Origin of the sequence: Amycolatopsis sp. CA-126428 (genome assembly GCF_002904335.1) — a bacterium.
Taxonomy (GTDB): domain Bacteria; phylum Actinomycetota; class Actinomycetes; order Mycobacteriales; family Pseudonocardiaceae; genus Amycolatopsis.
Genome location: NZ_PPHF01000123.1, coordinates 55,729 through 166,859 on the forward strand (window position 1 = coordinate 55,729; position 111,131 = coordinate 166,859).

Annotated in this window: 110 protein-coding genes and 1 pseudogene (2 of these 111 only partly in view); 58 read left to right on the top strand and 53 right to left on the bottom strand. The window is 70.9% G+C overall.

Annotated elements, in window-relative coordinates:
• The 8 genes from C2L58_RS29535 to C2L58_RS29570 all read left to right on the top strand — a co-directional run.
• On the top strand, window positions 1-935 hold the end of the coding sequence (locus C2L58_RS29535; protein ID WP_103340947.1) for an NPCBM/NEW2 domain-containing protein. 1,057 nt of this gene lie to the left of the window's left edge; 935 of the gene's 1,992 nt are visible here — the last part of the coding sequence; its start codon lies off the left edge, out of view; it ends in the stop codon at window positions 933-935.
• Between the two features lie 73 nt (window positions 936-1,008).
• Window positions 1,009-2,865: a glycoside hydrolase family 97 protein gene (locus C2L58_RS29540; RefSeq protein ID WP_103340948.1), complete on the top strand. Its 1,857-nt coding sequence runs from the start codon at window positions 1,009-1,011 to the stop codon at window positions 2,863-2,865.
• A 286-nt stretch (window positions 2,866-3,151) separates the two neighbouring features.
• Window positions 3,152-4,291, top strand: a complete 1,140-nt coding sequence (locus C2L58_RS29545; RefSeq protein WP_103340949.1) for a BMP family lipoprotein — start codon at window positions 3,152-3,154, stop codon at window positions 4,289-4,291.
• Window positions 4,292-4,368: 77 nt separating this feature from the next.
• Window positions 4,369-5,940, top strand: coding sequence for an ABC transporter ATP-binding protein (locus C2L58_RS29550; RefSeq protein WP_103340950.1), 1,572 nt, complete (start codon window positions 4,369-4,371; stop codon window positions 5,938-5,940).
• Window positions 5,937-7,028, top strand: coding sequence for an ABC transporter permease (locus C2L58_RS29555; RefSeq protein ID WP_103340951.1), 1,092 nt, complete (start codon window positions 5,937-5,939; stop codon window positions 7,026-7,028). Before C2L58_RS29550 ends, C2L58_RS29555 begins: the two co-directional genes overlap by 4 nt.
• Window positions 7,029-7,060: 32 nt before the next feature.
• Window positions 7,061-8,290: an ABC transporter permease gene (locus C2L58_RS29560; protein ID WP_103341089.1), complete on the top strand. Its 1,230-nt coding sequence runs from the start codon at window positions 7,061-7,063 to the stop codon at window positions 8,288-8,290.
• Window positions 8,290-8,688 carry a cytidine deaminase gene (locus C2L58_RS29565; RefSeq protein WP_369904255.1) on the top strand — a complete coding sequence of 133 codons (399 nt, stop codon included), beginning with the start codon at window positions 8,290-8,292 and terminating at the stop codon, window positions 8,686-8,688. The genes C2L58_RS29560 and C2L58_RS29565 overlap by 1 nt, the downstream gene beginning before the upstream one ends.
• The gene (locus C2L58_RS29570) at window positions 8,685-9,962 is read left to right on the top strand and encodes a thymidine phosphorylase (RefSeq protein ID WP_103340952.1); all 1,278 of its coding nucleotides are present in this window, start codon (window positions 8,685-8,687) and stop codon (window positions 9,960-9,962) included. The genes C2L58_RS29565 and C2L58_RS29570 overlap by 4 nt, the downstream gene beginning before the upstream one ends.
• Before the next feature lie 98 nt (window positions 9,963-10,060).
• On the opposite strand, the gene C2L58_RS29575 is transcribed toward C2L58_RS29570, so the two are convergent.
• The gene (locus C2L58_RS29575; RefSeq protein WP_103340953.1) at window positions 10,061-11,185 is read right to left on the bottom strand and encodes a PA containing protein; all 1,125 of its coding nucleotides are present in this window, start codon (window positions 11,183-11,185) and stop codon (window positions 10,061-10,063) included.
• A gap of 213 nt (window positions 11,186-11,398) precedes the next feature.
• Between C2L58_RS29575 and C2L58_RS29580 the strand changes: the two genes are divergently transcribed.
• Window positions 11,399-12,493 (top strand): adenosine deaminase, encoded by a 1,095-nt coding sequence (locus C2L58_RS29580; protein ID WP_103340954.1) that lies wholly within the window; start codon window positions 11,399-11,401, stop codon window positions 12,491-12,493.
• A gap of 101 nt (window positions 12,494-12,594) precedes the next feature.
• Entirely contained in the window at window positions 12,595-13,800 is a 1,206-nt protein-coding gene (locus tag C2L58_RS29585) for an MFS transporter (protein WP_103341091.1), read from the top strand.
• A gap of 609 nt (window positions 13,801-14,409) precedes the next feature.
• On the opposite strand, the gene C2L58_RS29590 is transcribed toward C2L58_RS29585, so the two are convergent.
• Window positions 14,410-15,675 carry a primosomal protein gene (locus tag C2L58_RS29590; protein ID WP_103340955.1) on the bottom strand — a complete coding sequence of 422 codons (1,266 nt, stop codon included), beginning with the start codon at window positions 15,673-15,675 and terminating at the stop codon, window positions 14,410-14,412.
• A gap of 151 nt (window positions 15,676-15,826) precedes the next feature.
• On the opposite strand from C2L58_RS29590, the gene C2L58_RS29595 reads away from it, so the two are divergent.
• A complete protein-coding gene (locus C2L58_RS29595) occupies window positions 15,827-18,331 on the top strand; it encodes a DEAD/DEAH box helicase (RefSeq protein ID WP_103340956.1) in 2,505 nt (834 codons plus the stop codon).
• Between the two features lie 78 nt (window positions 18,332-18,409).
• Window positions 18,410-18,556, top strand: coding sequence for a hypothetical protein (locus tag C2L58_RS49950; RefSeq protein WP_199191501.1), 147 nt, complete (start codon window positions 18,410-18,412; stop codon window positions 18,554-18,556).
• A 3-nt stretch (window positions 18,557-18,559) separates the two neighbouring features.
• Here C2L58_RS49950 and C2L58_RS29600 read toward each other — a convergent pair.
• Window positions 18,560-19,150: pseudogene (locus tag C2L58_RS29600) on the bottom strand (NADPH-dependent F420 reductase); the annotation flags it as partial.
• A 59-nt stretch (window positions 19,151-19,209) separates the two neighbouring features.
• Between C2L58_RS29600 and C2L58_RS29605 the strand changes: the two are divergent.
• Window positions 19,210-19,536 carry a winged helix-turn-helix transcriptional regulator gene (locus tag C2L58_RS29605; RefSeq protein WP_103340958.1) on the top strand — a complete coding sequence of 109 codons (327 nt, stop codon included), beginning with the start codon at window positions 19,210-19,212 and terminating at the stop codon, window positions 19,534-19,536.
• Here C2L58_RS29605 and C2L58_RS29610 read toward each other — a convergent pair.
• Both C2L58_RS29610 and C2L58_RS29615 read right to left on the bottom strand, forming a co-directional pair.
• A complete protein-coding gene (locus C2L58_RS29610; RefSeq protein ID WP_233226012.1) occupies window positions 19,424-20,077 on the bottom strand; it encodes a hypothetical protein in 654 nt (217 codons plus the stop codon). The genes C2L58_RS29605 and C2L58_RS29610 overlap by 113 nt on opposite strands.
• A 154-nt stretch (window positions 20,078-20,231) precedes the next feature.
• On the bottom strand, window positions 20,232-21,221 hold the full coding sequence (locus tag C2L58_RS29615; RefSeq protein WP_103340959.1) for a sugar-binding transcriptional regulator: 990 nt from the start codon (window positions 21,219-21,221) through the stop codon (window positions 20,232-20,234).
• Window positions 21,222-21,348: 127 nt separating this feature from the next.
• Between C2L58_RS29615 and C2L58_RS29620 the strand changes: the two genes are divergently transcribed.
• From C2L58_RS29620 to C2L58_RS29635, 4 genes are read left to right on the top strand one after another with little or no spacing between them, the layout of a single operon-like run.
• Window positions 21,349-22,353, top strand: coding sequence for a zinc-dependent alcohol dehydrogenase family protein (locus C2L58_RS29620; protein WP_103340960.1), 1,005 nt, complete (start codon window positions 21,349-21,351; stop codon window positions 22,351-22,353).
• On the top strand, window positions 22,340-23,680 hold the full coding sequence (locus tag C2L58_RS29625; protein ID WP_103340961.1) for an ABC transporter substrate-binding protein: 1,341 nt from the start codon (window positions 22,340-22,342) through the stop codon (window positions 23,678-23,680). Before C2L58_RS29620 ends, C2L58_RS29625 begins: the two co-directional genes overlap by 14 nt.
• Complete coding sequence (locus tag C2L58_RS29630; protein WP_103340962.1) at window positions 23,680-24,612, top strand: carbohydrate ABC transporter permease; 933 nt, start codon at window positions 23,680-23,682, stop codon at window positions 24,610-24,612. Before C2L58_RS29625 ends, C2L58_RS29630 begins: the two co-directional genes overlap by 1 nt.
• The gene (locus tag C2L58_RS29635) at window positions 24,609-25,442 is read left to right on the top strand and encodes a carbohydrate ABC transporter permease (RefSeq protein WP_013222785.1); all 834 of its coding nucleotides are present in this window, start codon (window positions 24,609-24,611) and stop codon (window positions 25,440-25,442) included. The genes C2L58_RS29630 and C2L58_RS29635 overlap by 4 nt, the downstream gene beginning before the upstream one ends.
• An 89-nt stretch (window positions 25,443-25,531) precedes the next feature.
• On the opposite strand, the gene C2L58_RS29640 is transcribed toward C2L58_RS29635, so the two are convergent.
• Genes C2L58_RS29640 through C2L58_RS29650 form a run of 3 tightly spaced genes read right to left on the bottom strand, consistent with a single transcriptional unit; the run spans window position 25,532 to window position 28,191 of the window.
• Window positions 25,532-25,726: a ferredoxin gene (locus tag C2L58_RS29640; RefSeq protein WP_013222786.1), complete on the bottom strand. Its 195-nt coding sequence runs from the start codon at window positions 25,724-25,726 to the stop codon at window positions 25,532-25,534.
• 39 nt (window positions 25,727-25,765) lie between these two features.
• On the bottom strand, window positions 25,766-26,956 hold the full coding sequence (locus C2L58_RS29645) for a cytochrome P450 (protein ID WP_103340963.1): 1,191 nt from the start codon (window positions 26,954-26,956) through the stop codon (window positions 25,766-25,768).
• A gap of 11 nt (window positions 26,957-26,967) precedes the next feature.
• Complete coding sequence (locus C2L58_RS29650) at window positions 26,968-28,191, bottom strand: cytochrome P450 (protein ID WP_103340964.1); 1,224 nt, start codon at window positions 28,189-28,191, stop codon at window positions 26,968-26,970.
• Between the two features lie 179 nt (window positions 28,192-28,370).
• Between C2L58_RS29650 and C2L58_RS29655 the strand changes: the two genes are divergently transcribed.
• Complete coding sequence (locus tag C2L58_RS29655) at window positions 28,371-29,009, top strand: TetR/AcrR family transcriptional regulator (RefSeq protein WP_103340965.1); 639 nt, start codon at window positions 28,371-28,373, stop codon at window positions 29,007-29,009.
• A gap of 64 nt (window positions 29,010-29,073) precedes the next feature.
• Complete coding sequence (locus C2L58_RS29660; RefSeq protein ID WP_103340966.1) at window positions 29,074-29,958, top strand: GH12 family glycosyl hydrolase domain-containing protein; 885 nt, start codon at window positions 29,074-29,076, stop codon at window positions 29,956-29,958.
• A gap of 2 nt (window positions 29,959-29,960) precedes the next feature.
• Here the strand turns inward: C2L58_RS29660 and C2L58_RS29665 are convergent, their stop codons facing one another.
• The 5 genes from C2L58_RS29665 to C2L58_RS29685 all read right to left on the bottom strand — a co-directional run bounded on the left by C2L58_RS29665 (window position 29,961) and on the right by C2L58_RS29685 (window position 35,124).
• Window positions 29,961-31,031, bottom strand: coding sequence for a beta family protein (locus C2L58_RS29665; RefSeq protein ID WP_103340967.1), 1,071 nt, complete (start codon window positions 31,029-31,031; stop codon window positions 29,961-29,963).
• A gap of 114 nt (window positions 31,032-31,145) precedes the next feature.
• Window positions 31,146-32,012, bottom strand: a complete 867-nt coding sequence (locus C2L58_RS29670; protein WP_103340968.1) for an aldehyde dehydrogenase family protein — start codon at window positions 32,010-32,012, stop codon at window positions 31,146-31,148.
• Window positions 32,005-33,438 carry an aldehyde dehydrogenase family protein gene (locus C2L58_RS29675; RefSeq protein ID WP_103340969.1) on the bottom strand — a complete coding sequence of 478 codons (1,434 nt, stop codon included), beginning with the start codon at window positions 33,436-33,438 and terminating at the stop codon, window positions 32,005-32,007. The genes C2L58_RS29670 and C2L58_RS29675 overlap by 8 nt, the downstream gene beginning before the upstream one ends.
• The gene (gene deoC / locus C2L58_RS29680) at window positions 33,438-34,412 is read right to left on the bottom strand and encodes a deoxyribose-phosphate aldolase (protein ID WP_103340970.1); all 975 of its coding nucleotides are present in this window, start codon (window positions 34,410-34,412) and stop codon (window positions 33,438-33,440) included. Before deoC ends, C2L58_RS29675 begins: the two co-directional genes overlap by 1 nt.
• A gap of 97 nt (window positions 34,413-34,509) precedes the next feature.
• Window positions 34,510-35,124: a DUF1707 SHOCT-like domain-containing protein gene (locus tag C2L58_RS29685; protein ID WP_199191515.1), complete on the bottom strand. Its 615-nt coding sequence runs from the start codon at window positions 35,122-35,124 to the stop codon at window positions 34,510-34,512.
• Window positions 35,125-35,209: 85 nt separating this feature from the next.
• Here C2L58_RS29685 and C2L58_RS29690 point away from each other — a divergent pair, with 85 nt between their 5' ends.
• From C2L58_RS29690 to C2L58_RS29710, 5 genes are all read left to right on the top strand, one after another.
• Complete coding sequence (locus C2L58_RS29690) at window positions 35,210-35,632, top strand: protein-tyrosine phosphatase family protein (protein WP_103340971.1); 423 nt, start codon at window positions 35,210-35,212, stop codon at window positions 35,630-35,632.
• Window positions 35,633-35,637: 5 nt separating this feature from the next.
• Window positions 35,638-36,261 carry a uracil phosphoribosyltransferase gene (gene upp, locus C2L58_RS29695; RefSeq protein WP_103340972.1) on the top strand — a complete coding sequence of 208 codons (624 nt, stop codon included), beginning with the start codon at window positions 35,638-35,640 and terminating at the stop codon, window positions 36,259-36,261.
• 34 nt (window positions 36,262-36,295) lie between these two features.
• Window positions 36,296-37,186 (top strand): hypothetical protein, encoded by an 891-nt coding sequence (locus C2L58_RS29700; protein ID WP_103341093.1) that lies wholly within the window; start codon window positions 36,296-36,298, stop codon window positions 37,184-37,186.
• Window positions 37,187-37,248: 62 nt separating this feature from the next.
• A complete protein-coding gene (locus C2L58_RS29705) occupies window positions 37,249-37,806 on the top strand; it encodes an RNA polymerase sigma factor (RefSeq protein ID WP_103340973.1) in 558 nt (185 codons plus the stop codon).
• Window positions 37,803-39,080 carry a hypothetical protein gene (locus C2L58_RS29710; RefSeq protein ID WP_103340974.1) on the top strand — a complete coding sequence of 426 codons (1,278 nt, stop codon included), beginning with the start codon at window positions 37,803-37,805 and terminating at the stop codon, window positions 39,078-39,080. Before C2L58_RS29705 ends, C2L58_RS29710 begins: the two co-directional genes overlap by 4 nt.
• On the opposite strand, the gene C2L58_RS29715 is transcribed toward C2L58_RS29710, so the two are convergent.
• Window positions 39,053-39,679 (bottom strand): TetR/AcrR family transcriptional regulator, encoded by a 627-nt coding sequence (locus C2L58_RS29715; RefSeq protein ID WP_103340975.1) that lies wholly within the window; start codon window positions 39,677-39,679, stop codon window positions 39,053-39,055. The genes C2L58_RS29710 and C2L58_RS29715 overlap by 28 nt on opposite strands.
• 83 nt (window positions 39,680-39,762) lie before the next feature.
• On the opposite strand from C2L58_RS29715, the gene C2L58_RS29720 reads away from it, so the two are divergent.
• The 8 genes from C2L58_RS29720 to C2L58_RS29755 all read left to right on the top strand — a co-directional run bounded on the left by C2L58_RS29720 (window position 39,763) and on the right by C2L58_RS29755 (window position 48,350).
• The gene (locus C2L58_RS29720; protein WP_103340976.1) at window positions 39,763-40,164 is read left to right on the top strand and encodes a MerR family transcriptional regulator; all 402 of its coding nucleotides are present in this window, start codon (window positions 39,763-39,765) and stop codon (window positions 40,162-40,164) included.
• 50 nt (window positions 40,165-40,214) lie between these two features.
• The gene (locus tag C2L58_RS29725; protein ID WP_233226024.1) at window positions 40,215-41,138 is read left to right on the top strand and encodes an aldo/keto reductase; all 924 of its coding nucleotides are present in this window, start codon (window positions 40,215-40,217) and stop codon (window positions 41,136-41,138) included.
• A gap of 160 nt (window positions 41,139-41,298) precedes the next feature.
• On the top strand, window positions 41,299-42,840 hold the full coding sequence (locus tag C2L58_RS29730; protein WP_103340978.1) for an NAD(P)-binding domain-containing protein: 1,542 nt from the start codon (window positions 41,299-41,301) through the stop codon (window positions 42,838-42,840).
• Window positions 42,840-43,910 (top strand): alpha-hydroxy acid oxidase, encoded by a 1,071-nt coding sequence (locus C2L58_RS29735; RefSeq protein WP_103340979.1) that lies wholly within the window; start codon window positions 42,840-42,842, stop codon window positions 43,908-43,910. Before C2L58_RS29730 ends, C2L58_RS29735 begins: the two co-directional genes overlap by 1 nt.
• Window positions 43,907-45,172: a cytochrome P450 gene (locus tag C2L58_RS29740; RefSeq protein WP_103340980.1), complete on the top strand. Its 1,266-nt coding sequence runs from the start codon at window positions 43,907-43,909 to the stop codon at window positions 45,170-45,172. The genes C2L58_RS29735 and C2L58_RS29740 overlap by 4 nt, the downstream gene beginning before the upstream one ends.
• Entirely contained in the window at window positions 45,169-46,449 is a 1,281-nt protein-coding gene (locus C2L58_RS29745; protein WP_103340981.1) for a cation:proton antiporter, read from the top strand. Before C2L58_RS29740 ends, C2L58_RS29745 begins: the two co-directional genes overlap by 4 nt.
• Window positions 46,450-46,512: 63 nt before the next feature.
• Window positions 46,513-47,160 (top strand): response regulator transcription factor, encoded by a 648-nt coding sequence (locus C2L58_RS29750; protein WP_103340982.1) that lies wholly within the window; start codon window positions 46,513-46,515, stop codon window positions 47,158-47,160.
• Window positions 47,157-48,350, top strand: a complete 1,194-nt coding sequence (locus tag C2L58_RS29755) for a sensor histidine kinase (RefSeq protein WP_103340983.1) — start codon at window positions 47,157-47,159, stop codon at window positions 48,348-48,350. Before C2L58_RS29750 ends, C2L58_RS29755 begins: the two co-directional genes overlap by 4 nt.
• A 111-nt stretch (window positions 48,351-48,461) precedes the next feature.
• Here the strand turns inward: C2L58_RS29755 and C2L58_RS50800 are convergent, their stop codons facing one another.
• From C2L58_RS50800 to C2L58_RS29800, 9 genes are all read right to left on the bottom strand, one after another.
• Entirely contained in the window at window positions 48,462-49,232 is a 771-nt protein-coding gene (locus tag C2L58_RS50800; RefSeq protein WP_233226013.1) for a hypothetical protein, read from the bottom strand.
• Between the two features lie 554 nt (window positions 49,233-49,786).
• Window positions 49,787-51,076, bottom strand: coding sequence for a histidine--tRNA ligase (gene hisS / locus C2L58_RS29765; RefSeq protein WP_103340984.1), 1,290 nt, complete (start codon window positions 51,074-51,076; stop codon window positions 49,787-49,789).
• Window positions 51,077-51,099: 23 nt separating this feature from the next.
• Window positions 51,100-51,489, bottom strand: a complete 390-nt coding sequence (locus tag C2L58_RS29770) for a hypothetical protein (protein ID WP_103340985.1) — start codon at window positions 51,487-51,489, stop codon at window positions 51,100-51,102.
• A gap of 87 nt (window positions 51,490-51,576) precedes the next feature.
• Window positions 51,577-52,743, bottom strand: a complete 1,167-nt coding sequence (locus C2L58_RS29775; protein WP_103340986.1) for an amidohydrolase family protein — start codon at window positions 52,741-52,743, stop codon at window positions 51,577-51,579.
• Window position 52,744: 1 nt separating this feature from the next.
• Window positions 52,745-53,869, bottom strand: coding sequence for an MAB_1171c family putative transporter (locus tag C2L58_RS29780; protein ID WP_103340987.1), 1,125 nt, complete (start codon window positions 53,867-53,869; stop codon window positions 52,745-52,747).
• Window positions 53,866-54,387 (bottom strand): hypothetical protein, encoded by a 522-nt coding sequence (locus C2L58_RS29785; protein WP_103340988.1) that lies wholly within the window; start codon window positions 54,385-54,387, stop codon window positions 53,866-53,868. Before C2L58_RS29785 ends, C2L58_RS29780 begins: the two co-directional genes overlap by 4 nt.
• Entirely contained in the window at window positions 54,384-54,806 is a 423-nt protein-coding gene (locus C2L58_RS29790; RefSeq protein ID WP_199191503.1) for a helix-turn-helix domain-containing protein, read from the bottom strand. Before C2L58_RS29790 ends, C2L58_RS29785 begins: the two co-directional genes overlap by 4 nt.
• Before the next feature lie 295 nt (window positions 54,807-55,101).
• Entirely contained in the window at window positions 55,102-55,554 is a 453-nt protein-coding gene (locus C2L58_RS29795) for a flavodoxin family protein (protein ID WP_103340990.1), read from the bottom strand.
• Complete coding sequence (locus tag C2L58_RS29800) at window positions 55,554-57,167, bottom strand: phospho-sugar mutase (RefSeq protein ID WP_103340991.1); 1,614 nt, start codon at window positions 57,165-57,167, stop codon at window positions 55,554-55,556. The genes C2L58_RS29795 and C2L58_RS29800 overlap by 1 nt, the downstream gene beginning before the upstream one ends.
• 30 nt (window positions 57,168-57,197) lie before the next feature.
• Between C2L58_RS29800 and C2L58_RS29805 the strand changes: the two genes are divergently transcribed.
• Entirely contained in the window at window positions 57,198-58,358 is a 1,161-nt protein-coding gene (locus C2L58_RS29805) for a glycosyltransferase (protein ID WP_103340992.1), read from the top strand.
• A 139-nt stretch (window positions 58,359-58,497) separates the two neighbouring features.
• Here C2L58_RS29805 and C2L58_RS29810 read toward each other — a convergent pair whose 3' ends face one another.
• Genes C2L58_RS29810 through C2L58_RS29820 form a run of 3 tightly spaced genes read right to left on the bottom strand, consistent with a single transcriptional unit; the run spans window position 58,498 to window position 60,649 of the window.
• Window positions 58,498-59,277: a purine-nucleoside phosphorylase gene (locus C2L58_RS29810; protein WP_103340993.1), complete on the bottom strand. Its 780-nt coding sequence runs from the start codon at window positions 59,275-59,277 to the stop codon at window positions 58,498-58,500.
• Window positions 59,274-59,693 (bottom strand): ABA4-like family protein, encoded by a 420-nt coding sequence (locus C2L58_RS29815; RefSeq protein ID WP_103340994.1) that lies wholly within the window; start codon window positions 59,691-59,693, stop codon window positions 59,274-59,276. Before C2L58_RS29815 ends, C2L58_RS29810 begins: the two co-directional genes overlap by 4 nt.
• Window positions 59,690-60,649, bottom strand: coding sequence for a hypothetical protein (locus C2L58_RS29820; protein ID WP_103340995.1), 960 nt, complete (start codon window positions 60,647-60,649; stop codon window positions 59,690-59,692). The genes C2L58_RS29815 and C2L58_RS29820 overlap by 4 nt, the downstream gene beginning before the upstream one ends.
• A gap of 113 nt (window positions 60,650-60,762) precedes the next feature.
• On the opposite strand from C2L58_RS29820, the gene C2L58_RS29825 reads away from it, so the two are divergent.
• The gene (locus tag C2L58_RS29825) at window positions 60,763-61,389 is read left to right on the top strand and encodes a MerR family transcriptional regulator (protein WP_103340996.1); all 627 of its coding nucleotides are present in this window, start codon (window positions 60,763-60,765) and stop codon (window positions 61,387-61,389) included.
• Here the strand turns inward: C2L58_RS29825 and C2L58_RS29830 are convergent.
• Entirely contained in the window at window positions 61,386-63,125 is a 1,740-nt protein-coding gene (locus C2L58_RS29830; protein WP_103340997.1) for a serine/threonine-protein kinase, read from the bottom strand. The two genes, C2L58_RS29825 and C2L58_RS29830, sit on opposite strands and share 4 nt — an antisense overlap.
• 123 nt (window positions 63,126-63,248) lie before the next feature.
• On the opposite strand from C2L58_RS29830, the gene C2L58_RS29835 reads away from it, so the two are divergent.
• From C2L58_RS29835 to C2L58_RS29860, 6 genes are all read left to right on the top strand, one after another.
• Window positions 63,249-65,099: a methylmalonyl-CoA mutase family protein gene (locus C2L58_RS29835; protein ID WP_199191504.1), complete on the top strand. Its 1,851-nt coding sequence runs from the start codon at window positions 63,249-63,251 to the stop codon at window positions 65,097-65,099.
• Window positions 65,096-67,264 carry a methylmalonyl-CoA mutase gene (gene scpA, locus C2L58_RS29840; RefSeq protein WP_103340999.1) on the top strand — a complete coding sequence of 723 codons (2,169 nt, stop codon included), beginning with the start codon at window positions 65,096-65,098 and terminating at the stop codon, window positions 67,262-67,264. The genes C2L58_RS29835 and scpA overlap by 4 nt, the downstream gene beginning before the upstream one ends.
• A gap of 3 nt (window positions 67,265-67,267) precedes the next feature.
• Window positions 67,268-68,251, top strand: coding sequence for a methylmalonyl Co-A mutase-associated GTPase MeaB (meaB, locus tag C2L58_RS29845; protein WP_103341000.1), 984 nt, complete (start codon window positions 67,268-67,270; stop codon window positions 68,249-68,251).
• A gap of 49 nt (window positions 68,252-68,300) precedes the next feature.
• Complete coding sequence (locus C2L58_RS29850; protein WP_103341001.1) at window positions 68,301-68,603, top strand: hypothetical protein; 303 nt, start codon at window positions 68,301-68,303, stop codon at window positions 68,601-68,603.
• 197 nt (window positions 68,604-68,800) lie between these two features.
• Window positions 68,801-70,102 (top strand): amidohydrolase, encoded by a 1,302-nt coding sequence (locus C2L58_RS29855; protein WP_103341002.1) that lies wholly within the window; start codon window positions 68,801-68,803, stop codon window positions 70,100-70,102.
• A 309-nt stretch (window positions 70,103-70,411) separates the two neighbouring features.
• Complete coding sequence (locus C2L58_RS29860; RefSeq protein ID WP_103341003.1) at window positions 70,412-71,185, top strand: DUF559 domain-containing protein; 774 nt, start codon at window positions 70,412-70,414, stop codon at window positions 71,183-71,185.
• A 60-nt stretch (window positions 71,186-71,245) separates the two neighbouring features.
• Here the strand turns inward: C2L58_RS29860 and C2L58_RS29865 are convergent, their stop codons facing one another.
• Window positions 71,246-71,698, bottom strand: coding sequence for a gamma-glutamylcyclotransferase (locus tag C2L58_RS29865; protein ID WP_199191505.1), 453 nt, complete (start codon window positions 71,696-71,698; stop codon window positions 71,246-71,248).
• A gap of 126 nt (window positions 71,699-71,824) precedes the next feature.
• On the opposite strand from C2L58_RS29865, the gene C2L58_RS29870 reads away from it, so the two are divergent.
• The 5 genes from C2L58_RS29870 (at window position 71,825) to C2L58_RS29890 (ending at window position 76,019) form a co-directional block, all read left to right on the top strand.
• Window positions 71,825-73,225 (top strand): NAD(P)H-quinone dehydrogenase, encoded by a 1,401-nt coding sequence (locus C2L58_RS29870; protein ID WP_103341005.1) that lies wholly within the window; start codon window positions 71,825-71,827, stop codon window positions 73,223-73,225.
• A gap of 72 nt (window positions 73,226-73,297) precedes the next feature.
• Window positions 73,298-73,759, top strand: coding sequence for a hypothetical protein (locus C2L58_RS29875; RefSeq protein ID WP_103341006.1), 462 nt, complete (start codon window positions 73,298-73,300; stop codon window positions 73,757-73,759).
• Between the two features lie 128 nt (window positions 73,760-73,887).
• The gene (locus C2L58_RS29880) at window positions 73,888-74,406 is read left to right on the top strand and encodes a hypothetical protein (RefSeq protein WP_103341094.1); all 519 of its coding nucleotides are present in this window, start codon (window positions 73,888-73,890) and stop codon (window positions 74,404-74,406) included.
• A 75-nt stretch (window positions 74,407-74,481) separates the two neighbouring features.
• Window positions 74,482-75,135 carry a class F sortase gene (locus tag C2L58_RS29885; RefSeq protein ID WP_103341007.1) on the top strand — a complete coding sequence of 218 codons (654 nt, stop codon included), beginning with the start codon at window positions 74,482-74,484 and terminating at the stop codon, window positions 75,133-75,135.
• 80 nt (window positions 75,136-75,215) lie between these two features.
• Window positions 75,216-76,019 (top strand): VOC family protein, encoded by an 804-nt coding sequence (locus C2L58_RS29890; protein WP_103341008.1) that lies wholly within the window; start codon window positions 75,216-75,218, stop codon window positions 76,017-76,019.
• A gap of 66 nt (window positions 76,020-76,085) precedes the next feature.
• Here the strand turns inward: C2L58_RS29890 and glpK are convergent, their stop codons facing one another.
• Window positions 76,086-77,600: a glycerol kinase GlpK gene (glpK, locus tag C2L58_RS29895; RefSeq protein ID WP_103341009.1), complete on the bottom strand. Its 1,515-nt coding sequence runs from the start codon at window positions 77,598-77,600 to the stop codon at window positions 76,086-76,088.
• Window positions 77,601-77,632: 32 nt separating this feature from the next.
• Window positions 77,633-78,382 (bottom strand): MIP/aquaporin family protein, encoded by a 750-nt coding sequence (locus tag C2L58_RS29900; protein WP_199191506.1) that lies wholly within the window; start codon window positions 78,380-78,382, stop codon window positions 77,633-77,635.
• Between the two features lie 270 nt (window positions 78,383-78,652).
• Here C2L58_RS29900 and C2L58_RS29905 point away from each other — a divergent pair, with 270 nt between their 5' ends.
• A complete protein-coding gene (locus C2L58_RS29905) occupies window positions 78,653-80,386 on the top strand; it encodes a glycerol-3-phosphate dehydrogenase/oxidase (protein WP_103341010.1) in 1,734 nt (577 codons plus the stop codon).
• 48 nt (window positions 80,387-80,434) lie between these two features.
• On the opposite strand, the gene C2L58_RS29910 is transcribed toward C2L58_RS29905, so the two are convergent.
• Entirely contained in the window at window positions 80,435-81,022 is a 588-nt protein-coding gene (locus tag C2L58_RS29910; protein ID WP_103341011.1) for a TetR family transcriptional regulator, read from the bottom strand.
• Window positions 81,023-81,128: 106 nt separating this feature from the next.
• On the opposite strand from C2L58_RS29910, the gene C2L58_RS29915 reads away from it, so the two are divergent.
• Window positions 81,129-82,022: an SDR family oxidoreductase gene (locus C2L58_RS29915; protein WP_103341012.1), complete on the top strand. Its 894-nt coding sequence runs from the start codon at window positions 81,129-81,131 to the stop codon at window positions 82,020-82,022.
• Between the two features lie 7 nt (window positions 82,023-82,029).
• Here C2L58_RS29915 and C2L58_RS29920 read toward each other — a convergent pair whose 3' ends face one another.
• The 6 genes from C2L58_RS29920 to C2L58_RS29945 all read right to left on the bottom strand — a co-directional run bounded on the left by C2L58_RS29920 (window position 82,030) and on the right by C2L58_RS29945 (window position 86,900).
• Window positions 82,030-82,560 carry a GNAT family N-acetyltransferase gene (locus tag C2L58_RS29920; protein WP_103341013.1) on the bottom strand — a complete coding sequence of 177 codons (531 nt, stop codon included), beginning with the start codon at window positions 82,558-82,560 and terminating at the stop codon, window positions 82,030-82,032.
• Between the two features lie 59 nt (window positions 82,561-82,619).
• Window positions 82,620-83,645, bottom strand: a complete 1,026-nt coding sequence (locus tag C2L58_RS29925) for a hypothetical protein (protein WP_233226014.1) — start codon at window positions 83,643-83,645, stop codon at window positions 82,620-82,622.
• A 75-nt stretch (window positions 83,646-83,720) separates the two neighbouring features.
• Window positions 83,721-84,116 carry a DUF1707 SHOCT-like domain-containing protein gene (locus C2L58_RS29930; RefSeq protein WP_103341015.1) on the bottom strand — a complete coding sequence of 132 codons (396 nt, stop codon included), beginning with the start codon at window positions 84,114-84,116 and terminating at the stop codon, window positions 83,721-83,723.
• Between the two features lie 7 nt (window positions 84,117-84,123).
• On the bottom strand, window positions 84,124-84,666 hold the full coding sequence (locus C2L58_RS29935; protein ID WP_103341016.1) for a DUF1707 SHOCT-like domain-containing protein: 543 nt from the start codon (window positions 84,664-84,666) through the stop codon (window positions 84,124-84,126).
• A gap of 58 nt (window positions 84,667-84,724) precedes the next feature.
• Entirely contained in the window at window positions 84,725-86,518 is a 1,794-nt protein-coding gene (locus C2L58_RS29940; protein ID WP_103341017.1) for an acetyl/propionyl/methylcrotonyl-CoA carboxylase subunit alpha, read from the bottom strand.
• 106 nt (window positions 86,519-86,624) lie between these two features.
• Window positions 86,625-86,900 (bottom strand): SAV_915 family protein, encoded by a 276-nt coding sequence (locus tag C2L58_RS29945; protein WP_199191507.1) that lies wholly within the window; start codon window positions 86,898-86,900, stop codon window positions 86,625-86,627.
• 114 nt (window positions 86,901-87,014) lie between these two features.
• Between C2L58_RS29945 and C2L58_RS29950 the strand changes: the two genes are divergently transcribed.
• On the top strand, window positions 87,015-87,737 hold the full coding sequence (locus tag C2L58_RS29950) for a hypothetical protein (protein ID WP_103341019.1): 723 nt from the start codon (window positions 87,015-87,017) through the stop codon (window positions 87,735-87,737).
• A gap of 53 nt (window positions 87,738-87,790) precedes the next feature.
• On the opposite strand, the gene C2L58_RS29955 is transcribed toward C2L58_RS29950, so the two are convergent.
• Window positions 87,791-89,143 (bottom strand): dicarboxylate/amino acid:cation symporter, encoded by a 1,353-nt coding sequence (locus C2L58_RS29955; protein WP_199191508.1) that lies wholly within the window; start codon window positions 89,141-89,143, stop codon window positions 87,791-87,793.
• Between the two features lie 99 nt (window positions 89,144-89,242).
• Window positions 89,243-89,872, bottom strand: a complete 630-nt coding sequence (locus C2L58_RS29960; protein ID WP_103341021.1) for a Maf family protein — start codon at window positions 89,870-89,872, stop codon at window positions 89,243-89,245.
• Between the two features lie 118 nt (window positions 89,873-89,990).
• On the opposite strand from C2L58_RS29960, the gene C2L58_RS29965 reads away from it, so the two are divergent.
• Window positions 89,991-91,841 carry a glycoside hydrolase family 3 protein gene (locus C2L58_RS29965; RefSeq protein ID WP_103341022.1) on the top strand — a complete coding sequence of 617 codons (1,851 nt, stop codon included), beginning with the start codon at window positions 89,991-89,993 and terminating at the stop codon, window positions 91,839-91,841.
• Between the two features lie 71 nt (window positions 91,842-91,912).
• On the opposite strand, the gene C2L58_RS29970 is transcribed toward C2L58_RS29965, so the two are convergent.
• The 3 genes from C2L58_RS29970 to C2L58_RS29980 form a co-directional block, all read right to left on the bottom strand.
• Window positions 91,913-93,526 (bottom strand): DHA2 family efflux MFS transporter permease subunit, encoded by a 1,614-nt coding sequence (locus tag C2L58_RS29970; protein WP_103341023.1) that lies wholly within the window; start codon window positions 93,524-93,526, stop codon window positions 91,913-91,915.
• Entirely contained in the window at window positions 93,507-94,133 is a 627-nt protein-coding gene (locus C2L58_RS29975; RefSeq protein WP_103341024.1) for a PadR family transcriptional regulator, read from the bottom strand. Before C2L58_RS29975 ends, C2L58_RS29970 begins: the two co-directional genes overlap by 20 nt.
• 139 nt (window positions 94,134-94,272) lie before the next feature.
• A complete protein-coding gene (locus C2L58_RS29980) occupies window positions 94,273-95,841 on the bottom strand; it encodes a TROVE domain-containing protein (RefSeq protein WP_103341025.1) in 1,569 nt (522 codons plus the stop codon).
• 329 nt (window positions 95,842-96,170) lie between these two features.
• Here C2L58_RS29980 and C2L58_RS29985 point away from each other — a divergent pair, with 329 nt between their 5' ends.
• Entirely contained in the window at window positions 96,171-97,064 is an 894-nt protein-coding gene (locus tag C2L58_RS29985; RefSeq protein ID WP_103341026.1) for an LLM class flavin-dependent oxidoreductase, read from the top strand.
• Window positions 97,065-97,073: 9 nt separating this feature from the next.
• Window positions 97,074-97,532 carry a MarR family winged helix-turn-helix transcriptional regulator gene (locus tag C2L58_RS29990; protein WP_103341027.1) on the top strand — a complete coding sequence of 153 codons (459 nt, stop codon included), beginning with the start codon at window positions 97,074-97,076 and terminating at the stop codon, window positions 97,530-97,532.
• Here C2L58_RS29990 and C2L58_RS29995 read toward each other — a convergent pair.
• Both C2L58_RS29995 and C2L58_RS30000 read right to left on the bottom strand, forming a co-directional pair.
• A complete protein-coding gene (locus tag C2L58_RS29995; protein ID WP_103341028.1) occupies window positions 97,523-97,744 on the bottom strand; it encodes an acyl-CoA carboxylase subunit epsilon in 222 nt (73 codons plus the stop codon). The two genes, C2L58_RS29990 and C2L58_RS29995, sit on opposite strands and share 10 nt — an antisense overlap.
• Window positions 97,741-99,378: an acyl-CoA carboxylase subunit beta gene (locus C2L58_RS30000; RefSeq protein WP_103341029.1), complete on the bottom strand. Its 1,638-nt coding sequence runs from the start codon at window positions 99,376-99,378 to the stop codon at window positions 97,741-97,743. Before C2L58_RS30000 ends, C2L58_RS29995 begins: the two co-directional genes overlap by 4 nt.
• Window positions 99,379-99,433: 55 nt before the next feature.
• On the opposite strand from C2L58_RS30000, the gene C2L58_RS30005 reads away from it, so the two are divergent.
• Window positions 99,434-100,219: a GNAT family N-acetyltransferase gene (locus C2L58_RS30005; protein WP_103341030.1), complete on the top strand. Its 786-nt coding sequence runs from the start codon at window positions 99,434-99,436 to the stop codon at window positions 100,217-100,219.
• Here the strand turns inward: C2L58_RS30005 and C2L58_RS30010 are convergent.
• The 6 genes from C2L58_RS30010 to C2L58_RS30035 are packed head-to-tail and all read right to left on the bottom strand — an operon-like array spanning window position 100,200 to window position 104,177.
• A complete protein-coding gene (locus tag C2L58_RS30010) occupies window positions 100,200-100,880 on the bottom strand; it encodes a DUF6338 family protein (protein ID WP_103341031.1) in 681 nt (226 codons plus the stop codon). The genes C2L58_RS30005 and C2L58_RS30010 overlap by 20 nt on opposite strands.
• A 6-nt stretch (window positions 100,881-100,886) precedes the next feature.
• Window positions 100,887-101,087, bottom strand: a complete 201-nt coding sequence (locus tag C2L58_RS30015) for a hypothetical protein (protein WP_103341032.1) — start codon at window positions 101,085-101,087, stop codon at window positions 100,887-100,889.
• Between the two features lie 35 nt (window positions 101,088-101,122).
• Complete coding sequence (locus C2L58_RS30020; RefSeq protein WP_103341033.1) at window positions 101,123-101,770, bottom strand: response regulator; 648 nt, start codon at window positions 101,768-101,770, stop codon at window positions 101,123-101,125.
• Window positions 101,767-102,873 carry a sensor histidine kinase gene (locus C2L58_RS30025; protein WP_103341034.1) on the bottom strand — a complete coding sequence of 369 codons (1,107 nt, stop codon included), beginning with the start codon at window positions 102,871-102,873 and terminating at the stop codon, window positions 101,767-101,769. The genes C2L58_RS30020 and C2L58_RS30025 overlap by 4 nt, the downstream gene beginning before the upstream one ends.
• Window positions 102,874-102,907: 34 nt before the next feature.
• The gene (locus C2L58_RS30030) at window positions 102,908-103,705 is read right to left on the bottom strand and encodes an SRPBCC family protein (protein ID WP_103341035.1); all 798 of its coding nucleotides are present in this window, start codon (window positions 103,703-103,705) and stop codon (window positions 102,908-102,910) included.
• Window positions 103,706-103,760: 55 nt separating this feature from the next.
• A complete protein-coding gene (locus C2L58_RS30035; RefSeq protein WP_103341036.1) occupies window positions 103,761-104,177 on the bottom strand; it encodes a MarR family winged helix-turn-helix transcriptional regulator in 417 nt (138 codons plus the stop codon).
• A 78-nt stretch (window positions 104,178-104,255) separates the two neighbouring features.
• On the opposite strand from C2L58_RS30035, the gene C2L58_RS30040 reads away from it, so the two are divergent.
• Complete coding sequence (locus C2L58_RS30040; protein WP_103341037.1) at window positions 104,256-104,819, top strand: flavodoxin family protein; 564 nt, start codon at window positions 104,256-104,258, stop codon at window positions 104,817-104,819.
• Here the strand turns inward: C2L58_RS30040 and C2L58_RS30045 are convergent.
• Window positions 104,816-105,388 (bottom strand): TetR/AcrR family transcriptional regulator, encoded by a 573-nt coding sequence (locus C2L58_RS30045; protein WP_103341038.1) that lies wholly within the window; start codon window positions 105,386-105,388, stop codon window positions 104,816-104,818. The genes C2L58_RS30040 and C2L58_RS30045 overlap by 4 nt on opposite strands.
• A 73-nt stretch (window positions 105,389-105,461) precedes the next feature.
• Between C2L58_RS30045 and C2L58_RS30050 the strand changes: the two genes are divergently transcribed.
• On the top strand, window positions 105,462-106,652 hold the full coding sequence (locus C2L58_RS30050) for an FAD-dependent monooxygenase (RefSeq protein ID WP_103341039.1): 1,191 nt from the start codon (window positions 105,462-105,464) through the stop codon (window positions 106,650-106,652).
• Here the strand turns inward: C2L58_RS30050 and C2L58_RS30055 are convergent.
• Window positions 106,618-106,983, bottom strand: coding sequence for a winged helix-turn-helix transcriptional regulator (locus C2L58_RS30055; RefSeq protein WP_199191509.1), 366 nt, complete (start codon window positions 106,981-106,983; stop codon window positions 106,618-106,620). The two genes, C2L58_RS30050 and C2L58_RS30055, sit on opposite strands and share 35 nt — an antisense overlap.
• A 73-nt stretch (window positions 106,984-107,056) precedes the next feature.
• Between C2L58_RS30055 and C2L58_RS30060 the strand changes: the two genes are divergently transcribed.
• Window positions 107,057-107,917: an NAD(P)-dependent oxidoreductase gene (locus tag C2L58_RS30060; RefSeq protein ID WP_255410590.1), complete on the top strand. Its 861-nt coding sequence runs from the start codon at window positions 107,057-107,059 to the stop codon at window positions 107,915-107,917.
• A complete protein-coding gene (locus C2L58_RS30065) occupies window positions 107,914-108,663 on the top strand; it encodes an SDR family oxidoreductase (protein WP_103341041.1) in 750 nt (249 codons plus the stop codon). The genes C2L58_RS30060 and C2L58_RS30065 overlap by 4 nt, the downstream gene beginning before the upstream one ends.
• On the opposite strand, the gene C2L58_RS30070 is transcribed toward C2L58_RS30065, so the two are convergent.
• Window positions 108,647-109,423: an NAD(P)H-dependent oxidoreductase gene (locus tag C2L58_RS30070; RefSeq protein WP_233226015.1), complete on the bottom strand. Its 777-nt coding sequence runs from the start codon at window positions 109,421-109,423 to the stop codon at window positions 108,647-108,649. The two genes, C2L58_RS30065 and C2L58_RS30070, sit on opposite strands and share 17 nt — an antisense overlap.
• 71 nt (window positions 109,424-109,494) lie before the next feature.
• On the opposite strand from C2L58_RS30070, the gene C2L58_RS30075 reads away from it, so the two are divergent.
• Window positions 109,495-110,493 (top strand): GlxA family transcriptional regulator, encoded by a 999-nt coding sequence (locus C2L58_RS30075; protein ID WP_103341043.1) that lies wholly within the window; start codon window positions 109,495-109,497, stop codon window positions 110,491-110,493.
• Window positions 110,494-110,515: 22 nt separating this feature from the next.
• A protein-coding gene (locus tag C2L58_RS30080) for a transglutaminase-like domain-containing protein (protein ID WP_103341044.1) crosses the window boundary here: on the top strand, window positions 110,516-111,131 show its 5' portion. The gene runs 269 nt beyond the window's last position; the window shows 616 of its 885 coding nt (coding positions 1-616); its start codon is at window positions 110,516-110,518; its stop codon lies beyond the right edge, outside the window.

Consider the following 111,131-nt stretch of genomic DNA (forward strand, 5'->3'; position numbering starts at 1 on the left):
GCGCGCGAGACCTCTGGGCGCACCGCGACCTCCAGACGGCGGGCCGGCTCTCCGCGGTCGTCCCGCCGCACGCGACCGTCGTCTACCGGGTCCACGCGGGCGGCTCGTGGTGGCGGAACGCGCCGCTGGTGAGCACCGGCATCGAGCTGGCTCCGCCGGTCCCGGGCGTCCCGGGCGAGATCACGCCCGCCGGGCAGCCGTTCGAGGTCACGGTGTCGGCGACCGACGAGGCCCGCGTCCCGGTGTTCGACCCGCGCGTGACGCTCACCGCACCCGCCGGGTGGCACGTCGAGCAGGTGACGCGGCCGCGGGCCGTCGTGCTCGGGACCGGCGAGACCGCGGCCGGCCGCTGGCGGGTCACCCCGCCCGCCGGGACCGAGGGCACGACGGCGGTGCTGCACGGCGGCGTCACCTACCGCGCGCTCGGGTTCGGGCCGGTCACCTGGACCGGTGACCAGCAGCTGACCGTGCCGGCGGCACCGCCCACTGCGTCCGCGTGGGCCAGCGACCTGCGCTGGGCGGCGGAGAAGAACGGCTACGGCCCGGTCGAGCGGGACATGTCCAACGGCAGCATCCCGGCCGGCGACGGGAAGCCGCTGACGATCAACGGCGTCGTCTACCCGAAGGGCCTCGGCGCGCACGCACCCAGCGAAGTCGTCTTCTACCTGGGCGGGCGCTGCACGGCGTTCACCGCGGACGTCGGCGTCGACGACGAGCGCGAGGCGACGAACAAGCAGGGCTCGGCGACGTTCGAGGTCTACGCGGACGGCATGAAGGCGGCTTCGACCGGCGTGCGCACTTGGCAGGACCCGGCGACGCCGCTGGCGGCTGACCTGCACGGGGCGCGCTACCTGCGGCTCGTCGTCACCGACGGCGGGGACGGCAACTCCTACGACCGCAGCGACTGGGCCGGCGCCCGGCTCACCTGCGCTTGACCCGTCGTGAGTGGGAAGGCGGGTTAGAACCCGCCTTCCCACTCACGACCCCACCTACGGGAAGGGGCCCTGCATGAAGAAGCGGATGGGAACGGCGGCCGCCTTGGCCGCCGGGGTGGCGCTGGTCGGGCTGCCGGCCGCCGGGCAGCCCGCGCCGGTGACGTCCTGGACGCTCACCGCGCCGGGGACGTCGCTGGCGCCCACGCCGGCCGCGCACATCGCCCTGGACCGGGGCCGGCTCACGCTGTCGGTCACCCGCGGTGCGACGACGGTGCTCGAGCCGTCCGCGCTCGGCGTCGAGACGGCGAACGGCGACCTCACCCAGGGGCTGAAGGTCACCGGGTTCAGCCAGCGTCCGATCCACGACGAGTACCCGACCACCACCGGCAAACGCTTGCGGCACACCTCCGACGCCGCCGAGACCACGCTCGACGTCAAGGGGCCCGGTGGCGCGTTCGCCGTCGTGGTCCGGGTCTCCCGCGACGGCGTCGCCTACCGGTACGTCTTCGACACCCCGAAGTGGGTGACGGTCGTGGGCGAGGCGTCGGAGTTCGCCGTCCCGCAGACCGCCGACTCCTTCCTGCTGCCGTTCGACAACGGCCGCAGCGACTACGAGAGCATCCACGTCCACAAGCCGGTCGCGCAGCAGGACCCGATCGAGTACGGCTACCCGGCGCTGTTCCACGTCGGTGACACCTGGCTTTCGGTCCTCGAATCCGACCTGAACGGCAGCTACGCGGGCTCCCGGCTGACGCTCACCCCGCAGCACCGCTTCCGGCTGACCCTCGGCGACCCGGCGGAAGTCGCGAAGGGACCCCTGGCCACGCCGTGGCGGGCGATGATCGTCGGCGATCTCGCCACCGTCACGGAGTCCGACCTGAGCACCGACCTCGCGAGCCCGGCGAAGATCGCCGACACGTCGTGGATCAAGCCCGGCGCGGGGGCGTGGTCGTGGTGGTCGGAAGGCACCGGCGACCTGGCGCTGCAGGAGAAGTACGTCGACCTCGCGGCGAAGGAGGGCTGGGCGGACAACCTCGTCGACTCGGGCTGGAACGCCGCCTGGGTGCCCGACCTGGTCGCCTACGCCAAGCAACGCGGCATCGGGATCTGGCTCTGGGCCGACGCGAAGATCACCGACACCGACAGCGAGCGGGAGAAGAACTTCAAGCAGTACGCCGACTGGGGCGTGGCCGGGCTGAAGATCGACTTCGTCGAGTCCGAACGGCAGGACCGCACCCGCTGGTACGACGCGGTGCTCGCGGCGGCCGCGAAGTACCACCTGATGGTGAACTTCCACGGCGCGCCGATCCCGCGGGGCATCCAGCGGACCTGGCCGAACGTGCTGAGCGTCGAGGCGGTGAAGGGCGCCGAGGGCACGAAGCCGAAGCCGGGGCGCGTGCCGTTCCCGATCGAGCACTACCTGACGCTGCCGTTCACGCGGAACCTGTCCGGCTCGATGGACTTCACGCCGGTGACCTTCTCCGGCGTCCGGCCGACCAGCGACGGCGGCGAGCTCGCGCTGTCGGTGCTGTTCGAATCCGGCGTCCAGCACTTCGCGGACAGCGTCGCGAGTTACGACGCCCACCCCGTCGCCGAGCGGCTGCTCAAGGGCATCCCGACGGCGTGGGACGACACGCGGCTGCTGGCCGGCGACCCCGGGAAGCTCGCGGTGATCGCCCGCCGCGGCGGCGCGCAGTGGTACGTCGGGGCGTTGGCGGCGGGGCCGGCGACCCGGCTCGACGCGCCGCTCGATTTCCTCCCTCCGGGTGATTGGCTGGCCGAGATCTACGGCGACGGCGCCGACGGGCAGCTTCAGGTGACGACACAGCGCGTGACATCCGGCGGCGTCCTCACCGTTCCGGTGGCCGCGAGCGGCGGATTCGCGGCCCGCCTCTGCGTCGCCGCCGCGGGCGCGTCGACCTGCCCCTGAGTAGCCCGAATGGCCGCTGCGGGCTGCCATCGGGCCACGGAAAGCCCTGGTGGTGGCCCGCTGGGCCGCTTTTTGCCCGGCCGCTGGTCCGTTCGGATGATCACATTCGGTGTCCGGTTCGTCGCGCGCGCGACTCGTGAGTAAACGTTTGTGTTACGTAGCGTGCCTTTCCTATGGCGCATTCCTGTCCGCCGGGTACGGTCTGGCGGTCGACCCGGCAGTAGGGCCGGGTCGTGCCCTTGACCATCCGCTGGATCAGCGGGGAGGGAGACACACGTTGCGTCGCATGCGTGGAACCGCGCTGGCCGCCGCGGCCATGGCCGGGGTGCTCGCCCTGGCCGGGTGCGCCAAGGACTCGGGCGGTGGCAGCACGAACAACACCGCGAGCTCGTCGGGTGGCTCGGACTGCGTCACCGCGCAGAAGCCGCCCGCCGCACCCGCCGCGGCGAGCAGCTCGACCGCCGCCGGGGAGAAGGTCGACGGCAGCAAGCTCAAGATCGGCCTGGCCTTCGACGTCGGCGGCCGGGGTGACGCGTCGTTCAACGACGCCGCCGCCGCGGGTACCGACAAGGCGAAGTCCGACCTCGGCGTGACGACGGTCAGCGAAAGCACCGCCTCCGCCAGCGAGGCCGAGTCGGCCAAGCAGCAGCGCCTCGACCAGATGGCTTCGCAGGGCCTGAACCCGATCGTCGCGGTCGGCTTCGCGTACGCGGACTCGGTCAAGGCCGTCGCCGCCAAGTACCCGAACACCAAGTTCGCGATCGTCGACGACGACTCGATCCAGCTGCCGAACGTGACGCCGCTGGTGTTCGCCGAGGAGCAGGGCTCGTTCCTGGCCGGCGTCGCCGCCGCGTACAAGAGCAAGAACTGCCACATCGGCTTCGTCGGCGGTGTCAACACCCCGCTGATCCAGAAGTTCGAGGCCGGCTTCCTGCAGGGCGCGAAGACCGCTTCGTCCAAGATCAAGATCGAGGACGAGTACCTCACCCCGGCCGGTGACTTCTCCGGGTTCCAGGACCCGCCGAAGGGCAACGCGAAGGCCGCCGCCGAGATCGCCAAGGGCGCGGACGTCGTCTACCACGCCGCCGGCGCCTCCGGTAAGGGCGTCTTCGACGCCGCCAAGGCGGGCAATGCGCTGGCCATCGGGGTCGACTCCGACCAGTACAACCAGAAGACCGTCGCGGCCGACAAGGACGTCATCATCACGTCCATGCTCAAGCGCGTCGACGTCGCGGTCTTCGACTACATCCAGGCCGTCGCCAAGGGTGACCTGACGGTCCTGCCGAAGCGGTTCGACCTCAAGGTCGACGGCGTCGGCTACGCCACCTCCGGCGGCAAGGTCGACGACATCAAGGACGTCCTCGACGGGTACAAGGCCCAGATCATCTCGGGCGCGATCACCGTTTCGGACAAGCCGCAGAAGTAGCTCAACGCGTGCCGGGGCTCGGAGGAATTCTCCTCCGGGCCCCTCACGCGTTCCAGAGATATGGAATTCTCCCGCCCATGAGCACAGCCGAGGCCCCGGCCGAGGCCGTCCCCGACCGGGGCGCCCCCGCCGTCCAGCTGACCGGGATCACCAAGCGCTTTCCCGGCGTGGTGGCCAACTCCGACGTCAACCTCACCGTCACCGCCGGCGAGGTGCACGCCATCTGTGGCGAGAACGGCGCCGGCAAGTCCACCCTGATGAAGATCCTGTACGGCATGCAGCCGCCGGACGAGGGCACCATCGCGATCAACGGCGAAGAGGTGAAACTGCGCAACCCGCAGGACGCCATCCGCGCCGGCATCGGCATGGTGCACCAGCACTTCATGCTCGCCGACAACCTGACCGTCGGCGAGAACGTCTTCCTCGGCGCCGAGGGCCTGCACGGCATCGGCCGCGCCGCCCGCGCGCGGCTGGCCGAGCTCGCCGAGCGCACCGGCCTGCACGCCAAGCCGGAGACGCTGCTGGAGGAGCTCGGCGTCGCCGACCGCCAGCGCGTCGAGATCGTCAAGGTGCTCTACCGCGGGGCGAAGATCATCATCCTGGACGAGCCGACCGCGGTCCTCGTGCCGCAGGAGGTCGACGCGCTCTTCGAGACCGTGCGGGAGATGAAGGCCGGCGGCTACACGTTCCTGTTCATCTCGCACAAGCTCGACGAGGTCCGGGCGATCGCCGACACCGTCACGGTGATCCGCCGCGGCACCACCGTCGGCACCGCCGACCCGAAGACCATCACCTCCCGCCAGCTCGCGGAGATGATGGTCGGCTCCGAGCTGCCCAGCCCGGAGACCCGCGAGTCCACGGTCACCGACCGGGACGTGCTGCGGCTGACCGGGCTGACGCTGGGCGCCGAGGGCTCCGGCCGCAACGCGCTCGACGACGTCTCGTTCACCGTGCACGCGGGCGAGGTGCTCGGCGTGGCCGGCGTCGAGGGCAACGGCCAGACCGAGCTCGTCGAGACGATCATGGGCATGCGCAAGCCGACCGGCGGCACGATCGAATTGGTGGACGCCGAGGGCAAGGCGCGCGACCTCACCAAGGCGGGCACGCTGGCGCGCCGCGAGGCCGGTATCGGCTACATCGCCGAAGACCGCACCCGGCACAGCCTGCTGCTCACGCAACCGTTGTGGGTCAACCGGATCCTCGGTTACCAGACCCGCGAACCGGTCTCCAAAGGACAGTTGCTCGACATCGCCGGCGCCCGCGCCGACACCGAGCGGATCGTCCGCGACTACGACGTCCGCACGCCGGGCATCGACGTCCCGGCCGCGGCGCTCTCGGGCGGCAACCAGCAGAAGCTGATCGTCGGGCGCGAGCTGTCCGGCAACCCGGTGCTGCTGGTGGCTTCGCACCCGACACGCGGTGTCGACGTCGGCGCGCAGGCGCTGATCTGGGAGCAGATCCGCCTGGCCCGCGCCGCCGGGCTCGCGGTGCTGCTGATCTCCGCCGACCTCGACGAGCTGATCGGCCTGTCCGACACGATCCGGGTCATGCTGCGCGGGCGCCTCGTGAGCGAGGCCGACCCGGCGACGGTGACCCCGCAGGAACTGGGCTCCGCGATGACCGGCGCGGGAGAGGGTGACGAAGAATGACCTCCTGGCGCACGAAACTGCTGCCGCCGCTGCTGGCGATCGTGTTCGCCGTGCTGCTGTCGGCGATCGCGCTCATCATCTCCGGGGCCGATCCGCTGCAGGCGTACGGCACGATGATCGGCCAGATGTTCAAGGGCTCGACCGCGGTCGACACGGTGAACCTGGCGACGGTGTACTACCTGTCCGGCCTCGCGGTCGCCATCGGCTTCCAGATGAACCTGTTCAACATCGGTGTCGAAGGCCAGTACCGCTTCGCCGCCGTCGTCGCGGCCATCGCGGGCGGCGCCATGAAACTGCCGCCGGTCATCCACGTCGTCGCGATCCTCGTGGTCGCGGTCGTCGCGGGCATGGCCTACGCGGCTGTCCCGGCGATCCTCAAGGTGACCCGCGGGGTCAGCGAGGTCATCTCGACGATCATGCTCAACGCGATCGTCGCCGGCATCATCGCGTTCCTCATCAACGCCGACCAGTTCGGCGTGCAGCGCGGCAACAACATCGGCACCCGCGTGATCGAGCCGTCCGGCCGGATCCCGGGCATCCCGCTCGGCTCGGGCACGCTGTTCGGCTTCGTCGTCATCGCCGCGCTCATCGGCGGGGCCTACTGGTTCATGCTCAACCGCACCCGGTTCGGCTTCGAACTGAAGGCGTCCGGCGAGTCCACCACCGCCGCGGCCGCGGGTGGCGTCAGCGCCAAGAAGATGACGCTGATTGCGATGCTGCTCTCCGGTGGCGTCGCCGGCCTGGTCGCCATGCCGGAACTGCTCGGCCGCGACTACAGCTACGGCATCACCGCGACGCAGATGTACGGCTTCACCGGCATCGCGGTCGCGCTGCTCGGCCGCAACCACCCCGGCGGCATCGCGCTCGGCGCGCTGCTGTGGGCGTTCCTGGACACCTCCGCGGTGTCGCTGGAGCAGATCAACGTGTCCAAGGAGATCGCGACGATCATGCAGGGCATCATCGTGCTGTCGGTCGTCGTGGCGTACGAGATCGTGCGGCGCGCCGACCTCGCGGCCGAACAACGCAAGGTCGGGCGCGCACTCGCCGGCCGCAAGGGTTCCACGGTCGCCGAAGGGGGTGCGGTGTGATCACCGACGTCGCTCCCGAATCCGGCTCGACCATGCCGGTGCAGCGCAAGCGGGGCCGGGTGCCCGGCTGGCTGCGCGGCGTGATCTGGGCCGTGATCGCGATCGCGGTCATCTCGACGGCGTCGTACTCCACGGGCGTCGCCGCGCTGACGTCGTCCAACACTGCGTCGACGGCGTTGCGCCTGGCGCTGCCGATCCTGCTGTGCGCGCTGGGCGGTCTCTGGGCCGAACGCGCGGGCGTGGTCAACATCGGTCTCGAGGGCATGATGATCCTCGGCACCTGGGGCGCCGCCTGGGGTTCGTACTACGGCGGCGCGTGGTCCGGCCTGCTGGCCGCGCTGCTGTTCGGTGCGCTGGGCGGGCTGCTGCACGCGGTGGCGACGGTGACGTTCAACGTCAACCACATCGTCTCCGGCGTCGCGATCAACCTGCTCGGCCTGGGTGTCACGAAGTACCTGGCGAACCTGATCTTCGCGCCGATCTCGGGCAACCCGCGGCAGTCGCCGGTGGTGCCGAAGTTCGACACCTACTCGGCGACGTTCCTCTCGGACTGGCTGGGCGACCTGGAGAAGGAGCAGCGCGTCGGGATCTCCGACGTCGCGGGCATCCTGCGCGGGCTGGTCACCGAAGTGGCGCCGCTGACGATGCTCGCGATCATCCTGGTGCCGGTGAGCTTCTGGGTGCTCTGGAAGACCCGGTTCGGCCTGCGGCTGCGCTCCTGCGGCGAGAACCCGGTCGCGGCCGAGTCCCTCGGCGTGAACGTGTACCTGCACAAGTACGTGGCCGTGATCATCTCCGGCGCGTTCGCCGGCATGGGTGGGGCCTCGCTGGTGCTGCTGCGCGGTGGCGCGGACTACCTGGAGAACCAGACGAACGGCCGCGGGTACATCGGCCTGGCGGCGATGATCTTCGGCAACTGGCGCCCGGGCGGCCTGCTCGGCGGCGCGGCGCTGTTCGGCTACGCGGACGGCCTGCAGCTCGCCGGCGGCGGCGAAGCGGTGCTGGCGCTGCTCTATGGCGCGGTGATCCTGGTCGCCGTGATCGTCGTCGTGCAGCTGTTCCGTCGCCAGTGGATCGCGGCCGGGCTCGGCGTGGTCGGCGCGGGCGTGCTGTACGCGATCTACTGGGCCAACGACACGCTGCCGTCGGACCTGATCCCGTACACCGCGCACTTCGTGACGCTGATCGTGCTGGCCGTGGCTTCGCAGCGGCTGCGGCCGCCGAAGGCCGACGGGCAGCCGTACCGACGGGGTGAAGACTGATGACCACTTTGTCCTCTGTGGATTGGGACGCGCTGCGTTCTCAGGCGATCGAAGCGGCTTCCCATGCGTACGCGCCCTATTCGGGCCTGCACGTCGGGGTGGCCGGGATCGTCGACGACGGCCGGGTCGTGACCGGGTGCAACGTCGAAAACGCTTCCTACGGGCTCGGGCTGTGCGCCGAGTGCACGATGGCCGGGCAGCTGCGGCTCTCCGGCGGCGGCCGCCTGGTCGCCGTGGCGTGCCGCAGCGGCGCGGGTGACCTGCTGATGCCGTGCGGGCGTTGTCGGCAGATCCTGTTCGAGCTGGGCGGGTCGGCCTGTTTGGTGGACACCCCCAGCGGGGTGCTGCCGATGTCCGACGTTCTGCCGGACGCCTTCGGCCCGGACGACCTGCCGTGAGCGCGTTCGCCGCGGTCGACGTCATCCGGACCAAGCGGGACGGTGGCACGCTTTCCGACGAGCAGATCGACTGGGTCGTCGACGCCTACACCCGCGGTGACGTCGCCGAAGAGCAGATGTCGGCGCTGGCCATGGCGATCTTCCTGCGGGGGATGACCTCGGCCGAGATCTCCCGGTGGACGCACGCGATGATCGCGTCCGGCGAGCGGTTGTCGCTTGCGGTGTCCCGGCCGACGGTGGACAAGCACTCGACGGGCGGGGTCGGCGACAAGATCACGCTGCCGCTGGCGCCGCTGGTGGCGGCGTGCGGCGCGGCCGTGCCGCAGCTGTCCGGGCGCGGGCTCGGCCACACCGGCGGGACGCTCGACAAGCTGGAGTCCATCCCGGGCTGGCGCGCTTCACTGTCCACTTCGGAGATCCAGGCGCAGCTGGAGGACGTCGGCGCGGTGGTCTGCGCGGCGACGTCCGGGCTGGCGCCGGCGGACAAGAAGCTGTACGCGCTGCGGGACGTCACCTCCACGGTGGAGTCGATCCCGCTGATCGCCAGCTCGATCATGAGCAAGAAGATCGCCGAAGGCGCGTCCGGGCTGGTCCTGGACGTGAAGTTCGGGTCGGGCGCGTTCATGAAGTCGTTGGACCAGGCCCGGGCGCTGGCTTCTGCTTTGACGTCGATCGGCGCGGACCACGGTGTCCCGACGACGGCGTTGCTGACCGACATGAACGTCCCGCTGGGGCGGGCGGTCGGGAACGCGGTGGAGGTCGCGGAGGCGGTCGACGTGCTCAAGGGCGGCGGTCCCGCGGACGTGGTGGCGCTGACCGTGGCCTTGGCGCGGGAGATGCTGGCCCTCGCGGGTCTCGACGTGGACCCGGGGGCGGTGCTGGCTTCGGGCGAGGCGTACGAGGTCTGGTGCCGGATGATCGCGGCCCAGGGCGGCGACCCCGCGGCGCCGCTGCCGACGCCCTCTCACGTGCACACGGTCGTCGCTCCGGCTTCGGGCGTGCTGGCATCGCTGGACGCCTACGCCGTGGGTGTCGCGGCCTGGCGGCTCGGCGCGGGGCGCGCCCGCAAGGAGGACCCGGTCCAGGCGGCGGCGGGCATCCTGTGCCTGGCCAAGCCGGGAGACCGCGTCGCCGAGGGTGACCCGCTGCTGGAACTCCACACGGACACACCCGACGCGGTCCCGGCGGCGCTGGCCGCTCTCGAGGGCGGCTTCACGATCGCTTCGTCGGCTCCGGAGCCGGGCCCGATCGTCGTGGAGACCATCCGCGGCTAGGTCGACTGTGATGATCGTCGCCAAGATGATCACCCGTCCGAGTGACATGAGAAGGCCCCCGCCGGGATCCGGCGGGGGCCTTCTTTTGTGCGTGAGCCCTACTCCGTGGCTTCTTCCGCGCCTTCGCCCGGCTTGCCCTTCACGTCGGCCGGCTTCGGGGCGCGGCCGTTGCGGGAGCTGCGACGCGGCTGGCGCGGCGCCGGCGGGGGCGGGGAGATCTGCTGGACCGCCGGGCCGCCGCCGAGCATCAGCTCCGCGAACGTCGCCATCGCCTCGTCGAGCTGGCCGCCGATGCGGCGGACGCTCTCGTCGTTGCTCTTGCGGACCAGCGAGTCCACCGAGTCGGTGTCCGGCTGCTTCGACAGCGTGCCCTCGACCTTCGACAGCCCCGCCTTGAGCGCGCCGTCGAGGTCGCCGATGCCGGACAGGAAACCGTCCTCCACCTTGTCGAGGCGGCCGGCCAGGTCGTCGAGGCGGGTGGTGACCGTTTCGAGCCGGTTGCCCAGGTTCTCCAGCCGGTCGGACGCGTCGATCATCTCGCCGGTCTCGGTCAGCGCGACCTTGAGTGCCTCGGTGTTGGCGTCGATCCGCTCGTGGGTCGTGCGGCCCAGCTCGCCGACGCGCTCCTGCGTGACGCGGCTCAGCTCGTCGACCTTGCCCCGCAGCTCGTGGTCGGCGTGGTCGACGCGCTCGCGCAGCGCCGCCTCGGTCTGCTCGATCCGCTCGCGGACCGGGCCGGTGACCGACTGCGGCAGCGACTCGATCTTCGCGTCCTGCTTGTCGAGGTGCCCGCCCAGCTCGTCGATCCGGCGGTGGATGTTCTGGAGCTTGTCCTCGAGCCCGTCCATCCGGCCCGCGACGCCCTCGAAGCGCGCGGCGACGCCGTCGAGGCGGCCGTCGAGCTGCGCGAAGGGCTTGGCGAGCTTGTCGACGATGCTCTCGACCGCGCGGGTGAGGGCGGCGATGGCCGCGTCCTGCGCTTCGAGGCGGGACATCGTCTCGTCGAGGCGCTCGGCCAGGACGCTGACCTCGGTGCGGTCGGGCATCTCGGAGAGCCGCTTGCGGACCGCGCCCAGCGAGTCCACCGGCGCGAGGCGGGCGTAGATGTCGTCGAGCGCGTCGAAGATCTGCTGCTGCTCGCTCTCACGCACTTCGGCCGCGCGCACCAGCATGTTGCGCATCCGGTCGAAGGACGGGGCGGCAATGTGGTTGTCAGTGGTCACTGCTGTGTGTCCTTCGTCGGCGGGGAAATGGAGGGACGTGCCACGAAGCTTATCGATTGCAAAAATTGCTGTCTGTATGGCCCCCGTGAAGAGGCTATTACGGAGGCTGCCCCCGGATGGCCGATTCGGGACATGATCCTCGACGCTGAGGGTTAGCCCGAGCCTGAGAGTTACGGCCATGTAGGGGAATGACAACGAGGTTACCGTTGGGGGATGCCTGACGAAAGCCCTGTTCTGCCCACCGAGACACTCCGCCGCGCACCCAAGGTGCTGCTGCACGACCACCTCGACGGCGGCCTGCGCCCGGCGACCGTCGCCGAGCTCGCCGACGCCACCGGCTATGCCGGTCTGCCCACCACCGACCCGGCCGAACTGGGCACCTGGTTCCGCCGTGCGGCCGACTCCGGCTCACTCGTTTCCTACCTCGAGACGTTCGCGCACACCTGCGGCGTGATGCAAACGGAGGAATCGCTGGTCAGGGTGGCCGCGGAGGCGGTGGAGGACCTGGCCGCCGACGGCGTCGTCTACGCCGAGGTGCGCTACGCACCGGAGTTGTTCGTCGAACGCGGTCTGTCACTCGATGCGGTGGTCGAGGCTGTCCAGGCGGGGTTCACGGAGGGCACACGGCGAGTGGCCGCGAACGGCGGCACCATCCGCGTCGCGACGTTGCTCTGCGCGATGCGCCAGCACGCCCGGGCGCTCGAGATCGCGAACCTGGCCGTCCGCTACCGGGACACCGGCGTGGCCGGGTTCGACATCGCCGGTCCCGAGGACGGATTCCCGCCCACCCGCAATCTCGACGCGTTCGAATATCTGCGTCAGAACAATGCGCACTTCACCATTCACGCGGGCGAAGCCTTCGGTTTGCCGTCCATTTGGGAAGCGATTCAGCACTGCGGCGCCGAGCGGCTCGGGCACGGCGTGCGCATCGCCGAGGACATCAAGACCGACGCGGACGGCACGGTCCACCTTGGACGGTTGGCCGCGTACGTCCGCGACCGCCGCATCCCCCTGGAGATCTGCCCGACGTCGAACGTCCAAACAGGCACCGTCCGCTCGATCGCCGAGCACCCCATCGGCCTGCTCGCCAAGCTGCGCTTCCGGGTGACCGTGAACACGGACAACCGGCTGATGAGCGGATGCACGATGACCAGCGAATTCGCCGCGCTGCACGAGACGTTCGGCTATGGTATCGACGACTTCCGCTGGTTCACCATCAACGCGATGAAATCCGCGTTCATCGATTTCGACGCCCGGCTCGCGCTGATCGACGACGTCATCAAGCCCGGGTACGCCGCGCTGACCTGACCCACCCCGCTTCGGACCGCACCGTGCTTGCGGTCCTTAGCTGTGCCAACTATCGTTCACTATGTAGGAACAACTTCCCATAGTTTGAGACGGTGGCGAAGATGGCGCAGGTCGGCAGCGATACGGGTGAGCAGCTCCAGGCGAGTTCGCGACGGTGGCTCATCCTCGCGCTCGGCCTCGCCGCGCAGACCGCGAGCTGCTCGTTCCTCTACGGCCTCCCGTTCCTGGTCCCGGCCATGCGTGCCGCCGAGGGGCTGACGCTGGCCGAGGCCGGCACGGTCGTCGCGGCGCCGAGCATCGGGTTGTTGTTCACCCTGATCGTGTGGGGCGCGGCTGCGGACCGTTACGGAGAGCGCCTCATCATGGCCCTTGGCCTGGGCATCTCGGGGTTACTCTTGGTGTACGCCGGGGTAGGAAATCACCCGGTCGGGCTCCTCTTCGGAGTGTTTTTGGCGGCGGGCGCCTGTACGGCTTCGGTGAACGCGGCGAGCGGCCGCGTGGTGATGGGCTGGTTCGCGAAGTCCGAGCGGGGCGTGGCGATGGGGATCCGCCAGACGGCCCAGCCGCTCGGCGTGGGCGTGGCGGCGCTGGGGCTGCCCCCGCTGGCCGCGCACTTCGGCTTCCGGGCGGCGGTCCTGCTGCCGGCCGGGCTGGCGATCGCCGTGGCGCTGCTGGTGGCGTGGCTGGTGACGGACCCGCCCCGGCCACCTCGCCCGGCTTCGGGGGAGAAGCCGTCTTCGCCGTACCGGCACGCGACGCTCTGGCGGGTGCACGGGGCGAGCGCGCTGCTGGTGGTGCCGCAGTTCGCGGTGTCGGCGTTCGCGCCGGTGTACCTGGTGTCGGTGCAGCACTGGAGCCCGCTGTCGGCGGGCTGGTACCTGGCGGCGGTCCAGGCGCTGGGCGCTCTTGGCCGGCTCGGGTCGGGTTGGTGGTCCGACCGGGTCGGCAGCCGCCTGCGCCCGATGCGTCAGCTCGCCGTCTTGAGCTGCCTGGTCATGCTCTTGGTCGCCTTGGGCGACGCCACTTGGCCTTGGCTGGTGCTGCTCGCCCTGGCGCTGGCGGCGGTGATCACGGTGGCGGACAACGGCCTGGGCTTCACGGCCTCGGCCGAGCTGGCGGGCCTGGCCTGGTCGGGCCGCGCGATGGGCACGCAGAACACGGGCCAGAACATCGCGGCGTCGCTGACACCGCCGTTGCTGGGCCTGGTGATCGGCGACAGCCGCTACGCACTGGCGTTCTGCGTGGCGGCGGTCTTCCCGGCCCTGGCGGTGCTGGTGGTCCCGGTCCGCGCAGAACCCACCGACTGACGTGTCGTCCCCCCAATCACACGAGACGACCCTCCAATCACACGTGATGCCCGCCCAGTCACACGAGATGCCCGGCGGAGCACGAGCCGACCGCCTGGGTACGCGATCCGACCGCCTGGGTACGCGATCCGACCGTGTGGGTACGCGATCCGACCGTCTGGAGACGCCAGCCGACCGTGCGGGGAAGCGAGCTGACCCTCTCGGTATGGGCGGAAAGGGGCATCACCCGTGCTGGGAAAGGCATCTCGCGTGATCAGAGGGGCATCACGCGGGCTGTGAGCCCGGGCGCGGAGGCCGAATCATCCCCGTGGCCCGCGGGGGCGCCCCCCGTCTCCAGCGTATCGGCCGCCCACGACGAAAACTGGGGGCGAGGGGCGCGCTCGGCCGAGTTGTCCACATCTCGCCTTGGCTGTGGAGTGGTCGATTCGCGTGCCCGGTCGGTCGGCTGGCGTACTCAGACAGTCGGCCGGCGTACCCAGGCGGTCGGCTGGCGTGAGCCGATCAAGGGTCGACACGCGTGATTGAGCAGTCGACTCGCGTGATTGGGGGGTCGACACGGCGAAGGCCGCCTCCCCGAGTACGGGAGGCGGCCTTCGAAAGCCTGAAAACTCAAGCCACCGTCAGGCGGTTCTCGAAAGTTTCGACGAGCTTGCGCCAAGCGCCCTGCTCCGCGTCGAACGGGGCCGACGGCTCCAGGCGCGTCGGGTCCGGGCGGAGGACGAACGACACCAGCCAGCCCAGGCTTTCGTTGCTCGCCAGCTCCGTCTCGGCCGTGTCGTCGCCCGCCCAGTCCGCCGCGTCCGTGATCAGCTCGACCGCCAGCTCCAGCTGGGTCGGGTCGATCGCCTCCGGGCCCTCCGCGATGTCCGCGTCCAGGCCCGTCAGGACGTACGTGTTCTCCGGGTCGACCTCGATCTCGAGCTCGCCCGCCGTCGCCTTCGCCAGGACCTCGTCCCACGTGGACACGTCGGCGAGGTCGGTGTCGGCCAGGTCCTTGCCGTCGGCGAGGGCGCGGGCGAGCGCGCCCGGGGAGGTGAACACGTCGATCTCGCCCTCGGTGCCCAGGAACACCGGCGCGTCGTCGAGGTAGCAGCGCAGCGTGTAGTACTCCGCGCCGGACGTGATGATCTTGATCGGGTCGATGCCGACCTCGGCCCAGAAGCCGACCGGGCCCTCGTCCTCTTCCTCGTCTTCGTCGTCCGAAGAATCGAGGGTGTCGATGGCCTCGAGGTCCTCTTCGCCCTCGGCGCCGGCTTCGGCCTCGGCGGACTCCTCGTGGAACGCCGCCAGCTCCTCGGCCGTCTGCTCCAGCACCTTCTCGTCGACCTCCGGCTGGGTCACCAGGCCGTCGATCGCGTCGAGCACGGTGTCCCACTTCTGCGACACCGTCTCGGACAGGTCGTTCCACACCTGGCCGCCGACGCTGCCGGTGAACGGCAGGGTGCCCTGGTCGAGCAGCGAGAAGCCCTCGGTCGAGTCGAGGATCTCGTGGACCTCTTCGAGGTCGCAGACGTCGGCGAGCGACCGCACGATGCCGACGATCTCCGCCAGCTCGGCGATGTGCCAGACGTCCGGCTCCTCGGCGACGAGCTCCGGGACGCCCACGAGGTCGTACGTGTGGTCCTCGTCCGGGATCAGCTCCGGCACGTTCAGCGACGGCACGGCGTCCCAGGCCGGGTGGTCGAGCAGGTCGTGCCGCTCGGACGTGCGGACGAAGGCGGCCAGGTGAGCTGCGTCGGCGAAGGCGTACAGGTCGTCCTCGTCGCCGAGGAACGCTTCCCACTCCTCGCCGTCTTCCCGCCAGCGCGGCGCCCACAGGGTGACGACGTCGCCCTGCGGCAGGCCGAGTTCGATCGGGATGATGTCCTGTGCCATTCCTAAGCCCTCCGGAGTACCGCCCGTGTGCGCGCGGGACCGGAAGTAGCACCCAGTCGCCGCGCGGTACCGCGAAGCCTACGGGTTTCGCACTCGCGATGCGATCGCCCCTGCCGACTTTGCGACGAGCGGATGGCACGATGGACGCCTGATGACTCTCACAGACCTCCTGCCTGCGGATCCCGACCCCGACGCCCTCTTCGAAGCCTTCACCACCTGGACGGCCGAGCGGGGCATCGAGCTGTACCCGGCGCAGGAGGAGGCGGTGATGGAGGTCGTCTCCGGATCGAACGTCATCCTTTCGACGCCGACCGGCTCCGGGAAGAGCCTCGTCGCCGTCGGCGCGCACTTCACCGCGCTCGCCCAGGGCCGCCGCAGCTACTACACCGCGCCGATCAAGGCCCTCGTTTCGGAGAAGTTCTTCCAGCTCATCGACATCTTCGGCGCCGAGAGCGTCGGGATGATGACCGGCGACTCCAGCGTCAACCCGGACGCCCCGATCATCTGCTGCACGGCCGAAATCCTGGCGAACATCGCGTTGCGGTTCGGTGCGGACGCCCCGGTCGGGCAGGTCGTGGCCGACGAGTTCCACTTCTACTCCGAGCCCGACCGCGGCTGGGCGTGGCAGGTGCCGATCCTGGAGCTGCCGAAGGCCCAGTTCGTCCAGATGTCGGCGACCCTGGGGGACGTCTCCTTCTTCGAAAAGGACCTCACCCGCCGCACCGGCAGGCCGACGGCCGTCGTCACGTCGGTGCAGCGCCCGGTGCCGCTGACCTTCCGGTACGCGCTGACGCCGCTGCACGAGACGATGTCCGAGCTGCTCAACGGCGGCCAGGCGCCGGTCTACGTCGTGCACTTCTCGCAGGCCGCGGCCATCGAGCGGGCGCAGACGCTGATGAGCATCAACGTGACGTCGAAGGCCGAAAAGGACGCCATCGCCGAGCTGATCGGCGACTTCCGGTTCGCCGCCGGCTTCGGCAAGACGCTCTCGCGGCTGGTCCGCCACGGCATCGGCGTCCACCACGCCGGCATGCTGCCGAAGTACCGCCGATTGGTCGAGACCCTGGCCCAGTCGGGGCTGCTCAAGGTGATCTGCGGGACCGACACGCTCGGCGTCGGCATCAACGTGCCGATCCGGACGGTCGTCTTCTCGGCGCTGACGAAGTACGACGGCGTCCGCCAGCGGCACCTCAAGGCCCGCGAGTTCCACCAGATCGCCGGCCGGGCCGGGCGCGCGGGCTACGACACCGACGGCTACGTCGTCGTGCAGGCCCCCGACCACGTCGTCGAGAACGCGAAGGCCCTCGAGAAGGCGGGCGACGACCCGAAGAAGAAAAAGAAGATCGTCCGGAAGAAGGCGCCGGAGGGGTTCGTCAACTGGACCGAGAGCACGTTCGACCGGCTCATCGCGGCCGACCCGGAGCCGCTGACGTCCAGCTTCAAGGTCACGCACTCGATGCTGCTGAACGTGATTTCGCGGCCGGGCAACGCCTTCGACTCGATGCGGCACCTGCTCGAGGACAACCACGAGGACCGCGCGTCGCAGCGCAAGCTCATCCTGCGCGCCATCGCGATCTACCGCGCGCTGCTCGCCGCCGGCGTCGTCGAACGGCTGTCCGAACCGGACGAACAGGGCCGGATCATCCGGCTCACCGTCGACCTGCAGTTCGACTTCGCGCTCAACCAGCCGCTTTCGCCGTTCGCGCTGGCCGCGATCGAGCTGTTCGACCTCGAGTCGCCGAGCTACGCGCTCGACGTCGTGTCCACTGTGGAATCCACAGTGGACAACCCGCGGCCGGTGCTCTCGCAGCAGCAGTTCAAGGCGCGCGGCGAGGCCGTGCAGGCGATGAAGGCCGAGGGCATCGAGTACGACGAGCGGATGGAGCTGCTCGAGAACGTCAGCTACCCGAAGCCGCTCGAAGAGCTGCTGCAGGGTGCGTTCCACAGTTACCGGCAGGGCCACCCGTGGGTCGACGACTACGAGCTGTCGCCGAAGTCGGTCGTGCGGGACATGTACGAGCGCGCGATGAACTTCGTCGAGTACATCGGCTTCTACCAGCTGGCCCGGTCCGAGGGCTTGGTGCTGCGCTACCTCACGGACGTCTACGACTCCTTGCGGCACACGGTCCCGGACGAGGCGAAGACCGAGTCGCTGCAGGACCTCATCGAGTGGCTCGGCGAGCTCGTCCGCCAGGTCGACTCGAGCCTCCTCGACGAGTGGGAAGCCCTGCGTCACCCGGACGAGGAGGGCCCGGTCTCGACGCGGCCGCCGTCCGAGCCGCCGGCCGTCACGCGCAACGAGCGCGCGTTCCGCGTCCTGGTGCGCAACGAGCTGTTCCGCCGGGTCGAGCTGTTCGCGCGGCGGGCGTGGTTCCCGCTCGGCGAACTGGACGCGGACTCGGGCTGGGACGCCGACGCTTGGCAGGAAGCGATCGAGGGCTACTTCGAGGAGTACGAGACGCTCGGCACCGGCCCGGACGCGCGCGGCCCGCAGCTGCTGATGATCGAACAGCAGCCGGACGTCTGGAAGGTGCGCCAGATCTTCGACGACCCGGCGGGCGACCACGACTGGGGCATCAGCGCGGAGGTCGACCTGGCCGCGTCGGACGAGGCCGGGATGGCGGTCGTCCGGGTGACCGAGGTGGGCGCGCACTGACGCCGGGTTGCGCTCAACGGCCCAGTCCGGCGGCGTGGTTTCGGGTTAGCGTGGAGGCTTCGCGAACCGGGAGGGACCATGGGGAAAGTCAAGCGCGTGCTGGCCGGGATCTTCGTCGCCGCGGCGGTGGTCGTCGCGCTCGCCCCGGCCGCGTCGGCCGCATCGATGGTGGAGTACGCGCTGTCGGCGACCCCCAACGCCACCGCCATCGAATACGGCCTCTGAGGCTCAGCCCACCGGGGTCAGGATCGCCTGGGCGTCTTCGCCCGCGAACCACAGCCCGATGACGAACGCCGCCGTGGCCTCCAGCAGGGCCGCGCGGTCCAGGCCGCCCGCGGGCACCGGCTTGGCGCCGACGTCGCGGACCAGCGTGCTCACCGCGTCGAGCGCGCCCCGGTCGTCGCCGCACAACGGCACCGACAGGGGGCGGCCGCCGAACACCGGTGGCGTCATCCGCCAGACGTCGACGTGCGCCAGGTTGAACGCCTTGACCACGTGGGCGTCCGTGGCGATCCGCGACGCCACGGGGGTGCCCGTCAGGCCCGGGTCGTTGGTGCAGTCCACCAGCACCTTCCCGGTCAGCGGCCCCGCCTCGGCGAGCACCTCGCCGATCGCCGCGGCGGGCACGGCCAGGAGCAGCACGTCGGCGAAGGCGGCCGTCTCGCGCCAGGTTCCGGTGGACGCGCCGAGCCGCGCGGCCAGCTCGCCTGGGTCGGACCGGCCGCTCACCCTCAGCTCGTGTCCCGCCCGCGCCCACTGCGTGCCGAGCGCGTCCGCCATCGCGCCCGTGCCGAAGATCCCGATCCGCATGCGTCCTCCTTGTGCTTGGCTGGTACCGAACCGACGGTAGGAGCCCGGGAAGGAACCGAACGGTAACCATGGACTTCCTCGCGGATTGCCGGACGCGGCTCGCGTTCGACCTGGTCGCCAACACGTGGAACCCGGTGGTGGTGTGGGCGTTGCGCGACGGGCCGCGGCGGCACGTCGACCTGCGGCGCGCCATCGGCGGCATCAGCGCGAAGGTGCTGACGGAAGCCCTGCGGCGCCTCGAATTCGACGGTCTCGTCGAGCGGTGCGAAGGCGCGTACGCGCTCACGCCGTTGGGGAAGACGCTGCTGGGGCCGATCGAGGGCTTCGGACGCTGGGCTGCCGAGCACGGCGACGACGTCGTCGCCGCTCAAACCCGAGCAGCACGATCAGCATGACCAGTTCCGCGGCGGGCAGCGGGTAGCCGACGGCGATCCCGGCGGCGACGTCCACGGCGGGTGCGGCGAGCCCCGCCACGAACACCCACGTCGGCGCGGCCGGCGGCTTCGCGGCCGGCGACCACGGCGTCTTCTTGCCCGGCTTCGCGATCGAGAGCCAGGCCTGGAAGGCCAGCGCGCTCACCATCAGCGACGCCCCGGCGATCTGCGGCCAGGCGACGACCGCGGTGTGCGCGGACTCCCGCAGCGCCCCCGAGAGCAGGAAGATCCCGGCGTAGAGCTGGGCGAACGTCAGGACGAACTTGGTCAGCACCCACCAGTGCCGGAAGTAGCCCCACGCCGTCGCGCCGGCGAGGAGCAGGCCGGTGAACGCGGAAACGTTGGCCATCGGCGCGAGCAGGACGGAGTCGAGCCGGTCGGCCATCGCGGGCGCACCTGCCGACATGAGCACGACGAGGGCGAGGGCCTGGCTCATCCAGGCCACCGACGAAACGACGTGTAGCCAGACGACGGCTTGGCGCCAGCGGGGAGAAGTCTTCATGGCTTCCAGGCTCGCGAAGACGGTCCGCGGGCACATCGGGCCGGACCCGGGTTTCGCCCCGGACCCGCCGAGGCTGCGCCTACACCCACTGCAGTACGCGGCCGCAAGTGCCGTACGCCCCGGGTTGTCGTGAGTGGTAAGGCGGGTTAGAACCCTACTTACCACTCACGACGGGGTTTTTGGCGGCCAAGGCGAGGAGGGGGACTGCGGCGGCGGCGTCGGTGATGAGGGTCGAGACCATGCCGGACCGGAGAACCGCGTCCACCGCCGCGGCTTTCGGGCGGCTGTAGCCCAGGGCGATCACCTCCGGGACCGCCATCAGCTCCTCGTGGCTGATCGCCAGGACGTGGTGGGCCAAGCCGGTGGAGAGAGCGTTGCCGGACGCGTCGAACAGCCGGGCCGCGACCTCCGCCGTCGCCCCTCGGGCCGCGATCGCCGCGCGCTCGGCCTCGTCCAGCGCGTCGTACACCGTCGACTCGCCCGGCTGCCACGCGCCGATGCTGACCACAGCTTTGGTCAAAAGACGGAACTGCCCGAACGTCTCCGCGATCCCCGGCTGACGCCGCAACGTCTCGGTCGTCCGGCGGTCGGGCAGCACCAGCGGGCCGAAGATCGGGTACGCGTCGCCGCCGGACACCGAGGTCACGCGGCTGACCGTCTCCACCGAGCGGCCGCGCATGTCCATCCCGGCCTGCACCCCGCAGAGCTGGACGATCGGGCAGCGCGGCAGCGTGCGGATCGCCTCGGTCATCGCGTTCACCGAGCGTGCCCACGACAGGCCGATGACGTCGGAGGGAACCGCGATTTCCTCGAGCAACAGCGCCGCCAGCGAGCCGATCTTGGCCCGGACGACCTCCTTCGGCTCGCGCTCGGTTGAGCGTTCGAGCACCAGGGCCCGCTTCAAGCCGTACGCGGAACACACCTCGTCCGACAGCGCCAGGTCCACCGGGGCCGGCAGGGAGAACTCCACCCTGACCAGGCCGGACTCCATGGCGGTGTCGAGCATCCGCGCCACCTTGAACCGGCTGACGCCGAACTCGTCGGCGATCTCCAGCTTGGAGCGTCCCTGCACGTAGAAGCGCCGGGCGACGGTGGCGAGCAGCAGTGCCTCCGCAAGCGAAGGCGGCTTCTTGGCGGCGCTCATATGAGCATAATAGCGCGAAATCCAGCCGAAAGGTTGACGTAATACCGACGTCAGACCTGTAATGCCTTCACGTGTTCTCGACTCGATAGGTCAACGTTGCTCAATTGAGCGCGAGGAAGGGGCAGGCATGCGTGCCGCCATCGTCGACCGGCCCGGTGAGATCAGGGTCGGCGAGGTGCCCGATCCGAAACCCGGGGAACGTCAGGTCGTCGTCAAGGTCGGAGCGTGCGGCATCTGCGGCACCGACCTGCACATCGCGGACGGGCACTTCCCGCCCACCCCGTACCCCATCGTCCCCGGGCACGAGTTCGCCGGGGAGATCGTCGAGCTCGGCGCGGACGTGCCGGGCGAGTGGAAGGTCGGCGACCGCGTGGCCGTCGACCCGTCGCTGTTCTGCGGCTACTGCGGCCCGTGCCGCGCCGGCCACGGCAACCTCTGCGCGAACTGGGGCGCCACCGGCGACACCGTCAACGGCGCCTTCGCCGAGTACGTCGCCGTCCCGTCGTCCACCTGCTACCGCATGCCCGACACGATGAGCTGGGAACAGGGCGCGCTGGTCGAGCCGGTTTCCTGTGCCGTGCACGGGGTTCGCCGCGTCGGTGTCGAAGCCGGCGAACGCTTCCTCGTCGTCGGCGCCGGCACCATGGGCCTGATCATGCAGCAGCTGCTGCAGCGTTCCGGCGCGCAGGTCACGGTGGTCGACCGCAACGAAGCCCGCTTGCCACGGGCAAAAAGCCTCGGTGCCGTCGCCACCGCGAAGGACGTCGGTGACCTGAACGGCGAGAAGTTCGACGTCGCCGTCGACTGCACCGGCGCCGCGCCCGCCATCGAAGCCGCCTTCGACTCGATCCGGCGCGGGGGCCGGCTGCTCGTCTTCGGCGTCGCCCCGGCCGAAGCGCGCGTCGCGCTTTCGCCGTTCCGCATCTACAACGACGAAATCACCGTCGTCGGCTCGATGGCCGTGCTGCACAGCTTCGGCGCCGCCCTCGACCTCGTCGCGAGCGGCGCGATCGACACCGGCGCGCTGCTCACCGACACCCTGCCGCTGGAGCAGTACCCCGAGGCGCTGGCCAAGATGCGCAGCGGCTCGGGCCTCAAGGTGCAGGTCCTCCCCGGAGGTGGCCGTGCGTAAGCTCCTCACCCTCCTCGCGACGACGTCGTTGCTCGCCACCGGCTGCGCGGGCGCCGGCTCGATCGGCACCGGCAGCAGCACGCTCGTCATCGCCATCGTGTCCAACCCGCAGATGAAGGACGCGATCGCGCTCGCGCCGGAGTTCGAGAAGGCCACCGGCATCGGCCTCAAGTTCGTGTCCCTGCCGGAAAACCAGGCCCGCGCCAAGATCACCGCGTCGACCGCCACCGAGGGGGGCGAGTTCGACGTCGTCATGATCAGCAACTACGAGGCCCCGCAGTGGGCGGCCAACGGCTGGCTCGAGAACCTCGAGCCGCACATGGCGGCCACCCCCGGCTACGACGAAGGCGACTTCATCCCCAGCATCAAGCAGTCGCTGTCCTACCGGAACCAGATGTACGCGGTGCCGTTCTACGGCGAGTCGTCGTTCCTGGCCTACCGCAAGGACCTCTTCGCCAAGGCCGGGATCACCATGCCGGCCAAGCCGACCTGGCCGCAGATCGCGGATTTCGCCGCGAAGCTCGACGACAAGGCGAACGGCGTGGCGGGCATCTGCCTGCGCGGCAAGCCCGGCTGGGGCGAGAGCCTCGCGCCGTTCACGACCGTGGCCAACACCTTCGGCGCGCAGTGGTTCGACAAGGACTGGAACGCCAAGCTGACGTCGCCGGAGTTCAAGGAAGCCGCGAACTTCTACGTCAACCTGATCCGCGAGCACGGCGAAGTCGGGGCCTCCAGCGCCGGGTTCTCCGAATGCGGCACGCGCTACACGCAAGGCAACGCGGCGATGTGGTACGACGCCACGGTCATGGCGGGCACCAACGAGGACCCGTCGAGCAGCAAGATCGTCGGCAAGTCCGGGTACGCGCCGGCGCCGGTCGTCAAGACGCAGGCCAGCGGCTGGCTCTACACCTGGGCCCTCGGCATCCCGAAGGTCGCCAAGGACAAGGACGCCGCTTGGAAGTTCATGGCCTGGATGACCGACAAGGCGTACGTGCAGAAGGTCGGCCACACCTACGGCTGGAACCGCGTCCCGCCGGGCGTCCGCCAGTCGACGTACGCCATCCCCGAGTACGCCGACGCGGCGAAGGCCTACGCGAAGCCCACGCTCGACGGCATCGCGGACGCGAACCAGCAGAAGGCGATGGCGAGCCCGGTGCCCTACCCCGGCATCCAGTTCGTCGGCATCCCCGAGTTCCAGGACCTGGGCACCCGGGTGAGCCAGCAGCTGTCGGCCGCGATCGCCGGCCGCGAGTCGGTCGAAGACGCCCTGAAGCAGTCCCAGGACTACGCCCAGACGGTGGGCGATTCCTACAAGGCGGTGCAGTGATGTCCACGCTCTCCGTATCCACCCCCACGTCCACCTCGCAGGCGAAGGTCGAAGAGAAACGCGGCCTGAGCACCGCGGCCAAGCGGCGGCTGCCCCTGCTGCCCGCGCTGATCTTCGTCATCGCGGTGACGCAGCTGCCGTTCCTGCTCACCGTGTTCTACTCGTTCCAGTCGTGGAACCTGGTCCGGCCCGGCTCGCGGCACTTCGTCGGCCTGGACAACTACATCGACGTCTTCAGCGACACGACGTTCCTGGTCGCCCTGCTCAACACCGTGCTGCTGACCGTCGTGTGCGTGTTCGTCGCGCTCCTGCTCGGCCTGGGCCTGGCGATCCTGCTGGACCGCAAGTTCCTCGGCCGCGGCGTGGTCCGGACGCTGCTCATCACGCCGTTCCTGATCCTGCCGGCGGCCGGCGCGCTGCTGTGGAAGACGACGATGTTCGACCCGACCTACGGGCTCCTGCACTTCGTCTTCGGCACCGACACCGACTGGCTTTCGGAGTTCCCGCTGGCGTCGGTGATGGCCCAGATCGTGTGGCAATGGACGCCGTTCATGATGCTGCTCATCCTGGCCGGCCTGCAGAGCCAGCCCAAGGACGTGCTCGAGGCGGCCAATGTGGACGGTGCGAGCCGCTGGCGGACGTTCGTCTCCATCACGCTGCCGCACCTGTCCCGGTTCCTGCAGCTGGCCACCCTGCTGGGCGCGATCTACATCGTGAACAGCTTCGACGCGATCTTCCTGATGACCCAGGGCGGCCCGGGCACGGCGAGCACCAACCTGCCGTACTACATCTACCAGCGCGCGTTCGAGGGCTTCGACGTCGGCCAGTCCTCGGCGATGGGCGTGATCGTGGTGATCCTGACGATGATCGTCGCGACCTTCGCCCTGCGCCTGATGTTCCGGACCTTCTCGGTGAGCGGAGGCATCAAATGACGACCGTCGCCCCGCGCAAGCGCGAGTACGGCAAGGGCTCGCTGACCGTCGCGACCTGGATCATCGCGATCCTGTTCGTGTTCCCGCTGCTGTGGATGATCCTCACCGCGTTCAAGCAGGAGGCGGACGCCTACACCGACCCGCCGAAGCTCTTCTTCACCCCGACGTTCGAGCAGCTCGGCAACGTCCTGAGCGGCGGGTTCCTGCCGTACCTGTCGAATTCGGCGTTCGTGACGATCCTGTCGACGGCCTTGGTGCTGCTCTTCGGCGTCCCGGCGGCGTACGCGCTTTCGCTGGCGCCGGTCAAGGGCACGTCGAACGCGCTCGGCTTCTTCCTCTCGACGAAGATGCTGCCGATCGTGGCGGCGATCATCCCGCTGTACGTCATTTCGCAGAACACCGAGCTGCTCGACACGGTGTGGGCGCTGGTCATCCTGTACACGTCGATGAACCTGCCGCTGGCCATCTGGATGATGCGGTCGTTCTTCCTCGAAGTGCCGCACGAGATGATCGAGGCGGGCCGGATCGACGGCGCCAACCTGCCGACGCTGCTGCGCAAGATCATCATGCCGGTGGTCGCGCCCGGGATCGCGGCGACCGCGCTGATCTGCGTGATCTTCTCCTGGACGGAGTTCTTCTACGCGGTCAACCTGACCGCGGCCCGGGCCGGCACGGTCCCGGTGTTCCTGGTCGGGTTCATCACCAGCGAAGGCCTGTACTGGGCGCAGCTGTCCGCGGCCGCGCTGCTGGCTTCGCTGCCGGTGATGATCGTCGGCTGGATCGCGCAGAACCACCTGGTCCGCGGCCTCTCGATGGGCGCGGTCAAGTAGCAAGCAGCGCAGCTGGGTAGGTGGCTGGGTTGTCGTGAGTGGTAAAGCGGGTTAGAACCCGCCTTACCACTCACGACAACTGGAGCGGGTCACTCCTGGAGGGAGAGGGCCTGGCTCGGGCAGACGTGCACCGCTTCACGGGCCTTCTCGACCAGCTCCCCCTGGGGCTGGTCGTCGAGCACGATGACCGTGCCGTCCTCCTCGCTCTGGTCGAACAGCGAGGGCTCGGTGAGCACGCACTGCCCGGCGCCGACGCACTTGCCGGTGTCCGCGATGATCTTCATGGTCCTCTTCTTCCCCTGTGGTGGTTCGGCAGTTCGCTTCTACCAGGTCACCGGCAACCGGTACAGGCCGTAGATGTTCGCGTCGTCCTTGAACGGCAGGTCGTCGACCGGCGCGGCCAGCTCGAGCTCGGGGATCCGGCGGAAGAGGGTGTCGAAGACGATCTGCAGTTCCATCCGGGCCAGGTTCTGGCCGAGGCATTGGTGCGGGCCGAACCCGAACGCGACGTGGTGGCGGGCGCCGCGCTCGATGTCCAGTTCGTCGGGGTTCTCGAACGCCGTTTCGTCGCGGTTGGCCGCGTAGCCCAGCGCTAGCACGCCTTCGCCGGCCCGGATCAGCTGCCCGCCGACCTCGGCGTCCTCGACGCACAGCCGCGCGGTGGCGGCGTCGACGATGGTGAAGTACCGCAGCAGCTCCTCGACGGCGTCGAGCGTCTTGCCGGGGTCGTTCTTGATCAGCGCCAGCTGGTCCGGGTTCTCCAGCAGTCCGACCGTGCCGAGGGAGATCATGTTCGCCGTGGTCTCGTGGCCGGCGACGAGCAGCAGGAACCCGGTCGCGGCCAGCGATGCCCGCCGGTAGGTGCCCTCTTCGCGCAGCTTGACGATCTGCCGCCCGAGCAGGTCGTCCGGCGGGTTGTCCTCCTTCCCGGCGATGAGGTCGCCCATGTACCCGCGCACGGCCTCGACCGCAGCCCGCCGCTCCTCCGGGGGCGTGCCGCGCTTGATCAGCTTCGTCGTGTGGGTCTGGAAGAAGTCGTGGTCGGCGTACGGCACGCCGAGCATCTCGCAGATGACCAGCGACGGCACCGGCAGCGACAGCGTCTCGACCAGGTCACCCGGCTTCGGCCCGGCCAGCAGCGCGTCGATCCGCTCGTCGACGATCTCCTGGATCCGCGGCCGCAGCGCCTCCATCCGGCGCACGGTGAACTCGCCGAGCACGGCCTTGCGGGCCGGCCCGTGCTCGGGCGCGTCCATGGTGATCATGGTGCGCTCGTCGTCCGGCCGCCGGAACCCGGGCACCAGCTGCGGGAAGTCCGGGTGCTGCCGGTCGGCGCTGAACCGCCGGTCGTTCAGCACGGCCCGGACGTCCTCGTGCCTGCTGACCACCCAGGCCTTCCGGCCGTCGGGCAGCCCCACCCGGGTGACCGGGTCCTCCTCGCGGATCTCGGCGTACGCCGGCGGCGGCGCGAACGGGCACGTGCGCGTCATCGGGAATTCGTGAACGGCGGTCATGGCGTTCCCCCTCACCAGGTCACGGGCAGGCAGTAGAGGCCGAAGATCGACGAGTCGTGCTTGAACGGCAGCTGGTCCACCGGGGCGGCCAGCTTGAGCTCCGGGATGCGGCGTAAGAGGGTGTCGAAGACGATCTGCAGTTCCATCCGGGCCAGGTTCTGGCCGAGGCACTGGTGCGGGCCGAAGCCGAACGCGACGTGGTGGCGCGCGCCCCGCTCGAGGTCGAGCTCGTCGGCGTTCTCGAACGCGGCTTCGTCGCGGTTGCCGGAGTAGCTCAGGCCCAGGACGCCCTCGCCTTCGCGGATCAGCTGCCCGCCGATCTCGACGTCCTCCGTGGCGACCCGCGCGGTCGCGAACTCGGCGATGGTGAAGTAGCGCAGCAGTTCCTCGACGGCGTCGAGCGTCTTGCCGGGGTCGTTCTTGATGATCTCGAGCTGGTCCGGGTTCTCCAGGAGCGCCACGGTGCCGAGCGAGATCATGTTCGCCGTCGTCTCGTGCCCGGCGAGGAGCAGCAGGAAGGCGAGCGAGACGAGCTCGTCGTGGGCGACGTCGCCGTGCTCTTCGCGCTGCTTGAGGATCTGGCGGCCGAGCAGGTCGTCGGTCGGGTTCGCCTCCTTCGCGGCGACCAGCTCGTCGAGGTAGGTCTGCAGCTCGTCGACGGCCTTGACCCGGGTCTCCTGGTCGACCTCCCGGTTGAGCAGCGTCGAGCTGCGCACCTGGAAGAAGTCGTGGTCGGCGTACGGGACGCCGAGCTGTTCGCAGATCACCAGTGACGGCACCGGCAGGGCCAGCGCCGAGACCAGGTCGGCGGGCTTCGGGCCGGCCAGGATCGCGTCGATGTGCTCGTCGACGATCTGCTGGATCCGCGGCTGCAGGGCCTTCATGCGCTTGACGGTGAACTCGCCGACGACCTCGCGCCGGGCCGCGCCGTGCTTCGGCGGGTCCATGTTGATCAGCGACGCGGTGAAGCGGCGGCGCTGCTGCGGACGGCCGTCCTTCGCGAGGATCGGGAAGCCCGGGTTGAAGCGGTTGGAGCTGAAGCGCGGGTCCGTCAGCACCTGCCGGACTTCCTCCAGGCGGGTGACGGCCCAGGCCTCCGAACCGTCGGGCAGCCCGACGCGCTGGACCGGACCCGCTTCGCGGAGTTTCTCGTACGCGGGCGGCGGCGCGAACGGGCAGGTACGGGCCAGCGGAAAAGTCTCGATGCGCGCCGCGGTTTCGGCCAATTCAGTCATTTCGGAACCCCCTAGATCGGACGGAAAGTATGCGGAGGATTACATTCCGGTTCCCTGTCCAAGGTACTCAAGCGGAGGGAATTCGTCCACTAGATGCCGACTACCCACTCGCGCGGGGAGTGTGTGGCCTGCTGACCGTGCGAGAATCACCCCGCGCGATTCAGCGGAAGGCGAACGGCATGACGGCAGACCCCGAGACCACCCTGCGGGCGGACGCGCGGCGCAACCGCGACCAGATCCTGGCCGCCGCGAAGGCCATCTTCGCCGCCTCCGGTCCCGACTCGCCCATGGAGGAGATCGCGCGCGCGGCCGGCGTCGGTGTCGGCACGCTCTACCGGCGGTTCCCGGACCGTGATGCGCTGATCCGGGCGGTCGCGATGGACAACTTCGAACGGGTGCTGATCGACGCGCGCGTGATCGCCGCCGAGGAGACGTCGGCGTGGCGGGCGCTCGAGCGGCTGCTGCGGCAGTCGGTCGAGCTGCAGCTGAGCGTGCAGCTCGCGATGGTCTCGCACCGGGCGCTGGTGATCCTCAAGAACGACCCGGAGGTCCGCCGGCTGCGCGACGAGATCCTGGCCGTCCTCGACGGCTTCGTCGACGGCGCGAAGGCCGAGGGGAAGCTGCGCGACGACGTCGGCGCCGGTGACATCGCGATCCTGTTCGCGATGCTGCTGCGCCAGATGCGCGCGAAGTCGCCGGAGGTCGCCGCGATGGCGGCCCGCCGGTGTGTCGGCATCATGATCGACGGCCTCAGCGCGCGGCCGGGTTCGGCGCTCCCCGGCCGTCCGATCACGTCGCAGGACCTCGACCCCGACTGATTCCGTCGATTTCCGTGTTAGGGTCCGCCTCGTTCTGCCGGCAATTGCAGCTATGGGCGGGAAAATGCGACGAAGAACGCTGGCCGTGTTGTTGGCGATTTCCTTCCCGGTGCTCGCCGGGTGCGGCGGCGCGCCCGTCGACGGCGCGGCGGCCGCGCCGGCCTCGCTGCCGGCCCCGACGCCCACGCCTACTTCGGTGACGGCCCCTGCTTCGCCTTCTTCATCGTCGTCGCCGGCGCCTTCGACGTCTCAACCTGCGCCTCCGTCGACTCCGACGCCGCCGTCGACCACGCCGGTCCGGAGCTGCCGCAGCCCGGAGTTCACCACGAGCGACCCCGACGGCGGCTGGTCCGACGGCGGCTATTACGTCCACAACAACATGTGGAACGTCGGGGAAGCGGGCCCGGAAACGCTGCGGGCATGCGCGTACGACAACTGGTACGTCGAATCCACCCAACCCGATTCGACGTCGGTGAAAACCTATCCGAACGTGCACAAGGACATCAACAATCAGAACGGAAAGCCGTTCAACGACTATTCGGTGATCAAATCGACCTTCGCCGGCCGCGGCCCGGGCACCGGCATCTACGACGTGGCCTACGACCTCTGGCTGAACGGCGTGGGCGACGGCAAGGGCGTCACCGAGGTGATGGTCTGGACGGAGAACCGCAAGCAGCAACCCTCGGGCGACAAGCTGACGACGTACGTGGCGGGCGGCTTCACCTACGACGTCTGGGCGGACGACGACGGGTACGTGGCGTTCGTGTCCCGCTCGACGCAGTACGCGGGCAGCGTGGACCTGAAGGCGATGATCGCCTGGGCGATCGGCAAGGGCCTGATCCCCTCGAACCCGACGGTCAACCAGATCGGCTACGGCATCGAGTTCTGCTCGACCGGCGGCGGCAAGGCCCGCTTCACGCTGTCGGACTTCTCGGTGACGATGAGCTAGCGTCAAGCCGCGGCGCGGGTGGCCAGGTAGGCCAGGTGGTGCGAGGTCGCGAACGCGATCGGCTTGCTGGTGTCGCCCAGAGCCCGCCCGCCGCCCGTCGCCACCTCGTGGATTTCGTGATCTCCCCAGGAGAAGCCCGGGCCGGCGTAGCCCGCCGATTCGACCACGCGGCGGCACACGACCCGGAACGCGCGGCCGCGGGCCGGCTCCTCGCCCGGCTCGTCCGGCATCCGCTCTCGCGAGTAGAGCCAGCGGTGCGGGCACGTGTACTTCAGCGCGACGTGCTTGCTGCGGAAGCCCGGCCCGGGCATCGGGTGCACGGCGCCGTAGTCGCCGAACCGCAGGTGCGCGGCGCCGGCCCGCACCAGCTGTTCCCACAGCACTTCTTCGGCTCGTGCCTGTTCCCAGGTCGCCGTCTGGCCGAGCATCTTCGGGATCGAGCCGGTCAGCAAGCTCGTCGAGCCGAAGGGGCCCAGGCCGGTGAGCACGGCCAGGGTGGCCGCGGCCCGCTCGGCCCGGGTGGTCGTCGCCTCGGCGACGTACTGGAGGTCCAGGACCACGTGGATGTCGCCCGGTTCGAGCGCCAGCCGCTCGACGAGCCGGCCGAGGGTGTCCCGGTCGGCCGTACCCGGCCGGACCCGGAGGGCGACTCCGGCTCCCAGTTCGGCGCCGAGGCGCCCCAGCGTCGCGGCCTCCTGTTCGGTGGCGTCGCTGCGGACCACCGGGACGAACGGGACCGGCCCAGCCGTGTCGAGGAGGTCGGCCGGGCCGGCCAGGTGGTCGGCCAGCCGGCCGAGCGCGCCACCGGCGCCGAACCCGGGCCGGTCCGCCACGTCGGAGGCGTCGATCCAGCAGCTCCGGCCCAGGAGGTGCAGGTGGCGTGCGACGTCCTCGACGTCGTCGAGCTGGTCGGCGGGCCGCTTCCGGTCCGGGTCGAACTGCAGCAGTGGCTGCACCCGCCGGACCTGGGCGGGCCGGGTCAGGGCGCGGAGCGCGGCCAGTTCGCCGGCCTTCGCGCGCAGAGCCACCAGCGTCGTGAAGCCGGCGTGCGCATCCACGGAGCTTCCGATCACGTCAGGTGAGTACCCGGTTACATCGAGCGTAGATCGGTGGGGCTCGGCGGAGAATCCACCACACGAATGAAGGCCACCACCCGGCGGACCAGGTGGTGGCCTTCATCGACGAGGTCAGACGCCCAGCGGGTGCCAGACCGTCTTGGCCTCCAGGTACCGCCGCAGCCGGGTGAGGTCCGGCGCCGTCGTCCAGTCCGGTTCCGTCTCCGGGACCGTCAGCACCCGCTTCACCGTGTTCGCCGCTTCGCGCTCCAGGGCCGGGCGGTCCGCCGGGGCGGCTCCCGTCGGGTCCAGCGCGTTGACGTCGCCGTGCGAGGCCAGCCAGGGGCCCAGCTCGGCCGCGTGGCCCGTGAGGATGTTCGCCACGCCGCCCGGGACGTCGGACGTCGCCAGGACCTCCGACAGCGTGATCGCCGGCAACGGCCGCTCCGCGCTCGAGACCACCACCGCCGTCGAGCCCGTCGCCAGGACCGGGGCCAGGACCTCGACCAGGCCCAGCAGCGACGACTGCTGCGGCGCCAGGACACCCACGACCCCCGTCGGCTCCGGGAGCGTGAACGAGAAGTACGGGCCCGCCACCGGGTTGGCCGAACCCAGCACGGAGGCGATCTTGTCCGTCCAGCCCGCGTACCAGACCCAGCGGTCGATCGCCGCGTCCACAATGGACTCGGCCTTCTTCGCGGCCAGGCCTTCCGACGCCGACACCTCGGCGATGAACTGGTCGCGGCGGCCCTCCAGGACCTCCGCCACCCGGTAGAGCACCTGGCCGCGGTTGTACGCCGTGGCCGCCGACCAGCCGGGGAACGCCTTGCGCGCGGCCACCACCGCGTCGCGGACGTCCTTGCGCGAAGCGTGCGCCGCGTTCGCCAGGAACTTGCCCTTGCCGTCCGTCACCGGGTACACCCGGCCCGACTCGGAACGCGGGAACTTGCCGCCGATGTACAGCTTGTACGTCTTCGCGACGGAAATTCGGTCAGACATTCAGGTACGCCTCCAGCCCGGTGCGGCCGCCTTCGCGCCCGAAGCCGGATTCCTGGTAGCCGCCGAAGGGGGCGGTGGGGTCGAAGCGGTTGAAGGTGTTGGCCCAGACCACGCCGGCGCGCAGCTGGTTCGCCATCCACAGGATCCGGGAGCCCTTTTCGGTCCAGATGCCGGCCGAAAGCCCGTACGGCGTGTTGTTCGCCTTCGCCACGGCCTCGTCCGGCGTGCGGAACGTCAGCACCGACAGCACCGGCCCGAAGATCTCCTCGCGGGCGATCCGCATCGACTGGTGGACGTTCGCGAACACCGTCGGGGCGAAGAAGAACCCGCGGTCCGGGACCGGGCACGGGCTGGTCCAGCGCTGCGCCCCCTCGGCGTCCCCGGCCTCGACGAGCCCCTGGATCTTCGCCAGCTGCTCGGCCGAGTTGATCGCGCCGACGTCGGTGTTCTTGTCCAGCGGATCGCCGACGCGCAGCGTCGAGACTCGGTAGCGCAGCTTCTCCAGCACCTCTTCGGCGATGGACTCCTGCACCAGCAGGCGCGAGCCCGCGCAGCAGACGTGGCCCTGGTTGAAGAAGATGCCGTTGACGATGCCCTCGATCGCCTGGTCGAGCGGGGCGTCCTCGAAGACGATGTTCGCCGCCTTGCCGCCCAGCTCCAGCGTCAGCTTCTTCGCCGTGCCCGCCACCTGGCGCTGGATCGCCTTGCCGACCTCGGTCGAGCCGGTGAAGGCGATCTTGTCGATGTCGCCGTGCTCCACGATGGACGCACCGATGTCGCCCGCGCCCGGCAGGATGTTCACCACGCCCGGCGGCAGCTCGGCCTGCTGGCAGATCTCGGCGAAGACCAGCGCGGTCAGCGGGGTCGTCTCGGCCGGCTTGAGGACCACGGTGTTGCCGGTGGCCAGCGCCGGGGCGATCTTCCAGGCCAGCATCAGCAGCGGGAAGTTCCACGGGATGATCTGGCCCGCCACGCCCAGCGGGCGCGGGTTGGGGCCGTAGCCCGCGTAGTCCAGCTTGTCGGCCCAGCCGGCGTGGTAGAAGAAGTGCGCGGCCGCCGTCGGGACGTCGGAGTCGCGCGACTCCTTGATCGGCTTGCCGTTGTCCAGGCTCTCCAGCACGGCCAGCTCGCGCGAACGCTCCTGGATGAGCCGCGCGATGCGGAAGAGGTACTTCGCGCGCTCGGTGCCCGGCATCTTGGACCAGACGCCGGTGTAGGCCTTGCGCGCGGCCTTGACCGCGGTGTCCACATCGGACTTCGACGCGGTGCCGACCTCGGCCAGGACCTCTTCGGTGGCCGGGTTGATCGTCTTCAGCGGCTCACCCGAGCCGTCGACGAACTCGCCGTTGACGAAGGGCTTGTAGGAGTCCTTCAGGTTCGCGATGGCGCGCGATTCCGGCGCCGGTGCGTACTCGAAAACAGGCATCAGTCCACCGTCACGTAGTCGGGGCCGCTGTAGTGGCCGTCCACCTGGGTGCGGCGCTGCAGCAGCAGGTCGTTGAGCAGGCTGGACGCGCCGAAGCGGAACAGGTCCGGGGTCAGCCACTCTTCGCCGGCGACCTCGTGCACCGCGACCAGGTACTTGATCGCGTCCTTCGTCGTCCGGATGCCGCCCGCGGGCTTGACGCCGCGCAGCTCGCCGGTCTGCGCGTGCCAGTCGTGGACGGCCTGCAGCATGATGTGGGTGACCGGCAGCGTCGCGGCGGGGGACACCTTGCCGGTGGAGGTCTTGATGAAGTCGCCGCCGGCCAGCAGCGCCAGCCACGACGCGCGCCGCACGTTGTCGTAGGTCGCCAGCTCGCCGGTCTCGAGGATGACCTTCAGGTGGGCGTCGCCGCAGGCCTGCTTGATGGCCTGGATCTCCTCGAAGACGTCCATGTACCGGCCTTCGAGGAAGGCGCCGCGGTCGATCACCATGTCGACTTCGTGCGCGCCGGCCTCGACGGCGATCTCGGTGTCGGCCAGCTTGATCTCGCGGCTGGTGCGCCCGGCGGGGAAGCCGGTGGCGACGCTCGCGACGTGCACGCCACTGCCCTTCAGCGCTTCGACGGCCGTGGCGACCATGTCCGGGTACACGCAGACGGCGGCGACGCGCGGGGTGTCCTGGCGTTCGGGATCGGGCCGCACCGCCTTCGCGGCCAGCGCCCGGACCTTGCCCCGGGTGTCGGCGCCCTCCAGCGTGGTCAGGTCGACCATGGAGATGGCGGTGTCGATGGCCCACCGCTTGGCGTCCTTCTTGATGCTGCGCGTGCCGAGGCCCGCCGCGCGCTGCTCGACGCCGACCTGATCGACACCGGGCAGCCCGAGCAGGAAGCGGCGCAGGCTCGCGTCATCGCGAGTCGCGTCCACCAGCGGTGCCGGGGTGGCCGGCGCCGCTGACGTGCTGGTCGTGGCTGTCATGCGCCTGAGTCTAGGCGGCGGGTCCGACAGTGTCGTCCGACAGTGCGAGCCCCCGTTGGTTGTGACGCTGGGTGCCGAACGCGTCACAAAGCCGTGGTCAAGACCCTTCGATCTGCGGCGGTTCCGACCGCTTCGCCGGCTTCCGGTACACGACGACCCCGCCCCAGAACGCGAGTCCGTTGATCCTCACCGTCGGGGCCGTCGGCGGGGCCGGGGGTGCGCCCGACTTGTCCTCCAGCACGAACCCGCCCATGAACCCGATGCCCGTGACGTCCACGTTGACGTCGTCCGGGACCGTGATCTGAATGCCGCCCATGATCGCCACCGCGGTGATCGTGCAGTGCTTGTCCGCGAACCGCGCCTGCCGCAGGTCGATCTCCGCGCCGCCCCAGAACGCGAAGCTGTTGTGCTGCGGGGGCAGGACCCAGCTGCCCTTGCGGACCGCGCCCGACAGCACGCCGATCGACACCGGGGAGCCCGGGTGGCCGCCGATGCGCTGGTCCGGGAAGCCCAGGGCCCGCGTGGTCGCCGGCTCGACCGCCGCGGACGACATCGGCAGGTCCGCCGTCACCGGCTTCAGTTCGCCGAGGGTTTTCGCCGCGTAGATCGTCGTGAGCCGTTCTTCCAGCTCGTTCACGGTGATCCGGCCCTCCGAGAGGGCGTTGTGCAGCACCTGGGCGACGCGTTCGCGGTCCGCGTCGGAAGCCCGCATCTGGTCGGGCGTCAGTTCGCTCACCCGGCGCAGCTTATCGGCGAAAACCACCCAGCGTGTCCATCTTCTGGAGGACACTGTCCCGATGGTCGAGTTTCCGGACGGCACCCGCGTGCACGGGCGCGGGCTGGCACGCCCCCGCCCCGACGGACCCGAGCCCGATTTCGGGCTCTACCTGGGGACGAGCCGGCTGCGGCGCAAGCACGGCGGGGGCATCACCTGGCCGCACGAATGGGTGACCTGGCCGGACTTCCTGCTGCCGGTCCACCCCGCCGATGCCCGCGAAAAGATCAAGGCCCTCCACGAGCGGGCGAAGACCGAGACCGTCGAGGTCGCCTGCTACGGGGGCGCCGGCCGGACCGGCACCGTGCTGGCCTGCCTCGCGATCCTCTCCGGCGTGCCCGCTCACCAAGCCGTCGCTTGGACAAGAGCGCACTACCACGAGCGGGCCGTCGAAACGCCCTGGCAGCGCGGCTGGGTGAAGAGCTTCGCGAAACGGCTAGATTGACCCGCATGGATGTGCACGTCGTCGACCACCCCCTCGCGAAGGCCCGGCTTTCCACGATGCGCGACGCGCGCACCGACAGCGCCGCGTTCCGGGCCGCGCTGCACGAGCTGACCGTCATGCTGGTCTACGAAGCCACGCGCGGCGTGCCGGTGAAGATCGAGAAGATCCACACGCCGGTCGCCCGCACCGACGGCTACAAGCTGGCCAAGCCGCCGCTGCTGGTGCCGGTGCTGCGCGCCGGCCTGGGGATGGCCGACCAGGCGCACAAGCTGATCCCGGACGCGCAGATGGGCTTCGTCGGCCTGGCGCGCGACGAGGAGACGCTCAAGCCGACGCCGTACCTGGAGTCGCTGCCGGAATCGCTCGCCGACCGGCCGGTGCTGGTGCTCGACCCGATGCTCGCCACCGGCGGCTCGATGGAGTACACGATCCGCCTGCTCACCGACCGCGGCGCCGACGACGTGACGGCGATCTGCGCGCTCGCGGCGCCGGAAGGCTTGGCGCACCTGGAGAAGACGGGCCTGCCGGTCCGGGTGGTCACGGCGAGCATCGACGAGCGCCTCAACGACTCGGGCTTCATCGTCCCGGGCCTCGGCGACGCGGGTGACCGCCAGTACGGCGCCGTCTGAGCCGGTGCCGGTGCTGAAGTGGCGGTGGATCGCCGTGACCGCCGTCGCGGTCGCCGCTGTCACCGGGGTCCTGCTCTGGCTGTTCCTGGCCTGGTCCGGGCGGCCGGACGCGCCGGTCCGGATCGACGCGGTCAAGACGGCGTTCGGCGTCGGCGCGGGCGCGGGCGGCGTGTTCGCGTTGTGGCTGGCGACGCGCCGCCAGCGCACGCTGGAGGTGCAGCTGGCCGAGACGACCCGGGACCTCGAGGAGCGCCGGGTCACCGAGCTGTACACCAAGGCCGTGGAGCAGCTCGGCAGCGACAAAGCTCCCGTGCGGCTCGGCGGGCTGTACGCGCTCGAGCGGCTCGGGCAGGACAACCCGAAGCAGCGCCAGACGATCGTGAACGTGCTGTGCGCCTACCTGCGGATGCCGTTCAAGGCTCCGGTCGTGGGACTCAAAGGCACCGCAGCACGCGACCTGGACGACGACCCCGAGGAGAGTGAACTCCTCGTCCGGCTGGCCGTGCAGGAGCTGCTGAAGACGCACCTGAGCCACGACGCGGCGGGCTACTGGCCGGGGATGTCGATCGACCTGCAGCGAGCCACTCTCGTCGACTTCCGGCTGAGCGGCTGCACCCTGGCCGCCGCCGACTTCAGCCGCGCCCGGTTCATCGGTCAGCTCCACATCCGCGGCACGCGCTTCACGCGCCAGGTGGGGTTCTACGGCGCGGAGTTCCGCGACATCGCGAACTTCGACCGGTCGGTCTTCGAGGAGGGCGCGTTCTTCTCCCGGGCGCATTTCGCCAGGGACGTTCGCTTCACCAGGATCCGCTCGGGCGGCCGGTTCGAGTTCCCGCGCGCGGTCTTCGCCGAGGGAGCCGCCTTCGACGGAGGCGAACACGAGGAGCTCGACCTGACGGACGCGCAGTTCCCCGCGGCCGAGTAGCGCAACATCCGGGTCGGTGCCGGCCACGAAGGGGTGTGACCAACCATGCGACGGGGGCGCCGGTGGGTGATCGGGCGCTGGACGATCGGACACTGTGGGACCGGGCGGCCGAAGGCGACGAAGCGGCCTTCAGCGAGCTCTTCGAACGCCATGTGGAGGCGGTCTGGAACCACGCCTACCGGCTGACCGGCTCGTGGAGCGCGGCCGAGGACCTCACCTCGAACACGTTCCTCACCGCTTGGCGCCGCCGCGCCGAGGTGACGCTGGTGCGCGACAGCGCGTTGCCGTGGCTCTACACCGTTGCCGGCAACGCGGCCAAGGACGAGTACCGCGGCGCGCGAAGGCGGCTGCGGCTGCTGCAAAAGATGCCTGACGCGCCGGTGGTGTCCGACCACGCCGACACCGTGGCCGAGCGGCTCGACGGCGAGCAGCGGTTACGCGAAGTCGTCGAGGCCGTCCGGACGCTGCCCAAGGCGCAGCGGGAGGTCGTCGAGCTGTGCCTGCTCGGCGACCTCAGTGCCGCCGACGCCGCGGCGTTGCTGGCCGTCGCCGAAGGCACCGTCCGCGCCCACCTGTCCCGGGCTCGCGCCCGGCTGCGCACGTTGCTGGAGGAGAAATGAGCGACGACCCCGGCCTGCCGCTCCGGCGGAAGCTCCCGGACGACGTCCGGGCGCGGTTGCGGACCGAAGTCCGCCAGGGCCTCACGAAACCACGGCGGAGGAAGCACGTCTGGTACGCCGCCGCGGCGGCCGTCGCGGTGCTGGCCGCGGGCGCGGTCGTCGTGACGCAGTCGGTCCGGCCGCAGCCCGTGGGCGGTCCCGCGCCGACACCGCCGCCGAGTGCGGACGTCCCCAACCGGCTGACGCTCGACGTGCAGGTGGCGACCTCGTCGCTGGACCGCTGCTGGGCCGCGGTGCAGGCGGCGGGCAAGACGGACCGCGTGCCCCCGCGTGCGGACTGGGTCCCGCTGTTCACGGAGGTCTTCCAGGCCGACGCGGTGGTCGCGGCCACCGCCGCCGGAAAACCGATGTTCTGCGAGACCACCGAGACGACCGTGACGCTGTCGGACCCGGGAGCCACTCCTGCCTACGCCCCGGACACGCGCACCGGGCTGCTGCTGCAGAGCGCGACCGGGATGGTCGGCGGAATCCTCGCCCCCGATGGAGCCGGGCTGTTCCTCGACTCGCGAACCGAAGGCGGCGACAACATGTCGCAGGCCCTCTACTTCTCCCCGGTCACCCGGCAGTTCGTCGGGGTGACCCGGAGCGACCCGGCGCGGACGACACTCACCATCGGCAGGCCCATGCAGCCGGGCGCGAAGACGTTGCCCGCGGCGCCGCCGCCCCTGCTTTCGGTCGTGGACCGGCCGGTGACCAGCGACCGGACGTCATCCGCGGGCCGGGCGCTGGGCGACTGCCTGGCGGCGGCGGAAATGGAAGCGATCCCCGACGCGGCGGCGTACGAGCCGGGGCCGCTGCTCGCGACGGACGACTACCGGGTGGTCCTCGGCCGCTTCGGCGACCGGTTCGTGGTGTGCACGACCGAGCCCGACTACCGGCGGCCGGGGAAGACGAGGGCCCGCGCCTTCCCCAGCGGCCCCCCACCGGAGAAGCCGCCGGCGTACCCCTTGATGGTGGACACCCTGGGCCATCCCCAGACGGGTGCCCCGCCGGGGGTGGCTCGCCGGCCGTTCGCCGCGGTCCTGCCCGCGACCGCGGCGACGGCGGTCGTCGACTTCGGGAGCGGCGCGAGCACCGAGACCCACGTCGTGGACGGCATGGTCGTCGTGTGGGCCCCCGCGAACATCAAGGTCCTCCCGGAAACGAACGTCCACGTGACGGCGCGAGACGCGAAGGGCGGGGTCGTCTACGACGGGACGGTGCCGCTGGTCTGAGTGATCTGAGGCCGCAGCCAGCCGGAGGCGTTCGCGCGCAGGGCCCGCTCGTAGGAGCTGGTGACGTCGAACCCCTCCGGCAGGTTGCCGGTCAGCTCCAGCGACACCAGGCCGTGCACGATGGCCCAGCAGCCGACCGCGACCGTCTCCGGCGGGACGTCGAGGAAGACGCCGTCGGCGATGGCGCGGCGGATGATCCGTTCCAGGGGCTTGAGCGTTTCGCGGGCGAGCTTCTCGGCGTCTTCGTTCGGCTCGAACCCGGGCACCGACTTGGTGAACATGATCCCGTAGAGGTGCGGGTCGGCCAGCGCGCTGGTGCGGTACGCGCTGCCGAGGGCGACGAGGTCCTCGACGGCGTCGCCGGTCAGCGGCGTCCCGGCCATCCGGGCGCCGAAGCGGCGGAAGCCCTCGGTGTACAGGGCGTTCACCAGATCGGGTTTGCTGCCGAAGAGCGAGTACACGGCGGTGGTCGACGTCCCGGCGTCGGCGGCCAGCTTGCGCAGGGAAAGCGCCTTCGGGCCGTCGGCCGCGAGGAGTTCGCCGGCCCGGTCGAGCAGCTTGAGCCGGAGCGCTTCGTCGTGCGTGCGTGGTCGCGCCATGTACGCAGCGTATCGGAACGGTGTTATGGAAGGCCAGTGCCGGGAGTTGACCTGGAGTGCACTCCAGGTCGTACTGTCGGGCCATGAGCTACTCGATAGCGGAAGCCGCGCGACGTGGCGGACTGTCCATCGACACCCTCCGGTACTACGAGCGCATCAAACTGCTCGATCCGCCCGCACGGGACACCGCGGGCCGCCGGGCCTACTCCGACGACGACCTCGGCTGGCTGGGGTTCCTGACCAAGCTGCGCACCACCGGGATGCCCATCAAGAGCATGCGCGAGTACGCGTCGCTGCGCCGTCACGGCCCCGCGAGCGCGGGCCGCCGCAAGGCCCTGCTGGTGGAGCAGCGCCGGTCGGTCGCCGAGCGGATCGCCGAGCTGCAGGGCTGTCTCGACGTCCTCGACTACAAGATCGAAAACTACGCCCAGGTCGAGCGCAAGGTGCTCGGCGTGGAACCCGGCATGGAGGAGATTTCCGCGTGAAGAACAGGAAGCTGGGCGGCCTGGAAGTCGGCGCCCAGGGGCTGGGCTGCATGGGGATGAGCCAGGCCTACGGCGTCCGCGACAACGACGACGAGTCGATCGCGACCATCCACCGCGCGCTGGAGCTCGGCGTGACGCTGCTGGACACGGCGAACGTCTACGCCAACGGCGTCAACGAGGAGCTGGTCGGCCGCGCGATCGCCGGCCGCCGCGACGAGGTCGTGCTGGCGACGAAGTTCGGCATCGTCTGGAACGACGGCGCGATGGGCGCCCGCGGTGATGCCGCGTACGTGAAGCAGTCGTGCGACGAGTCGCTGCGCCGTCTCGGCGTCGACCACATCGACCTCTACTACCAGCACCGCGTCGACCCGGACACGCCGATCGAAGAGACCTGGGGTGCGCTGGCGTCGCTGGTGGAGGCCGGAAAGATCCGGTACGCCGGGATTTCCGAGGCGAGCGCGGCGACGATCCGGGCCGCGCACGCGGTGCACCCGGTGACGGCGCTGCAGAGCGAATGGTCGCTGTGGACGCGGGGGATCGAAGGCGAAATCCTGGACACGTGCCGCGAGCTCGGCATCGGGATCGTCCCGTTTTCGCCGCTGGGTCGGGGTTTCCTGACGGGCGCGGTGAAGTCCGTCGCGGACCTCCCGGAGGACGACATGCGCCGCGGCCTGCCGCGCTTCGCCGAGGGCAACTTCGAGCGCAACATGGCGATCGTCGAGGCCCTGCGCAAGCTGGCTTCGGACAAGGGCGTGACGGCGGGTCAGCTGGCGCTGGCGTGGGTCCAGTCCCAGGGCGACGACGTGGTCCCGATCCCGGGCACCAAGCGCCGCAAGTACCTCGAGGAGAACGTGGCGGCGGCTTCCTTGGAGCTGACGGCCGACGACCTGGCGGCCATCGCGGCAGCCGCACCGGCCGACGCGATCGCGGGAGAGCGCTACCCCGAACGGCTCGCCCGCGCGGCCGGCAAGTAAGCGTTCTGCCGCAGCTTGTCGTGAGTGGTAAGGCGGGTTCTAACCCGCCTTACCACTCACGACCGGGCACGTGCGTAACTTACTTCTGAGGCTTTTCTGAGATCTCCGGAGCAGGCTCGGCGCCGATCAAGCGGTCGGTGCCGAGCCCCAGGAGGTCGTCGTGGCGGAGGAAGTGCTCGATTATCTGGTCGTCGGGGCCGGGCCGGCCGGGGTGCAGCTGGGGCAGCACCTCGGCCACGCCGGGCACCGGTACCTCGTGCTGGAAGGCGGTTCCGCGCCCGGGCACTTCTTCGAGACCTTCCCGCGGCACCGGACCCTCATCTCCATCAACAAGAAGCACACCGGGTACGCCGACCCGGAGCTGCGGATGCGGATGGACTGGAACTCGATCCTCGCCGAGCCCGACGCCGGCGGCGATGCGCTCGTCTTCACCGGCTACAGCGACAAGCTCTTCCCGGACGCCCCGGACTTCCTCCGCTACATCGCCGACTACGCGGCGAAGCACGAAGTCGACGTCCGCTACGACACCCGGGTGACGCGCATCCGCCGCGAGCAGGAGACCTTCGTCCTCACCGCCGGTGACGAGGAGTTCAAAGCACACCGGCTGATCATGGCCAGCGGTGTCACCAAGCCGTACATCCCGCAGTTCCCCGGCGTCGAGCTGATCGACCAGTACGTGGACGTCGACGTCGACCCGAAGAGCTTCACCGGCCAGCGGGTCCTCGTGCTGGGCAAGGGGAACTCGGCGTTCGAGACCGCGGACAACCTCATCGAGACGGCCGCCGTCGTGCACGTCGGCGGGCCGCGGCCGGTGAAGCTGGCCTGGCGCACGCACTTCGTCGGCCACCTCCGCGCGTACAACGCGGGCATCCTCGACATGTACCAGCTGAAGCTCCAGCACGCGATCCTCGACGGCGACGTGCGCGAAGTCCGCAAGGACGCCGACGGCTACCACGTCAAGTTCGCCTTCGCCCGCGCCGACGAGGTGATCAAGGAGATCCGCTACGACCGCGTGATCGGCTGCACCGGCTTCCGGTTCGACGCGTCCCTGTTCGACGAAGACTGCCGCCCGGAGCTGACCATCGACGACCGCTTCCCGGCGCAGACCCCGGACTGGGAGTCGGTGAACGTGCCCGGCCTCTACTTCGCCGGCACGATCACGCAGGTCCGTGACTTCAAGAAGGCCACCAGCGCGTTCATCCACGGCTTCCGCTACGGCGTCCGCGCGCTCACCAAGGTCCTGAACGAGCGCCACCACGACACGCCGTGGCCGAGCACCGAGCTGCCCGCCAAACCGGACGCGCTGACCGAAGCGGTGATCACCCGGATCAACCGGTCTTCCGCGCTGTACCAGCAGTTCGGCTTCCTCGGCGACGTCCTGGTCGTGGACGGCGACACCGCCCGCTACCTCGAAGAGGTGCCGGTCGACCGCGTTCTCCACGACCCGCCGGACGACGCCTACGTCGTCACCCTCGACTACGGCCCGGACCACGACAAGATCGACCCGTTCGACTTCGTCGCGCGCGCGGCCCAGGACAAGGCCAACGACCACGGCGAGGGCCACTACCTGCACCCGATCGTCCGCCACTACCGCCGCGGCGAGCTGGTCGCCACCCACCACGTCACCGAGAACCTCGAGAACGAGTGGGACAAAGAGGTGCACGTCGAACCGCTGACCGCGTTCTTCGCCCGGGAGCTGTGATGCGCACGATCGCCGAGTTCGAGGCGGCGGCCCGCGGCCGCCTCGACCCGGTCCACTACGACTACTTCGCGGGTGGCGCGCAGGACGAAATCACCCTGCGGGAGAACGAAACGGCGTTCCAGCACCTGCGGCTGGTGCCCCGGGTGCTGCGCGGCAGCGACAAACGCGACCTGAGCATCGAGCTGCTCGGGACGCCGTCCTCGATGCCGATCCTGGTCGCGCCCACGGCGTTCCACCGGCTCGCGCACCCCGACGGCGAGCTCGCCACCGCGCGGGCGGCGGCGCGGGCGGGCACGATCATGATCGTCAGCATGGCCGCGACCACGGCGATCGAAGACATCGCCGCGGCGGCCCGCGAGGTCGCGCCGGACCCGGGCCTGTGGTTCCAGCTGTACCTGCAGCCGGATCTGGAGTTCACCGAGGCGATCGTGCGCCGCGCCGAAGCCGCGGGCGTGAAGGCGTTCGTCGTCACCGTCGACTCGCCCGTGCTCGGCCGCCGCGAACGCGACGACCGCAACGCCTTCCACGACCTGCCGCCCGGGCTGGCCGTGGAGAACCTGCGCAACATCGGCGAAAACCGCAGCGGCGGCAACACCAGCCATGTCCGCGAGATCGTCATGTCGGCCGGGCTGAACTGGGACCACATCGCGTGGCTGCGGTCGAAGACCAAGCTCCCGGTGCTGATCAAGGGCCTGCTGCACGCCGAGGACGCGCGGCTGGCCGTGCACCACGGCGTCGCCGGGATCGTCGTGTCCAACCACGGCGGCCGCCAGCTCGACACCGTGCCCGCCACCATCGACGTGCTCCCCGAGATCGCGGCGGCCGTCGGCGGCGCGCTGCCGGTGCTGCTGGACGGCGGGATCCGGCGCGGCACCGACGTCGTGAAGGCGCTCGCCCTGGGCGCGGACGCGGTCGGGGTCGGCCGCCCGATCGTGTGGGGGCTGGCCGCGGGTGGGCGTGAAGGCGTCTCCGAGGTCCTGGACCTGCTGCGGGACGACTTCGACCAGGCCCTCGCGCTGTGCGGCGGCCGGCACCCGGCCGATCTCACCCCGGACCAGGTGCGGCGGTGATCGGCAAGGTGCTGGCGGCCGCGGCGGCGGTGTCCGCGCCCGCCTGGCTGCCCCAGCGGGTGGTGGCGCTGCGGATGAAGATCTTCGCCCTGGTGAACGGCCAGGACGCGGTGACGATCCCGGGGACGCAGGTCGGCGCCGCGGACTTCAAGCGCGTCTACGCCGACCCGGCGGCGAACGGCCGCAGCCGCGGCGCCGCGCTGTCCGACCTGTTCTGGTACTGGCTCGCGCCCGGCCCTCAGGTGCACCAGGAACACCTCGAGGCCGGGCCGCGCTACGACGCCGTCGCCAAGTGCACCCGGCACATCCTCGTCCGGTCCAAAAAGGACTCCGAGGCGCTGGCCCGGCGGGTGGCCGCGCACGTCCTCGACGGCGTCGAGCCCGGCCTCGTCCGGCTGCGCGACCTGATGATGCCGATCTGGGCCGAGCTGTACTACGAGCTGGTGTTCGAGGAGCCGTGCCCGCCCGAGGCGCGCGACCTCATCGTCGGGCACGCCGACGACGTCGTCTCGGCGCTCAAGTGCGTGCGGCCGCGCAACATGCGCCGCCGGGCCCGGCTGACGCGGTACCTGCGACGGCGCCTCGCCGACGTCCCGCACCCGCTGCCGGAGTCCCTGACCCCGGAAGAGCAGGCGTACTACCTGCAGGGGACCTTCTTCAACACCGCCGTCGTGCAGATGTCCGAGGCGATGGCGCACCTGCTGATGATCATCGCCCAGTCCCCGGACACCCAGCGGCGGCTCGCCGGGCACCCGGACGACGACGCCTACCTCGACGGCGTCATCGACGACGGCCTCCGCCGGTTCCCGCTGTTCGGCATCGCGCACCGGATCTCCACCGCCGACATCGAGGTGGCGGACCTGACCATCCCGGCGGGCACGGTGCTGTGCTTCAGCTACCCGGGCTACGCCGCCCAGTCCGAAAAGGACGATTTCATCCCCTTCGGCGTCGCGCAGAACCGCGCCTGCCCGGCCCGGGGGCTCGCGCCGCCGACCATGCGGGTCGTGACGCGGGAAGTGCTCCGCCGCTTCAGCCTCGCCTCGACGGCCACGCACACGCGCTCGATCCCCAACCGCGGCCCGGCGCTGCTCACGCCCCGCGGGGCCCGCCGGCGCCGCGCCCCCCTGGTGTGGCTCGCGGTCCGCGACCGCTGGGAAGACGTCTGGCGCAGCTTCGCCCAGCTCGTGTTCGGCACGTACATGGTCCTCGACGCCCGTCGCCAAGCCCTGTGCTCGACCTACTTCGCCGGAGGCAATCGATGAGCCCGTCCCAAGCGGCACCGGCGTTCTTCCTCGCCGTCGTGGTGATCCTCCTGGTGGCCCGGCTGGTCTGCCTGGCCGCGGTCCGGCTCGGCCAGCCGCCGGTGGTCGGCGAGATGATCGCCGGGGTCCTGCTCGGCCCCTCGCTGTTCGGGCTGATCCTGCCGGACGTGCAGGCGGCGCTGTTCCCGGACGCCGTCCGCTCGCTGCTCTACGTCGGCGGCCAGATCGGCCTGGTCATCTACATGTTCGGCGCGGGTTACGAATTCAGCCTCAGCAGCATCGGGAAATCGCGCAAGTCGGTCGCGGCGATCTCGTCGGCCGGAACGATCGTGCCGCTGGCGCTCGGGTTCGGCGTCAGCGCGATCGGCCTGAGCTGGGTGGGTATCGGCAAGGCCGGGGTATCGCCGGTGACGTCGATGGCGTTCGTCGGCGTCGCGCTGGCGATCACGGCGTTCCCGATGCTCGCGCGGATCATCACCGAACGCGGGATCGCGTCGACGAAGTTCGGCTCGCTGGCGCTGGCCTGCGGCGCGCTCGACGACGTGCTGGCGTGGATCCTGCTGGCGGTCGTGCTCGGCATGCACGCCGGGTCGGCCGGGCCGGTCGCGCTCGCGCTGGGCGGCGGCCTCCTCTTCGCCGGGCTGGTGTTCATCATCGGACGGCGGTTGCTGGCGAAGGCGATGGGCAGCGAACGGCTGAGTGTCGACCACCGGGTGCTCATCACCGCGATGACGTTGTTCGCCGCCGCCTGGTTCACGGACGTGATCGGGCTCTACGCGGTGTTCGGCGCGTTCTGCGTCGGGATCGCGTTCCCCCGCACGCCGGCCACCGAGGCCGTGCTCGCGAACATCATGCCGATCGGGCGGATCGTCTTCTTGCCGCTGTTCTTCACCTATTCCGGCCTGAACACGCGGTTCGCGTTGCTCGCCGATCCGAAGCTGCTCGCCTTCGCGCTGCTGTGCGTGGCGGTCGCGATCGTCGGCAAGCTGGGCGCGTCCTGGGGTGCGGCGCGGCTGGCGGGGGAGCCGCCGTTCATCGCGTCGCGCGTCGGCGTGCTCGTCAACGCCCGCGGGCTGATGCAGCTGATCGCGTTGAACGTCGGGCTCGCCGCGGGGATCGTGTCGCCGGCGTTGTTCACGGTGCTGGTGCTGGTCGCGTTGGTCACCACGGTCATGACCGCGCCGGTGCTCAGCTGGCTCGACCGGCGTGATGCCCGCAAGGGGACCACCGAGGTACTCCTTACGGCCGAACCAGTCCCGGTCACCGGGAAAAGTTGATTCTTCAAGTTCGGAAATAACTGCCAAGATGGATCGGTGCGCGACGGGGTGGCGAAACCGAGAGTGCTGCTGGTCGAAGACGACCGGGAACTGGCGGGCATGCTGCGCGAGCTGCTCGCGGACGAGGGCTATGAAACCGAAGCGGCGCACGACGGCCAGCGGGGCCTGCACCTCGGGCTCACCGGGCACTACGACGTGATGGTCATCGACCGCCGGCTCCCGGTGCTCGACGGGCTCGAGCTGCTGCGGCGGCTGCGGGCCCGGGCGGTGACCACGCGGGTCCTGGTGCTCTCGGCGCTGGGCGAGGTGGCCGACCGCGTGGCGGGCCTCGACGCCGGCGCGGACGACTACCTCGTCAAGCCGTTCGAGGCCGAGGAACTGCTGGCGCGGCTGCGCGCGCTGGGCCGGCGTGACCTCGAAGGTGCCGAGTGCCTGCCGCTCGGCACGGCGGCCCTCGACCTGCAGCGCCACGAAGTCGTGCTGCCGCGCGGAGAGCGGATCACGCTTTCGGGGCGGGAGTTCGAGCTGCTGCGGACGCTGGCGCAGCGGCCCAAGGCGATCCACCCGCGGGCGGCGCTGCGCACGCGCGTGTTCGCCGATTCGACCGGTGAGTCCATTGTGGATACATACGTGTACTACCTGCGGCGCAAGCTCGGCCGGGACGTCGTGCGGACCGTGCACGGCCTGGGGTACCAGATCGGCGTGGTATGAGTCCCGACTCAGAGGAACGGGCCCTGCGGCGGGCGCGGTGGGTGATCACCGCGCAGATCGCCGTGGTGGTGTCGCTGCTCGTGGCCGTCGCGGGCGCGATCGCGTACGGGATCCTGCTGTCCGGCCAGCACGCCGACGCGGACCGGCTGCTGGCCAGGACGATCCAGCTCGGTCCCGGCGCGACCCCGCCGGGCTGCGTCTGGCTGTTCACGCCGGGGGCGCACGCGCCCGCGGGGCCACCGCCGGCGGGCATGCCGAGCCTCGAGCTGGCCGCGTTCGTGCCGTCGCCCGGCGACGTCTACACCGAGCGGCGGTCGATCGACGCCATGACCTACACGATCCGGGTGGAGAACCGCGGCGGCGTCGTCTCCCAGGCGTTCTTCGAGGAGCGGTACCAGATCCAGGACCGCGCGTCGCTGGTGCTGGGGCTCGGCGTCGCCGAGGTGCTCGCGCTGCTGGCGGCCCTGGGGTGCGGGCGGGTGCTGGCCCGCCGGGCGATCCGGCCGCTGGAGGACGCCCTGCGGCGGCAGCGGACGTTCGTCGCGGACGCGTCCCACGAACTGCGGGCCCCGCTGACCCGGCTGCACACGCGCGCCCAGCTGCTCGCCCGGCGGTCGTCCGGGCGTGACGCGGCGGAACTCGACCAGCTGGTGCGCGGCACGCGGGAACTCGGCGAGGTCGTCGAGGACCTGCTGCTGTCGGCGCAGGCGTGCGGCCAACGGCCGTCGCTGGAGCTGGTCGAGCTGGGGGTGCTGGCCGAGGAGGCGGTCGCGGCCGAGGCGGTGCGCGCGGAGGAGGGCCAGGTCCGGCTGGCGGTGACGCGGGAGCGGCGGCCGTACGTCGTCCAGGGCGTGCCGACGGCGTTGCGCCGCGTGCTGTCGGCGTTGCTGGACAACGCACTCGGCCACACCCCGCCGGGCGGCTCGATCGAGGTGTCGCTCGGCGTCCCCGACGAGCGGCACGTGGAACTGCGCGTCCGCGACACGGGAGCGGGCTTCCCGCAGTCCGACGCGGACCGCATCTTCGAGCGCTTCGCCCGCGGCTCGGACGGCGACGGCCGCCGCTTCGGCCTCGGCCTCGCCCTCGTCCGCGAAGTGGTGACCGGCCACGGCGGAACGATCGCGGCCGCCGCCCGCCCCGGAGCCGGAGCCACCTTCACCCTCCGCCTCCTCCGCGCCGACCCCTCGTGACCAGGCGGGTATCTCGCGTGATTCCAGGGTCGACACGCGTGATCAGAGGGTCGACACGGCAAGGCACGCCCGGTTCGCCGTGTCGACCCTTCAATCACGCGTGTCGACTGCTCAATCACGCGTGTCGACCCTTCCGGCACGCCTGCCCGGCAGGGCGAAGCGGATTTGGCGGGCCAAGGCCGGGTCGAGGGTGGTGCAGGCCGCGTCGATCTCGGCGGCCAGGGCCGGGGACGGGGTCGTGTAGGTGTCCGCCGAGTGCGTCAGCCAGGCGTGGATGTCCTGGTGGGCGTCGGCGGCCAGGTCGGGGTCGGACAGCAGGGTGAGGTCCGTGTGCAGGCGCCGCCAGGTGTCGCGGTCGCGGAGCAGGGCCGCGGCCGCCCGGCGCGTGTGGATCGGGTGCGCGGGGGACAGGAGGGCCTGCAGCGTGGCGAGGTCGACGAACTTCCCGCGCAGGAACGCCACCACCTGGCGGGTCACCGCCGGCGACGGGTCCGTCAGCAACGGCCGCACCGCCGGGGACTCCGGCGCGACCCGGCGCAGGCCGCGGACCGCCACCCCGCGGATCCGCGGCCGCTCGTCGGCGAGGTGACGTTCCAGGATCGGCGCGTCCGCGGCGGTCCCCGTTTCGCCGAGCCCCGCGAGCGCACCGAACGAGACCGGCAACGCGCGGTAGTGCGGAGCCGGGTCGCCGTCCGCCTTCAGGACCAGCGCCTGCGCCATCGACCGGACCGCCGACGAGCGGTCCGCCAGGTGGGCCACGGCGGCTTCGGGCCCGAGCAACGTCAACGCCCGCATCCGGACCTTCGGTGCCCCGGCCGCCAGCAGTTCCTCGACGCATTCGCCGCGGTCGAGCAGCGCGTTGCCGCAGGTCGCCCGGATCACGAAGTCGGCGTCCCGCGTCGCGATGGGCAGCAGCCGCTCGCGCGACAGGAGCCCGATCGCTTCCGTGTGGACCCCAGCGGCGGGTTTCCCGGTCCTCCAGCGCGAGTGCGTCGTCGAGCAAGCGAGGCAGGGCTTCGCGCAGCAGCGAGGTCATCCAGGCGTCGACCTGACGCCGCCGCAGGACGCCGATCAAGGGCAGCACCGCGCGAAGCACCGTGTCGTCCAGTTTGGCCGTGACGATCGCCCGGGCGAGCTCCCGGACCGGCCGGACCCAGTCGACGCACCGGAGCAGCAGCAGCGGTACGGCCTCAGGGTCGATGCTGACCGCCAGCCGTTCGACGGCGGCCTCGCGCAGATATCCGTCACGGTCGCACGCGGCTTCGGCCAGCTCTTCGCGCGAAGGCCGGCGGCTCAGCCGTCTCTTGCGGCGATACCCCGGCGCTCGCCGCACGTAGGCGTCGAACTCGACCCACTGCCGCGCGTCTTCGTAACCGATCATCGGCATCCCCTCCGGCGCCCAGGATGCCGGGGTGCCGGAGGGGAGTCGATCCGATTTACGCCAGCAGCGCCCGCACCGCCGCCGGGGCGTCGGCGACCGCGACCGGGTTCTGCTCCCGGGTCGCCAGGCTGCGGACCGTCACGTTCCCCGCCGCCCAGTCCTCCTGGCCGACGATCACCACCGCGACCGCGCCCGCCTTGTCCGCGCGGGTCAGCTCCTTGCCCAGCTTGCGGTGCTCGATCGGCGTCGACGTCCGCAGCCCGGCCTGCCGCAGCGAGCCCGCCACCGACCGGGCCGCGTCCGCGAGGTCCTCGGTCACCGGGATCACCATGACGTCGACCTCGCTGCGCGAGGCCGGGGTCAGGCCGTGCGTGTCGAGGAAGTCGATCAGCGTGACGTCGCCCATGCCGAAGCCGATGCCCGGGATCTGCTGCGGGGTGAACATCGACGCGAGGTCGCTGTAGCGGCCGCCGCCGAAGAGGGCGCGGCGGTTCTCCGGCGAAGTGTCGAAGACCTCGAACACGGTCGACGTGTAGTACGCCAGCCCGCGCACGATGATCGGCTCGTACTTCACCAGCGAACCCGCGCTGCTGTTCAGGACGCGGACCAGGTTCGACTCCGCCCGCACGTCGGCCGGCAGCTCGTCGAGCAGCGCCTCGCCCGCGTCGAGCGTCTCGGCCAGCTTCTCGAACTGCTTGTCCGACAGCCCGATCTCGCCGGCGCTCTCGGCCAGCTTCTCGCGCGGGTACTTCTCCCACCGGTCGACCAGCGCGAACACCTGGGACAGGTGGTCCGCCGACACGCCGGCGACGTCGGTGAGCGCCGACGTCAGCAGGTTCCGGTCGTTGACGCGCAGCACGAACATGTCCGGCGTCGCACCCAGCGCGGCCATCATGTCGTGCACCAGCTCGAAGATCTCGATCTCGCAGTTGGCGCTGTCCGAGCCGAAGATGTCCGCGTTGATCTGCCAGTGCTCGCGGACGCGGCCGCGCTGCGGCGCCTCGTACCGGTGGCAGTTCGGGTGGCTGTACCAGCGGACCGGGAACGACAGCGACTTCGCGCTCCCGGCGATCATCCGCGCCACCGACGGCGTCATTTCCGGCCGCAGCGCCAGCCGCCGCCCGCCCTTGTCGGTCAGCGTGTACAGCTGCTTGTCGGCGAGCTCCTGGCCGGACTTCCGCTCGTAGATCTCGGCCGATTCGAGGATCGGGCCGTCGTAGCGGAGGAAGCCGCGGCGTTCGAGGACGTCGTAGAGATGACCGAACACCTGGGTACGCACGGACATTTCGGCGGGCAGGAAGTCCCGGGTCCCCTTGTAGGGCGCGGTCGGCAGGTATTCAGGCACGTCACCAGCTTAACGACCGGTGCTCAGGCGAAGGCGACCCCGTACGCGGTGAGCAGCGTGGCCGCGGCCAGGAACACCGCGCCCACGGACGTCACGCGGCCGCCGAGCTTGCCGCGGTTCGGGAGCAGGTGGAAGAAGAATCCACCCGATTGGGCGAGGATCCCGAACAGCAGCAGGAAGCAGCCGATCCACAACGTCGTGCCGGACAGCGTCGTGCGGCTGAGGATCTGCAGCGCGACCAGGGCGAGGATCAGCAGGACGCCGGCGTGGGCGTGGCCGGCCCGGAACATCGCACGCTGGTGTTCGGTGAGCTTGCGGTCGCGCATGACGCCCATCAGCGCGTAACCGCCGTACATCACGGTCGGCAGCGAGACCAGCGCGATCACCGTGAACAGCTGGGTCGGTCCGTGCATCGGGGAGCTCCTTCGAGGTGGGGTAGCGCAACAGTAACACTGTTTTAAAACGCTGTCACCAAACTGGGCATGACCCGATCGGGGAACCTAGGCGGGACGGCCCTGAGCCAGCACCAGCAGTGGGTTGCGGAGCGCGGCCAGCGACGCGAGCGGGTCGCCTTCGACGACCAGGACGTCCGCCGCGAGCCCGGCTTCCAGCCGTCCGGTCACGTCGCCGAGGCCCAGCCCGGCCGCGCTGTCTTCGGTCGCGATCTCCAGGATCCGGCGACGCGGAAAGCCGAGCCATTCGTAGAGTTCCAGCGCGCCGACGGGGTCGTCGAACACCGAGCCGGGCAGGCCCGCGTCGGTCCCGGCCAGCAGCCGGACGCCGTGTTCCTCGAGCCACGGCAGCCGCCCGTACATCGCCTGGGCGACGTCGTCACCGAGCTTCTCGACGATCACCCGCCAGTTGCGGCTGCTCGTCGAGCACGCCGAGATCCCGTCGGCCGCCATCCGCTTCGCCACGTGCTCCCGGCGGTCGAAGGAGCGCGGCCCGGTCAGGAAGCTGCAGTGCTCGACCGTCGACACCCCGGCCTCGACCGCCGCCTCGATCGCGTCGGCGCCGTGGGCGTGCGCGGCGACCGGCAGCCCGTGCGACGCCGCGTGCTCGGTGACCACGCGCAGCTGCCGGGCGTCGAACTGCGACTCCCACATGTCCGCGCCGCCTTCGGTGAGCTGGCCGCCGCTGGCCATCACCTTGATCACGTCCGCGCCCGCGGCCGCGTTCGCGTCGATCAGGGCGCGGATTTCGGCGTCCGAAGCCGTTTCACCACCGAAAAAGTGGCAATGTCCGCCCGGGACGGTGATCGGTGGCCCCGACACGAGCAGCCGCGGCGCGGGAGAGCCCTCGAACGACCGCCGGACGGCCGCGCCGAGGTGCCCGCGGTCGCCGAGGTCCCGCACGGTCGTGACGCCGCTGCGCAGCATCGCCGTGAGCCGCGAGCGCGCGCCGTCCAGCGGGGCCTCGCTTTCCGAGAAGCGGGCCAGCACCTCGCGGGACGCGTCGAACGCCACGTGCACGTGGACGTTGCACAGCCCGGCGAGCGCGGTCCCGGTGGGGAAGTCGTGCCGGGACGCGTCCGGCGCGGCCTGCGCGACGACGTCCGCGCGCGGGCCCGCCGCGACGATGACGCCGTCGCGCACCAGCACGGCACCGTCGTCGACCGGCGCGGCCGGCCGGGGCAGCACCCGGCCGGCGGTGATCAGGGTGTCCACGTCATTTCCCGTTCGTCATCGCGGCCGACAGCGCGAGCAGCGGCCGGACGTCGGATTCGAGGTCGTCGGCCCCGGCGGGCAGGACCTGCTTGGCGCGGCCGTCGCTGGCTTCGCCGTCCGCGTGCCGCCGCAGCGCCGCCTTCAACGCGGCCGCCGCGGCGGCCGGATCGGCGGCGGCGACCTCGCCGAAGTCCGCCTCGAGGTACGGCGACAGCTGCACCAGGCCGTCGCGGATCTCGATCACCCGCCGGTAGTGCACGCGGTGGATGCCGCGCGGGGACAGCCGGTCGCCGCGGCGCGGCGGCGTCCGCAGCACGATGCTGGGGAACGCCTCGACCAGGACCGTCCACAAGGGAGCCAGCGCCTCGTGCTCCCGCCGGTGCTGGCGGCGGCGCCGCAACGCCGAAACCCGCGCCCGCAGCCCGGGGTAGGTCACGCCGGCGAGGAACAGCATCCCGCCGGCGATCACGAACGGCACACCGAGCAGCAGCAGGACCTTCACGACGGGCCCGAACGCCCACGCCACCACGATGTACAGCGCGCGGAAGATGCTGCCGACGGCCGCGCTGGCCATGCCGATCGCGCCCAGCCGCAGCCCGATCCGCAGGTCCCGGTCGGCCACCCGCAGGTACCGCACGATCCAGGCCGTGCAGGCGATGAGGCCGTAGATCAGGTACAGCCCGGCGCCGAGGTAGAAGACCGCGACGCCGCTGTCGTGGATCGTCGACGGCCCCAGCGGCAGGCCCCGCAGCTCCGGCGGTGTCAGGCTCATCGCGACGACCATCAGCGCGATCGCCGCGACCAGCGGGACCAGTTCGGCCACCACCCGGCGGTACCGGCGCGGGCCCAGCGCCGAGCCGAGGAAGAAGATCACCAGCGCGCAGACGGCGCACGCCAGCAGCGCGTTGTTCGCGACCCGCGCCGCACCCCGGCCCAGCAGCGCGTCGACTTCGTCGGAGAGCACCGGCTGCTGCAGCAGGAACGCCGCCGCGAAGCCGGCCACGCAGGCGGTGACCGCCCAGTTCGGCACGGTCGGCGCGCGGGTCACCTGGTAGATCCGCCACGCCAGCGCGGCGGAGAACAGGAGTAGCGCAATCAGGTTCACCGGGCTGAAAAGTGTGCTCACAACCACCCTTGATGATCGCCGAGCGCCCCCTGGATCCGGCGGAGATCCCGGTCGGCGGCGCGCCGGGGAATCGTGTAGTTCAGGACCGACGCCCATTCGAGGATGATCGTCGCGACCGTTTCGGCTTCCCACTCGTGGGCGTCATCGTAGGACGAGCGGCGCAGTGCGCGGTGTACGGCATCCGGGTCAAGATCCGGCGCGGGGCCGCGCAGGAAGTCCGCCGGTTCGGCGTCGCCCTGCGGGTGGTGGTCGGCCAGCATGTGCCCGAGTTCGTGCAGGATGATGTGGTCCTGGTGCGATTTCGTCGTTTCGGCCTGGTAGAAGATGTAGTCCGCGGACGACGTCGCGATCCAGCAGCCGAACGGCCCCGGCACCTCGAGCGGGTACGCCAGCAGCCGGATCGGCTTCCCGCGCCGCTCGCCCAGCCGCGCGCACAGCACCTCGACGTCCAGCGGCGGCTCGATGTCCAGCTCCTTGAGCAGCTTCCGGCAGCGCCGGCGCAGCTCGCGTTCCTTCATCGCACCGCGCTTCCCCGGCCCTCGCCGTCCTCCGGGTTCCGGCCCTCGCGTTCGGCCCGCTCGTAGCGCTCGACGAGCTCCAGCAGGTCCATCACCTGACGGCGGCCCTGCGGGGACAGCTCCTGGGCGCGCATCGCCATCAGCTGGGCCTCACCCGCGGGTGCCGCGGCCGCCTCCGCGTCGAAGAAGTACGTCACCGGCACGCCGAACAGCTTCGCCAGCGCCTCGACGTAGTGGATCTTCGGGTTGACCCGCTTGCCCGTGGCGAGCTGCTGCAGGTAGGCGGGCGACATCGCCGGGCCACCCGCCCGCTCGACGGCGGCCGAGATCTCCCGGTAGCTGTGCGGGGCGCGCCCGTCCAGCCGGGCGGCCTCGATCAGGGCGCTCAAGCGCTCCGCGAAGGTGCGTTCCCGTGCCATCTCCACCCCCTGAAAATCGAGCCGCGAAAATTCTAACCGGAAAACCACTGTACGCACATGTTGACAGCTGGCGTATGCAGTGGTTTACAGTTGGCTCGCCTCTCGCCTGACCCTCCGTACCCTGGGGGTGTACGGATCGGCTCAGGCGAGAGGTTGTCGCGCCTTCGACTCGTCATGATCGGCCGTGTGTAGTACGCTTCACAGGCCAAGGTTGATCGCTCTCGGGCGAACCCTTGGTCACGGCCTGTTGCCGGAGGTCGACCCCCAGGGCTTCCGGTGACAGGCCCCTTACGTTTCAGCCCATGACCGTGGCGGCCAGCGTGCCACCCAGTTCGGTGCACGCTTCGACGGTTCTCTGGTCCGGTTCACCCGTGCTGATGACGGGTTTCGCTGCGTTGGCCCACGCCAGGCCGGTCGTGATGGCCAGCAACTGGCGTTCCGTGCCCGAAGTGTCGCTGTTGCCGTGAATCCAGTACCCGAACGGGCGACCTCGCGTCTCGTCCAGGCACGGGTAGTAGATCGTGTCGAAGAAGTGCTTGAGCGCGCCGCTCATGCTGCCGAGGTTCGCCGGCGTGCCCAGCAGGTAGCCGTCCGCCTCGAGGACGTCGGTGACCGTGGCCGCCAGCGCCGCGCGGCGGACCACCTCCACCCCTTCGATGTCCGGGTGCGTCGCTCCCGCCACGACCGCCTCGAACAGCGCCTGCGTCGACGGCGACGGCGTGTGGTGCACGATCAGCAGCCTCGGCATCAGGCGAGCAGCTCCTCGACGTCCGCCCGCAGTGCCGTCAGCCGTTCCTGCGCCGCGTCACGGGCGCTCGCCACCACCTGCAGGTACGCCTTCAGCTTCGGCTCGGTCCCGGACGGCCGCACGACCACGCGCACGCCGTCGCCGGTCAGCCGCACCACGTCGGCGTCCGGCAGCAGGTCTTCGAGGCCGACCTCGACGCCGCCGAGCCGGGACGGCGGGGTCGCCCGCACCTTCGCCATCAGCCGGCCGCGGACCGCGAGATCCGTGACCCGCAGCGAAACCTGATCGGTCAGGTGGACGCCGTGGCGCCGCGCCAGCTCGTCGAGCACGTCCAGCGGAGTGCGGCCCTGCGCCTTCAGCTGCGCGGCGAGCCCGGCTGCCAGCGTCGCGGCGGCGATGCCGTCCTTGTCGCGCACGAAGCCCGGGTTCACGCACAGCCCGAGCGCTTCTTCGTAGGCGAACACCAGGCCCTCGCCGGCCCGGACGAGCCACTTGAAGCCGGTCAACGTCTCGGCGTAGCGGGCTCCTTCGGCCTTCGCGATTTCGCCGAGCATCGACGACGACACGATCGTGGTCGCCACCAGCGGGTCCGGCAGGACCGTGCGGTCCACTGTGGACAAGACGTACGAGCCGAGCAGCACGCCGGTCTCGTCGCCGCGCAGCATGCGCCACCGCCCGTCCCGTTCGCGCACGCCGAGCGCGCACCGGTCGGCGTCCGGGTCGAGCGCGACGGCCAGGTCGGCGTCCACATCGGACGCCAGCGCCAGCAGCAGGTCCGTCGCGCCCGGCTCTTCGGGGTTCGGGAACGCCACGGTCGGGAAGTCCGGGTCCGGCGCGGCCTGGTCGCCGACCAGGTGCAGGTCGGTGAACCCGGCCCGCTCGAACGCCGCGCGCAGCGTGCCCGCGCCGACGCCGTGCAACGCCGTCGCGGCGACCCGCACCGAGCGTTCGTGGCCCAGCGGCAACGTCGCGACCTCGTCGAGGTAGCGGTCCAGCAGGTCGGTGACCTCGGCGCCGGGCGCCCGCGGCACGTCGGTGGCGGGCGGCGCGGCCTCGATGGCGCGCTCGATCTCGCCGTCGGACGGCGGGACGATCTGCCCGCCGGTCGCGTCGTAGAGCTTGTACCCGTTGTCCGCCGGGGGATTGTGCGACGCGGTGATCTGGATCCCGGCCACCGCACCGAGCCGGCCGACGGCGAACGCGAGCACCGGCGTCGGCAGCGGGCGGGGGAACACCTTGACGTCGAAGCCGGCCGCGGTCAGCACCTCGGCGGCGGCCGTCGCGAAGGCTTCCGAGCCGTGCCGTGCGTCGCGGCCGACGACGACCAGCGCGCCGGCGTGCCCGTGCGCCTTCAGCCACTCCGCGACCCCGGCCGTCGTCCGGGTGACGACGGCGACGTTCATGCCGTTCGGCCCGGCGCGCACCGGGCCGCGCAGGCCGGCGGTGCCGAACTCGAGTGGGCCGGCCAGCCGGTCGGCCAGGTCTTCGGCGGCACCGGGTTCGCCGCCGTCCGCCCGGGCCAGCACGGCTTCCAGTTCGGCACGGGTGCCGGCGTCCGGGTCGGCGGCGATCCAGCGGGAAACGGCGTCACGCAGGGTGGAATCTGATGTCACCGCGTCAGCCTACGGGCTATGGTCGGGTAGGTGCGCTTACTGTTCACCTCACTGGGGTCCTTCGGTCACACCTTTCCGCTCGTGCCGCTGGCGGTCGCCGCGCGCGAGGCGGGCCACGACGTCGTCTTCGCCACCACTGAAGAGTTCCTTCCACAGCTGCGGAAAGCCGGGCTCGAAACGGCGGCGGCCGGCATTTCCATGGAGACCGCGTTCGGCCAGGCGTTCGCCGAGAGCGGGCCGCCCGGCCCCCGGCGCCCGCCCGGCGACATCCCGCGGGAGGAGCTGTTCCCGGTCGTGGCGAAGGTGTTCGGCGAACTGCTGCCGACGCGGTTCGCCGCGGACCTGCTGCCGCTGTTCGAGCACGTCCGGCCCGATCTGGTCGTGAGCGAGGCGGGCAACCCGGGCGGGTTGTTCGCCGCGCGGAAGGCCGGGCTCCCGGTGGTGGCGCACGGTTTCGGCCGGGTGTCGACCGGCGACCCGATGACCACGAAGATCCGGGACGCGATCCGCGAGCACGCCGCGGGGCTGGGGATCGAGGCCGGTGAGGACCTGGCGTTCGGCGGCCCGTTCATCGACATCTGCCCGGAGTCGGTGCAGGACCCGGATTTCCTGGCGCGCACCCGCCGGGTGCCGCTGCGCCCGGTGGGCTGGAGCGAGCCGGGCGAGCTGCCGGCGGGCGTGCTGGACAAGCGGCGTCCGCTGGTCTACCTGACGCTGGGCACGGCGATGGGCCACGCGGGCGTGCTCACCGAGGCGATCGCCGGGCTGTCCGGTTTGGACGCCGACGTCCTGGTCGCCACCGGCCCGTCGCTGCCCGAGGACGCGCTGGGCGAAGTCCCGGAGAACGTCCGGCTCGAGGCGTGGGTCCCGCAGGCGGCGCTGCTCCCGCACGTCGACCTGGTGATCCACCACGGCGGCAGCGGCACGACGCTCGGCGCGTTCGGCGCGGCCCTCCCGCAGCTGCTGCTCCCGCAGGGCGCGGACCAGTTCGCCAACGCGGACGCGGTCCTGGCGGCCGGCGTGGGCGACCGCCTGCTCGGCGCCGAGGTCACCGCCGAAGCCGTGGCAGCCAAGGCCCGCCACCTCCTCACCGACACCGCGGTCCGCGACGCGGCCCGCGCGTTGGCCGCGGAAGTCGCGGCCATGCCGTCCCCGGCGGAGGTCGCCGCCGAACTCCCCACCTTCGCCTGACACCGTGTCGACCCGCTGATCACGCGTGTCGACCTCCTGATCACGCGTGTCGACGCTTTCCGCACACCGCTCCGGTGCGCGAACGGTCGACACGCGTGATTGCAGGGTCGACACGCGTGATTGCGGGGACGACACGAGGTCAGGCGCGGGTGACCAGTTCCCGCAGCAGGGAGCCCATCTTGGTCGCGGCCGCGCGGCCGGCTTCCAGGACCTCTTCGTGGTTGAGCGGCTCGCCGGTCATGCCCGCGGCCAGGTTCGTCACCAGGGACAGGCCGAAGACCTCGACGCCGGCCGCGCGGGCGGCGATCGCCTCCAGCACCGTCGACATGCCGACCAGGTCCGCGCCCAGCGTGCGCAGCATCCGGATTTCCGCCGGCGTCTCGAAGTGCGGCCCGGTCAGGCCCGCGTAGACGCCTTCTTCGAGCGACGGGTCGATCTCCCGCGCGACCTTCCGCAGCCGCGCCGAGTACAGGTCCGTCAGGTCGACGAAGTTCGCGCCGACGATCGGGGAGCGCGCGGTCAGGTTCAGGTGGTCGGAAATCAGCACCGGCTGCCCCACGTGGAAGCCCTCGCGCAGGCCGCCCGCCGCGTTCGTCAGCAGCACCGACCGGACGCCGGCCGCCGCCGCGGTGCGCACGTTGTGCACCACCGGGTCGATGCCCTTGCCCTCGTAGAAGTGCGTCCGGCCCAGCATCACCAGGACGTTCTTGCCGCCGACCTTCAGCGAGCGGATGGTGCCGCCGTGGCCCACCGCGCCGGGCGTGGTGAAACCGGGCAGCTCGGCGAACGGGATCTCCGTCTCGCACTCCCCGATGACGTCCGCCGCCGGGCGCCAGCCCGACCCCAGGACCACCGCGATGTCGTGCGCGTCCACGCCGGTGCGCTTGGCGATGGCGCTCGCGGCTTCGTGTTCACTCATGCGAGGGAGCGTATCCGGACGGCCCGGACCACCAGGAACACCACCAGGCCGAAGGGTGACAGGAAGATCGTCAGCAGCAGGATCGGGCTGACGAGCCACGGCGAAATCTCCCGCTCCCGCGCCTCGAAGTACATCCAGCGGGCGATGAACAGGTCGAACGCGATGAGGTGCGCCCAGACGAGCCCGGCGCCCCACGGCGTGGCCAGCAGCGTCTGCAGGACGCCGAGGTCGGGCCGCAGCATCGCCCGGCCCCACTCGCCGAAGTGCGGCAGCTCGAGCCCGAAGTAGCACACCAGCGGCAGCAGCGGCACCCACGGCGACTTCATGATCCGCTCGGTCCACCGCCACTTCGGGGCCAGGATCATCAGCGCCCAGAACGGCGCCGCCAGGGGAAACGCCCAGGTGAACAGGGTCATCGAACCGCCTTCCGTCCCGGCGCGCGGACGACGGCCAGCGCACCCAGCCCGACCGCCGCGACCAGCAGCGCGAACGCGCCCAGTGTCGTCGCGTCCGGGTGCACGATCGACTGCGCCCGCAGCGCCTGCCACGTGAGCAGCGCGAGCAGCCCCGCGTACCCGGCCGCGCCGACCAGGACGAGCCGGGCGCGGACGACGTCGTCACGCAGCCGCGGGAACCGCGAGGCCAGCGCCAGGAGCGCGATGGCGAGCAGCGGCAGCGCCTGCAGGGCGTGCATCCCGGCGAAGTGCGGGATCCGCAGGTCGCCCGCCGCCGTGCTCCAGCCGAGGATCGGCAGGCCGGGGCCGCCGTCGGCGAGCCCGACGGTGTGCGCGCCGACGATGTCCCGCGTTCCGCCGGCCTTCCACTGCGCGAGCTGCCGCGCGGTCGGGCTCGTCATCAGGACGCCCAGCGAAATCCCGGCCAGGGAGAGCGCGGCCCCGGTCCGGACCGCCCAGAAGCTCGCCCGGTCCGGCACCTTCGTGAACATCACCAGGACCGTCAGCACGAGCGTGGCGGCCCACAGCCCCATGATCATCTTGCCCATGACGTCGTAGATCAAGGCGTCCTGCGGTGTCGCGTTGTTGAAGTGGCTCGCGTGGCCGCGCGCCGCCTGGAACACCAGCAGGACGTACTCGGCGGCGAAGATCAGCACCAGGAGGTTCGTGAGCCAGGACGCCGTGCGCCGGAACCGCGGTAGCAGCGAGACGAGCCAGCTCCAGGTGGCGAAGTAGAGCGCGCCGGAGACCGCGAACTTGAACGGCTTCGCCCAGATCGGCGCACCCGCCAGGGTTCGCTGGTCGAGGAGCACGGCGGCCACGCACAGCACGGCCACCACCCCCAGCCCGGCGGCCGCGAGCGCGGACGGCCGGTGCCACGTGTGCGTTCTGCTCCGGAGATCGGCAAGGATGGTCATGGTTCCTCCCAGAACGGATAGTGAAGCTCTCCGTTTTGGGAAGTTAAACTATCCATGCTGAGAAGTCTTCAGGGTTGTCCCCGAGACGGACCCCGGGATCGGAGCGGAAACCCATGCGGATGGCCGAGCTGAGCGCCGAATCCGGGGTGCCGGTCGCGACCGTCAAGTTCTACCTGCGCGAGGGCCTGCTCCCGCCCGGCGAGCGCACCAGCCCGAACCAGGCGCGGTACTCCGCGGCGCACGTCCAGCGGCTGCGGCTGATCAAGGCGCTCACCGAAGTCGGCGGGCTGCCGCTGGCCTCGGTCGGCGTCGTGCTCGGCGCGATCGACGACCACGAGACCCCGCACCGGACGATGGGCGTCGTCCAGGAGGAGCTGGCCGGGCCCCCGCCCAAGGTGTCCGACGAGGCCGCCGAGTGGGCGTCGGAGCGGCTGGCGGACCTCATGCGCCGCCGCGGCTGGAAGACGCACCCGCCCGAGCACCGCGCGATGGCCAACCTCATCGCGGCGCTGGCGACGGCCAAGGAACTGGGGCAGGAGAAGCTGACCGAACGGCTCGGGGAATACGCCGAGCTGGCGATGCGCGTCGCGGAGCTCGACGTCGAGGTGGTGGCCGGGCTGGCTTCGCTGGACAAGATCATCGAGGCCGGGCTGGTCGCGACCGTGCTCGGCGACCGGATCTTCGCCGGCCTGCGCCACCTCGCCCAGGAACAGGTGTCCCGCGAGGTCCTCGGCGGCTAGTCCGAGACGCTCAGGGTGGGGGCGACGCGGTCGAAGACGTCCTGGCGGCCCGAGTTTTCCTGTTCCGCCGGCACGGTGACGGAGAGGATCCACAGGCTGGTGTTCGCCTGGACCAGGTTCATGAACGTCACCCGGGTGCCGCCGCCCCCGTCGCGTTCGGGGAGGTTGCCGCCCTCGGCGAGGCGGTACGTCAGCGTCGAACCCTTGCCGCCCGGCAGCGGCATCGGGTCGTAGAGCTGGAGCGCGCTGGCCGGGTAGGACCCCTTCAGCCAGGCGATGTACTCGTCGTCGTGGGGGTACTGGGCGAAGTACTTCGCCAGCCGTTCCACGCGCAGCGACCGGCGGCCGTCTGGGGAGACGTACTGGACCGCCGTGCTCGCGCCGAACTTCGTCGTCGTGTGCGGGGCGACGAACTTCTGCCAGCCCTCCGGCACCTGGAGGCCGAACTGCCCGCCGTTGCCGGTCGCGAAGCTCGCGTCGCCGGACTGCTGCACCAGCGTCGGCGGCGGCACGTCGGTCACGCCGTTCGACGTGTTCCGCGGCGCGGCGGCCGGAGGCAGCAGCGACTGGCCGCCGACCGTCCTGGCCAGCGCGAACCCGCCGCCCGCGGCGAGGAGGAAGAGCAGGATCGCCACCGCGACGAGCACGGCGGTGGCCGTGGAGCTGCGCCGCGCCGGCCGCGGTGGCGGCGCGACGAACACCGTCGGCGCACCCGAGGCAGGGCTCGCCGGCGCCGCCGGGGCGGGCGGGCGCAGGAACGGCAGCGGGCCCGGGTCGGCGGCGAGTTCGCTGCTCGACGCCTCGGCCTTCTTCTCCGCCTTGGCCTTCTCGGGCAGGACGGTCTTGATCACCTGCGTGTCGGTCGCGTCCGGCTGCGCGGACGTCTTCTTGCCGTCCGGGGTGTGGAACAGCTCGGGCCCGAACAGGTCGAGGGGCGTCTTCGTCTGCAGCGGGTACAGCCGGTGCCGGACGTCCCGCAGCGTGATCCGCCGGGCCGGCTCCTTCGTCATGAGGGCGCTGATGACGTCGGCGAGCGGGCCGGCCTTCGGCTTCGGCACCTTCCCGTTGACGACCTTGCCGACGGTCTCCAGCGGATCGCCGTCGGCGTCGTACGGCGGCGCGCCCTCGACCGCGGCGAACAGCGTCGCGCCGAGGCCCCACAGGTCCGCGGCCGGCGTGACGGCGCCGCCGGAGGCCACTTCCGGCGCGATGTAGGCGGGCGAGCCGAGCATGATCCCGGTGCGGGTCATGGTCGCCTCGGAGACGTTGCGGGCGATGCCGAAGTCGGTCAGCTTGATCCGGCCGTCGCTGGCCACCAGGACGTTGCCCGGCTTGACGTCGCGGTGGGTGATCCCGGCCGAGTGCGCGGCCTCCAGCGCGGACGCCACGGCGATGCCGACCGCGGCGGCCTGCCCGACGGTCAGCGGCCCGTGGTCGCGCAGGATGTGCGCCAGGCTGCGCGAGGGCAGCAGCTCCATCACCACGAACGGCTGGTCGTCCTCGCGGGCGACGTCGTGCAGGATGATCACGTTGGGGTGGGAGAGGACCGCGATCGCGCGCGCCTCGCGCAGCGTGCGCTCCCTCAGCTCGTCCGCCTGCGCCGCCGGGATGCCCGGCGGCACCTTCATCTCCTTGACGGCCACCTGCCGGTGCAGGAACTCGTCGTACGCCGACCAGACGGTGCCCATCGACCCGGAGCCGAGCACCGAACGCAGCCGGTAACGACCGGCGACCACTCGTGTCTCTTCGCTGGAGGGGGGCACCTCCTGATTGTGTCGTACGCGGCTCACCGCCGGCCTCCTAGGGGCGCGACTAGAGTCACAGGTCGGACGCGGCCCGTGCCTCTACCCTTACTGGTTATGACTGAAGTGGCCGGTCCGGAATCAGCGCCGATCTCCGAGCTCGACCTCGCGGCCGAGTTTCCGCAGGCGACGCGCGAGCAGTGGCAGGAGCTGGTCGCCGGTGTGCTGCGCAAGAGCGGGAAGCTGCCGGAGGACTTCGCGGGTGCCCCGGAGAGCAAGCTCGTCACGCGGACCTACGACGGGATCGAGATCCAGCCGCTGTACACGGCCGAGGACGTCCCCGGCGACAGCGGCTTCCCCGGCCTGCCGCCCTACGTGCGCGGTTCGCGCCCCGACGGCCGGGTCGCCACCGGCTGGGACGTCCGGGCCCGGTTCACCGGCGACGACGCCCGCGCGGTCAACCGGGCGATCCTCGCCGACCTCGAAGGCGGCGTGACGTCGATCTGGCTGTCGGTGCCCCCCGCGTCCCTCGCCGACGCCCTGAACGAGGTGTACCTCGACCTGGCGCCCGTCGTGCTGGACTCCGGTCCCGAGTACGAAGCCGCGGCTTCGGAGCTGCTGGCGCTGTTCGGCGAGCGCGAGATCCCGGCGAGCGAGGCCACCGCCGTGCTGGGCGCCGACCCGATCGGGCTGGCGGCCCGCTCCGGCTCCGCCGTGGCGCTCGAACCGGCCGCCGCGCTCGCCGCGCGTGTCGCCGGGAAGTACCCGAAAGTGCGGACGATCGTCGCCGACGGCCTGCCGTTCCACGAGGCCGGCGGGTCGGACGCGCAGGAGCTGGGCGCGCTCGTCGCCGCCGGCGTCACCTACCTGCGGGCGCTGACCGACGCCGGGCTGGCCGTCGAAGCCGCCGCCGGGCAGCTGGAGTTCCGGCTCGCCGCGACCGCCGACCAGTTCTCCACCATCGCGAAGCTGCGCGCGGCCCGCCGCCTGTGGGCGCGCGTGGCCGAGGTCTGCGGCTTCACCTCGCCCATGCGCCAGCACGCCGTGACGTCGCCGGCCATGCTGACCAGGCGCGATCCCTGGGTGAACATGCTGCGCACGACCGTCGCCTGCTTCGGCGCGGGCGCCGGCGGCGCGGACGCGGTCACCGTGCTGCCGTTCGACGCGGCGATCGGCCGTCCCGACGCGTTCTCCGCGCGGATCGCGCGCAACACCCACGCCGTGCTGCTGGAGGAGGCCAAGCTGGCCGGCGTGGCCGACCCGGCGGGCGGCTCCTGGTACGTCGAGAAGCTCACCGACGACCTCGCGCACGCGGCCTGGGCCGAGTTCACCGCCATCGAAGGCGAGGGCGGCCTGGTGGCTTCGCTGGCCTCCGGTGCGCTGGCCGGGCGGCTGGCTTCGACGTGGGAGAAGCGCTCGAAGCGGATCGCCACCCGGCGCGACCCGCTCACCGGCGTCAGCGAGTTCCCGAACCTGGCCGAGAAGCCGGTGGTCCGCACGCCGGTGGAGTCCACTGTGGAAGGTGGGCTGCCGCGGCACCGGTACGCCGAAGGCTTCGAGGCCCTGCGGGACGCTTCGGACGCGTACCTCGCCGAGCACGGCAAGCGGCCGCACGTCTTCCTCGTGCCGCTGGGCACGGTCGCCCAGCACACCGCCCGGGTGCAGTTCGCGACCAACCTGTTCCAGGCCGGCGGCATCGAGGTCGTCAACATCGGCCCGGACGCCGACTACGCCTGCGAATTCGTCGATGCCGGGTCGGGGGTCGCCTGCATCTGCGGCACCGATGCCGCGTACGCCGACGAGGCCGCGAGCTGGGCCGAGACCTTGCACAAGATCGGCGCGAAGGCGGTCTTCCTCGCCGGTAAGCCGAACGATGCCTACGGTGACATCACGCGGTACGTGTTCGCCGGGTGCGATGCGCTCGATGTCCTGACCAGCCTCCACGCCCTGCTGGGAGTTTCCCGATGAGCATCCCCGACTTCACCTCGATCGACCTCGGCACGCCGTCCCCGGGCGACCGCGACGCGTGGGCGCGCGCCGTGGAGAGCGCCACCGGCAAGGGCCCGGACGCCCTGGCCTGGGAAACGCCCGAAGGCATCGGCGTCAAGCCCGTCTACACCGCCGCCGACCTGTCCGATGTGGACTTCCTCGGCACGTACCCGGGTATCGCGCCCTTCCTGCGCGGGCCGTACCCGACGATGTATGTCAACCAGCCGTGGACCATCCGCCAGTACGCCGGGTTCTCCACCGCCGAGGAGTCCAACGCCTTCTACCGGCGCAACCTCGCCGCCGGGCAGAAGGGCCTCTCGGTCGCCTTCGACCTGGCCACCCACCGCGGCTACGACTCCGACCACCCGCGCGTCTCCGGTGACGTCGGCATGGCGGGCGTCGCGATCGACTCCATCTACGACATGCGCCAGCTCTTCGACGGCATCCCGCTCGACAAGATGTCGGTGTCGATGACGATGAACGGCGCCGTGCTGCCGGTGCTCGCCCTGTACGTCGTCGCGGCCGAGGAGCAGGGCGTCAAACCCGAGCAGCTCGCGGGGACCATCCAGAACGACATCCTCAAGGAGTTCATGGTCCGCAACACCTACATCTACCCGCCGCAGCCGTCGATGCGGATCATCTCCGACATCTTCTCCTTCACTTCGCAGCACATGCCGAAGTACAACTCGATCTCCATCTCCGGCTACCACATGCAGGAAGCCGGCGCGACGGCCGACTTGGAGCTGGCGTACACGCTCGCCGACGGCGTCGAGTACATCCGCTCGGGCGTCGACGCGGGGCTGAGCGTCGACAAGTTCGCGCCGCGGCTGTCGTTCTTCTGGGCGATCGGCATGAACTTCTTCATGGAGGTCGCGAAGCTGCGCGCGGCGCGTCTCCTGTGGGCGAAGCTGGTGAAGGGCTTCAACCCTTCGTCGTCGAAGTCGTTGTCGCTGCGCACGCACTCCCAGACGTCGGGCTGGTCGCTGACCGCGCAGGACGTCTACAACAACGTCGTCCGGACGTGCGTCGAGGCGATGGCCGCGACCCAGGGGCACACGCAGTCGCTGCACACGAACGCCCTCGACGAGGCCCTCGCGCTGCCGACGGACTTCTCCGCGCGGATCGCCCGCAACACCCAGCTGCTGCTGCAGCAGGAGTCCGGCACGACGCGCGTGATCGACCCGTGGGGCGGCAGTGCCTTCGTCGAGAAACTGACCTACGACCTCGCGCGCAAGGCGTGGGGCCACATCAGCGAGGTCGAGCAGGCCGGCGGCATGGCCAAGGCGATCGACGCGGGCATCCCCAAGCTGCGCATCGAAGAGGCCGCCGCGCGCACCCAGGCGCGCATCGACTCCGGCCGGCAGCCGGTGATCGGCGTCAACAAGTACCAGGTGACGAGCGACGAAGACATCGAAGTGCTCAAAGTGGACAATGCCGGCGTCCGGACGCAGCAGCTGGAGAAGCTGCGGCGGCTGCGCTCCGAACGCGACTCCGCGGCGACCGAGGACGCGTTGCGACGGCTGACCGAGGGCGCCGGGAACGGCGGCAACCTGCTGGAACTGGCCATCGACGCGGCCCGCGCGAAGGCGACTGTCGGCGAGATCTCCGACGCGCTCGAGAAGATCTGGGGCCGGCACTCCGGCCAGATCCGGACCATCTCGGGCGTGTATCGCGAGGAGGTGGGGAAGACGCAGAACGTCGAGAAGGCCCGTCAGCTGGTCGACGAGTTCGCCGCGGAGGAGGGCCGGCGGCCCCGGATCCTCGTCGCGAAGATGGGCCAGGACGGCCACGACCGCGGCCAGAAGGTGATCGCCACCGGCTTCGCCGACCTCGGCTTCGACGTCGACGTCGGCCCGCTGTTCTCCACCCCGGCCGAGGTCGCCCGCCAGGCGATCGAGGCGGACGTGCACGTCGTCGGCGTCTCGTCACTGGCCGCCGGGCACCTCTCGCTGGTGCCCGCGCTGCGCCACGAGCTCGCCGAGCTGGGCCGCGAGGACATCATGGTCGTCGTCGGCGGCGTCATCCCGCCCCAGGACTACCCGGCGCTGCGCGAGGCCGGGGCGGCGGCGATCTTCGGGCCCGGCACGGTGCTCGCGGACGCGGCCATCGACCTGCTCGGCCAGCTGACCGCGCAGGAGTCCTGACCCTTGCCGCGCAAGATCGACGTCACCGCCTACGCCAAGGGCGTGCTGGCGGGGGACCGCGGGACGCTGTCGAAGGCGATCACGCTGGTCGAGTCGCAGCGGGAGGACCACCGGGCGCTGGCGCAGGAGCTGCTGGTCGAGCTGCTGCCGTCGGCCGGCGGCGCTCAGCGCGTCGGGATCACCGGCGTCCCCGGAGTCGGCAAGTCGACATTCATCGACCAGCTGGGCACCGACCTGACCGCGGCCGGGCACCGGGTCGCCGTGCTGGCCGTCGACCCGTCGTCGACGCGGACCGGCGGGTCCATCCTCGGCGACAAGACCCGGATGGCGCGGCTGGCGGTCGATCCGCGGGCGTTCATCCGGCCGTCGCCGACGTCCGGGACGCTCGGCGGCGTCGCGCGGGCGACCCGCGAGACGATCGTGCTGATGGAGGCGGCCGGCTACGACATCGTGCTGGTCGAGACGGTCGGCGTCGGGCAGTCCGAGGTGACCGTGGCGAACATGGTCGACTGCTTCCTGTTCCTCACCCTGGCCCGCACCGGTGACCAGCTCCAGGGCATCAAGAAGGGCGTCCTGGAGCTCGCCGACGTCATCGCCGTCAACAAGGCCGACGGCGACCACGAGCGGGACGCCCGGCGCGCCGCGCGGGAGCTGGCGGGCGCGCTGCGGATGATCTACGGGCCCGAAGCGTCGTGGACGCCCCCGGTGCTGACCTGCAGTGGCCTGCACAGCCTGCGTCTCGACGAGGTCTGGGGCGCGATCGAACAGCACCGCGACACGCTCACCGCGTCCGGTGAACTCGACGCCCGGCGGCGGCAGCAGCAGGTGGACTGGACGTGGGCGATGGTGCGCGAACAGCTGCTGGGTCGGCTGGCGGCGCATCCGGAGGTGCGAACGGTCGTTCCCGACGTCGAACGGGCGGTGCGGGACGGTGAACTGACGGCTACCCTCGGTGCACAGCGGATCCTCGACGCGTTCGGTGGCTGACGTGCGGGCGGTCCGTGGGCAGAATGCCTGGTCGCGGCGGAAGGATGACATGGCGAAACTGCGGGGTCTGGTCCTGGTCGGGCTGCTGGGAGCGGTGCTGTTCACCGCGTCGCCGGCGCTGGCCGAGCCGGTGCGTCCGGCCGCCGTCACGATGAGCGTGGCGCACGCGTCCGCGGGGCTGGTCCCGGTGCAGACGCAGCCCCCGGGCCCGGTCCTCGACCCGGCCCAGACGGACAAGGCCAACACGGAGAAGACCAAGAACAAGCTGATCGCGGGCCTGCTCGCGGTGGTCCTGCTCGGCATCGTGATCTGGGGGCGCAAGATCCGTTCGAAGCGGGCCAAGGGGTCCTGAGGTTTTCGGCTTTGCCGAACTAGTGCACACCGTTCAACGCAGATCCGGTACCGGCCGTCTAGGACGGCTGTTTTCAAGGCGCGGCTTGCCGCCTGCATGGTGCACGATCGTCTGCAAATGCGTACGACAGATCGATCGGCACGAAGCGTGACCCCAGCCGCTGCGCGGGTTACCCGTGTTGCGGGAGGAGGTGCGGCGTGACGGTGTTGGATTCACGACCGGACGTTCCAGGCGACCCCCAAGGGCGCATCATCAACCCCATGGAGGGGTCCGAAGCGCTGATTTCCGAAGCCGGCGTAAGCATGGCTCCTGTGGAGGACCTTGGTGCGGGCCGCGGCCCGTTCTGGCTGGACGGCTGGCTGCGTGCCAACGCGACCGACCTGATCGCCTGGCGACGGCACATCCACGCGCACCCGGAGCTGTCGCGGCACGAGTTCGCGACCACGGAACTGGTCGTCACGCTGCTGCGGTCGGTCGGGCTCAAGCCGTGGGTGCTGCCGGGCGGCACCGGTGTCGTGTGCGACATCGGCAGCGGTGAGCGGTGCGTGGCGCTGCGCGCGGACATGGACGCGCTGCCGCTGACGGAGGCGACAGGCCTGCCGTACGCGTCGACGACCGAGGGCGCGGCCCACATGTGCGGCCACGACGCCCACACGGCGATCCTGCTCGGCGCGGCCCGCGCCCTGGCCGGGGCGCCGGAGCTGCCCGGCCGGGTGCGGCTGATCTTCCAGCCGGCCGAGGAGGTCATGCCCGGCGGCGCGCTGGACATGATCGCGGCGGGCGCGCTGGACGGCGTCGAGCGCATCTACGGCCTGCACGTCGACCCGCGGCTCGAGGTGGGTTCCGTCGGGATGCGCGTCGGCGCCCTGACGTCGGCCGCCGACCTGATCGAGCTGCGCCTGACGTCGCCGGGCGGCCACACGTCCCGGCCGCACCTGACGGCCGACCTGGTGCACGCGTTGGGCACGGTGATCACCTCCCTGCCTGCGGTGCTCTCCCGTCGCGTCGACCCGCGGTCGGGCACGGTCCTGGTCTGGGGAGCGGTCCACGCGGGCCAGGCGGCCAACGCGGTCCCGCAGGACGGCGTCCTGCGCGGCACGCTGCGCACGGCGGACCACGAGGTCTGGACGGCCCTGGAGCCGCTGGTGGCATCGTCGGTGGAGTCCCTGCTGGCCCCGACCGGCGTCGGCTTCCACCTGGACTACCGCCGCGGCGTCCCGCCGGTGGTCTCGGACCCCGAGTCGACGGCCCTGATGCGCGCGGGCACCGAAGCGGCCCTCGGCGAGGGCGCGGTGGCCCCCACGGAGCAGTCCTCGGGCGGCGAGGACTTCGGCTGGTACCTGGAGCACGTCCAGGGAGCCTTCGCCCGCCTAGGCGTCTGGCCCGGCCCCCCGGCCCCCCAATCGGACATCCACCGCCCCACGTTCGTCCTCGACGAGCGAGCCCTCCTCTGCGGAGTCCGAACCCTGGTCCACACCGCCCTAACCACCCTCGCCTAACCCGTGTCGTCCCCTCAATCACGCGTGTCGACCCTCTGATCACGCGTGTCGACCCTCTGATCACGCGTGTCGACCGTTCACGCACGGACGGTTGTACACAAGTTATCCACAGGCGGGTAGTTATCCACAGATCGAGGATGAGGTCCTTTCATCCTGGCCCGTGAGGGCCTCATCCTCGATCTTGTGACCGAGTGGGCAAGACGACATGGAGTGCTCTCGCGCGGCGACGCCGACAGGCTTTTAGGTCGGCGCAAAGTCCTCGAAGGGCTCGGCCGAGGGGTGCTTTCGCAGCCGTGGCGAGGTGTCGTCGTGCACGCCACCGACCTGCTGAAGCTGCCGACGAGGGCTGCGGCCGCGCTGCTTGCCGTTGGGTCTCCGGTTGCGCTGGCTGGCGTGACTTCCCTTGCGCTGCATGGTATTTCGGCGGCTGACGAGCGCGAGATCCACGTGATGGTGCCTTATTCGCGGCGCATCCGATCGCGCGCTGGTCTGGTGGTGCACCAGGGTGGCTTCCGCGATCAGGACGTGATCGAAATCGACGGTCTCGCCACGTTCCTCCTTGACCGCGCTCTGGCTGACTTCCTCTGCGATGGGGACAAGCGGGCGGCCTTTCCGGCGGTCGACGAAGCCATGCGAGGACTGCCACCGGACCACCGAGCGAAACTCCGCGAAAACGTGCGTGACCGGCTTTCCGAGCGCCGGGACCGGCGAGGTATCCACAGGGCCCTGATGCTCCTGGACCTCGCCACGGGCAAGGCGGAATCCCCTCCCGAAAGTGTGCTTCGGCTGATCGTCGTCGAAGCGGGTCTTCCGGTGCCCGAGCCCCAGTACCAGATGACCACCATCGACGGCCGGAAGCTCTATGTCTTCGACATGGCGTGGCCCAGCAGGCAGATCGCGCTCGAGTACGACGGGTTCGCGGCTCACGAGGAACGGCACGAGTACGACCTCGAACGCGACGAGCGGATGGCCGCCCGTGGCTGGATCACCATTCGAGCCGCAGCAGCCGACCTTCGGGAACCGAGCCGCCTGCTGACCGAGCTGCGGGATGCCTTCGCTCGGCGATCCGGCCGCGCTGCGTGATCAGAAGGTCGACACGCGTGATTGGAGGGTCGACACGCGTGATCAGGAGGTCGACACGGGTTAGCCGGTTATGCCGGAGCAGGGGCGGGTTCGGAGGTCGTCGACGTAGTCGGCTGGGGCGCCGGCCGCCTCGGCGGCGTCGGCCAGGACGCCCAGGTAGCGGGCCGAAGGCAGGCCGCCTTCGTAGGCGTCCAGGACGTAGAGCCAGGCCAGGACCGAGCCGTCCATCGTCTGGACGCGGAGGCGGATCTTCGAGTGGATCCCCAGCTCGCCGCCTTCCCAGCGGTCGAGCCCGTCCTCGTCCAGCGGGGTCACGTCGTAGAGGACGACGAAGACCCGGGCTCCCGGGTCCTCGACGATCGTGGCCAGGGCACCTTCCCAGCCGAAGTCCTCGCCGCCGAAGGTCAGGCGCCATCCCTCCAGCCAGCCGGTGCCGGCCATCGGAGAGTGCGGCGCGCGCTCCAGCATCTGGGCGGGCTCCATGTTCGATCCGTACGCGGCATACAACGGCACGCCGACAGCGTAGCGACACCTTCCTCGCCCGAGTGGACGCACTCGCCGTGTTCGCCCACTTCAGTGTCCGGTCACCTTCGCCGCGTACGGTGAGAGCACCGCACGGACTGCCTTAGGAGGACCCAGGTGACCAGGATCGTGATCATGGGCGGGGGCCCGGCCGGCTACGAAGCCGCGCTGGTCGCAGCCCAGCACGGGGCCGACGTCACGATCGTCGAGCGGGACGGCCTGGGTGGCGCCTGCGTCCTCTACGACTGCGTCCCTTCGAAGACGTTCATCGCGAGCTCCGGCGCCCTGGCGAAGATGCACGACCTCGGCGAGCTCGGCATCAACACCGACATGGCCGACACGAGGATCGACCTCCCGACCGTCCACGGCCGGGTGAAGGGCCTCGCGCTCGCCCAGTCCGCCGACATCCGCGCCCGCGTCCAGCGCGAAGGCGTCCGCGTCATCGCCGGCGAGGCCCGGTTCTGCGACGAAGAGCCCGGCCTGGCGACGCACAAGGTCGCCGTCACGACGAAGGACGGCACCGAAAAGCTGCCCGCCGACGTCGTCCTCATCGCCACCGGCGCCACCCCGCGCGTGCTGCCCGGCGCCGTGCCGGACGGCGAGCGCATCCTCGACTGGCGCCAGCTCTACGAGCTCCAGGAGCTGCCGGAGCACCTCGCCGTGATCGGCTCGGGCGTCACCGGCGCCGAGTTCGCGTCCGCCTACACCGAGATGGGCGTCAAGGTCACCGTCGTCTCCAGCCGGGACCGCGTCCTCCCGCACGAAGACGCCGACGCCGCCGCGGTGCTCGAGGAGGTCTTTTCGCAGCGCGGCACGACCGTCGCGAAGCAGGCGCGCGCCGACCGCGTCGAGCGCACCGAAAAGGGCGTCGAGATCCACCTCGCCGACGGTCGCGTGATCGAAGCCAGCCACGCGCTGATGACCGTCGGTTCGGTCCCCAACACCAAGGACATCGGCCTTGACAAGGTCGGCATCTCGCCCGGCCCCGGCGGGTTCATCACCGTCGACCGCGTTTCGCGCACCTCCGTTCCCGGGATCTACGCCGCCGGCGACTGCACCGGCGTGCTCATGCTCGCCTCGGTGGCGAGCATGCAGGGCCGCATCGCGATGTGGCACGCGCTGGGTGAAGGTGTCGCGCCGATCAAGCTCAAGACCGTCGCCGCCAACGTGTTCACCCACCCGGAGATCGCCACCGTCGGCATCAGCCAGCAGGCGATCGACTCCGGCGAGGTGCCCGCGCGCACCATCATGCTGCCCCTGGCCACCAACGCGCGCGCGAAGATGGAGGGCCTCCGCCGAGGCTTCGTGAAGCTGTTCTGCCGCCCCGCCACCGGCGTGGTCGTCGGTGGTGTCGTCGTGGCGCCGCAGGCGAGCGAGCTCATCCTTCCCATCGCGCTCGCCGTCCAGAACCAGCTCACAGTGGACCACCTGGCCCTGACATTTTCGGTGTACCCGTCGCTCTCGGGCTCGATCACCGAGGCCGGGCGCCAGCTCATGCGCCACGACGATCTCGACTGAGCCGGCACGCAACCCGGGCGCACCCGTCGCGTCTTGTCGGTGGTAAGACTGAAGGACGCGAAGGGTGCGAACGTGCGCAAGACGGTGGTTTTCGTTGCGGCAGCGGTGATCGGGGCGACGATGCTGACGGGGTCGGTGATGGCGCAGAGCACCGGCCCGAGTACGAGCCCGGCGCCGAGCGCCCCGGCCGGCTCGGTTCAGCTCAACGTGAACACCGCGATCAACCAGACGCTGGTGAACAAGTACGTCCGTGACGCGCCGAACGTCGCACTGGCGAAGTGCGAAGGCCCTTCGCCGAAGTTCTCCTCGCCGGTGCTGACCTTCGCCAACTACACGCCCGGCCCGTTCATGGGTGCCGACGCGAACATCAGCGCCGACGTCGAACTGAAGCCCGGTACCGCGGCGGGGAGCTACCCGCTGACCGTGGCCTGCGGCGGCCAGACCTACACCACGCAGTTCACGGTGCCGGCCTCGCAGGTCGCGAAGGTGCCGTCCGGCGCCGCGAAGGCGGGCGACGGCAGCATGGCCGGCTGATTTCCCGAAAACGCCCACGGCCACCCTGGAGCCGCGCTCCGGGGTGGTTTTTTCTGTCCGAGGCAACCTCTCCGCAGGTAGAGCGTCTTTCGAAACAGAACTCCCGGGGGAGGGAAAAGGGGATGGAAATGAAAAAGGTCCTGGTCGTCGCCGCGGTTTCCGGTGGATTGCTGTTTTCGGCTCCGGCGGCCTTCGCCGCCACGCCTGCCGAGCACGCCGGGAACCCGAAGGCCTACTTCCGCGTCATGCCGACCGCGGCCCGCCCGGGCGCGAAGGTGGAGATCCGGCTCGGCTGCGAAGCCGCGAGCACGCGCGACCTCGCCTCACCGGTCCTGACGATCGGCGCGCTCCGGCGAGTCGGCCCGCAGAACGACCCGGCCAAGGCGCCCGCCGCGGCCGCGTCGGCAACCGTGCAGCCCGCGAAGCCCGGCGTCTACCAGGTGTCGTTCTCGTGCGGTGATGTCCAGCTGACCACGAAGTTCACCGTCCTGGGTGACCGCCGTCAGGTGGCGAAGGTACCGTCGGGGGCGCCGCAGACCGGCGGCGGACCGGCCGATCACGGGCCCCTCGCCGCCGCGGGCGCCATGGGCGTGCTCGCCGTCGGCGGTACCGGTCTCGTCCTCGCCCGGCGGTCCTGGCGACGCTGACCGCGGCCCGGCTCAACCGCCCGGGTCACCCGGACGTGTGACCGGCGAGCGAAGGCGCGAGCGACGGGGGAGAGCATGAGCACGAGAACCACGGGCGGCCGCCGCGGCTTCCTGATCGCCTTCATCGTGGCGTTGCTCGCCGCGCTGGTGGTGCTGGCGCTGACCCTCGGCGGCGACGGCCCGGACACCGCGCAGCAGCAGCCGCCGCCCGCCCAGCCGGTCGCGGTCGTCCCGGCGCCCCAGGCGCGCAGCGAGGACGCCGCCGCGGCGCTGCCCAGGTCCGAGCCCGTCTCGCTCGACATCCCGAAGATCGGTGCGCACTCGTCGCTGGTCCCGCTCGGCCTCAACCCCGACAACACCGTCGAGGTGCCGCCGGTGACCACGCCGCTGCAGGCCGGCTGGTACACCTACGCGCCGACGCCGGGCGAGACCGGCCCGGCCGTCGTCCTCGGCCACGTCGACGGCAACCACCAGAAGGGCATCTTCTTCCGGCTCAAGGAGCTGGCGCCCGGCGACCGGGTCTCGATCGCCCGCAAGGACGGCACCACGGTGGTGTTCGAGGTGACGAAGGTGCACCAGGTGCCGAAGAAGGACTTCGAGGGCGAAGGCGTCTACGACGACACGGCCGGTCCCGAGCTGCGGCTGATCACCTGCGGTGGCGTCTTCGACCGGAACGCGCACAACTACGTCGACAACATCGTCGTCTACGCCCGCCTGGTCCAGGCCTGATTTTCGGTTTTTGTCGGTGCCCGGTGCCAGACTGTCCCGGTCGTCACCAGCGGCGGCACAGACGAGGGTTGGGAGTCGGCATGGTGTTCCGGGACGAAAGATGGCCCGACGGTACGCCCGGCTGGGTGGACCTGATGGTGCCCGACCAGGCGAAGGCGATCGCCTTCTACAGCAGCCTGTTCGGCTGGGACGTGCATCGGGGCGGTGAGGAGACCGGCTTCTACGGCATGGCGGAGCTGCGGGGGCGCCCGGTCGCCGGCATCGGCCAGACCCCACCGGGCCAGGACATCCCCGCGGCCTGGACGACCTACCTCGCGGTGTCCGATGTGGACCGGACGGCCGCGGCCATCACCGAGGCGGGCGGGCAGATCGTCGTGCCGGTGATGGAGGTGATGAAGGAGGGCCGGATGGCCGTCGCGGCCGATCCGGCGGGCGCGGTCTTCGGCCTCTGGGAGGCCGGAAACCACATCGGCACGCAGGTCACGTCGGCCCCGGGCACCCTGGCCTGGAACGACTGCATGAGCCGGGACTACCCGGCGGCGAAGCCGTTCTACGAAGAGATCTTCGGCTTCGGCTTCCAGGACATCTCGGGCGACGACTTCACGTACGCGGTGGTGCTCATCGACGGGCGCCCGGTCGGCGGCCTCGGCGCGATGCCCGCCTCGGTGCCCCCGGAGGTGCCGTCGTACTGGGCGGCGTACTTCTGGGTGGCGGACGCCGACGCGAGCGCGGCCAAGGTGGCCGAGCTCGGCGGCACGGTCGACGGGAAACCGTGGGACTCGCCGTACGGGCGGCAGGTGCGGGTCACCGACGACCAGGGCGTGCCGTTCATCGTGATCGCCCCGAACGAGCAGTCGGGCGAGCCGGAAGGCTGGGAGGTGTGAACGAGCGGGCCGGGAGCGCCGTGAGGCGGCACCCCCGGCCCTCGCCGGTCAGTCCTCTCAGTCCTCTCAGTCCTCTTCGGTGACCCAGTCGAAGGTCTTGGTGACGGCCTTCTTCCAGTTGCGGTACTCGCGCTCGCGGCGGGCGTCGTCCATCCCCGGGTCCCACTGCTTGTCCTGGGCCCAGTTGGTGCGGATGTCGTCTTCGGACTTCCAGAACCCGACGGCGAGGCCGGCGGCGTACGCGGCACCCAGGGCGGTGGTCTCGTTGACCACCGGGCGGATCACCGGCACGCCGAGGATGTCGGCCTGGAACTGCATGAGCAGCTCGTTGACGACCATGCCGCCGTCGACCTTGAGCGACTTCAGCGGAACTCCGGAGTCGGCGTTCATCGCGTCGATGACCTCGCGCGACTGGAAGGCGGTCGCCTCCAGCACCGCGCGGGCGAGGTGGCCCTTGTTGACGAACCGGGTGAGCCCGACGATCGCGCCGCGAGCGTCGGATCGCCAGTAAGGAGCGAACAGACCCGAGAACGCCGGGACGAAGTACGCGCCGCCGTTGTCCTCGACGCTGCGCGCGTGCTCCTCGATCTCGGCCGCGGTCGCGATCATGCCGAGGTTGTCGCGCAGCCACTGCACCAGCGAACCGGTGACGGCGATGGAGCCTTCCAGCGCGTAGATCGTGTCGTTCGAGCCGATCTTGTAGCAGACCGTGGTGAGCAGCCCGTTCTGCGACATCACCTTCTCGGTGCCGGTGTTGAGCAGCATGAAGTTGCCGGTGCCGTAGGTGTTCTTGGCCTCGCCGGGCGAGAGGCAGGCCTGGCCGAACGTCGCGGCCTGCTGGTCGCCCAGGATGCCCGCGATCGGGACGCCGGCCAGCGCGCCCTTCTCGCGGACCTTGCCGTACTCCTCGGACGAGGAGCGGATCTCCGGCAGCATCGAAAGGGGGATGCCCATCTCGCCGGCGATCTCGGTGTCCCACTGCAGGGTGTCGAGGTCCATCAGCATGGTGCGGGAGGCGTTGGTCGGGTCGGTGACGTGCACGCCGCCGTCGGTCCCGCCGGTCATGTTCCACAGCACCCAGGTGTCCATGTTGCCGAAGATCAGGTCACCGGCCTCGGCCTTCTCGCGCGCGCCCTCGACGTTGTCCAGGATCCACTTGATCTTGGGTCCGGAGAAGTAGGTCGCGAGCGGGAGGCCGACCTTGTCGCGGTAGCGCTCCTGGCCGCCGCCGAGGTTGCCGAGCTCGGTGACGATCCTGTCGGTGCGGGTGTCCTGCCAGACGATCGCGTTGTACACCGGCCGGCCGGTGGTCTTGTCCCAGACGAGCGCGGTTTCGCGCTGGTTGGTGATGCCGACGGCGGCGATGTCCTTGGCGGTCAGGTCGGCCTTGGCCAGTGCGCCCGCGGCGACCCGGCGGGTGTTCTCCCAGATCTCTTCCGCGTTGTGCTCGACCCAACCGGCCTTGGGGAAGATCTGCTCGTGCTCGCGCTGGTCGACCGAGACGACCCGGCCCTCGTGGTTGAAGATCATGCACCGGGTGGAGGTGGTGCCCTGGTCGATCGCGGCTACGTACGAAGTCATGTGTGCTCCCGGAATTGGCGTCGCTCGGGCGATCAGGTCAGGTTGTGGACGACGAGGTAGAGGAGTGCGGCGAGGGCGCCGCCGGCCAGCGGGCCGACGACGGGGATCCACGAGTAGCCCCAGTTGGCGTTCGCCTTGTTCCGGATCGGCATCAGGAACGCATACGCGATCCGGGGGCCGAGGTCACGCGCCGGGTTGATGGCGTACCCCGTCGGGCCACCGAGGGAGGTACCGATGACGAGGACGACGAACGAGACACCCGCGTAGCCCAGCGCGGAGTTGCCGAAGGTCGGCGTCCCGCCGTCGGCGGCGGTGTAGGTCGGGCTGAGCAGGATCCACGCGACCAGCACGAAGGTGCCGATGACCTCGGTGACGAGGTTCCACACGGTGTTCGGGATCTGCGGGGCGGTGGAGAAGATGCCGAGGGTGTTCTCGGGCTCGGGGTGGTCGTCGAACTGCAGCTTGTAGGTGGCCCAGCAGAGCATGGCGCCGATGATGGCGCCGGCGAACTGGCCGATGAAGTAGAAGGGGACGTTGGCCCACGGGGTCTTGTCGGCGATGGCGAGCCCGAGGGTCACCGCCGGGTTCAAGTGCGCGCCACTGGGCGCGGCGATGCTGGCGCCGGTGAAGACCGCGAACGCCCAGCCGAAGTTGATGAACAGGAAACCCGCGTTGTGACCGTTGTTCTTGCGCAGGACGTGGTTGGCCACCACGCCGTTGCCGAGCAGGATCAGGGCCGCCGTTCCCAGTAGTTCCCAGACGATTATTGCCCCTGCACTCACCGCTGCACCTCCACACTGGACACTCTGCGCAGGGTCGATCACGGCGTGCCACGGCACCGTTGCCGACCCACGTCCGCGCGACGTTACCGGGGCGTAGAAGCTACTTCCAAGCACCGGGCAGCCGAATCTTTTCAAGATCGAGGTCAAGATCGCCGGCAAGATCGCGGTCCAGCAGCGGAGGGTTACGCCACAAGTGTCATCCGTGGACGGGCGGATGATCACCGGGTCGTGCGATGCTGGAAGCCTCGCCGGCACGAGGAGGAATGTCACGTGGCCCAGCACGCAGCGGAGACGAACCCGGCTCGACTGGGCCCGGTCAAGCGGGAAGAGACTTGGCAGCGGCTCGGCAAGGAGACGTTCGACGTCGTCGTGATCGGCGGCGGCGTGGTCGGGGCGGGCACGGCGCTGGACGCCGCGACGCGCGGCCTGCGCGTCGCGCTCGTCGAGGCCCGCGACCTCGCGTCCGGGACGTCGAGCCGGTCGAGCAAGCTCTTCCACGGCGGCCTGCGGTACCTCGAGCAGCTCGAATTCGGGCTGGTCCGGGAGGCGCTGCGCGAGCGCGAGCTGATGCTGACGACCATCGCGCCCCACCTGGTGAAGCCGGTCAGCTTCCTGTACCCGCTGACGCACCGCGTCTGGGAACGGCCGTACACCGCGGCGGGCCTGCTGATGTACGACACGATGGGGGGCGCCCGCAGCGTCCCGGGGCAGAAGCACCTGACCCGCGCGGGCGCGCTGCGGATGGTGCCGGCGCTCAAGCGGTCGGCCCTGATCGGCGGGATCCGCTACTACGACGCGCAGGCCGACGACGCCCGCCACACGATGACCGTGGCGCGGACGGCGGCGCACTACGGCGCGGTCGTGCGGACGTCGACCCAGGTCGTCGGGTTCCTGCGCGAAGCCGACCGGGTGTCGGGCGTGCGCGTGCGCGACGTCGAGGACGGCCGCGAGACGGAGATTTCGGCGGCCGCGGTGATCAACTGCACCGGCGTCTGGACCGACGAGCTGCAGCGCCTGTCGGGCGGCCGCGGCCGGTTCAGGGTGCGCGCGAGCAAGGGCGTGCACATCGTCGTCCCGCGCGACCGGATCGTCTCGGAATCGGGGATGATCCTGCGCACCGAGAAGTCGGTGCTGTTCGTCATCCCGTGGCGCAACCACTGGATCATCGGGACGACGGACACCGACTGGGAGCTCGACCTGGCCCACCCGGCGGCGACGAAGCACGACATCGACTACCTCCTCGAGCACGTCAACACGGTCCTGGCGACTCCGCTGACCCACGACGACATCGAAGGCGTGTACGCGGGCCTTCGCCCGCTGCTGGCGGGGGAGAGCGAAGAGACGTCGAAGCTTTCGCGTGAGCACGCGGTGGCGAGGGTGGCGCCGGGCCTGGTGGCGATCGCGGGCGGCAAGTACACGACGTACCGGGTGATGGCGGCGGACGCGGTCGACGCGGCGGCGGTGGACCTGCCGGGCCGGTCCCAGCCCTCGATCACGGACAAGGTCCCCCTGATCGGTGCGGACGGCTACCACGCGCTGGTCAACCAGGCCGATCACCTGGCGGCGGAGCACGGCCTGCACCCCTACCGGGTGAGGCACCTCCTGGACCGCTACGGCTCGCTGGTCCACGAGGTCCTGGCCTCGGCGGAGGGCCGCCCGGAGCTGCTGAAGCCGATCGAGCACGCCCCGGACTACCTGGGCGTCGAAGTCGTGTACGCGGCTTCGCACGAGGGGGCGCTGCACCTGGAGGACGTCCTGGCCCGCCGGACGCGCATCTCGATCGAGTACGCGCACCGGGGCGTGGACTGCGCCGAGCAGGTGGCGGCCATGGTGGGCGACGTCCTGGGCTGGTCGCCCGAAACGGTGAAGCACGAAATCGAGGTCTACCGGGCCCGGGTGGAGGCGGAGCGCAAGTCCCAGTCCCAGCCGAGCGACGAGGCGGCGGACGCGTTGCGGTCAGCGGCCCCGGAGGCCCGGGCGGGCATCGTGGAGCCGGTCAGCTGAGGTCTCGCGCGGGGTCGCCCACCGGGGTGATCCCGCGAGAGAACTCCGTCATTGCGGGATCTTCGCCGACGCCGTCGCGGTCAAGCTCAGCAGTTCGCGGAGCACCTCCGCGGCGATGCCGGCGAGTGACCGCTGCTCGTCCTCGCGGATCCACTGGGTGAAGGCGATCGCGAACACGGTGGCGCCCGACTCGGCGGCCAGGGTCGCGGCCACCTCGTCGACGCCTCGGCTGCGCAGGGCGCCGGCGACCGTGGTGGCGACGCTGGCGAGCTTGTGCCGCTCGCGTTCCTGCAGGGCCGGGTTCTGGTCGATGATCGATTGCCGGAGCCGGGAGTGGGCGCGGCGCTCGGCCGGGAAGAAGGACGCCGCGGACTGCAGCGCGGAGGCGACGACCTCGATCGGGGACGCCTCCGGTGGCGCCGCGTCGACGCCGGCGAGGAACGCGTCCGCCAGCAGCTGCTGCCCGTGGAAGAGGACCTCGCGCTTGTCGCTGAAGTGGCGGAAGAAGGTGCGCTCGGTCAGGCCGACGGACTCGGCGATCTCCGTGGCGGTCGTCTGCTCGAACCCGCGCGTGGCGAACAGCTCGAGAGCGGCTTTCTGAAGCCGCTCGGCAGCTCCCGGTTCCCAGCGCACCATACCGTCGAGTGTAGTGATGACAGCGGCTGACTTGAAGGGTACGGTGATGTCTGTGGCTGACGTCACTAGCTTCGCCCCCTCGCGGAGCCGTCGGAGGAGAGCACTCATGCACGTTTTCGTCACCGGAGCATCCGGCTGGATCGGCTCGGCCGTCGTCACCGACCTGCTCGGCGCGGGCCACGAAGTCACCGGGGTGGCCAGGTCCGACGCGTCCGCCGCCGCGGTGGCGGCGAAGGGCGCCCACGTTCGCCGCGGTGACCTGGACGACCTGGACGGCCTCCGCGCCGGCGCCAAGGACGCCGACGCCGTCATCCACCTCGCGAACAAGCACGACTTCGTCAACCCGGCCGTCTCGAGCACGGCCGAGCGCGCCGCCGTCCAGGCCATCGGCGACACGCTCGCGGGCACCGGCCGCCCGTTCCTGCTCGCCTCCGGCATCGCCGCAATGGTCCAGGGCCGGCCCGCCACCGAGGACGACGCCTCCCCGTTCCACGGCGCCGACTCGCCGCGAGGCGGGAGCGAGAACCTGGCGCTCGAGTTCGTCGACCAGGGGGTGCGCAGCGTGAGCCTGCGCTTCGCGCCGACCGTCCACGGCACCGGCGACCACGGGTTCATCGCCATCCTCGCCGCGATCGCCCGCGAGAAGGGCGTCTCCGGCTACCCCGGCGACGGCACCCACCGCTGGGCCGCCGTGCACCGCACCGACGCCGCCCGGATGGTCACCCTCGGCCTCGAGCACGCACCGGCCGGCACCCGCCTGCACGCCGTCGCCGAAGAAGGCGTGCCGACCCGCGAAATCGCCGAGGCGATCGGCCGCGCGTTCGACCTGCCCGTCGCCTCGATCCCCGCCGACGACGTTCCCGCCCACTTCGGCTGGATCGGCGCCTTCTTCGGCATGGACCTGGCCGCGACCAGCACGGCTACGCAGAAACTGCTCGGCTGGACCCCCGGCGGGCCGACTCTCGTCGACGACCTCGCCGCGGGGGCGTACTCGGTATAGACGCCGGTCAGGACGTCCGGTGCCAGCGGATCAGGCGCTCGCCCGTCGGCGCCCGCTCCGCCTCCGGGCCGACCAGCGTGAACCCGCAGCGTTCCGCCACGATCGCCGAGGGAGCGTTGCTCTCCTCGTACCGGTAACTCACCTCGGTCAGCCCCAACCCGCCGAAGCCGAACCGCAGCGCCGCGTTCAACGCCGTCGTCGCGATTCCCTTGCCCCGCTCCGCCGGGTGGACCCAGACCGTCGCCTCCGCGTAGGAGGCGTCCAGGTTCAGCTCGCGCAACCCCACTTCGCCCAGGAGCCGGCCCGACGTCGGCTCCGCGATCGCCCAGGAACAGCGCTCGTCGCCGGCCCACTGGGCCGCGCGCAGGGTCACGTACTCGGTGGCCTCGTCCAGCGTGCGCAGCCGGTAGTTCAGCACGTACTTGCGGTGCGTCGGATCGGCGAACGCCTCCATCAACAACGGGCGGTCGTCGATGTGGCGATCGGCGCGCAGCTGGCGCAGGTAGTACGTGCCCGCGTTGATCTCCACCGGTTCCACTCCACCCAGCCTAGCCAGGCCGGGAGCGCGCCGCTCCCGGCCTGGCGATCAAGGCAGGCTCACGGGGTGAAGCGCCAGATCACCGGCACCCCACCTTCGTCGAGCGGGCCGTTCGACGCCCAGCCCGCGAACGTCCCGTCGTCGCTGGCGTGCCCCGCCTGGTAACCCTGGTAGGTGCCCGGCTGCTGCAGTTCGCCGGCCGGGGTCGTTCCGCGCCACGCCGTCGGCTTGCCGTGGAACGAACCCGGGATCGGGGCTTCGCCGACCGTCAGGCCGCGCGCGTTCAGGTCGCCCGCGTAGTCGCCGCCGGTCAGCGCGACCGGTGTCTCCGGCGTCGTCCAGCGGATCGCCTGTGTCGCGTTGCCGTTCGACGCGAACCCGACCACGACGCCGTGGCGGATCGCCGAACCGTGCGGGTTCGAGAAGCCGGCGATGTCGGCCAGCGGCCTGCTCACTCCGTCCTTCAAGACGATGTCGCGGTCGAACCCGCCGAACAGGATCGCGCCGTCGTCGTCGATGTCGGTCACGGAGTCCGCGCCTGCCGGGTAGGCCAGGACCCTGGGGGCAGCCGCCCCAGCGGGCCAGACGGCCGGCACGTACGTCGCCGGGGTACCGGTGGGCAGGGTGCCCAGTGCGTCGCCGTGCCGGTTGACCGCACGGAGCCCGAAGTCGCCATAGCCCGGCGGGGGCGCCCACAGGTGGAAGCCGGTGGCGTCGAGGGTGAAGGTCCGGTTGACGTCGGTGTCGTAGTCGAGCGCCTCGCCGTAGATCCGCCCCGCTCTGTCCTCCCCGACGACCCTCGCCCACTCGAAGCCCGCCGGCGTCCCGCGCAGCACCGGCTTGCCGCCGCGCCAGCTCACCACCTGCAGCTTGTCGCCTACGATGAACGACCCCGCGTACTCGCCGCGGCCGTCCGAAGCGTTCAGAAATCCGCGCCCCGCCGGGTCGGCTCCGGCGGGCAACGGCAGCAGCGTCGCCTGCCAGCCCAGTCGGCCCGTCGCAGCCTGCGCCGGCCCCGCCGCCAAAGCCGCGACGGCGATCGCCACGGTGGCGAGCACCCCTGATCGCGCCCATATCCTGTTCATGGATCCTCCCTTTCCCCCGACCTGCGTGATCACCACGCCGGAGCGCGGGAGCAGGTTGCCCGGCAAAGGGAGCAATCAAGAACGGCGGCGGCGCGCCCCGGCGATCATCGCGACGACCAGCGGCAGCGCCACCGAAATGATCAGCAGCCGCCCGCGGGAAAGGATCAGCACCGCGATCGCCAGGACGATCGCGATCGGTACCGCGCCCGCCGTCAGGAACCGCGCCAGCGCGCTGTCCTCCGACGACGCGACCGGAACGCCGGGCGCGGAAACCCCGTTCAGCAACGCGCTCGGGCGCGGCGACGGGAGGTCGTCGAAGAGCGGCACGAGTTCGCTGACCCGCCTCGCCGCCGTGACCTTCGCGGACCTGGTCCCGTACTCGTCGATGTCGAGCCGGCCGGTGCGGACGTGTTCTTCGAGGACGTCCAGGGCGTCCTGGCGTTCCTCGTCGCTCAACCGCATGTCGCCCACGGCGGGATCAGCGGCCCAGCTCGCGCCGGCGATCGCGGTAGGAGTCGCGCAGTTCGCGGCGGCGCTCCCGGTCGCGCAGGTGCCGGTCGCGGCGGTCGTGGTGGTCGTGGTGCCCGTCGTGCCCGTGGCCCCAGATCGCCCGCCCGAAGATGCTCAGCCCGATCGGGATGAGGATGAGCGTGCCGTGCACGACGCCGGTGGCGATCAGCGCGATCGTCGCGATCCAGACCAGCGGGAGGAACGCGGCGACGAACCGCTGCCCGCCGTTCCAGCCGTCGGGCGAACGCGGTGGCGCCGGCACGGGTTCCTTGGGCGGTCCGGGTGCGGCGACGGCCTGGGGGGTGTCGTCGTAGCGCGGATGCGGTGCGGGCAGGTCGGTGAAGATCTCGACGAGCTCGCCGCGGGTCTTGGCCGCGGTGATCCGGGCCGAGCGTTCGCCGTACTCGTCGATGTCGATCCGGCCCGCGCTCATGTGCTCCCCGAGCGCGGACAGCGCGGACTCACGGTTCTGGTCGCTGATCCGCAGCTGCGGAGAGGGGACTTCGGTCACGTAGTCGATGGTAGGCCGCCCCGGGGGCGGCCCACCACGACATCTGTAACGAACCGCGCTACTTGAGCTCGAGAAGCTGCGTGCCCTGCGTCACGGCGGCGCCGACCTCGACCGAAAGCCCGGTGACGGTGCCCGCTTTGTGTGCGGTGACCGGGTTCTCCATCTTCATCGCCTCGAGGACGACGATCAGCTCACCGGCTTCGACGCTCTGGCCCTCTTCGACGGCCACCTTCACGATCGTGCCCTGCATCGGCGCGGTGACGGCGTCGCCGCTCACCGCGGCCTTGCCGCCGCCGGCCCGCTTGCGCGGCTTCGCCTTGACACCGGTGCCGCCCCCGCCGCCGCCTTCGAGCGCGAACCCGCCCGGCAGCGACACTTCGAGCCGCCGCCCGCCGACCTCGACCACGACGTTCTGCCGCGGTTCCTCTTCGGCGGCTTCGACGTCCGGCGCCACGAACGGCTCGATCTTGTTGTCGAACTCCGTCTCGATCCAGCGCGTGTGGACGCTGAAGCCGTTCTCGTCGCCGATGAAGGCCGGGTCGTTCACGATCACGCGGTCGAACGGCAGGACCGTCGCCATGCCTTCGACGACCATCTCGTCGAGCGCGCGGCGGCTGCGCTCCAGGGCGTTGTTCCGGTCCGAGCCGGTGACGATCAGCTTGGCCAGCATCGAGTCGAACTGCCCGCCGACGACGCTGCCGGCTTCGACGCCGGAGTCGACGCGCACGCCCGGGCCGCTCGGCGCGACGAACTTCGTCACCGTGCCCGGGGCGGGCAGGAAGCCGCGGCCGGCGTCCTCGCCGTTGATGCGGAACTCGATCGAGTGGCCGCGCGGCTCGGGGTCCTCGGTGATCCGCAGCTTCTCGCCGCGCGCGATCCGGAACATCTCGCGCACCAGGTCGAGCCCGGTCGTCTCCTCCGACACCGGGTGCTCGACCTGCAGCCGGGTGTTGACCTCGAGGAAGGAGATCGTGCCGTCGGTGGCGACGAGGTACTCGACCGTGCCGGCGCCGTAGTACCCGGCTTCCTTGCAAATCGCCTTCGCGGATTCGTGGATGCGCTTGCGCTGCTCGTCGCTCAAGTACGGCGCGGGCGCCTCCTCGACGAGCTTCTGGTGCCGGCGCTGCAGCGAGCAGTCGCGGGTGCCGACGACGATCGCGTTGCCGTGCATGTCGGCCAGCACCTGCGCCTCGACGTGCCGCGGCTTGTCCAGGTAACGCTCGACGAAGCACTCGCCGCGGCCGAACGCGGCGACCGCCTCACGCGTGGCCGATTCGAACAGCTCGGGGATCTCTTCGCGGGTGCGCGCGACCTTCAGGCCGCGGCCGCCACCGCCGAACGCGGCCTTGATGGCCACCGGCAGGCCGTGCTCGTCGGCGAACGCGACGATCTCGGCGGCGTCCTTGGCCGGCTCCTTCGTGCCCGGCACCAGCGGCGCGCCCGCTCGCGTGGCGATGTGGCGGGCGGTGACCTTGTCGCCGAGGTCGCGGATGGCCTGCGGGCTCGGCCCGATCCAGGTCAGCCCGGCGTCGAGGACGGCCTGGGCGAAGTCCGCGTTTTCGGAGAGGAAGCCGTAACCCGGGTGCACCGAATCGGCGCCCGAGCGCTTGGCGGCTTCCAAGAGCTTGTCGAAGTTGAGGTAGCTCTCGGCCGCCGTGGTGCCGCCGAGCGCGAAGGCTTCGTCGGCCAGCCGGACGTGTGGCGCGTCGCGATCCGGATCGGCGTACACCGCGACACTGGCCAGGCCAGCGTCCTTCGCGGCTCTGATGACGCGTACCGCGATTTCGCCACGGTTGGCGACCAGGATCTTGGTCACCGGACCGCCCGTGGTTTCGCCGACCTGCTCGGCCACCCCGCACCTCCTGCGTCCGACAGCTGCATTGCTGACCGCCCACGCGGCATCAGGGAAGTCTACGGATATGCGGTCGGGAGTCTCTTGAGTGAGAGGTGAACCACGCTCAGACGTGGTGGCGGAGCTCCTGCGGCAGCGGCGAGTCGAGCACGATCACGTCGTACGGGTTCGCGGCGTGCACCTTCGCCAGGTGCTCGGTGTTCACCAGCGCCCACGGCTGGTGCTCGCCGCAGCAGTCGATCAGCCGGTCCAGCGCGGTGAAGGCGACCAGCGCGGTGCGGCCGTCCGGCGTGCGGCGCAGTTCGATCGACGCGCCTTCGGTCTCGGCGCTGGCCGGCCCGGTCGGCAGGTAAAGGGCGGGGGGCAGGTTCGGGTTCGTCACCCGGACAACATAGACGGACACGTTGCGCTACTCGTGACCCCGTCGGGTTGAACCGGCCACGTCGCGACGGGGCGCTTCCGACGCACAGTCGCGAAGCGGCTTACGCTCTGTCTTATGCGGACTACGGCAGCGCGGACGCCCCGGTCGGCGCTGCTCACCGCGGTGCTGGCCGCGGTGGTCACCGTCGGCGCGATCGGCGCGGTGTTCCTGCTGCGGCCGCGGCCCGAGACGGGCCCCGGACTGGCCGAACCCGCCGCCGCACCGGTGAAGCCCGTGGTGACCTGCGGGGGCGATCCGTGCCGCCAGCTTGCGGCGGTCACGGTCGGGGGCACCCCGGTGGTGCTGCTGACCGACACCGCGGGCGGTTCGGCCCGCCTGCGCGTCGGACCCGAGCCGGGCACGGTGTTCGAGCTGTCGATCGCGCAGCTGGGCGTGCGGCTGGACCAGAACTCGCTGCGCTGCATCGACGGCCCGGCCCCGGCGTGCCTGGTCCGCGGCGACGTCGGCAACGACGGGACGGCCGCGTACGGCGAGCTGCTCGTCGGCAGCGGGGGAGTGTGGCGCGACCCGGGCAAGCCGTTCTACGCGGACGCCGGGACGCTGTCGCTCTACGACGTCACGGCCGACGCCAGCCCCGACGTGATCGTGGTCCGCCACGACTGCCCGGACTCCGCGGCCGGCACCCCGAAGTGCACGGCGGCGCCGGTGCTGGGCGAGGTGTACGACCTGGCGGGCCGGTCGGTGGGCTGCACGCGCCGGGTGACGTCGCCGTCGGACCTGCGTGGCTGGCCGGACATCCGCCTAACCCACGCCGACCTCCGCACCTGCCCGTCCTGAAACGCCGTGAAGGCCGCCTCGAACCCTCGAGACGGCCTTCACGGACTTCTGCGTCAGGCGGGGGCGGGTTCCGTGTGGCGGGCCGTCGAACCGTCGTCGGTGTGCAGCGGGTTGTCCGTCGGGGCGTTGAGGACCTCGTCGTCGAGGAGGCCTTCGCCGCGGGCCACGATCGTCGGCACCGCGATCTGGCCGGCCACGTTCGTCGCCGTCCGCATCATGTCCATGATCGGGTTGACGGAGTAGATCAGCGCCAGGCCCAGCGCCACCTGCTTGGCGTCCAGGCCGATGAAGGACGTCGTCAGGGTGAAGGCCGTCAGCCAGCCCGTGGTCCCGGCGGTCGCCAGTGCGCCGACCACGGCCACCACGACGATGCCCACGTACTGCCAGAAGTTCAGCGACACCCCGGCCAGGTTGGCCACGAAGATCGCCGCGATCGCCGGGAACACCGCCGCGCAGCCGTCCATCTTCGTCGCGCTGCCCAGCGGGGTCGCGAAGGCCGCGTACGCCGGCTGGACGCCGAGGTTCACCGCGGACTGGCGGGTCAGCGGCAGCGTCGCGGCCGAAGACTGCGAGGCGAACGCGAACTGGATCGCCGTGCCCGCCTTCGCGAAGAACTTCAGCGGGCTGACCTTCGCCACGAACTGCAGCAGGAGCGGGTAGACGACGAACAGCACGAGCAGGCAGCCGACGTACACCGCGAGCGTGGTGGAGAACAGCGGCCGGAACAGCGCGTCGCCGTAGTTCGACACCGCCGCGCCGATCAGGCCGATGATGCCGATCGGGGCGAGCCGGACGATCCAGCCGAGGTAGCGCTGGATGATCTCGAACACGCTCGTCGTGAAGTCCACGAACGGCCTCGCCTTGTCGCCCAGGCTGTACGCGGCCGCGCCGATGACCAGCGCGAGGAACAGCACCTGCAGCGTCTCGCCGTCGGAGAACGCTTTCACGAAGTTCTGCGGCAGCAGTCCGTCGATGAAAGCGCTCCACGAGCCCCAGTGGTCGACGCTCTTGGCGGCCTTGTCGGCGTTCTTCGCGAGCGCCGTAGCGCCGCCGAGACCGCCGGCGCCGGGGTTGAAGATCCGGCCGACGGCGATGCCGATCAGCGACGCGATGAACGACGTGATCGCGAACCACAGCACCGTCTTGCCGCCGAGGCGCGCGGCGGTGCGGCCGCCGCCCAGGCCGCGGAGGCTGTTGATGCCGACCACGATCGCCGTGAAGACCAGCGGGATCACCGCGATCTGCAGCAGCGTGGTGAAGATGGTGCCGATCTGGTCGAGGAGATCGGTCAGCCAGCCGGCCTCGGTCTGCCGCGCGACGACGCCGAGGAGGGCGCCGACGACGAGCGAGCCGAGAACCGCGGCCGCGAACACCCGCGGTTTGGTGTATGTCCGTACGAAAGACACGGGGCGACTCCGGTGCTCGAAAGTTTCACGTCTTGCCTCGTGAAGAGACGTTAGGCAAGGGAGGACTCTTCCGGATCACCCGTTGGTGTGGCGCCTTTCTCAGGATGCGGGAGGCCGCCAGAGATCCACGACACTCACGCCGACCTCGGCCAGCAGCCGGCGCGTCAGCGGCAGGCTGATGCCGATGACGCTCGTGTGGCCGCCGTCGAGCCCTTCGACGAACCAGCCGCCCAGGCCGTCGATCGTGAAGCCGCCGGCGACGTTGAGCGGCTCGCCGCTGGCGACGTAGGCGTCGATCTCGTGCTGGCTCGGCGTGCCGAACCGGACGGTGGTCGATTCCCAGCCCGCGGTCTCCTTCGCACGCGTCCCGCCGTCGAGCCGGACGACCGCGTGCCCGGTGAGGAGTTCACCGGACGTACCCGCCATCGCGGCCCAGCGGCTGCGGGCAACGTCCGGTGAGCCCGGCTTGCCGACCATCTGCCCGTGGATCGAAAGCATCGAATCGCAGGCGACGACGACGGCGTCCGGGTGCACCGCGGCGACCTGGTCGATGACCGCTTCGGCCTTGGCCGCGGCGAGGGCCGCGACCAGCTCGGAAGGGGACGGATCGGGCAGGGAAGCGGCGACCGCGTCCTCGTCGACGCCGGAGACGAACACGGCGGGATCGAGGCCCGCGGAACGCAGGAGGGCGAGCCGGGCGGGGGACTGGGAGGCGAGGACGAACTGCACGACTGAAACTTACTTGACCTGGCGGCCGTGACCGAATTGTGACCGGCGTCACTCCATGGGAGAGTTAATTTGTTCTGGCTCGCAACTTATGGGTCGACGGAACGTCACGGAGAGAACAATGCCGCTCCTCCGCACCACGAGATCATGGCGAACCACGTTCCTGGCCGGTCTCCTCCTCGCGGGCGCCGCCGTCGTCCCGATGGCGGCCGCCTCCGCGACTCCGCTGTACCGGAACCCGCGGGCCTCGGTGGCCGACCGCGTCACGGACCTGATGGCGCGGATGACGCTCGACGACAAGGTCGGGCAGATGACCCAGGGCGAGCGCGGCTCCGCGAACCCCACCCAGTCCGCCGCTGCCCGGCTCGGCTCCATCCTCTCCGGCGGCGGCTCGACACCGGCGCCGAACACCCCGCAAGCGTGGGGGGACATGATCGACGCCTACCAGCGAGCGGCGACGACGACCGGTCTCGGCATCCCGATCATCTACGGCTCCGACGCCGTGCACGGCCACAACAACGCCTACGGCGCCACGATCTTCCCGCACAACATCGGCCTGGGGGCGGCGAACGACCCGCAGCTGGTCGAGCAGATCGGCGCGGTCACCGCCGAAGAAACCGCGGCCACCGGCGTCAAGTGGGCCTTCGCGCCCTGCCTGTGCGTCGCTCGCGACGACCGCTGGGGCCGCACCTACGAGTCCTTCGGCGAAGTCCCCGCCAACGCCGTCGCGAACTCGGTGGTCATCAAGGGCCTGCAGGGCAGCGCGCTCGGCACCACGACGTCCGTGCTGGCCACGGCCAAGCACTTCATCGGCGACGGCGGCACCACCGGCGGCGTCGACCAGGGCAACACCCAGATCACCCTCGACGAGCTGCGCCAGATCCACCTGCCGCCCTTCCAAGCCGCGGTGAACCACGGCGTCGGCTCGGTGATGATCAGCTTCAACAGCTGGAACGGCGTCAAGGACCACGGCAACAAGTTCCTGATCACCGATCTGCTCAAGGGCGAGCTGCACTTCTCCGGCTTCGTGGTTTCCGACTGGAACGGCATCGACCAGATCGACGGCCAGCAGGGATTCACCGCCGCCGAGGTCAAGCAGGCCGTCAACGCCGGGATCGACATGGTCATGGTCCCCAACGACTACGCGAGGTTCGTCAGCACGCTCAAGGCCGAAGTGGCGAACGGCCACGTCCCGATGTCCCGCATCGACGACGCCAACCGGCGGATCCTCACGAAGAAGTTCGAGCTGGGCCTGTTCGAGCACCCGTACACCGACCGATCGCTGCAGCAGGGCTTCGGCAGCGCGGCGCACCACGCGCTGGCGCGGCAGGCGGCGCGCGAGTCGCAGGTGCTGCTGAAGAACGACGGCGTGCTGCCGCTGGCCAAGACGGACAACAAGATCTTCGTGGCCGGCAAGAACGCCAACGACATGGGGAACCAAGCGGGCGGCTGGACGCTGACCTGGCAGGGCCAGAGCGGCGAGCGGGTGATCCCGGGCACGACGATCCTCGACGGCATCAAGGCCGGTGCCGGGAAAGGCACGGTGGTGACCTATGACCGTGCGGGTGGCGGAATCGACCCGAGCTACAAGGTCGCGGTCGCCGTGGTGGGCGAAACGCCGTACGCCGAAGGGCAGGGAGACCGCCCCGGCGGCCTCTCTCTCGACGCCGCGGACGTCGCCCTCATCGGCAAGCTGAAGGCCTCGGGCGTGCCCCTGGTCGTGGTGACCGTCTCCGGGCGGCCGCTGGACATCGCGGCGCAGCTGCCGTCGGTCAAGGGACTGGTGGCGGCCTGGCTGCCGGGCTCGGAAGGCGCCGGCGTCGCGGACGTGCTCTACGGCGACTACAACCCGACCGGCAAGCTGAGCTTCACCTGGCCGGCGAGCTCCTCACAGGAACCGATCAACACCGGCGACGGCAAGCAGGGCCTGTTCCCGTACGGGTTCGGCCTGTCCTACGCCCGTCGCCACTAGGCCACCGCTCCCGCGGTCCGTGCAGGCCCCCGCTCCGGTACCCGACACCGGACCGGGGGTCTGCGCGGTTTTCAGGCCGCGGCCGCTTCGGGCGCCGGCGCCGGGGATTCCCAGCGCGGCTTGACCCGCTGCATCACCGCCGCCGAGACCACCCCGAGCAGGAGCACGCCCATCGGCAGCAGCATCGTCACCCGGGCCGCGTCGGTCAGTCCACTGTGGACCACCTGGGTCGCCAGCTTCCCCGCCTGCGCGGCGATCTCGGCGGGCAGCCCCGGCATCGGGGCCGGGCCGCCGGCCGAGCCGAACTCCCCGGTGCTCGCCGCCGCGTGCGCGATCCCCTCGGCGAACGGCGCCCGGTACTGCTCCGGCAGCTGCGAAGCCGCCTTCGTGGCCTCGTCCGCGATGGACGCGCTGATCCGCGCCTGCAGCAGCACGCCGATCGCCGCACTGCCGAGCACACCACCCACCTGGCGCGCGGTGTTGAAGATGCCGGACGCGGTCCCGGCGAGCCGCGGCTCGACCGAGCCCATCGTCAGGTTGCTCATCGGCGAGAAGATGCAGCCGATGCCGAGCCCGCACACCAGCAGCGCCGGGACGAACGTCCACGGGTTGCTGTCCGGCGTCGCCTGCAGCGCGATGATCCCGAGCCCGGCCGCGAGCGCCGCCAGGCCGAACATCACCAGGTACTTGCCGTTGACCTTGTCCGAGGCGCGCCCGACGAACGGCGCGATGATCCCGGACAGCAGCGACATCGGCGCGGTGAGCAGGCCGCCCATGGTCGGGCTCAGCCCGAGCACCGACTGGATGTAGATGACCAGCGGCAGGAACATGCCGGTCATCGCGAAGCCGACGGTCGACGCGGTCAGCGTCCCGGCCGAGAAGTTCCGGTTCGAGAACACCTGCAGCGGCAGCAGCGGCTCCTTCTTGTTGAAGCGCTGCCACACCACGAACGCGATCAGCAGCAGCACGCCGGCGGCGATGATCTCGAAGACGGTGATCCCGCCGAAGACCGTGCCCCAGTCGTACTGCTGGCCGTTCTGGACGCCGAAGACGATGCAGAGCAGCGCGGCACTCGAGAGCACGATCCCGAGCAGGTCGAACGAGTGCGAGTGCTTCGGCTGCCAGTCCGGCACCAGGAAGAGGGTCAGCACGACCGCGATCACGCCGATCGGCACGTTGACGAAGAAGATCCACTCCCAGCCGAAGTGGTCGACCAGCACGCCGCCGAGCAGCGGGCCCGCGATCGTCGCCAGCCCGGCGACGCCGCCCCACATGCCCATCGCCGGGCCGCGCTTGGCCGGCGGGAACAGGTGCGTGATGAACGCCAGCGTCTGCGGCGTCATCAGCGCGGCGCCGAGCCCCTGCACGGCCCGCGCGGCGATGAGCATCTCGACGTTGCCGGACAGGCCGCACCACAGCGAGGCGCCGGTGAACACGAGCAGGCCGGCGAGGAACACGCGCTTCGGGCCGAAGCGGTCACCGAGCCGGCTGGTGAACAGCATCGGCACGGCGTAGGTGAGCAGGTAGACGCTGATCACCCAGACGATCGAGTTCAGCCCGGCGCCCAGCTCGCGCAGCATGGTCGGGATCGCGATCGACACGATCGTCGTGTCGAGCAGGATCATGAAGAAGCCGAGGCACAGCGCGCCCAGCGCGGCCCACGGGTTAGCTTGTCTTGCGTTCATCGTCGTCTTCCTCGGTGATGAGCGTGAGCTTGGGTGGTTGGTGGTCCTGGAACGGGATCCGCCCGGAGCGCAGGTCCTCGGTGAGGCGTTCGGTCCACTCGAGTTCGAACTGCCGGTGGTCGCACTGGTAGCGCCAGTCCAGCCAGTAGATGTCCGGTATCTCGTTGTCGGTGAGGCGCTGCAGCACCGCCCGGTCGGAGGCCACCGCGGCACGCAGCCGCATGAGCCGGGTTTCGAGCTCCTTGAGGGTCGCCTCGAGCCCCAGTTCGTCGATCACGGCGAGCCCCGTCAGGTAGGCGGGGAACTCCTTCGCGACGTCCCCGAGGAGTTCGCGGGCGCGCTGGTTGAACTCGTCCAGCCCGGTCTGCGTCATGCCGTAGACGGTCCGCTCCGGCCGCCTGCCGTCGCGCTGGGTGTCGACGACCTCGATGAAACCGCTGCGGTGCAGGCGTTCCACGGTGTGGTAGAGCGAGCCCGCCTTCAGGTTGACCCGTGTGTCGACGTACCGCTCGCGCATGAGCGTGGCCATCTCGTACGGGTGCATCGGCCTCTCGTGGAGCAGCTCCAGCACGGCGATGCCGAGTGGCGTCAGCTTGGCCGCGGCCATCAGATGATCCCTCCAGGTCGGTTATTCCACGTGGACTATACGACGTGGGCTACGGGGTGGTCCACGGCCATTCCTGTGACGGTCCGTACACAGCGTGAAGGCCCCCATGCTCTCGTCATGGGGGCCTTCACGGCGTCTCTCAGAACGGCCAGTCCGCGCGCCGACCTCGCTCGAGCAGCGGGATCATCCGGAAACCCTGGTCGGTCAGGCCGCCGAAGGTGTGCCGGTGCCCGCTGCCGGACGGCGCGTGACCGGCCCGGTAGCCGGCGAGGTTCCAGGTGTACAGCGGCACGTGCGCGGGCAGCGCCTGCCCGACGTCGCCGTACGCGGCCTGCTCGTCGGTGAGGATCACGACGCGGTCGTGGTCCGCGAAGTGCTTCTTCACCGCGCCCGCCGTGTCGGTGCCGCCGCCGATGAAGTACCCGCCGGACTTCCAGCGCTCGACGTCGCTCAGCAGCGAGCCACCCCGGCGGAGCTTGAACACCTTGGTGCCCCGGCCCCAGTAGCCGTCCGAGAACGACACGACGTCGGCCTTCGCGCAGCGCCGGCCGAGCGCGAGGCCGAACACCGCGGCCGCGTCCCAGCGCATCAGGCTGCCGTCCTTGCCGAACCGGTCGTTCATCGACGCCGACGTGTCGACGAGGACGAGCGTCCGGCCGCTCAGCACGGGCACGTTGGCCAGCGCGTGCGCGATCGCCCGCTCGAGCGCCCACGCCCACCGCAGCGACGGCGCCGCGCGGTAAGCCGCGAGGAACCGCATCGGCAGCTGCCGCGACTTCACGACCTGCACGCGGCCGGCCAGCCGCTCGGCGACCCGCTGCGCGACGGTGTCCGACACGCCGGCCTCGTCGAAGTTGCGGAGGTTCCGCAGGAGAGCCATGTAGCCCATCGACGGGATCAGTGCCTCCCAGACGCGCGCGTCCAGGGGACCCTGTAGCCACCCGGCGACGGACTCCCAAGTCATGCCCGCCGCACGCAGCATGTCCGCGGCATCCGGCCGGTCGAAGAGCTTTCGGCGGTCGCCGACGTCCCAGCTCATGAGCTCCGCGCGGGCGCGCAGGGTGGTGAGGGCGTCCGGGATCGCGTTGCCGCGGGCGTGCCGCTCGTCGAGGATGTGCTTGAACAGCTCGCCCCCGCCCGCCGGGTGGGTCAGCTCGAGCACGTCGGCGAACCGGAACGCGTGCGCGGCGGAGTCCCACTTGACGAAGGACCGCTCGTCGTACAGCCGCACCGCCGCATCGGCGATCCCGCGCTTGACGGGCTTCGGCACGGCCCGGCCGTGCACGGAAGTCCAGTAGGCGAGCAGCTCGCCGGGCTCGTCGGCCCGCTGCAGCACGTCGGCGACGACCTGACGGCTCAGCCCGTCGAGACCGGCGTCCCGCCGCGCCTTGGCGAACTCGGCGGCGCCGACGAGCGACGCCGTGCGCAGGTTCGCGCCGGAGCGCAGCCAGCGCAGGAACCGGGCGGTCCACTGTGGATCATCCAACGTGGACTGACGGACGAGCTCGGCGTAGCGCGTGTCGCGGGTGTCCGCGGACTCGTAGAAGGCGTGCTCGCCGACCATGTTGGTGACGGCGAGCAGGAAGAGCTCGGACTTGCTGTCGCGCGCGTAGCCGGCACCACCCTCGTGCGTGACGGTGGACGGCGTGGCCTCACCGCGGACCGGAGAGGTCGCGGCGGGTGCTCGTGCGGTGTTGAACTTGCTCACTTTCTTCCCCCTCTTGCGGAGGGAGCCACGGCCACAGCGATGCCCGAGATCGAAGTCGGTGAAGGTGCACAGCTGCTCTGCCACTGAGCTACCGGACCGTGTGGTCCGGGAGGGATTCGAACCCCCGACCTGCCCATTAGAAGGAAGTAACCCTCGCCTGCGCACCGGGCATCGGTGTGGCCGTGGCTCCCCGGTGCAGCCCAAGGTAGCAAGCGATCGGCGGCGGTTCGACCGATTTTCCCGGCCGGGTCCCGCGCTCGGCGACGCAAGTAGTTCGCACTAGGAACTACCTGTGCTATGTTCGTAGTACGAACTAACTGGGAGGAATCATGACGCACTTCGGGATCGGCATGTCCACGGCGGTCACCGCTGTCCCCGACACCCTGAAGCTGGCCGTCCAGGCCGACCGTGGCGGGCTCGATCTCATCACTGTGTCCGATCACCCCTACTACGCCGACCGGCTCGACGCGTACGCCGAAATCGGTGTCCTGCTGGGAAAAACGGAACGGATCTCCGGCCTGGTCAGCGTCACCAACCTGCCGACGCGGCCCGCGGCGATGCTCGCCCGCACGATCACCTCGCTGTCCGCCCTGACCGGCGGCCGGATCGTGCTCGGGATGGGTGTCGGCGGGCTGTGGGACGACATCGCGCGGCTCGGCTTCACCAAGCTGACGCCGGGGCAGGCCGTTCGCGCCTTCGAAGAGGGCATCCGGCTCGTGAAGCTGCTGGGCGGGGGCGGCGAGCCGGTCACCTTCGACGGCGAGTTCTACCAGGTCACGGCCCTGGAGCCGGCCGCGGAACCGGTGCCGCCGGTGTGGACCGGGTCGGTGGGGCCGAAGTCGCTCGCCGTCACCGGGCGGGTGGCCGACGGGTGGATGCCCGGGCGCGCCGCCGACTGGCTCAGCGAGCGCTACCGGACCTCGCGTCCGGTGATCGACAAGGCCGCCGTGGACGCCGGCCGGGATCCGGCCGAGATCGCCACCGTCTACAACCTCCCCGGGCGCATCACCGCGGAGCCGCTCGCGAAGACCCGCGCCGAGGACGGCCGCTGGATCGGCGGCTCACCCGCGCAGTGGATCGAGGAGCTGACCGGCGCGGTGCTGGAGCACGGCGCCGCCGGGTTCGTCCTCTTCGGGCCCGGTGGCAGCACGCCCGACGAGGTCGCCGTCGCGCGCTGGGCCGGCGAGATCGTGCCCGCCGTGCGTGAGGCCGTCGCGAAGTAGGCTGAGCGGATGGGGAAGAGCGGGGCGGACATCGGCGTGGTGGCCGGGCTCGTGCGGGCGTCGTTCCTGGTGAACGCCGTCTACACCGAGTCCGCCCGCGAGTACGGGCTCACCGTGCAGCAGGGGCAGCTGCTGTGCGTGCTGATGGGCCGGCCGTACGGCATGGGCGACCTGGGCGCGACGCTCGGCCTCGAAAAGTCCAGCCTCACCGGCCTGGTCGACCGGGCGGTCAAGCGCGGGCTCGTCCGCCGCGAACCCGACCCGGACGACCGCCGCGCCGTGCACGTCGTCCTGACCGGGGCAGGCCACGACCTCGCGGAGGACTTCTACGCGGCGGCGTGCCGCCGGGTGGACGAGCTGGCCGCGAGCCTGAGCACTGCGGACCGCGACCGGCTCGCGGCGCTGCTGGGCACGATCGTCCGGGAGAACCAAGCCCCGACGGTCTTCCTCGACGCCCTTCAGCCCTGAGGCAGACCCGAAGCGCGCCAAGCACCTTCGCCGGGGTGAAGCGGCCGACGCAGCGAAGCGGCGTGATCGCCCCACCACGACGAACGCGGCTTCGGCTTCTCCGGCGCCTTCGCGGCCGACGCCGCGGCGACGACCGCCGTCAGCGCCGCCAGCTCGGCGTCGCTCGGGTTTCCGTGGACCACCCGCAGGAGGGGCTTCTTTTCCTCGCTCACAGCGGGATGTTCCCGTGCTTCTTGGGCGGCAGCGATTCCCGCTTGTTCCGCAGCAGCGACAACGCCCGCGCGACGTGGCCGCGGGTGTGCGCCGGCACGATCACCGAGTCGACGTACCCCCGCTCCGCCGCCGCGTACGGGTTCAGCAGCGTGTCCTCGTACTCCTGGATCAGCTCGGCGCGGAGCTGGTCCACGTCGCGGCCCTCGTTGGCCGCGTTGGCCAGGGTCTTGCGGTGGACGATGTTCGCCGCGCCCTGGGCACCCATCACCGCGACCTGCGCGGTCGGCCAGGCCAGGTTGATGTCCGCGCCGAGGTGCTTCGACCCCATGACGTCGTACGCGCCGCCGTAGGCCTTGCGCGTGATGATCGTGACCAGCGGGACCGTCGCCTCCGCGTAGGCGTAGATCAGCTTCGCGCCGCGGCGGATGATGCCGTTCCACTCCTGCTCGGTGCCCGGGAGGAAGCCCGGGACGTCGACGAAGGTCAGCACCGGGATGTTGAAGGCGTCGCAGGTGCGGACGAACCGCGCGGCCTTCTCGGACGCGTCGATGTCGAGGCAGCCGGCGAACTGTGTCGGCTGGTTCGCCACCACGCCGACGCTCTGGCCGTCGACGCGGCCGAAACCGACGATGATGTTCGGCGCGAACAGCTCGTGGACCTCGAGGAAGTCGCCGTCGTCGACGACCCGGGTGATCACCTCGTGCATGTCGTACGGGGTGTTCGGCGAGTCCGGGATGATCGTGTCGAGCTCACGGTCGGCGTCGGTGACGTCGTCGAAGAACCCGGGCCGCTCGGCGGGCGGCTCGAACACCGGCGCGTCCGACAGGTTGTTCTGCGGCAGGTAGGAGAGCAGTTCCTTGACGTAGGCGATGGCGTCTTCGTCGTCGGAACCGAGGTAGTGCGCGACGCCGGACTTCGTGTTGTGGGTGCGGCCGCCGCCGAGCTCCTCGAAGGTGACGTCCTCGCCGGTGACCGTCTTGACGACGTCCGGGCCGGTGATGAACATCTGCGAGGTCTCGTCGACCATCACGACGAAGTCGGTCAGCGCGGGGGAGTAGACGTGCCCGCCCGCGTTCGCGCCCATGATCAGCGAAATCTGCGGGATGACGCCGGAGGCCTGCACGTTGCGGCGGAAGATCTCGCCGTAGAGGCCGAGCGAGACGACACCCTCCTGGATGCGCGCGCCGCCGCCCTCGTTGATGCCGACGATCGGGCGTCCGGTCTTGATCGCCAGGTCCATCACCTTGACGATCTTCTCGCCGTACACCTCGCCGAGGCTGCCGCCGAAGACGGTGACGTCCTGGCTGAACACGCACACCGGACGGCCGTCGATGGTGCCGTAGCCGGTGACGACGCCGTCGCCGTAGGGCCGGTTCTTCTCCTGGCCGAAGTTGGTCGAGCGGTGCCGGGCCAGCTCGTCGAGCTCGACGAACGAGTTCTCGTCGAGCAGCAGCTCGATCCGCTCGCGCGCGGTCTTCTTGCCCTTGGCGTGCTGCTTCTCCACCGCACGGGCCGAACCGGCGTGCACCGCCTCGTCGTACCGGCGGTAGAGGTCGGCCAGCTTGCCGGCCGTGGTGTGGATGTCCGGTTCATCCTCGGGCGGCGTCCCGAGCGGCTCCGTCGCACTGCTCATGCCACGGGAGCTTAACTACTTGTCGGTCACTTGGCGTGTGGCGTAGGCAACGTCCATGGAGATCCGGACCCTCGCCGCCGCCGACCTGCCCGCCTGCTTCGATCTGGCCGAGTCCCGCTCGTGGCCGCGGGAACCACCGAAGTGGCGGCTGCTGCACGAGGTCGGCCGGGTGTTCGGGGTGGCCGCCCCGGACGGCGACGGCCTGGCGGCGGCCGCCGTCCTGGTGCCGTTCGGCTCGGTGGCGTCGATCTCGATGGTGCTGGTCGCACCTCGCTACGAGCGGCAGGGCCTGGGGCGCGCGATCACCGCGCACGCCGTCGCGGCGGCGGGGGACCGGGTCGTCTGGCTGCACGCGTCGAAGTTCGGGCGGCCGTTGTACGAATCGATGGGGTTCGCCGCCGACGGCGGTTGCCAGGGTCACACCGGGACGTTCGCTGACGACGGCGGCCCGGGTGCTTCGCCCGGTTCGCTGTCCGACGTCTTCGCGCTGGACCTCGCGGCTCAGGGTGTCGACCGGCGGCCACTGCTGGAACGGCTGGGCACGCCCTTCGTGGTCGACGGTGGCTTCGCGTTCGGGACGGACATCGGCCACGTGACGGTGATCGGCCCGGTCGCCGCGGCGACCGAGGAGCAGGCGCGGCGGCTGATCCGCGGGGTGGCGCGGTCGGCGCCGGGCGAGGTGCGGGTGGACCCGGACCACCGGTTTCCCGGCCTGACGACGTGGATCCGCGAACGCGGGCTGGTCGCGGGTGCCCCGGCGCCGCGGCTGGTCCTGGACGGCCGTCCGCTGCCCGGTGATCCGTCGATGCGGTTCGCCCCGTTCACCCGGGCGGTGGGGTGAGGGGTTCGCCGGTCACCGCGTCCAGGTACGTCACGCGCAGAAAGGTGATCTTCGAGCCCGGGATGACGACCCGCCGCCAGTCCTCGCCGATGACCTTCGTTCCCGCGTCGTTCTCGCAGGTCAGTGCCTCGCCCTCGAGGACCAGCTCACGGTCGGCCAGCGGGCCCGTCGGCGTGTACGAGCGGACGTACCCGTAGAACGACGTGCCGTTCTCCAGCTGCGCGTGCGCCCACGCGCGGCTTCCCCCGGGCCGGTCCGTGCGCAACGCCTGGGCCCACGCCGAGCCCTGCCGGACCGTGGCCGCTTCGCCGCGTCGGCGAGCGAAGAACGCTTCGAACGCGGTCGCGAGCGCGCCCGCCACGGCCAGCTCGACGGCGACGCTGACGACGATCAGCGTCAGGTGCTCGCGCGCGTAGGCCTCGCCGCGGGTCAGCCAGCCCACCGGGCTGACGAACAACCGGGCGCCGGCCGCCTGCACCGCCGTCATGAGCAGCACGGAGACCAGCGTGAAAACGAGACTGCCGAGGGCGACGCGGGAAGCCTCGCGGAACGCCGTCTCCTGGTGACGGCCGCGGCGGCGTTCGCGGCGCAGCTCGAACACGATGCCCGGCGCCACGAGGGCCAGGAACCCGGCGAGCGCGCCCAGGGTCTGGGGGATCACGACGGCTCAGCCGGTCGGCCCACCGCGGCGGGGCGGGGGTCCGTCCTCCGAGTCGAGCTCGCGCATCGGCTGGTACGGGCCGTGGGGGACCCCGTCATAGGTGCCGTCCGAGCCGGGATGCGTCACCTGCTCCCAGTCCTCGTCCGGCGGCAGGAGCGGCGGCGGGAGGAGCTCGTCCTCGCCCGGCTCGCGACGTTCGGTGCTCATCGCATTCCCCCTCGTGATCGGCCGCTCCACCCTACTCAGGACGCTGTCGGCCGGACCAGCCCGGATTCGTACGCCGCGATCACCAGCTGCGCCCGATCGCGGGCCGCGAGCTTGTGCAGCAGCCGGCCGATGTGCGTCTTCACCGTCGCGATGCCCAGGTGCAGGCGCGCCGCGATCTCGTCGTTCGACAGGCCGCGGGCGATCAGCGACAGCACCTCCTGCTCGCGGGCCGTCACGCCGTCCAGCCGGGTCACCGGGCCCGACGGCAGGCGGGCGAACTCCGCGACCAGGCGCCGCGTCACCGACGGTGCCAGCAGCGCGTTGCCGGACGCCACGACGTCGATCGCCGCCAGCAGGTCCGCCGGGCGGGTGTCCTTCAGGAGGAACCCGCTCGCGCCCGCGCGCAGCGCCGAATAGACATACTCGTCGAGGTCGAACGTCGTCAGCATCAGCACCCGGACGTCGGTTTCCGCGCAGATCCGGCGGGTCGCCTCGATGCCGTCCATCTCCGGCATCCGGACGTCCATGAGCACGACGTCCGGCCGCTCGACGCGGGTCAGGGCCACCGCCTCGGCGCCGTCGGACGCCTCGCCGACGACTTCGAGGCCCGGTGCGCTGTCGACCAGCACCCGGAAGCTCCCGCGCAGCAAGGCTTGGTCGTCGGCGATCAGGACGCGGGTCATCGGGCCGTCACCGGTGCTTCGTAGGGCAGCCGCGCGAAGACGCGGAAGCCGGTTTCGCCGGGCGCCGCGGAGAATTCACCCGCGTAGACCGCGACGCGTTCGCGCATCCCGATCAGCCCGTGGCCGGGGACGACCTCGCCGCCGCGGCCGTCGTCGAGCACTTCGATCGCCACCTCGCCGTCGCCGCCGGTGACGTGGATCCGGCACGTCGCCGCGTCCGCGTGCTTGACCACGTTGGTCAGCGCCTCCTGCACGATCCGGTACACCGACTGGCCGACCCCGCCCGGCAGCTCGGTGAGGCCGTCGACGACCAGGTCGACGGCGGGACCCGCCTGCTGCGCGCGTTCGGCGAGCGCCCGCAGGTCGTCGAGCGACGGCGCGGGCGCCAGCGCCGGGACGCCGGTGCCGTCGCGCAGCACGCCGAGCACGCGCCGCAGCTCGGCCAGGGTCTCGCGGCTGGTCTCTTCGATGACGCGCAGCGCGTCGCGGGCCTGGTCGGGCTGTTCCAGGGCGACGTGGTTCCCGACCGCCGCCTTCACCGCGATCAGGCTCATGCTGTGCGCGACGACGTCGTGCATCTCCCGCGCGGTCCGCAGCCGTTCCGCCGAAACCGCTTGCTGGGCATGGGTTTCGCGCTCGATCGCGGCGTGCTCGCGGCGGCCGTGGACGGCGATGCCGAGTGCGAACCCGACGATCAGCGCCGACGCGCCGAAGTTCACCGTCGTCGCCGAGCTCGGGTTCGGTACCACGACGCCGACCACGCCGACGCCGACCAGCCCGGCCGCGAACCCGACCCGGGTCGCCCGGGTGCCCTGGGCCACCACGAAGGTGTACAGCGCACAACCCGCCGCCACGACGGCGATCGCCAGCACCGGGCCGCCGATCGGCACCGCCGCCGCGGTCATCACCAGCGACAGGATGTAGGCGGGCCGCGGCCACCAGCGCCGCAGCAGGATCGGCACGACGCTCCCCACGAGGATGGTCCAGCCGAGCCAGGCGGGCAGCCACAGCGGCAGCGTCCAGGCGCCGGCGGCGAGGTTGCCCCCGGCCCCCAGGGTCAGCACCAGGACGGCCAGCACGTCCAGAACGACGCGAATGCGCATGAACCGACCGTAATGCGGACCTCCGGCCCGCGCGTCAACCTTGGGTCGGATGCTCCGCGTAATGCTTCTTCACGGCTTCGACGCGCTCGGGCGGCCAGTCCGGCAAGGTGACGCCGTGGGTGGCGGCGAACAGCTTGTCCAGCTGCTCGTGGCGCCGGGCCAGCTGCGCCGGGACGTCGTCGCCGGCCGCTTCGGTGAACTCGACCCGGGTGCCTTCGGCGGGGTCTTGGAGCACGTGCCAGCCGGGTTCGTCCGGCAGCAGGGCCCGGACTTCGTCCACCGGCTTCCAGACGAGGTCGCGGCGGAAGCGGATCGTGCCGTCGTCGAGGACTTCGCCGTCGTCGAGGCCGAATTCCTCCACATAGGACGCCATCCGCGCGTGCCATTCCTGCGGTTGCGCGAAGTCCTGCCCGGCCAGGCGGGCGGCGAGCGCGTCGAGGCAGGCGTCCCAGCCCGCGGCGGTGCGGCCCGCGGCGAGCTTCGCGATCGCCGGGTCGCCGCGGCCGAAGGTGTGGGTGAACTCCAGGAGGCTGCCGTCGCCGTCGGGGGAGATCAGCCAGCGCAGGGTGTCGTCGTTCCAGACGAAGGTGAACTCGCGCGGCGGGTCGGCGGTGACGACCCGCCCGGTCGTCGTGTCGTCCTGGCCGGGGAAGGTGAACCGGATCGCGCCGCCGGCGCGCAGTTCCACGTCGACCTTCGCGGGGAACCAGTGCTCGAGCTCCGCCGGGTTGGTGATGGCGTGCCAGACCTTCTCGGGCGCGTGCTTCAGACGGCGCTCCAGCCGGAGCGCCGGGCGTTCGCCGTCGGTCTGCAGCTTCGCTCGTCCGGACACGCGTTCCTCCTGTGGGTTGCCTGTCCCGGTATATAACCACTGAGGAATATACGGGTCAAGCGCCGCGGACGGCGGCGACGGCGGCGGCGAGCTCCGGGTCGCTCGCGGCCTTGTCGAGCGCGGTCCGCAGCACCGCGCAGTACGTCGGTTCGGTTTCGCTGTAGCGCTTGCGGCCGGTGTCGGTGATCACCGAGTAGACGCCACGGCGGTCGTCTTCGCACAGGTCGCGGATGGTCAGGCCGGCGTCTTCCAAGCGGGCGCACATCCGGCTGACCGAGCTCTGGTTGAGGCCGATCGCGTCGGCGAGCTCCTGCATCCGCAGGCCACCGCGGGGGCCCGCGACCAGCTTGCCGAGGGCGCGGTACTCGGACAGGCCGAGCCCGTGGCGCCGCTGCAGCGCTTTGGCGAGTTCCTGCTCGATCCGGGCGTGCAGCACGAGCACGCGGCCCCAGGCCAGTTCGTCGACGGTCATTTCCGGCCTCCTCTTGACGCCAGGATAGTCCAGGGACAGTATTTATATGTACATGCAAGTACATCGAGAGGGGTGGACATGAGTGACCGCAGCTTCCTGTTCCTGGTCGGCGCCGCGCGGGCCGGGGGCAACACCGAAATGCTGGCCAGGCTGGCGGCCAAAGAACTGCCCAAGGACGTCGAGCAGCGGTGGGTCCGGCTGCCCGAGGTGCCGCTGCCGCCGTTCGAGGACCGCCGCCACGGCGCCGGTTCGCACCCGGAGCCCGGCGAGAACGAGCAGCTGCTGATGGATGCCACCTTCGCGGCGACCGACATCGTGATCGTGTCGCCGGTGTACTGGTACTCGGTGGCGGCGAGCGTGAAGCTCTACCTCGACTACTGGTCGGGCTGGATGCGGCTGCCGGTGGAGTTCAAGCCGCGGATGCGCGGCAAGACGCTGTGGGGCGTAAGCGTCTTGAGCGAGACGGCGCGCGAGGCCCAGCCGCTGATCGGCACGCTGGAACTGTGCGCCGAGTACCTGAGCATGAACTGGGGCGGCGTCCTGCTCGGCAACGGCAGCCGCCCCGGCGACGTGCTCGTGGACACCGACGCGACGGCGGCCGCGCGAACGTTCTTCGCCGGGGCGGACCTGGTCACCGTCTAGGTCAGGACGTCCTTCGCGATCAGGCGCAGACCGCGGACCAGGTCGGCGCCCGACGGCGCGTGGTCCGGGTCGATCAGCCACTGGAGCATCACGCCCGACAGCAGGGCCTGGTGCACCGTGCCGGCGGCCCGGGCCTCGGCGCTGCCGTCGTCGAGGCCCTGGAAGAGGTTCGCCAGGCCGTGGCGGGCCAGTTCGACGGCGTTCGCGAGCTGGGCGCGGACCTGCTCGTCGAGGTCCGGCTGGGCGCAGGCCTCGAAGCTCACCGCCCACATCCGGCGGTGCTCGCCGAACGACTCGATCACGCGCTGCCAGATCAGCTCGAAGCGCTCGGCCGGTGACGTGCCCGGCGGCGTCTGGACCTGCAGCGTTTTCGCCAGCGTTTCGCCCCACTCCTCGTTCGCCTCGATCAGTGCGGCGTTGAGCAGCGCCTCGCGCGAACCGAAGTGGTAGCCGATGGCCGCCATGCTCACGTTCGCCGCCGAGGCCAGGTCTCGCACCGTCGTGCGGGCGTAGCCCTTCTCGTACAGGCAGCGCTTGGCGCCCGCCAGCAGTGACTCCTTGTTGCCCATGCCTCGAGCCTAGCACGAACGTCTTAGGCGAACGCCTTGCGCGGTCGCCCAAATCGGGGTTACCGTTCCCGGCATGCAGAACAGACGAGTCCTCATCTCCGGCGCGAGCGTCGCCGGCCCCGCGCTGGCCTTCTGGCTCCGCCGTCACGGCTTCACGCCGACGGTCGTCGAACGCGCTCCCGAACTGCGCGACGGCGGCTACGCGGTCGACTTCCGCGGCGCGTCGATGCGGGTCCTCGACCGCATGGGCCTGCTGGGCGCGGTCGAAGCGGCGGCGACCCGGATGGGCGAAGTGACCTATGTGGACAGTGTGAACCGGCCGCTGGTGGTCACGCCGCCGACCTACCAGAGCGGCGAGCTGGAAATCCTGCGCGGCGACCTCGCGCGCATCCTCTACGACGCGACGCGGGACGGCGTCGAGTACGTCTTCGGTGACTCCATCACGGGCATCACCGAGCATGGCGACGGCGTCACGGTCACCTTCGCCCACGGCGAGCCGCGCGAGTTCGACCTGGTCATCGGGGCCGACGGGCTGCACTCGAACGTGCGGTCGCTGGCTTTCGGCGAGGAGGCCCGGTTCCGGCGCGACCTCGGCTACTACGTCTCGATCTTCACCGTGCCCAACCACCTCGGCCTCGACCGCGTCGGCCGGTTCTACAACGAGCCGAACCGGACCGTCGGCGTCTACAGCGCGCGGGACAACACCGAGGCCAAGGCGCTGTTCTGGTTCGGCGCCGACCGGCTGGACCACGACCCCCGGGACCCCGCGCGGCAGCGCCGGATCGTCGAGGAGAAGTTCCGCGACGTCGGCTGGGAGACGCCGGCGCTGCTGGCGGCCATGCGGGAAGCGCCGGACTTCTACTTCGACTCGGCGAGCCAGATCAAGCTGGACTCGTACGCACGCGGGCGCGTCGCGCTGGTCGGCGACGCCGCGTACTGCGCCGCACCGCTCTCGGGAATGGGAACGAGCCTGGCGATCGTCGGCGCGTACGTGCTGGCGGGCGAGCTCGCGGCCGCCGGCGGCGACCACACGACGGCGTTCGGCGCCTACACCCGCGAGATGCGCGGCTTCGTCGACGCCTGCCAGAAACTGGCCGAGGGCAACGGGAAGTGGTTCGTCCCGCCGACGCGCGGGTGGCTGAAGTTCCGCAACCTGAACTACCGGCTGCTGCCGTACCTGCCGTGGCGCAAGCTGATCGAAGAGCTGCCGCTCAAGGCGGGCAACGCGATCACGCTGAAGCCGTATGCGGTGGCGCCGGCGTGACGCCGCGGCGCTCGGCGATGCCGGCCATGTTCTCCTCGCCCCAGTCACCCAGCGGCAGCAACGCCGTGTTCAGCCGCTGACCCAGCCCGGTCAGCGAGTACTCGACCTTCGGCGGGATCTCGTGGAACACCTCGCGGTGCACGACCTCGTCCGCCTCCAGTTCCCGCAGCGCCTGGATCAGCATCTTTTCGCTGATCCCCGCCACCTTCCGCTTCAGCTCGCCGAACCGCAGCGGCTCGGCGTGCAGCGCCCAGAGGATCAGGGCCTTCCAGCGGCCGCCGATCACGTCGACGGCCGCGTCCAGCCCGCAGCGGTACGTTCGAGGCTGCATCCAGGATCCTTACGTTTTGGTGGGTACCTGACTTATTAGTCGGTACTTGTCCAGTGTAAAGCGTCCCAGCAGCATGGAATCCATGGGAGAAAGCCAGAAACACGTGGGCGTGCTCGGCCTGGGGCGGATGGGCGCCGCCCTCGCCGGGGCGCTCTTGGGGGCGGGACACGACGTCTCGGTGTGGAACCGGTCGCCGCTCAAGGCGGGGCCGCTGCTCGACCGCGGCGCCCGGCTCGCGGCGACGCCGGCGGAAGCGGCTTCGGCCGACGTCGTCCTCAGTTGCCTGTCCACCTACGACGCGCAGCGGCCGGTGCTCGAAGCCGCTTCGCCGAAAGTGCTCGTCAACCTCACGTCCGGGACCCCGGAGCAGGCGCGGGGCGTCGCGAAGTGGGCCGCTTCCGAGGGCATCGACTACGTCGACGGCGTGATCATGGCCGTACCGCAGGGCATCGGCACCCCGGCGGCGCAGATCCTCTACGGCGGCTCGGAACCGACGTTCGCGGCGCAGCGCGACGTGCTGGAAGTGCTGGGCGCACCGGTGTTCCTCGGCGAGGACGCCGGCCTGCCGGCGCTGTACGACCTGGCGCTGCTCGGCATGATGTGGTCGACGATGGCCGGCTACCTGCACGCGCTGGCGCTGGTCGGCACCGAGGGCGTCACGCCCGCGCAGTTCGCGCCGATGGCATCGGCGTGGCAGTCGGCCGTCGGCGGGTTCCTGCCGGGCATCGGCGAGCAGGTCGCGAGCGGCGACTACACCACCGAGGTGTCCGCTTTGGACATCAACGCGGCGGGACTCGGCTTGCTGGTCGAGACGAGCCGCGCGCAGGGGATCAGCACGGCGGTGCCCGCGGTGCTGCGGGAGTTGTTCGACCGAGCGGTCGCGGCGGGCCACGGTGCGCACGCGATCGCCAGCGTCATCGAGGAGATCCGGTGAAGTACCAGGGAAAGAAGGCCGTCGTCGCCGGCGGCACGCACGGGATGGGGCTGGCGGTGGTGCGCGCCCTGCTCGACGGCGGCGCGGAGGTGCTGCTCACCGGCCGGGACGTGACCCCGCTGGCGGGCACGTTGCCGGGCAAGGCGCACCTGCTGTCCTCGGACGCGGCGCGCCTGGCCGACGTCGCCGAGCTGGGTGAGGTGGCCGCGCGCACGCTCGGCGAGCTGGACCTGGTGTTCCTCAACGTCGGGTTCGCGACGCTGACGCCGTACGAGGCCGCGACGCCCGAGCTCTACGACCGGACGTTCGACGTCAACACCAAGGGCGCCTACTTCACCGCCCGGCGGCTCGCGCCGCTGGTCCGGTCCGGTGGCTCGTTCGTCTTCACGACGTCGGTCGCGGCCGAGGCCGGGATCGCCGGGATGGGCCTGTATTCGGCGGCGAAGGCGGCGGTGCGCTCGTTCGCCCGCACGTACGCGGCCGAGCTGGCGCCGCGCGGGATCCGGGTGAACGTGGTCAGCCCCGGCTACACCGACACGCCGACGATGGGCGTCACCGGCGTCCCGGAGCCGGTCCTGGCGGAGTTCAAGGCGATCGGCGACGAGAGCACGCCGTTGAAGCGCCACGCCACCGCGGAGGAGGTCGCTGCGGCGGTGCTGTTCCTGGCGTTCGACGCCACCTTCACCACCGGCGCGGACCTCCCCGTGGACGGCGGTCTCGGCCAGCGGCTCACCCTGCCCGCGTGAGGTGGGCGCCCAGGCCGGTGACCCCCGGCGCGCGGTCGGGGCGCAGGACGAGGTCATCGTCGTAGTCGCCGCCATTCTGTGTGCGGAACGGGATGGGCTCCGCGGTTTCGAGCGTCCGCAGGCGTTCGCGAAGCAGGTCCCGTGCCTCGGCGAACTCGTCGTCCGGCACGCGGTCGGCGCCGTAGACCGCCACCGGCGGCAGCACCGACATCCCCGCGTAGAAGAGGGTTCCGTGATGTAGCGGGAAGAGGACGTCGGCCAGCGCGCCGTTCACCCCGCGCGGCTCCAGGGCCGGCTCGCGGGCACCCGCGGCGAGCACCACCATCGCGCGCTTGCCCGCGAGCCGGCCCTCGCCGTAGCGCAGGGTCCGGCCGTCCTCGGCGCGGACGCCGTACCCGAAGCCCTTCACGAAGACGCGGTCGAACCAGCCCTTGAGGATCGCCGGCAGGCCGTACCACCACAACGGGAACTGCACGACGACCGCGTCCGCCCAGGCCAGCTTTTCCTGCTCGGCCACGATGTCCGCGCTCAGCTCCCCGCGCGCGTGCGCCCGGGCCGACGTCGCCCCGACGACCAGCCGGCCGTCGTCGGCTTCGGCGCCGAAGTCGGCGGCGTCGACCACCGGGTTCCACTTCATGGCGTACAGGTCCGACTCCCGGACGTCGTGGCCGAGCTCCCGGAGCGTCCGGAGCCCGTCGTCACGGAGGGCCCCGCTCAGCGAGCGCGGCTCGGGATGCGCGAAAACCCACAACACGTTCATGACCTCGATGGTCATCCGGCCGCCCGGTTCGATCGAGTGGCCGGAAAGCCAACATGTGCAAGAATCGAGCCATGGCCGAATTCGTGCACCCGAACCGCCACCACGTCGCCGTCCTCGTTCGCCACGGCATGCTGGTGATGGAGCTGGGCATCGTCCACCGCCTGTTCGGCCAGGCCCGCTCGGCGCCGGGGGAGCCGCTGTACGAAGTCGTGACCTGCACGCTCGAACCCGGTCCGGTGCGCACCGACGCCGACTTCACCATCCCGGTCGACCGCGGCCCCGAGGTGCTGGCCGAGGCGGACACGGTGATCGTCCCGGCGTCCCTGATCGAGTACGAGCCGCTGGCGCGCGTGCTGACCCCGCCGCTCGAAGCCGCCCTCGGCCGCATCCCGCCGGCCGCGCGCATCGCGTCCATCTGCACCGGCGCGTTCGTGCTCGCCGCGGCCGGCCTGCTCGACGGCCGCCGGGCCACCACCCACTGGCGGTCCGCCGAGGACCTGCAGGACCGGTTCCCCGAGGTCGACGTCGACCCGTGCGTGCTCTACACCGACGACGGCGACGTGCTGACCTCGGCGGGTGTCGCCGCCGGGATCGACCTGGTGCTGCACATGATCCGCCGCGACCACGGCACGGCGGTGGCCAACGAGGTCGCCCGCGGCACGGTCGTGTCCCCGCACCGCGAAGGCGGCCAGGCCCAGTTCGTCCGGCGGCCGGTCCCCGAGCCCCGGACGTCGTCGACGAAGGCGGCCCGGGCCTGGGCGCTGGAGAACCTGCACCGGCCGCTGACCCTGCGCGAGCTCGCCGCCCGCGAGGCGATGAGCACGCGCACGTTCACCCGCCGCTTCCGCGAGGAGGTCGGCATCTCGGCCCTGCAGTGGCTGACCCAGCAACGGGTCGAGCGCGCCCGCCAGCTCCTCGAGGAGACGGACCTGCCGGTCGACCGCGTCGCCACCGAAGCCGGCTTCGGCACGGCGGCCTCGCTGCGCCAGCACTTCCAGGCGGCGCTGGCGGTGTCGCCGAGCGCGTACCGGTCGACCTTCCGCGGAGAACTGGCTGTTCAAGCCGGCTGAAATCCGGATAGCGTCGGCGCCCATGGACGACTTCTACGTCAGCCACAGCCGGTTCAGCGATCCCGGACCGCACGCGGACTGGCTCGACGCGACCCCGGCCGACCTGGCCGTCCTGCGTGAAGCGGCGTCCCAGCTGGTGTTCCACTACTGGGGTTCGGGCGCGATCACCGAACACGGGTTTCCGGCCGCCCGCAACGACGAGATCACCCTGCGGTACGCCGAGGCGATGTGGGCGCGCCTGCGCGAGCTCGACCCGGCCCCACCGGTGCAGCCGCGGCCGCCGCTGCACCGGATCGTCGGCTGCTGCCGCGACTTCACGCTGCTGTTCGTCTCGATGGCCCGCCACCACGGCATCCCGGCCCGCGCCCGCGTCGGCTTCGCGAGCTACCTGATGCCCGGCTGGTACCTCGACCACGTCGTCGCCGAGGTCCGCACCGCCGACGGCTGGCACCTGGTCGAGCCCCAGCTGTCACCCGGTTTCCGCGACCCGGTGGACGACGTGGCCTTCGACCTCCTCGACGTCCCCCGCGACCGGTTCCTGACCGGCCCCGACGCGTGGACCGCCGTGCGCGCCGGCGAGCTCGACCCGGACCTGCTGGTCGTCTCGCCGGACCTGGACGTGCCGTTCCTGCGCGGGA

What these genes read in the sequence shown, in the direction of transcription:
- C2L58_RS30050 (WP_103341039.1), top strand. Translation starts at nt 105,462, where the DNA reads ATGCAGAACAGACGAGTCCTCATCTCCGGCGCGAGCGTCGCCGGCCCC.
- C2L58_RS29975 (WP_103341024.1), bottom strand. Translation starts at nt 94,133, where the DNA reads ATGGCCGCGGCCAAGCTGACGCCACTCGGCATCGCCGTGCTGGAGCTG.
- C2L58_RS29915 (WP_103341012.1), top strand. Translation starts at nt 81,129, where the DNA reads ATGCACGTTTTCGTCACCGGAGCATCCGGCTGGATCGGCTCGGCCGTC.
- C2L58_RS29985 (WP_103341026.1), top strand. Translation starts at nt 96,171, where the DNA reads ATGACGCACTTCGGGATCGGCATGTCCACGGCGGTCACCGCTGTCCCC.
- C2L58_RS30070 (WP_233226015.1), bottom strand. Translation starts at nt 109,423, where the DNA reads ATGAACGTGTTGTGGGTTTTCGCGCATCCCGAGCCGCGCTCGCTGAGC.
- C2L58_RS29640 (WP_013222786.1), bottom strand. Translation starts at nt 25,726, where the DNA reads ATGAAGATCATCGCGGACACCGGCAAGTGCGTCGGCGCCGGGCAGTGC.
- C2L58_RS29755 (WP_103340983.1), top strand. Translation starts at nt 47,157, where the DNA reads ATGAGTCCCGACTCAGAGGAACGGGCCCTGCGGCGGGCGCGGTGGGTG.
- C2L58_RS29635 (WP_013222785.1), top strand. Translation starts at nt 24,609, where the DNA reads ATGACGACCGTCGCCCCGCGCAAGCGCGAGTACGGCAAGGGCTCGCTG.
- C2L58_RS29560 (WP_103341089.1), top strand. Translation starts at nt 7,061, where the DNA reads ATGCCGGTGCAGCGCAAGCGGGGCCGGGTGCCCGGCTGGCTGCGCGGC.
- C2L58_RS29620 (WP_103340960.1), top strand. Translation starts at nt 21,349, where the DNA reads ATGCGTGCCGCCATCGTCGACCGGCCCGGTGAGATCAGGGTCGGCGAG.
- C2L58_RS29770 (WP_103340985.1), bottom strand. Translation starts at nt 51,489, where the DNA reads ATGCACGGACCGACCCAGCTGTTCACGGTGATCGCGCTGGTCTCGCTG.
- C2L58_RS29660 (WP_103340966.1), top strand. Translation starts at nt 29,074, where the DNA reads ATGCGACGAAGAACGCTGGCCGTGTTGTTGGCGATTTCCTTCCCGGTG.
- C2L58_RS29545 (WP_103340949.1), top strand. Translation starts at nt 3,152, where the DNA reads ATGCGTGGAACCGCGCTGGCCGCCGCGGCCATGGCCGGGGTGCTCGCC.
- C2L58_RS29790 (WP_199191503.1), bottom strand. Translation starts at nt 54,806, where the DNA reads ATGGCACGGGAACGCACCTTCGCGGAGCGCTTGAGCGCCCTGATCGAG.
- C2L58_RS29565 (WP_369904255.1), top strand. Translation starts at nt 8,290, where the DNA reads ATGACCACTTTGTCCTCTGTGGATTGGGACGCGCTGCGTTCTCAGGCG.
- C2L58_RS29720 (WP_103340976.1), top strand. Translation starts at nt 39,763, where the DNA reads ATGAGCTACTCGATAGCGGAAGCCGCGCGACGTGGCGGACTGTCCATC.
- C2L58_RS29610 (WP_233226012.1), bottom strand. Translation starts at nt 20,077, where the DNA reads ATGAAGACTTCTCCCCGCTGGCGCCAAGCCGTCGTCTGGCTACACGTC.
- C2L58_RS29630 (WP_103340962.1), top strand. Translation starts at nt 23,680, where the DNA reads ATGTCCACGCTCTCCGTATCCACCCCCACGTCCACCTCGCAGGCGAAG.
- C2L58_RS29645 (WP_103340963.1), bottom strand. Translation starts at nt 26,956, where the DNA reads ATGACCGCCGTTCACGAATTCCCGATGACGCGCACGTGCCCGTTCGCG.
- C2L58_RS30045 (WP_103341038.1), bottom strand. Translation starts at nt 105,388, where the DNA reads ATGGGCAACAAGGAGTCACTGCTGGCGGGCGCCAAGCGCTGCCTGTAC.
- C2L58_RS30015 (WP_103341032.1), bottom strand. Translation starts at nt 101,087, where the DNA reads ATGAGCACCGAACGTCGCGAGCCGGGCGAGGACGAGCTCCTCCCGCCG.
- C2L58_RS29605 (WP_103340958.1), top strand. Translation starts at nt 19,210, where the DNA reads ATGGACTTCCTCGCGGATTGCCGGACGCGGCTCGCGTTCGACCTGGTC.
- C2L58_RS29785 (WP_103340988.1), bottom strand. Translation starts at nt 54,387, where the DNA reads ATGAAGGAACGCGAGCTGCGCCGGCGCTGCCGGAAGCTGCTCAAGGAG.
- C2L58_RS29590 (WP_103340955.1), bottom strand. Translation starts at nt 15,675, where the DNA reads ATGGCACAGGACATCATCCCGATCGAACTCGGCCTGCCGCAGGGCGAC.
- C2L58_RS29555 (WP_103340951.1), top strand. Translation starts at nt 5,937, where the DNA reads ATGACCTCCTGGCGCACGAAACTGCTGCCGCCGCTGCTGGCGATCGTG.
- C2L58_RS29650 (WP_103340964.1), bottom strand. Translation starts at nt 28,191, where the DNA reads ATGACTGAATTGGCCGAAACCGCGGCGCGCATCGAGACTTTTCCGCTG.
- C2L58_RS29925 (WP_233226014.1), bottom strand. Translation starts at nt 83,645, where the DNA reads ATGAACAGGATATGGGCGCGATCAGGGGTGCTCGCCACCGTGGCGATC.
- C2L58_RS29725 (WP_233226024.1), top strand. Translation starts at nt 40,215, where the DNA reads ATGGGGATGAGCCAGGCCTACGGCGTCCGCGACAACGACGACGAGTCG.
- C2L58_RS29595 (WP_103340956.1), top strand. Translation starts at nt 15,827, where the DNA reads ATGACTCTCACAGACCTCCTGCCTGCGGATCCCGACCCCGACGCCCTC.
- C2L58_RS29550 (WP_103340950.1), top strand. Translation starts at nt 4,369, where the DNA reads ATGAGCACAGCCGAGGCCCCGGCCGAGGCCGTCCCCGACCGGGGCGCC.
- C2L58_RS30040 (WP_103341037.1), top strand. Translation starts at nt 104,256, where the DNA reads ATGAGTGACCGCAGCTTCCTGTTCCTGGTCGGCGCCGCGCGGGCCGGG.
- C2L58_RS29735 (WP_103340979.1), top strand. Translation starts at nt 42,840, where the DNA reads ATGCGCACGATCGCCGAGTTCGAGGCGGCGGCCCGCGGCCGCCTCGAC.
- C2L58_RS30075 (WP_103341043.1), top strand. Translation starts at nt 109,495, where the DNA reads ATGGCCGAATTCGTGCACCCGAACCGCCACCACGTCGCCGTCCTCGTT.
- C2L58_RS30020 (WP_103341033.1), bottom strand. Translation starts at nt 101,770, where the DNA reads ATGACCCGCGTCCTGATCGCCGACGACCAAGCCTTGCTGCGCGGGAGC.
- C2L58_RS29970 (WP_103341023.1), bottom strand. Translation starts at nt 93,526, where the DNA reads ATGAACGCAAGACAAGCTAACCCGTGGGCCGCGCTGGGCGCGCTGTGC.
- C2L58_RS29685 (WP_199191515.1), bottom strand. Translation starts at nt 35,124, where the DNA reads ATGCGGGCTTCCGACGCGGACCGCGAACGCGTCGCCCAGGTGCTGCAC.
- C2L58_RS29965 (WP_103341022.1), top strand. Translation starts at nt 89,991, where the DNA reads ATGCCGCTCCTCCGCACCACGAGATCATGGCGAACCACGTTCCTGGCC.
- C2L58_RS29850 (WP_103341001.1), top strand. Translation starts at nt 68,301, where the DNA reads ATGGCGAAACTGCGGGGTCTGGTCCTGGTCGGGCTGCTGGGAGCGGTG.
- C2L58_RS29655 (WP_103340965.1), top strand. Translation starts at nt 28,371, where the DNA reads ATGACGGCAGACCCCGAGACCACCCTGCGGGCGGACGCGCGGCGCAAC.
- C2L58_RS29910 (WP_103341011.1), bottom strand. Translation starts at nt 81,022, where the DNA reads ATGGTGCGCTGGGAACCGGGAGCTGCCGAGCGGCTTCAGAAAGCCGCT.
- C2L58_RS29745 (WP_103340981.1), top strand. Translation starts at nt 45,169, where the DNA reads ATGAGCCCGTCCCAAGCGGCACCGGCGTTCTTCCTCGCCGTCGTGGTG.
- C2L58_RS30060 (WP_255410590.1), top strand. Translation starts at nt 107,057, where the DNA reads ATGGAATCCATGGGAGAAAGCCAGAAACACGTGGGCGTGCTCGGCCTG.
- C2L58_RS29715 (WP_103340975.1), bottom strand. Translation starts at nt 39,679, where the DNA reads ATGGCGCGACCACGCACGCACGACGAAGCGCTCCGGCTCAAGCTGCTC.
- C2L58_RS29890 (WP_103341008.1), top strand. Translation starts at nt 75,216, where the DNA reads ATGGTGTTCCGGGACGAAAGATGGCCCGACGGTACGCCCGGCTGGGTG.
- C2L58_RS29710 (WP_103340974.1), top strand. Translation starts at nt 37,803, where the DNA reads ATGAGCGACGACCCCGGCCTGCCGCTCCGGCGGAAGCTCCCGGACGAC.
- C2L58_RS29585 (WP_103341091.1), top strand. Translation starts at nt 12,595, where the DNA reads ATGGCGCAGGTCGGCAGCGATACGGGTGAGCAGCTCCAGGCGAGTTCG.
- C2L58_RS29540 (WP_103340948.1), top strand. Translation starts at nt 1,009, where the DNA reads ATGAAGAAGCGGATGGGAACGGCGGCCGCCTTGGCCGCCGGGGTGGCG.
- C2L58_RS29820 (WP_103340995.1), bottom strand. Translation starts at nt 60,649, where the DNA reads ATGACCATCCTTGCCGATCTCCGGAGCAGAACGCACACGTGGCACCGG.
- C2L58_RS49950 (WP_199191501.1), top strand. Translation starts at nt 18,410, where the DNA reads ATGGGGAAAGTCAAGCGCGTGCTGGCCGGGATCTTCGTCGCCGCGGCG.
- C2L58_RS29615 (WP_103340959.1), bottom strand. Translation starts at nt 21,221, where the DNA reads ATGAGCGCCGCCAAGAAGCCGCCTTCGCTTGCGGAGGCACTGCTGCTC.
- upp (WP_103340972.1), top strand. Translation starts at nt 35,638, where the DNA reads ATGGATGTGCACGTCGTCGACCACCCCCTCGCGAAGGCCCGGCTTTCC.
- glpK (WP_103341009.1), bottom strand. Translation starts at nt 77,600, where the DNA reads ATGACTTCGTACGTAGCCGCGATCGACCAGGGCACCACCTCCACCCGG.
- C2L58_RS29690 (WP_103340971.1), top strand. Translation starts at nt 35,210, where the DNA reads ATGGTCGAGTTTCCGGACGGCACCCGCGTGCACGGGCGCGGGCTGGCA.
- C2L58_RS29815 (WP_103340994.1), bottom strand. Translation starts at nt 59,693, where the DNA reads ATGACCCTGTTCACCTGGGCGTTTCCCCTGGCGGCGCCGTTCTGGGCG.
- C2L58_RS30005 (WP_103341030.1), top strand. Translation starts at nt 99,434, where the DNA reads ATGGAGATCCGGACCCTCGCCGCCGCCGACCTGCCCGCCTGCTTCGAT.
- C2L58_RS29885 (WP_103341007.1), top strand. Translation starts at nt 74,482, where the DNA reads ATGAGCACGAGAACCACGGGCGGCCGCCGCGGCTTCCTGATCGCCTTC.
- C2L58_RS30000 (WP_103341029.1), bottom strand. Translation starts at nt 99,378, where the DNA reads ATGAGCAGTGCGACGGAGCCGCTCGGGACGCCGCCCGAGGATGAACCG.
- C2L58_RS29810 (WP_103340993.1), bottom strand. Translation starts at nt 59,277, where the DNA reads ATGAGTGAACACGAAGCCGCGAGCGCCATCGCCAAGCGCACCGGCGTG.
- scpA (WP_103340999.1), top strand. Translation starts at nt 65,096, where the DNA reads ATGAGCATCCCCGACTTCACCTCGATCGACCTCGGCACGCCGTCCCCG.
- C2L58_RS30035 (WP_103341036.1), bottom strand. Translation starts at nt 104,177, where the DNA reads ATGACCGTCGACGAACTGGCCTGGGGCCGCGTGCTCGTGCTGCACGCC.
- C2L58_RS29880 (WP_103341094.1), top strand. Translation starts at nt 73,888, where the DNA reads ATGAAAAAGGTCCTGGTCGTCGCCGCGGTTTCCGGTGGATTGCTGTTT.
- deoC (WP_103340970.1), bottom strand. Translation starts at nt 34,412, where the DNA reads ATGACAGCCACGACCAGCACGTCAGCGGCGCCGGCCACCCCGGCACCG.
- C2L58_RS30055 (WP_199191509.1), bottom strand. Translation starts at nt 106,983, where the DNA reads ATGCAGCCTCGAACGTACCGCTGCGGGCTGGACGCGGCCGTCGACGTG.
- C2L58_RS29795 (WP_103340990.1), bottom strand. Translation starts at nt 55,554, where the DNA reads ATGCCGAGGCTGCTGATCGTGCACCACACGCCGTCGCCGTCGACGCAG.
- C2L58_RS29835 (WP_199191504.1), top strand. Translation starts at nt 63,249, where the DNA reads ATGACTGAAGTGGCCGGTCCGGAATCAGCGCCGATCTCCGAGCTCGAC.
- C2L58_RS29675 (WP_103340969.1), bottom strand. Translation starts at nt 33,438, where the DNA reads ATGCCTGTTTTCGAGTACGCACCGGCGCCGGAATCGCGCGCCATCGCG.
- C2L58_RS29825 (WP_103340996.1), top strand. Translation starts at nt 60,763, where the DNA reads ATGCGGATGGCCGAGCTGAGCGCCGAATCCGGGGTGCCGGTCGCGACC.
- C2L58_RS29580 (WP_103340954.1), top strand. Translation starts at nt 11,399, where the DNA reads ATGCCTGACGAAAGCCCTGTTCTGCCCACCGAGACACTCCGCCGCGCA.
- C2L58_RS29670 (WP_103340968.1), bottom strand. Translation starts at nt 32,012, where the DNA reads ATGTCTGACCGAATTTCCGTCGCGAAGACGTACAAGCTGTACATCGGC.
- C2L58_RS29990 (WP_103341027.1), top strand. Translation starts at nt 97,074, where the DNA reads ATGGGGAAGAGCGGGGCGGACATCGGCGTGGTGGCCGGGCTCGTGCGG.
- C2L58_RS29950 (WP_103341019.1), top strand. Translation starts at nt 87,015, where the DNA reads ATGCGGACTACGGCAGCGCGGACGCCCCGGTCGGCGCTGCTCACCGCG.
- C2L58_RS30025 (WP_103341034.1), bottom strand. Translation starts at nt 102,873, where the DNA reads ATGCGCATTCGCGTCGTTCTGGACGTGCTGGCCGTCCTGGTGCTGACC.